General features: G+C 46.1%; 126 protein-coding genes and 3 riboswitches (2 of these 129 running past the window's edge). Of the genes, 47 read left to right on the forward strand and 79 right to left on the reverse strand.

Annotated elements, in window-relative coordinates; all coding sequences use genetic code 11:
- The 5 genes in view from carB to pyrE are tightly spaced (each overlapping or abutting the next) and all read left to right on the forward strand, a layout consistent with a single transcriptional unit that may run on beyond the window.
- Positions 1-2,515, forward strand: partial view of a carbamoyl-phosphate synthase large subunit gene (carB, locus tag FZD51_RS05540; protein ID WP_148973859.1) — the 3' portion only. The gene continues 698 nt to the left of window position 1, outside the view; 2,515 of the gene's 3,213 nt are visible here — the last part of the coding sequence; its start codon lies beyond the left edge, outside the window; it ends in the stop codon at positions 2,513-2,515.
- Positions 2,512-3,291, forward strand: a complete 780-nt coding sequence (locus tag FZD51_RS05545; RefSeq protein WP_148973860.1) for a dihydroorotate dehydrogenase electron transfer subunit — start codon at positions 2,512-2,514, stop codon at positions 3,289-3,291. Before carB ends, FZD51_RS05545 begins: the two co-directional genes overlap by 4 nt.
- Positions 3,288-4,229, forward strand: coding sequence for a dihydroorotate dehydrogenase (locus tag FZD51_RS05550; RefSeq protein WP_148973861.1), 942 nt, complete (start codon positions 3,288-3,290; stop codon positions 4,227-4,229). The genes FZD51_RS05545 and FZD51_RS05550 overlap by 4 nt, the downstream gene beginning before the upstream one ends.
- Entirely contained in the window at positions 4,201-4,917 is a 717-nt protein-coding gene (gene pyrF, locus FZD51_RS05555) for an orotidine-5'-phosphate decarboxylase (protein ID WP_148973862.1), read from the forward strand. Before FZD51_RS05550 ends, pyrF begins: the two co-directional genes overlap by 29 nt.
- Positions 4,914-5,549, forward strand: coding sequence for an orotate phosphoribosyltransferase (pyrE, locus tag FZD51_RS05560; RefSeq protein WP_148973863.1), 636 nt, complete (start codon positions 4,914-4,916; stop codon positions 5,547-5,549). The genes pyrF and pyrE overlap by 4 nt, the downstream gene beginning before the upstream one ends.
- Positions 5,550-5,625: 76 nt before the next feature.
- Here pyrE and FZD51_RS05565 read toward each other — a convergent pair whose 3' ends face one another.
- A complete protein-coding gene (locus FZD51_RS05565; RefSeq protein WP_148973864.1) occupies positions 5,626-7,338 on the reverse strand; it encodes an Rqc2 family fibronectin-binding protein in 1,713 nt (570 codons plus the stop codon).
- Positions 7,339-7,667: 329 nt separating this feature from the next.
- On the opposite strand from FZD51_RS05565, the gene FZD51_RS05570 reads away from it, so the two are divergent.
- From FZD51_RS05570 to spoVM, 18 genes are all read left to right on the forward strand, one after another.
- A complete protein-coding gene (locus FZD51_RS05570) occupies positions 7,668-10,346 on the forward strand; it encodes a calcium-translocating P-type ATPase, SERCA-type (RefSeq protein ID WP_148973865.1) in 2,679 nt (892 codons plus the stop codon).
- 204 nt (positions 10,347-10,550) lie between these two features.
- Positions 10,551-11,426, forward strand: coding sequence for a YicC/YloC family endoribonuclease (locus tag FZD51_RS05575; protein ID WP_148973866.1), 876 nt, complete (start codon positions 10,551-10,553; stop codon positions 11,424-11,426).
- Positions 11,427-11,483: 57 nt separating this feature from the next.
- A complete protein-coding gene (gene remA / locus FZD51_RS05580; RefSeq protein ID WP_009795972.1) occupies positions 11,484-11,747 on the forward strand; it encodes an extracellular matrix/biofilm regulator RemA in 264 nt (87 codons plus the stop codon).
- A gap of 10 nt (positions 11,748-11,757) precedes the next feature.
- Complete coding sequence (gene gmk, locus FZD51_RS05585) at positions 11,758-12,372, forward strand: guanylate kinase (RefSeq protein WP_009795971.1); 615 nt, start codon at positions 11,758-11,760, stop codon at positions 12,370-12,372.
- Positions 12,373-12,376: 4 nt separating this feature from the next.
- Positions 12,377-12,598: a DNA-directed RNA polymerase subunit omega gene (gene rpoZ, locus FZD51_RS05590; protein WP_148974242.1), complete on the forward strand. Its 222-nt coding sequence runs from the start codon at positions 12,377-12,379 to the stop codon at positions 12,596-12,598.
- Positions 12,599-12,659: 61 nt separating this feature from the next.
- Entirely contained in the window at positions 12,660-12,812 is a 153-nt protein-coding gene (locus FZD51_RS26050) for a hypothetical protein (protein WP_187445639.1), read from the forward strand.
- Positions 12,813-13,061: 249 nt separating this feature from the next.
- The gene (gene coaBC, locus FZD51_RS05595) at positions 13,062-14,267 is read left to right on the forward strand and encodes a bifunctional phosphopantothenoylcysteine decarboxylase/phosphopantothenate--cysteine ligase CoaBC (protein ID WP_148973867.1); all 1,206 of its coding nucleotides are present in this window, start codon (positions 13,062-13,064) and stop codon (positions 14,265-14,267) included.
- Positions 14,264-16,672 (forward strand): primosomal protein N', encoded by a 2,409-nt coding sequence (gene priA, locus FZD51_RS05600; RefSeq protein WP_148973868.1) that lies wholly within the window; start codon positions 14,264-14,266, stop codon positions 16,670-16,672. Before coaBC ends, priA begins: the two co-directional genes overlap by 4 nt.
- Positions 16,673-16,742: 70 nt before the next feature.
- Entirely contained in the window at positions 16,743-17,228 is a 486-nt protein-coding gene (gene def / locus FZD51_RS05605; protein ID WP_148974243.1) for a peptide deformylase, read from the forward strand.
- Positions 17,225-18,181 (forward strand): methionyl-tRNA formyltransferase, encoded by a 957-nt coding sequence (gene fmt / locus FZD51_RS05610; protein WP_148973869.1) that lies wholly within the window; start codon positions 17,225-17,227, stop codon positions 18,179-18,181. The genes def and fmt overlap by 4 nt, the downstream gene beginning before the upstream one ends.
- The gene (gene rsmB, locus FZD51_RS05615; protein WP_148973870.1) at positions 18,171-19,517 is read left to right on the forward strand and encodes a 16S rRNA (cytosine(967)-C(5))-methyltransferase RsmB; all 1,347 of its coding nucleotides are present in this window, start codon (positions 18,171-18,173) and stop codon (positions 19,515-19,517) included. The genes fmt and rsmB overlap by 11 nt, the downstream gene beginning before the upstream one ends.
- On the forward strand, positions 19,514-20,605 hold the full coding sequence (gene rlmN, locus FZD51_RS05620; protein WP_148973871.1) for a dual-specificity RNA methyltransferase RlmN: 1,092 nt from the start codon (positions 19,514-19,516) through the stop codon (positions 20,603-20,605). Before rsmB ends, rlmN begins: the two co-directional genes overlap by 4 nt.
- Positions 20,606-20,609: 4 nt before the next feature.
- Positions 20,610-21,371, forward strand: a complete 762-nt coding sequence (locus FZD51_RS05625; RefSeq protein WP_148973872.1) for a Stp1/IreP family PP2C-type Ser/Thr phosphatase — start codon at positions 20,610-20,612, stop codon at positions 21,369-21,371.
- The gene (gene pknB, locus FZD51_RS05630) at positions 21,365-23,341 is read left to right on the forward strand and encodes a Stk1 family PASTA domain-containing Ser/Thr kinase (RefSeq protein ID WP_148973873.1); all 1,977 of its coding nucleotides are present in this window, start codon (positions 21,365-21,367) and stop codon (positions 23,339-23,341) included. Before FZD51_RS05625 ends, pknB begins: the two co-directional genes overlap by 7 nt.
- A 20-nt stretch (positions 23,342-23,361) precedes the next feature.
- The gene (gene rsgA / locus FZD51_RS05635; protein WP_148973874.1) at positions 23,362-24,243 is read left to right on the forward strand and encodes a ribosome small subunit-dependent GTPase A; all 882 of its coding nucleotides are present in this window, start codon (positions 23,362-23,364) and stop codon (positions 24,241-24,243) included.
- A 1-nt stretch (position 24,244) separates the two neighbouring features.
- The gene (gene rpe, locus FZD51_RS05640; RefSeq protein ID WP_009795959.1) at positions 24,245-24,889 is read left to right on the forward strand and encodes a ribulose-phosphate 3-epimerase; all 645 of its coding nucleotides are present in this window, start codon (positions 24,245-24,247) and stop codon (positions 24,887-24,889) included.
- Positions 24,890-24,960: 71 nt separating this feature from the next.
- Positions 24,961-25,605 carry a thiamine diphosphokinase gene (locus FZD51_RS05645; RefSeq protein ID WP_148974244.1) on the forward strand — a complete coding sequence of 215 codons (645 nt, stop codon included), beginning with the start codon at positions 24,961-24,963 and terminating at the stop codon, positions 25,603-25,605.
- A gap of 104 nt (positions 25,606-25,709) precedes the next feature.
- Positions 25,710-25,790 carry a stage V sporulation protein SpoVM gene (gene spoVM, locus FZD51_RS05650; protein ID WP_022543708.1) on the forward strand — a complete coding sequence of 27 codons (81 nt, stop codon included), beginning with the start codon at positions 25,710-25,712 and terminating at the stop codon, positions 25,788-25,790.
- Between the two features lie 162 nt (positions 25,791-25,952).
- Here the strand turns inward: spoVM and rpmB are convergent, their stop codons facing one another.
- On the reverse strand, positions 25,953-26,141 hold the full coding sequence (rpmB, locus tag FZD51_RS05655; RefSeq protein ID WP_009795956.1) for a 50S ribosomal protein L28: 189 nt from the start codon (positions 26,139-26,141) through the stop codon (positions 25,953-25,955).
- 314 nt (positions 26,142-26,455) lie between these two features.
- Here rpmB and FZD51_RS05660 point away from each other — a divergent pair, with 314 nt between their 5' ends.
- The 13 genes from FZD51_RS05660 to FZD51_RS05730 all read left to right on the forward strand — a co-directional run bounded on the left by FZD51_RS05660 (position 26,456) and on the right by FZD51_RS05730 (position 43,770).
- Positions 26,456-26,818, forward strand: coding sequence for an Asp23/Gls24 family envelope stress response protein (locus FZD51_RS05660; RefSeq protein WP_009795954.1), 363 nt, complete (start codon positions 26,456-26,458; stop codon positions 26,816-26,818).
- Positions 26,819-26,834: 16 nt separating this feature from the next.
- Entirely contained in the window at positions 26,835-28,517 is a 1,683-nt protein-coding gene (locus FZD51_RS05665) for a DAK2 domain-containing protein (protein ID WP_148973875.1), read from the forward strand.
- A 147-nt stretch (positions 28,518-28,664) separates the two neighbouring features.
- Complete coding sequence (gene recG / locus FZD51_RS05670; RefSeq protein WP_420886215.1) at positions 28,665-30,713, forward strand: ATP-dependent DNA helicase RecG; 2,049 nt, start codon at positions 28,665-28,667, stop codon at positions 30,711-30,713.
- Between the two features lie 108 nt (positions 30,714-30,821).
- On the forward strand, positions 30,822-31,391 hold the full coding sequence (fapR, locus tag FZD51_RS05675; RefSeq protein ID WP_148973877.1) for a transcription factor FapR: 570 nt from the start codon (positions 30,822-30,824) through the stop codon (positions 31,389-31,391).
- Between the two features lie 37 nt (positions 31,392-31,428).
- Positions 31,429-32,430 carry a phosphate acyltransferase PlsX gene (gene plsX, locus FZD51_RS05680; RefSeq protein ID WP_148974245.1) on the forward strand — a complete coding sequence of 334 codons (1,002 nt, stop codon included), beginning with the start codon at positions 31,429-31,431 and terminating at the stop codon, positions 32,428-32,430.
- 35 nt (positions 32,431-32,465) lie between these two features.
- Positions 32,466-33,413: an ACP S-malonyltransferase gene (gene fabD, locus FZD51_RS05685; protein ID WP_148973878.1), complete on the forward strand. Its 948-nt coding sequence runs from the start codon at positions 32,466-32,468 to the stop codon at positions 33,411-33,413.
- Complete coding sequence (gene fabG, locus FZD51_RS05690; RefSeq protein ID WP_148973879.1) at positions 33,410-34,153, forward strand: 3-oxoacyl-[acyl-carrier-protein] reductase; 744 nt, start codon at positions 33,410-33,412, stop codon at positions 34,151-34,153. Before fabD ends, fabG begins: the two co-directional genes overlap by 4 nt.
- A 94-nt stretch (positions 34,154-34,247) precedes the next feature.
- Positions 34,248-34,481 carry an acyl carrier protein gene (locus FZD51_RS05695; protein WP_009795947.1) on the forward strand — a complete coding sequence of 78 codons (234 nt, stop codon included), beginning with the start codon at positions 34,248-34,250 and terminating at the stop codon, positions 34,479-34,481.
- A gap of 229 nt (positions 34,482-34,710) precedes the next feature.
- Entirely contained in the window at positions 34,711-35,490 is a 780-nt protein-coding gene (gene rnc, locus FZD51_RS05700) for a ribonuclease III (protein WP_148973880.1), read from the forward strand.
- A gap of 13 nt (positions 35,491-35,503) precedes the next feature.
- The gene (gene smc, locus FZD51_RS05705) at positions 35,504-39,070 is read left to right on the forward strand and encodes a chromosome segregation protein SMC (RefSeq protein WP_148973881.1); all 3,567 of its coding nucleotides are present in this window, start codon (positions 35,504-35,506) and stop codon (positions 39,068-39,070) included.
- 80 nt (positions 39,071-39,150) lie between these two features.
- Positions 39,151-40,140 carry a signal recognition particle-docking protein FtsY gene (gene ftsY, locus FZD51_RS05710; protein WP_148973882.1) on the forward strand — a complete coding sequence of 330 codons (990 nt, stop codon included), beginning with the start codon at positions 39,151-39,153 and terminating at the stop codon, positions 40,138-40,140.
- Between the two features lie 579 nt (positions 40,141-40,719).
- The gene (gene ltrA, locus FZD51_RS05715; RefSeq protein ID WP_262380734.1) at positions 40,720-41,889 is read left to right on the forward strand and encodes a group II intron reverse transcriptase/maturase; all 1,170 of its coding nucleotides are present in this window, start codon (positions 40,720-40,722) and stop codon (positions 41,887-41,889) included.
- Positions 41,890-43,167: 1,278 nt separating this feature from the next.
- The gene (locus FZD51_RS05730) at positions 43,168-43,770 is read left to right on the forward strand and encodes a kinase (protein ID WP_148973884.1); all 603 of its coding nucleotides are present in this window, start codon (positions 43,168-43,170) and stop codon (positions 43,768-43,770) included.
- A 164-nt stretch (positions 43,771-43,934) separates the two neighbouring features.
- On the opposite strand, the gene FZD51_RS05735 is transcribed toward FZD51_RS05730, so the two are convergent.
- The 5 genes from FZD51_RS05735 to FZD51_RS05755 form a co-directional block, all read right to left on the reverse strand.
- Positions 43,935-44,816: a peptidylprolyl isomerase gene (locus FZD51_RS05735; protein ID WP_148973885.1), complete on the reverse strand. Its 882-nt coding sequence runs from the start codon at positions 44,814-44,816 to the stop codon at positions 43,935-43,937.
- 67 nt (positions 44,817-44,883) lie between these two features.
- Positions 44,884-46,113 carry a S1C family serine protease gene (locus FZD51_RS05740; protein ID WP_148973886.1) on the reverse strand — a complete coding sequence of 410 codons (1,230 nt, stop codon included), beginning with the start codon at positions 46,111-46,113 and terminating at the stop codon, positions 44,884-44,886.
- A gap of 166 nt (positions 46,114-46,279) precedes the next feature.
- Positions 46,280-47,044 (reverse strand): TIGR01457 family HAD-type hydrolase, encoded by a 765-nt coding sequence (locus FZD51_RS05745; RefSeq protein WP_148973887.1) that lies wholly within the window; start codon positions 47,042-47,044, stop codon positions 46,280-46,282.
- A gap of 195 nt (positions 47,045-47,239) precedes the next feature.
- Complete coding sequence (locus FZD51_RS05750; RefSeq protein ID WP_148973888.1) at positions 47,240-47,677, reverse strand: DUF86 domain-containing protein; 438 nt, start codon at positions 47,675-47,677, stop codon at positions 47,240-47,242.
- A gap of 25 nt (positions 47,678-47,702) precedes the next feature.
- Positions 47,703-49,007, reverse strand: a complete 1,305-nt coding sequence (locus tag FZD51_RS05755; RefSeq protein ID WP_148973889.1) for an EAL domain-containing protein — start codon at positions 49,005-49,007, stop codon at positions 47,703-47,705.
- Positions 49,008-49,174: 167 nt separating this feature from the next.
- On the opposite strand from FZD51_RS05755, the gene FZD51_RS05760 reads away from it, so the two are divergent.
- Together FZD51_RS05760 and FZD51_RS05765 are read left to right on the forward strand one after the other, a co-directional pair.
- Positions 49,175-49,441, forward strand: a complete 267-nt coding sequence (locus FZD51_RS05760) for a DUF3055 domain-containing protein (RefSeq protein ID WP_148973890.1) — start codon at positions 49,175-49,177, stop codon at positions 49,439-49,441.
- A gap of 69 nt (positions 49,442-49,510) precedes the next feature.
- Entirely contained in the window at positions 49,511-49,801 is a 291-nt protein-coding gene (locus FZD51_RS05765) for a cytosolic protein (RefSeq protein WP_148973891.1), read from the forward strand.
- A gap of 30 nt (positions 49,802-49,831) precedes the next feature.
- Here the strand turns inward: FZD51_RS05765 and FZD51_RS05770 are convergent, their stop codons facing one another.
- A complete protein-coding gene (locus FZD51_RS05770) occupies positions 49,832-50,107 on the reverse strand; it encodes a YutD family protein (RefSeq protein WP_009791458.1) in 276 nt (91 codons plus the stop codon).
- A gap of 126 nt (positions 50,108-50,233) precedes the next feature.
- Between FZD51_RS05770 and FZD51_RS05775 the strand changes: the two genes are divergently transcribed.
- On the forward strand, positions 50,234-50,932 hold the full coding sequence (locus FZD51_RS05775; RefSeq protein ID WP_148973892.1) for a YhcN/YlaJ family sporulation lipoprotein: 699 nt from the start codon (positions 50,234-50,236) through the stop codon (positions 50,930-50,932).
- A gap of 66 nt (positions 50,933-50,998) precedes the next feature.
- On the opposite strand, the gene lipA is transcribed toward FZD51_RS05775, so the two are convergent.
- The gene (lipA, locus tag FZD51_RS05780; RefSeq protein ID WP_041825247.1) at positions 50,999-51,919 is read right to left on the reverse strand and encodes a lipoyl synthase; all 921 of its coding nucleotides are present in this window, start codon (positions 51,917-51,919) and stop codon (positions 50,999-51,001) included.
- A 188-nt stretch (positions 51,920-52,107) separates the two neighbouring features.
- Between lipA and FZD51_RS05785 the strand changes: the two genes are divergently transcribed.
- Positions 52,108-53,100, forward strand: coding sequence for a M23 family metallopeptidase (locus FZD51_RS05785; RefSeq protein ID WP_148973894.1), 993 nt, complete (start codon positions 52,108-52,110; stop codon positions 53,098-53,100).
- A 64-nt stretch (positions 53,101-53,164) separates the two neighbouring features.
- Here FZD51_RS05785 and FZD51_RS05790 read toward each other — a convergent pair whose 3' ends face one another.
- From FZD51_RS05790 to FZD51_RS05825, 8 genes are all read right to left on the reverse strand, one after another.
- Positions 53,165-53,269 (reverse strand): methionine/alanine import family NSS transporter small subunit, encoded by a 105-nt coding sequence (locus FZD51_RS05790; protein WP_148973895.1) that lies wholly within the window; start codon positions 53,267-53,269, stop codon positions 53,165-53,167.
- Positions 53,269-54,780: a sodium-dependent transporter gene (locus FZD51_RS05795; protein ID WP_148973896.1), complete on the reverse strand. Its 1,512-nt coding sequence runs from the start codon at positions 54,778-54,780 to the stop codon at positions 53,269-53,271. The genes FZD51_RS05790 and FZD51_RS05795 overlap by 1 nt, the downstream gene beginning before the upstream one ends.
- A gap of 329 nt (positions 54,781-55,109) precedes the next feature.
- On the reverse strand, positions 55,110-56,684 hold the full coding sequence (locus tag FZD51_RS05800; protein WP_148973897.1) for a Na+/H+ antiporter NhaC family protein: 1,575 nt from the start codon (positions 56,682-56,684) through the stop codon (positions 55,110-55,112).
- 144 nt (positions 56,685-56,828) lie between these two features.
- A riboswitch (Lysine riboswitch) is annotated at positions 56,829-57,033 on the reverse strand.
- Between the two features lie 65 nt (positions 57,034-57,098).
- A complete protein-coding gene (gene yunB, locus FZD51_RS05805) occupies positions 57,099-57,848 on the reverse strand; it encodes a sporulation protein YunB (RefSeq protein WP_009791469.1) in 750 nt (249 codons plus the stop codon).
- A gap of 60 nt (positions 57,849-57,908) precedes the next feature.
- Positions 57,909-59,015, reverse strand: coding sequence for an HD-GYP domain-containing protein (locus FZD51_RS05810; RefSeq protein ID WP_148973898.1), 1,107 nt, complete (start codon positions 59,013-59,015; stop codon positions 57,909-57,911).
- Between the two features lie 183 nt (positions 59,016-59,198).
- Positions 59,199-59,501: a YunC family protein gene (locus tag FZD51_RS05815; protein ID WP_148973899.1), complete on the reverse strand. Its 303-nt coding sequence runs from the start codon at positions 59,499-59,501 to the stop codon at positions 59,199-59,201.
- Positions 59,502-59,563: 62 nt separating this feature from the next.
- A complete protein-coding gene (locus tag FZD51_RS05820; RefSeq protein WP_338120373.1) occupies positions 59,564-60,916 on the reverse strand; it encodes a bifunctional metallophosphatase/5'-nucleotidase in 1,353 nt (450 codons plus the stop codon).
- Between the two features lie 75 nt (positions 60,917-60,991).
- The gene (locus tag FZD51_RS05825) at positions 60,992-61,837 is read right to left on the reverse strand and encodes a DUF72 domain-containing protein (protein ID WP_148973901.1); all 846 of its coding nucleotides are present in this window, start codon (positions 61,835-61,837) and stop codon (positions 60,992-60,994) included.
- Positions 61,838-62,647: 810 nt separating this feature from the next.
- Between FZD51_RS05825 and FZD51_RS05830 the strand changes: the two genes are divergently transcribed.
- Together FZD51_RS05830 and FZD51_RS05835 are read left to right on the forward strand one after the other, a co-directional pair.
- The gene (locus FZD51_RS05830) at positions 62,648-63,397 is read left to right on the forward strand and encodes a hypothetical protein (protein WP_148973902.1); all 750 of its coding nucleotides are present in this window, start codon (positions 62,648-62,650) and stop codon (positions 63,395-63,397) included.
- 60 nt (positions 63,398-63,457) lie between these two features.
- Entirely contained in the window at positions 63,458-64,060 is a 603-nt protein-coding gene (locus FZD51_RS05835) for a hypothetical protein (protein ID WP_148973903.1), read from the forward strand.
- Between the two features lie 435 nt (positions 64,061-64,495).
- On the opposite strand, the gene FZD51_RS05840 is transcribed toward FZD51_RS05835, so the two are convergent.
- Positions 64,496-65,305, reverse strand: a complete 810-nt coding sequence (locus FZD51_RS05840) for a GH25 family lysozyme (protein WP_187445640.1) — start codon at positions 65,303-65,305, stop codon at positions 64,496-64,498.
- Positions 65,306-65,391: 86 nt separating this feature from the next.
- On the opposite strand from FZD51_RS05840, the gene FZD51_RS05845 reads away from it, so the two are divergent.
- A complete protein-coding gene (locus FZD51_RS05845) occupies positions 65,392-65,583 on the forward strand; it encodes a hypothetical protein (protein ID WP_148973905.1) in 192 nt (63 codons plus the stop codon).
- 2 nt (positions 65,584-65,585) lie between these two features.
- On the opposite strand, the gene FZD51_RS05850 is transcribed toward FZD51_RS05845, so the two are convergent.
- The 45 genes from FZD51_RS05850 to FZD51_RS06070 form a co-directional block, all read right to left on the reverse strand.
- The gene (locus FZD51_RS05850) at positions 65,586-65,837 is read right to left on the reverse strand and encodes a phage holin (RefSeq protein WP_148973906.1); all 252 of its coding nucleotides are present in this window, start codon (positions 65,835-65,837) and stop codon (positions 65,586-65,588) included.
- Positions 65,838-65,850: 13 nt separating this feature from the next.
- Positions 65,851-66,114 carry a hemolysin XhlA family protein gene (locus FZD51_RS05855; RefSeq protein WP_262380737.1) on the reverse strand — a complete coding sequence of 88 codons (264 nt, stop codon included), beginning with the start codon at positions 66,112-66,114 and terminating at the stop codon, positions 65,851-65,853.
- 34 nt (positions 66,115-66,148) lie between these two features.
- Positions 66,149-66,289 (reverse strand): XkdX family protein, encoded by a 141-nt coding sequence (locus tag FZD51_RS05860; RefSeq protein WP_148973907.1) that lies wholly within the window; start codon positions 66,287-66,289, stop codon positions 66,149-66,151.
- A complete protein-coding gene (locus FZD51_RS05865) occupies positions 66,289-66,669 on the reverse strand; it encodes a hypothetical protein (RefSeq protein WP_148973908.1) in 381 nt (126 codons plus the stop codon). The genes FZD51_RS05860 and FZD51_RS05865 overlap by 1 nt, the downstream gene beginning before the upstream one ends.
- Positions 66,670-66,682: 13 nt before the next feature.
- A complete protein-coding gene (locus FZD51_RS05870; protein WP_148973909.1) occupies positions 66,683-67,786 on the reverse strand; it encodes a hypothetical protein in 1,104 nt (367 codons plus the stop codon).
- Between the two features lie 3 nt (positions 67,787-67,789).
- On the reverse strand, positions 67,790-68,173 hold the full coding sequence (locus tag FZD51_RS05875; protein WP_148973910.1) for a cupin domain-containing protein: 384 nt from the start codon (positions 68,171-68,173) through the stop codon (positions 67,790-67,792).
- Positions 68,174-68,181: 8 nt separating this feature from the next.
- Complete coding sequence (locus FZD51_RS26520; protein ID WP_148973911.1) at positions 68,182-71,280, reverse strand: Gp37-like protein; 3,099 nt, start codon at positions 71,278-71,280, stop codon at positions 68,182-68,184.
- A complete protein-coding gene (locus tag FZD51_RS05885; protein ID WP_148973912.1) occupies positions 71,277-71,975 on the reverse strand; it encodes a hypothetical protein in 699 nt (232 codons plus the stop codon). Before FZD51_RS05885 ends, FZD51_RS26520 begins: the two co-directional genes overlap by 4 nt.
- Positions 71,976-71,989: 14 nt before the next feature.
- Positions 71,990-72,859 (reverse strand): phage tail family protein, encoded by an 870-nt coding sequence (locus FZD51_RS05890; protein ID WP_148973913.1) that lies wholly within the window; start codon positions 72,857-72,859, stop codon positions 71,990-71,992.
- 2 nt (positions 72,860-72,861) lie between these two features.
- Positions 72,862-76,536: a phage tail tape measure protein gene (locus tag FZD51_RS05895; protein ID WP_148973914.1), complete on the reverse strand. Its 3,675-nt coding sequence runs from the start codon at positions 76,534-76,536 to the stop codon at positions 72,862-72,864.
- Positions 76,537-76,700: 164 nt separating this feature from the next.
- The gene (gpG, locus tag FZD51_RS05900) at positions 76,701-77,000 is read right to left on the reverse strand and encodes a phage tail assembly chaperone G (RefSeq protein ID WP_148973915.1); all 300 of its coding nucleotides are present in this window, start codon (positions 76,998-77,000) and stop codon (positions 76,701-76,703) included.
- A gap of 54 nt (positions 77,001-77,054) precedes the next feature.
- Positions 77,055-77,636, reverse strand: a complete 582-nt coding sequence (locus FZD51_RS05905) for a major tail protein (RefSeq protein ID WP_148973916.1) — start codon at positions 77,634-77,636, stop codon at positions 77,055-77,057.
- A 15-nt stretch (positions 77,637-77,651) separates the two neighbouring features.
- Positions 77,652-77,975, reverse strand: a complete 324-nt coding sequence (locus FZD51_RS05910) for a hypothetical protein (protein ID WP_148973917.1) — start codon at positions 77,973-77,975, stop codon at positions 77,652-77,654.
- Positions 77,972-78,391 (reverse strand): HK97-gp10 family putative phage morphogenesis protein, encoded by a 420-nt coding sequence (locus tag FZD51_RS05915; protein WP_148973918.1) that lies wholly within the window; start codon positions 78,389-78,391, stop codon positions 77,972-77,974. Before FZD51_RS05915 ends, FZD51_RS05910 begins: the two co-directional genes overlap by 4 nt.
- Positions 78,391-78,726, reverse strand: coding sequence for a phage head closure protein (locus FZD51_RS05920; RefSeq protein WP_148973919.1), 336 nt, complete (start codon positions 78,724-78,726; stop codon positions 78,391-78,393). The genes FZD51_RS05915 and FZD51_RS05920 overlap by 1 nt, the downstream gene beginning before the upstream one ends.
- Entirely contained in the window at positions 78,707-79,036 is a 330-nt protein-coding gene (locus FZD51_RS05925; RefSeq protein WP_148973920.1) for a hypothetical protein, read from the reverse strand. The genes FZD51_RS05920 and FZD51_RS05925 overlap by 20 nt, the downstream gene beginning before the upstream one ends.
- Positions 79,036-79,329, reverse strand: a complete 294-nt coding sequence (locus FZD51_RS05930; protein WP_420886216.1) for a head-tail connector protein — start codon at positions 79,327-79,329, stop codon at positions 79,036-79,038. The genes FZD51_RS05925 and FZD51_RS05930 overlap by 1 nt, the downstream gene beginning before the upstream one ends.
- 29 nt (positions 79,330-79,358) lie before the next feature.
- The gene (locus FZD51_RS05935) at positions 79,359-80,570 is read right to left on the reverse strand and encodes a phage major capsid protein (RefSeq protein ID WP_420886217.1); all 1,212 of its coding nucleotides are present in this window, start codon (positions 80,568-80,570) and stop codon (positions 79,359-79,361) included.
- A gap of 40 nt (positions 80,571-80,610) precedes the next feature.
- The gene (locus tag FZD51_RS05940; protein WP_148973922.1) at positions 80,611-81,231 is read right to left on the reverse strand and encodes an HK97 family phage prohead protease; all 621 of its coding nucleotides are present in this window, start codon (positions 81,229-81,231) and stop codon (positions 80,611-80,613) included.
- The gene (locus FZD51_RS05945; RefSeq protein ID WP_187445641.1) at positions 81,155-82,501 is read right to left on the reverse strand and encodes a phage portal protein; all 1,347 of its coding nucleotides are present in this window, start codon (positions 82,499-82,501) and stop codon (positions 81,155-81,157) included. Before FZD51_RS05945 ends, FZD51_RS05940 begins: the two co-directional genes overlap by 77 nt.
- Before the next feature lie 15 nt (positions 82,502-82,516).
- Positions 82,517-84,244, reverse strand: coding sequence for a terminase large subunit (locus FZD51_RS05950; protein ID WP_148974250.1), 1,728 nt, complete (start codon positions 84,242-84,244; stop codon positions 82,517-82,519).
- A complete protein-coding gene (locus FZD51_RS05955; RefSeq protein ID WP_148973923.1) occupies positions 84,244-84,762 on the reverse strand; it encodes a phage terminase small subunit P27 family in 519 nt (172 codons plus the stop codon). The genes FZD51_RS05950 and FZD51_RS05955 overlap by 1 nt, the downstream gene beginning before the upstream one ends.
- A 92-nt stretch (positions 84,763-84,854) precedes the next feature.
- Positions 84,855-85,235, reverse strand: coding sequence for an HNH endonuclease (locus FZD51_RS05960; RefSeq protein WP_148973924.1), 381 nt, complete (start codon positions 85,233-85,235; stop codon positions 84,855-84,857).
- A gap of 2 nt (positions 85,236-85,237) precedes the next feature.
- Positions 85,238-85,603, reverse strand: coding sequence for a hypothetical protein (locus FZD51_RS05965; RefSeq protein ID WP_148973925.1), 366 nt, complete (start codon positions 85,601-85,603; stop codon positions 85,238-85,240).
- Positions 85,604-86,013: 410 nt separating this feature from the next.
- Positions 86,014-86,217 carry a hypothetical protein gene (locus FZD51_RS05970; protein ID WP_148973926.1) on the reverse strand — a complete coding sequence of 68 codons (204 nt, stop codon included), beginning with the start codon at positions 86,215-86,217 and terminating at the stop codon, positions 86,014-86,016.
- Between the two features lie 9 nt (positions 86,218-86,226).
- Entirely contained in the window at positions 86,227-86,436 is a 210-nt protein-coding gene (locus FZD51_RS05975; RefSeq protein WP_148973927.1) for a DUF4177 domain-containing protein, read from the reverse strand.
- Positions 86,437-86,543: 107 nt separating this feature from the next.
- The gene (locus FZD51_RS05980; RefSeq protein ID WP_148973928.1) at positions 86,544-86,900 is read right to left on the reverse strand and encodes a hypothetical protein; all 357 of its coding nucleotides are present in this window, start codon (positions 86,898-86,900) and stop codon (positions 86,544-86,546) included.
- A 22-nt stretch (positions 86,901-86,922) separates the two neighbouring features.
- Positions 86,923-87,600 carry a hypothetical protein gene (locus tag FZD51_RS05985; RefSeq protein ID WP_148973929.1) on the reverse strand — a complete coding sequence of 226 codons (678 nt, stop codon included), beginning with the start codon at positions 87,598-87,600 and terminating at the stop codon, positions 86,923-86,925.
- Positions 87,601-87,795: 195 nt separating this feature from the next.
- Entirely contained in the window at positions 87,796-88,566 is a 771-nt protein-coding gene (locus FZD51_RS05990; RefSeq protein WP_148973930.1) for a restriction endonuclease, read from the reverse strand.
- Between the two features lie 300 nt (positions 88,567-88,866).
- Positions 88,867-90,117 (reverse strand): hypothetical protein, encoded by a 1,251-nt coding sequence (locus tag FZD51_RS05995; protein ID WP_148973931.1) that lies wholly within the window; start codon positions 90,115-90,117, stop codon positions 88,867-88,869.
- A 232-nt stretch (positions 90,118-90,349) separates the two neighbouring features.
- Positions 90,350-90,892 (reverse strand): site-specific integrase, encoded by a 543-nt coding sequence (locus FZD51_RS06000; RefSeq protein WP_148973932.1) that lies wholly within the window; start codon positions 90,890-90,892, stop codon positions 90,350-90,352.
- The gene (locus tag FZD51_RS06005) at positions 90,867-91,343 is read right to left on the reverse strand and encodes an ArpU family phage packaging/lysis transcriptional regulator (protein WP_148973933.1); all 477 of its coding nucleotides are present in this window, start codon (positions 91,341-91,343) and stop codon (positions 90,867-90,869) included. Before FZD51_RS06005 ends, FZD51_RS06000 begins: the two co-directional genes overlap by 26 nt.
- Before the next feature lie 85 nt (positions 91,344-91,428).
- Entirely contained in the window at positions 91,429-91,605 is a 177-nt protein-coding gene (locus FZD51_RS06010; RefSeq protein WP_262380793.1) for a DUF3954 domain-containing protein, read from the reverse strand.
- A 65-nt stretch (positions 91,606-91,670) separates the two neighbouring features.
- Positions 91,671-91,850, reverse strand: coding sequence for a hypothetical protein (locus FZD51_RS06015; protein WP_148973935.1), 180 nt, complete (start codon positions 91,848-91,850; stop codon positions 91,671-91,673).
- 389 nt (positions 91,851-92,239) lie between these two features.
- A complete protein-coding gene (locus FZD51_RS06020; RefSeq protein ID WP_148973936.1) occupies positions 92,240-92,656 on the reverse strand; it encodes a hypothetical protein in 417 nt (138 codons plus the stop codon).
- A gap of 153 nt (positions 92,657-92,809) precedes the next feature.
- A complete protein-coding gene (locus tag FZD51_RS06025; protein ID WP_148973937.1) occupies positions 92,810-94,069 on the reverse strand; it encodes a DNA cytosine methyltransferase in 1,260 nt (419 codons plus the stop codon).
- Between the two features lie 143 nt (positions 94,070-94,212).
- Positions 94,213-94,515 (reverse strand): hypothetical protein, encoded by a 303-nt coding sequence (locus tag FZD51_RS06030; protein WP_148973938.1) that lies wholly within the window; start codon positions 94,513-94,515, stop codon positions 94,213-94,215.
- A gap of 102 nt (positions 94,516-94,617) precedes the next feature.
- Positions 94,618-94,806 (reverse strand): Fur-regulated basic protein FbpA, encoded by a 189-nt coding sequence (locus tag FZD51_RS06035; protein WP_148973939.1) that lies wholly within the window; start codon positions 94,804-94,806, stop codon positions 94,618-94,620.
- Positions 94,807-94,810: 4 nt separating this feature from the next.
- Positions 94,811-95,707, reverse strand: coding sequence for a DnaD domain-containing protein (locus FZD51_RS06040; RefSeq protein ID WP_148973940.1), 897 nt, complete (start codon positions 95,705-95,707; stop codon positions 94,811-94,813).
- Positions 95,708-96,090: 383 nt separating this feature from the next.
- The gene (locus FZD51_RS26830; RefSeq protein ID WP_148973941.1) at positions 96,091-96,459 is read right to left on the reverse strand and encodes a zinc-finger domain-containing protein; all 369 of its coding nucleotides are present in this window, start codon (positions 96,457-96,459) and stop codon (positions 96,091-96,093) included.
- Positions 96,460-96,639: 180 nt separating this feature from the next.
- On the reverse strand, positions 96,640-96,975 hold the full coding sequence (locus FZD51_RS06050) for a hypothetical protein (RefSeq protein ID WP_148973942.1): 336 nt from the start codon (positions 96,973-96,975) through the stop codon (positions 96,640-96,642).
- 18 nt (positions 96,976-96,993) lie between these two features.
- Positions 96,994-97,299, reverse strand: a complete 306-nt coding sequence (locus FZD51_RS06055; protein WP_148973943.1) for a hypothetical protein — start codon at positions 97,297-97,299, stop codon at positions 96,994-96,996.
- 135 nt (positions 97,300-97,434) lie between these two features.
- Complete coding sequence (locus FZD51_RS06060; protein WP_420886218.1) at positions 97,435-97,692, reverse strand: helix-turn-helix domain-containing protein; 258 nt, start codon at positions 97,690-97,692, stop codon at positions 97,435-97,437.
- Positions 97,693-97,784: 92 nt separating this feature from the next.
- Entirely contained in the window at positions 97,785-98,075 is a 291-nt protein-coding gene (locus FZD51_RS06065; RefSeq protein ID WP_148973945.1) for a group-specific protein, read from the reverse strand.
- Between the two features lie 29 nt (positions 98,076-98,104).
- The gene (locus FZD51_RS06070; RefSeq protein WP_148973946.1) at positions 98,105-98,329 is read right to left on the reverse strand and encodes a helix-turn-helix transcriptional regulator; all 225 of its coding nucleotides are present in this window, start codon (positions 98,327-98,329) and stop codon (positions 98,105-98,107) included.
- Between the two features lie 166 nt (positions 98,330-98,495).
- Here FZD51_RS06070 and FZD51_RS06075 point away from each other — a divergent pair, with 166 nt between their 5' ends.
- From FZD51_RS06075 to FZD51_RS06090, 4 genes are all read left to right on the forward strand, one after another.
- Positions 98,496-98,813, forward strand: coding sequence for a helix-turn-helix domain-containing protein (locus FZD51_RS06075; protein ID WP_148973947.1), 318 nt, complete (start codon positions 98,496-98,498; stop codon positions 98,811-98,813).
- 74 nt (positions 98,814-98,887) lie between these two features.
- Positions 98,888-99,484, forward strand: coding sequence for an ImmA/IrrE family metallo-endopeptidase (locus FZD51_RS06080; RefSeq protein WP_148973948.1), 597 nt, complete (start codon positions 98,888-98,890; stop codon positions 99,482-99,484).
- A gap of 12 nt (positions 99,485-99,496) precedes the next feature.
- Entirely contained in the window at positions 99,497-99,859 is a 363-nt protein-coding gene (locus FZD51_RS06085; protein ID WP_148973949.1) for a hypothetical protein, read from the forward strand.
- An 82-nt stretch (positions 99,860-99,941) separates the two neighbouring features.
- The gene (locus tag FZD51_RS06090) at positions 99,942-101,108 is read left to right on the forward strand and encodes a tyrosine-type recombinase/integrase (RefSeq protein WP_148973950.1); all 1,167 of its coding nucleotides are present in this window, start codon (positions 99,942-99,944) and stop codon (positions 101,106-101,108) included.
- 92 nt (positions 101,109-101,200) lie between these two features.
- On the opposite strand, the gene sufB is transcribed toward FZD51_RS06090, so the two are convergent.
- The 16 genes from sufB to gcvH all read right to left on the reverse strand — a co-directional run.
- The gene (gene sufB / locus FZD51_RS06095) at positions 101,201-102,598 is read right to left on the reverse strand and encodes a Fe-S cluster assembly protein SufB (RefSeq protein WP_148973951.1); all 1,398 of its coding nucleotides are present in this window, start codon (positions 102,596-102,598) and stop codon (positions 101,201-101,203) included.
- A 53-nt stretch (positions 102,599-102,651) separates the two neighbouring features.
- Positions 102,652-103,095, reverse strand: a complete 444-nt coding sequence (gene sufU / locus FZD51_RS06100; protein ID WP_009791476.1) for a Fe-S cluster assembly sulfur transfer protein SufU — start codon at positions 103,093-103,095, stop codon at positions 102,652-102,654.
- Entirely contained in the window at positions 103,085-104,314 is a 1,230-nt protein-coding gene (locus FZD51_RS06105) for a cysteine desulfurase (protein WP_148973952.1), read from the reverse strand. The genes sufU and FZD51_RS06105 overlap by 11 nt, the downstream gene beginning before the upstream one ends.
- On the reverse strand, positions 104,314-105,624 hold the full coding sequence (gene sufD / locus FZD51_RS06110; protein WP_148973953.1) for a Fe-S cluster assembly protein SufD: 1,311 nt from the start codon (positions 105,622-105,624) through the stop codon (positions 104,314-104,316). The genes FZD51_RS06105 and sufD overlap by 1 nt, the downstream gene beginning before the upstream one ends.
- A gap of 17 nt (positions 105,625-105,641) precedes the next feature.
- Positions 105,642-106,427, reverse strand: a complete 786-nt coding sequence (sufC, locus tag FZD51_RS06115; RefSeq protein WP_148974251.1) for a Fe-S cluster assembly ATPase SufC — start codon at positions 106,425-106,427, stop codon at positions 105,642-105,644.
- A gap of 390 nt (positions 106,428-106,817) precedes the next feature.
- A complete protein-coding gene (locus FZD51_RS26055) occupies positions 106,818-106,970 on the reverse strand; it encodes a YuzK family famiily protein (protein ID WP_009791480.1) in 153 nt (50 codons plus the stop codon).
- 309 nt (positions 106,971-107,279) lie between these two features.
- Entirely contained in the window at positions 107,280-107,657 is a 378-nt protein-coding gene (locus FZD51_RS06120; RefSeq protein WP_022544352.1) for a carboxymuconolactone decarboxylase family protein, read from the reverse strand.
- Between the two features lie 137 nt (positions 107,658-107,794).
- Positions 107,795-108,643 (reverse strand): MetQ/NlpA family ABC transporter substrate-binding protein, encoded by an 849-nt coding sequence (locus tag FZD51_RS06125; RefSeq protein WP_148973954.1) that lies wholly within the window; start codon positions 108,641-108,643, stop codon positions 107,795-107,797.
- Between the two features lie 15 nt (positions 108,644-108,658).
- A complete protein-coding gene (locus FZD51_RS06130; protein WP_148973955.1) occupies positions 108,659-109,327 on the reverse strand; it encodes a methionine ABC transporter permease in 669 nt (222 codons plus the stop codon).
- Complete coding sequence (locus FZD51_RS06135) at positions 109,320-110,345, reverse strand: methionine ABC transporter ATP-binding protein (RefSeq protein ID WP_148973956.1); 1,026 nt, start codon at positions 110,343-110,345, stop codon at positions 109,320-109,322. Before FZD51_RS06135 ends, FZD51_RS06130 begins: the two co-directional genes overlap by 8 nt.
- 193 nt (positions 110,346-110,538) lie before the next feature.
- A riboswitch (SAM riboswitch) is annotated at positions 110,539-110,647 on the reverse strand.
- Between the two features lie 127 nt (positions 110,648-110,774).
- Positions 110,775-112,091: an O-acetylhomoserine aminocarboxypropyltransferase/cysteine synthase family protein gene (locus tag FZD51_RS06140; RefSeq protein ID WP_148973957.1), complete on the reverse strand. Its 1,317-nt coding sequence runs from the start codon at positions 112,089-112,091 to the stop codon at positions 110,775-110,777.
- 98 nt (positions 112,092-112,189) lie between these two features.
- A riboswitch (SAM riboswitch) is annotated at positions 112,190-112,287 on the reverse strand.
- Positions 112,288-112,440: 153 nt separating this feature from the next.
- Positions 112,441-113,709 (reverse strand): MFS transporter, encoded by a 1,269-nt coding sequence (locus FZD51_RS06145; RefSeq protein WP_148973958.1) that lies wholly within the window; start codon positions 113,707-113,709, stop codon positions 112,441-112,443.
- A gap of 224 nt (positions 113,710-113,933) precedes the next feature.
- A complete protein-coding gene (locus FZD51_RS06150) occupies positions 113,934-114,254 on the reverse strand; it encodes a thioredoxin family protein (protein ID WP_148973959.1) in 321 nt (106 codons plus the stop codon).
- On the reverse strand, positions 114,251-114,607 hold the full coding sequence (locus tag FZD51_RS06155) for a toprim domain-containing protein (RefSeq protein WP_187445642.1): 357 nt from the start codon (positions 114,605-114,607) through the stop codon (positions 114,251-114,253). The genes FZD51_RS06150 and FZD51_RS06155 overlap by 4 nt, the downstream gene beginning before the upstream one ends.
- Positions 114,608-114,832: 225 nt before the next feature.
- Entirely contained in the window at positions 114,833-115,072 is a 240-nt protein-coding gene (locus FZD51_RS06160) for a YusG family protein (protein WP_009791492.1), read from the reverse strand.
- 142 nt (positions 115,073-115,214) lie between these two features.
- A protein-coding gene (gene gcvH / locus FZD51_RS06165) for a glycine cleavage system protein GcvH (protein WP_009791493.1) crosses the window boundary here: on the reverse strand, positions 115,215-115,343 show its final stretch. Its footprint extends 258 nt past the window's final position; 129 of the gene's 387 nt are visible here — the last part of the coding sequence; the start codon falls outside the window, past its right edge — the gene reads right to left on this strand; it ends in the stop codon at positions 115,215-115,217.

Below are 115,343 nucleotides of genomic sequence, written 5' to 3' on the forward strand. Positions count from 1 at the left end.
TATGGAGAACATCGATCCGGTAGGGGTACATACAGGAGATTCTATCGTTGTCGCGCCGAGCCAGACTTTAAGCGACCGTGAATACCAGCTGCTCCGCAATGTATCGCTGAAAATCATCCGTGCCCTGGAAATCGAGGGAGGCTGCAATGTTCAGCTCGCGCTGGATCCATACAGCTTTGACTATTACATCATTGAAGTGAACCCTCGTGTCAGCCGTTCTTCTGCGCTGGCTTCCAAGGCGACAGGCTACCCGATTGCCAAGCTGGCAGCGAAAATTGCCGTCGGCCTGACGCTTGATGAAATGATGAACCCGGTCACAGGTAAAACATATGCGTGTTTTGAGCCTGCCCTTGATTATATTGTGACAAAGATCCCGCGCTGGCCTTTTGATAAATTTGAGTCAGCCAACCGCTCGCTCGGCACGCAGATGAAAGCAACAGGAGAGGTCATGGCCATCGGGCGGACTTTTGAAGAATCACTGCTTAAGGCCATCAGGTCCTTGGAAGCCAATGTATACCATTTTGCTTTGAATAATCCTGAGGAAATCGATGATGCTCTTATGGAAAAGCGGATCCGCAAAGCAGGCGATGAGAGGCTGTTCTACATCTCTGAAGCGCTGAGGCGGGGAGTGACGATCGAAACCATCCATGAGTGGAGCCAGATTGACTTATTCTTCCTTTATAAAATGAATAAAATCGTTACCTTTGAACAGATTCTCTCTGACAAACGGTTTGACCGGGAGACTGCGAAGAAAGCAAAGGAAATGGGCTTTTCTGACCTCGTGATTGCGGGGCTGTGGGATGCCTCAGAGCAGGAGGTGTACAGCTGGCGGAAGGAAAACGGCATTGTACCTGTATATAAGATGGTTGATACCTGTGCGGCGGAGTTCGAATCAGAAACACCTTATTATTACGGAACCTATGAAGAAGAAAACGAGTCTATCGTTACAGACAGGAAAAGCATTGTCGTGCTTGGTTCCGGACCGATCCGCATTGGGCAGGGAATTGAGTTCGATTATGCAACCGTACACTCTGTATGGGCGATTAAAGAAGCCGGCTATGAAGCAATCATCATCAATAATAATCCGGAAACTGTGTCTACAGACTTCAGCATATCAGATAAGCTTTATTTTGAACCGCTTACGATTGAGGATGTTATGCATATCATTGATCTGGAAAAACCAGAGGGGGCAGTTGTCCAATTTGGGGGCCAGACAGCGATCAATCTTGCTGCAGAACTTGTGAAACGGGGGGTGAAAATCCTCGGGACAACACTTGAAAACCTTGACCGTGCTGAGGACAGGGACAAATTCGAAATGGCGCTGACAGACATGGGCATTCCCCAGCCACAGGGAAAGACAGCTTTCTCTGCAGAAGATGCGGCCGTGATTGCTGCTGAAATCGGCTATCCTGTCCTTGTCCGCCCTTCATATGTCCTTGGAGGCAGAGCGATGGAGATTGTCTACAAAGAAGAAGAACTGCTTCATTACATGAGAAATGCGGTACGGGTGAATCCTGAACATCCTGTCCTGATCGACCGCTACCTGACAGGCAAGGAAATCGAAGTTGATGCCATTTCTGACGGAGAAAGAGTCGTCATTCCAGGCATCATGGAGCATATCGAACGGGCAGGCGTCCACTCGGGCGACTCCATTGCCGTATACCCGCCTCAAAATCTGACTGATGAAGTGAAAGCGAAACTGGCCGAATATACGGAAAAGCTGGCAAAGGGCCTAGGCATCATCGGTCTCCTGAATATCCAGTATGTAGTGGCAAAAGGAGAGGTATTTGTCCTGGAAGTGAACCCGCGGTCCAGCCGGACAGTTCCATTCCTGTCTAAAATCACCAATGTCCCGATGGCTAATATTGCAACAAAGGTAATCCTTGGGCAGTCGCTTAAAAGCCAGGGGTATGAGTCAGGCCTTGTACCTGAAAAGCAGGGCGTGTATGTAAAGGTGCCGGTGTTTTCCTTTGCTAAGTTAAGGCGGGTAGACATCACGCTCGGCCCTGAGATGAAGTCGACGGGTGAAGTCATGGGGAAAGATCATACCCTTGAAAAAGCCTTATATAAAGGCCTTGTCGCATCAGGTATGAAAATCAGCGGTTACGGAAACGTCCTGATGACAGTGGCCGATAAAGATAAAGAAGAAGCGCTGGCACTTGCCAGGAGGTTTGCAGAAATCGGCTATCAGGTAATGGCGACAAGCGGTACGGCAGGCTATTTCTCTGCAGCAGGCATTCCAGTGGAAGTTGTCAGCAAAATCGGGGCAGAAGGCCCTGACCTGCTGGATGTCATCCGCAATGGAGAGGCACAGCTGGTCATCAATACGCTGACAAAAGGAAAGCAGCCGGCGCGCGATGGCTTCCGGATCCGCAGGGAATCAGTGGAAAACGGCATCGCATGCCTGACATCCCTGGATACGGCAGAAGCGATTCTCCAGGTAATTGAATCGATGAACTTCTCGGCAGAGGCCATGATGCCGGGCAGCCAAGAGAAGAAGGCGGTCCTTCTATGATCAGGAAGGAACTATGCACGATCGTTTCTCACCAGGAAATTGCTAAAGACATTTATGAGCTCACCTTAAAAGGTGAGCTTGTCAATGAGATGGAGACTGCGGGACAGTTCGTCCATCTAAAAGTATCAAACGGATATGATCCGCTTTTAAGAAGGCCGATTTCGATTGCGGAAATCAATAAAAGCCGCCAGACATTTACGATGATCTACAGGGCGGGGGGCAGGGGCACTATTCTGCTGGCTTCAAAGCGGTCCGGCGAAAAGGTCGATGTCCTTGGTCCGCTGGGCAATGGATTTCCTGACAATGAAGCCCTGCCAGGCCAGACAGCCCTCCTTATAGGCGGGGGAATCGGTGTGCCGCCCTTATATGAATTGTCTCAAAGATTAAAAGCGAGAGGCGTCAAGACAGTACATGTGCTTGGATTTCAATCGGCTGAACAAGTGTTTTATGAAAAGGAATTTGCAGTGCTGGGAGAAACATATATTGCAACCGCGGATGGAACATACGGATCAAGGGGATTTGTGACCGACGTCATTGTTCGGGAAGAATTGGAATTTGATGTGCTGTATGCCTGCGGACCGACACCGATGCTGAGGGCGCTGGAACATGCCTATCAGGACAAAAAGGTCTTTTTATCGCTGGAAGAGCGGATGGGCTGCGGCCTGGGTGCATGCTTTGCCTGTGTCTGCCATACGGCGGACGATCCGGAGGGCTTCAACTATAAAAAAGTCTGCACAGACGGGCCTGTGTTCAGGGCAGGGGAGGTTGTACTATGAGTATGCTGAATGTTGACCTGCCTGGATTAACCCTTAAGAATCCGGTAATGCCTGCCTCCGGCTGCTTCGGGTTCGGAAAGGAATACAGCGGGCTGTATGATTTGAGCCTGCTGGGAGCCATTATGATTAAAGCGACCACTCTTGAGCCGAGATTCGGGAATCCGACTCCGAGGGTCGCGGAAACACCTGCAGGGATGCTGAATGCAATCGGCCTGCAAAACCCGGGGCTTGATAATGTGCTTATGGAAGAGCTTCCGAGACTGGAGCAATATGATGTTCCGATTATCGCCAATATAGCAGGCAGCACGGAAGAAGATTATATAGAAGTGGCCAGAGCGTTATCAAAGGCATCCAATGTAAAGGCTTTGGAGCTGAACATCTCCTGCCCGAACGTCAAGACGGGCGGCATAGCTTTCGGGACCATCCCCGAAATCGCAAAAAGCCTGACAAAGAAAGTAAAGGCAGCATCTGCAGTGCCTGTTTATGTCAAACTGTCCCCGAACGTCACGAATATTGTAGAGATGGCTAAAGCTGTTGAAGAAGGCGGTGCAGACGGTCTTACCATGGTCAATACGCTTCTTGGCATGAGGATGGATCTGAACACTGGCCGCCCTATCCTTGCCAACCGGACGGGAGGCCTTTCTGGGCCATCAATAAAGCCTGTGGCGTTAAGGATGGTTTATGAAGTGAGCCAGCAGGTGAATCTGCCCATCATCGGAATGGGCGGAGTGGAAACAGCGGAGGATGTGATCGAGTTCTTTTATGCAGGAGCTTCAGCTGTTGCGGTCGGAACGGCCAACTTCGTCGATCCTTTTGTCTGTCCGAACATTATAGATGAGCTTCCGGGACTGCTGGAGAAGCTTGGTTTCGAACATATTAGCGAATGTACGGGAAGGAGCTGGGGCAAGCATGAAAAATCCGCTTATCATCGCGCTTGATTTTGCCGGAAAAGAAGAAGTGAGAACTTTTCTGGGGAATTTTCCGGAAGAAAAATTATTTGTCAAAGTAGGCATGGAGCTTTTTTACCAGGAGGGCCCTGATATGGTCCGGGAACTGAAGGCGGACGGACATGAAGTGTTCCTGGATTTGAAGCTCCATGATATTCCTAATACAGTCGGCAGCGCTATGCGCAGGATTGCCGGCCTTGGCTGCGATCTGGTCAATGTTCATGCAGCCGGCGGCAGCGTAATGATGAAAGCTGCCCTTGAAGGGCTGGAAGAAGGGACAGCAGCTGGCAAAAAAAGGCCTCTGTGCATTGCGGTGACACAGCTCACCAGCACATCAGAGGAACAGATGCGGGCAGAGCAGCTGATCCCAGTCGCACTGAATGATTCTGTTATTCATTATGCAGGGCTTGCCAGACAGTCCGGGCTTGATGGCGTCGTCTGCTCCCCGCATGAAGCAAAGCTGCTGAACGGCCGTTTTGGGGAAGGATTCCTGACAGTGACGCCAGGCATCCGTCTGCCAGAAGAGGCGGCAGGTGATCAAAAAAGGATCAGCACACCGGGATTTGCAAGGCAGGAAGGAGTCTCGGCCATAGTGGTGGGCCGTTCCATCACAAAAGCTGCTGATCCGTATGAAGCTTATCTGTCATTTAAAAATCAATGGGAGGGCGTACTGTCATGAAAAAAACAATTGCTGAAAGATTGCTGGAAATAGGAGCGGTTGCCCTGCAGCCTTCCGATCCTTTTACGTGGTCATCGGGCCTGCTTTCACCTATCTACTGCGACAACCGCCTGACGATGTCATATCCTGAAGTGCGCAGGGAAATTGCAGAAGGGCTTAAAGCACTTATAGAAGAGCATTTCCCTGACGCTGAAGTCATCGCCGGAACTGCGACAGCAGGGATCCCCCATGCTGCCTGGGCAAGCGATTTGCTGGAGCTGCCGATGTGCTATGTCCGTTCAAAAGCGAAAGAGCATGGAAAAGGAAAGCAGATTGAAGGAAGAGCGGAAAAAGGGCAGAAAGCGGTTGTGGTCGAAGATCTTATTTCAACTGGAGGCAGCGTCATCACAGCTGTTGATGCTCTTCGTGAAGCAGGCTGTGAAGTGCTTGGGGCTGTATCCATTTTTACATATGAGCTGAAGCAGGGCGATCAGAAGCTTGCTGAAGCAGGGATACAGTCGTATTCCCTGGCCACCTTCACAGAGCTTGCGGAGACAGCACGAGAAAAGGGCCATATCACAAATCGCGAAATGGATGCCCTTTCGGAATGGAGAGAGAATCCAGCCGAATGGGGCGCAGCCGCTAGACAATAATTGAAGTTATAAAAATAAGATTTCTTATCTTGAAATAAAAAAGGAAGCAGGATCTGCGGACTCTGCTTCCTTTTTTTTATTGTGAATTTTTTAGTGTCAAAACTGTTTCTTCGTCCGGCGTGACATAAACAGTCTGCTGATTGTCATAGATGACAAACCCCGGCTTTGCACCGCTTGGCTTTTTGACATGGCGCACCTGGGTATAGTCAACAGGCACCGAGCCGGAGTTTCGTGCCTTGCTGAAATAGGCAGCAAGCTTTGCGGCTTCAAGTATCGTTTCATCTGAAGGTGTTTTATCCCTGATGACGACATGGGAGCCGGGAATATCCTTTGTATGAAGCCAGATTTCATCTCTGGCAGCAAGCTTATTGGTCAGATAGTCATTTTGCTTGTTGTTCTTGCCAACATAGATTTCTGTACCGTCCGTTGCTGTGTATCTGTCCAGGACAGGCTTCGCATTGGCTGATTTTTTATTTTGCTTTTTCTGGCGGATGCGGATATAGCCGCCCTCTGCCAGCTCTTCTCTTATTTCCTCGATATCTTTAGTAGAAGCCGCTTCAACCTGCTGCAAAAGGGATTCAAAGTATGCGGCCTCTTCCTTTGCCTTATCGATCTGCTCTTTTACAATGCCGGCGGCTGTTTTAGCTTTCTGATATTTTGTGAAAAATTTCTGAGCATTCTCTGAAGGTGTTTTTTGCGGATCGAGCGGGATGACCATCGTCGCGCCATTTTCATCATAATAGTTGATGACCTCGATTTCCTTCATGCCTTTTTCAGCCGCATACAGATTAGCCGTGAGCAGTTCGCCGGACAGCTGGTACTGATCGGCGTTCCTGGCTTCCTCCAGCGTTTTTTCAAGCTTCTCGATCTTTTTCTCGTTTTTCTCTTTTTCATTAATAATGAAGCGCTCAAGGTCATTTCCCTGCTGCTTGACCCGGTCCCTTTCAGCCTTTCCGAAATAAAACCGGTCCAGCATCCCGCTTAAGGTCTCGAAAGTCCGGCTGCTGCCTCCTGTATGCTCAAGCGGGAACAGATAAAAATTCTCCTTCTGTCCTGCCGTAATGGCTGGTGTATACTCATGATTTTTAACTGGTCCCAGCAATTCCAAAAATGCCTTGGGAATTGTATTCCGGTTGCTCATTCCTGCACGTTTGACAGCTTCTTTCGCAAAAAGAGGCGAAATGCCCGCAAATTGCTCAACAAGCTGCTTATCCATTTTTCCGGCATTAAAATCAAGCCTTCTGAGTATCTCCTCTTCCTCAAGCCCCAGCGGATTGATTTTATTCTGTTCCGGCGGGTTTACATATTCCTGGCCGGGCAGGATGGCCCTGTAGCTGTTCAGGGCATATGAAACATGCTTGATGCTGTCAAGGATCATATTGCGGCCTTTATCTACAAGCACGATGTTGCTGTGGCGCCCCATGATTTCCACAATCAGCTGTTTGTATGAGATATCGCCAATCTCATTCCGCCCTTTTACATCAAGGATGAGAATCCTGTCCAGGCCAACCTGGCGGATATCTTCCAGTATATAGCCTTCCAGATGCTTACGGAGGAGCATACAGAACATAGGGGGCTCACTTGGGTTTTCATACGCCTCATGGGTCAGCTGCGCCCTCGCATAACTTGGATGGGCGGAAAGCAGCAGCTTGTGGTTTTTTCCATTCGCCCTGATGACGAGTACAATTTCGTTTTTGAACGGCTGGTGGATTTTATTGATCCGCCCGCCCTGCAATGTATCTGAGAGCTCATGTGCCATGGCTCTTGTAAACAATCCATCAAATGACATAAGGAACATCCTTTTCTTTTGTCCGGCTGGGGATGATCCCAATCCGGGTGAGTATTTTCAGCAGCTGTTATATGCAGCGCTTTTTTGTTTCTAATATCTTATTTTAGCAAAAATCCTGCAGGATTGCTCATTCTTCCCCTGGACTCTGGCATTTTTTTGGACAGGTCTGAATAAGATTTCTTAGAGCGGAGTGGGACAGCTTTGTGCCATGAACGGCCGCAGGGCTGGAAGACGGGGGAATTCATTCAGATCGAGCAGGATTTCTGTCATGGCCTGCTGCAAGGAGGCAGGCTCCCATAGAATTTTAAAGGAGGAAGAGTGATGGCCGGATGAAGTTCCATGAGATGAATGAAAGAGAAGTGGAAGAAGCATTAAATACGGATTTTTCGGCTGGGCTGACCGATGATGATGTGAAAAAACGGAGGAACCAGCATGGCTTCAATGAACTTTCAGAAGGGGAAAAGCAGTCGGCACTTCTGCTGTTTTTCAGCCAGTTCAAAGATTTTATGGTGCTGGTCCTGCTTGCGGCCACTCTTGTTTCAGGGCTGTTGGGAGAATATATTGATGCGATTGCCATCATAGCGATTGTCATCATTAATGGTTTATTAGGCTTTTTCCAGGAAAGGAAAGCAGAGAAATCGCTCTCTGCTTTAAAGGAATTGTCCGCGCCGCAGGTACAGGTCCTCCGCAGCGGGAAGTGGGTCAGGGTACCCTCCAAGGAGGTAGTGCCAGGTGACCTGCTGAAGTTCTCAAGCGGCGACCGGATTGGTGCAGATATCAGGCTGATTGAATCCAGAAGCCTTGAAATCGAAGAGTCTGCTTTGACAGGTGAGTCAGTTCCCGTTCAGAAGACGACAGCATCCTTAAAAGCGGAAAACCCTGGGCTCGGCGATATGGAGAATATGGCTTTTATGGGCACGATGATTACCAGGGGCAGCGGAGTTGGGGTGGTTGTCGCAACTGGCATGAAGACAGCGATGGGCCAGATAGCCGATCTGCTTCAGAATGCCGAAACGATGGAAACACCTCTTCAGCGCAGGCTGGAGCAGCTTGGTAAAATCCTGATTACAGCAGCTCTCCTATTGACAGTCCTGGTAGTTATTGTCGGCGTCATACAGGGCCACGAGCTCTACACGATGTTTCTCGCGGGTGTTTCCCTTGCGGTAGCAGCCATTCCAGAAGGGCTGCCAGCCATTGTAACGGTCGCCTTATCGCTTGGCGTCCAGCGGATGATCAAGAAAAAGGCCATCGTCAGGAAGCTCCCGGCTGTAGAAACGCTGGGATGCGCTTCTGTCATCTGTTCTGACAAAACCGGAACGATGACACAGAACCAAATGACGGTCACCCATCTCTGGAGCGGAGGGAAACAGTGGACGGTGGACGGCATCGGCTACGAGCCTTCCGGAAATTTTTATAATGATGATAAGCGGGTGGATGTTAAAGCCCAGAAGTCACTCCAGCAGATGCTGATGTTCGGGCTGCTTTGCAACCATGCAGAGCTTGCAGAGAAAAAAGGGGAATACAGCATTGATGGAGATCCCACAGAAGGGGCTCTCCTGGTAGCGGCTATGAAGGCTGGTTACAGGAGGGAAAGCCTGATGGACCAGTACCAGGTCCTCAATGAGTTTCCTTTTGATTCGGCCAGGAAAATGATGAGCATCATTGTCAAAGACAGAAACGGCAGGCAATTCATTGTTACAAAGGGCGCCCCGGATGTTTTGGCGGGAATCAGCGATTCTATCCTTTGGAACGACAAGCGCCAGATGATGACGGGGGAAATGAAGAAAGAGGTCCAGGAAGCGATTGATGGACTTGCTTCCCAGGCGCTGCGGACCATTGCCATCGGCTTCAGGGAGCTCCCGGCAAACCAGGTGGTCCTTGATGAGAAAGAAGCAGAGAAAAACCTTACGCTGATCGGCCTGCAGGGCATGATTGATCCTCCCCGCCCTGAAGTGCGGACAGCGGTGAAGGAGTGCAGGGAAGCAGGCATTAAAACCGTTATGATTACGGGCGACCATGTTATCACTGCCAAGGCGATAGCCAAACAGCTTGGCATCCTGACAGGCAGCAGCAAGGTTCTTGACGGGAAGGCGCTCTCCGAGATGTCAGTCGGCCAGCTGGAGGATGTGGTTGATGAAGTTTCCGTCTTTGCAAGGGTGTCACCGGAGCATAAGCTTAAAATTGTCAAAGCCCTGCAAAACAAAGGGCATATTGTTGCAATGACAGGCGACGGGGTCAATGACGCGCCTGCCATCAAAGCAGCCGACATTGGAGTGGCCATGGGCATTACAGGAACAGATGTGGCGAAGGAAGCTTCAGCTCTTGTCCTTCTGGACGATAACTTCGCCACTATTAAGGCAGCGATCAAAGAAGGGCGGAATATCTATGAAAATATCCGCAAGTTCATCAGATATCTTCTTGCCTCCAACGTCGGTGAAATTCTGGTGATGCTCTTTGCAATGCTCCTTGCATTGCCGCTGCCGCTGGTTCCCATCCAGATTCTCTGGGTCAATCTGGTTACAGACGGGCTCCCGGCAATGGCCCTCGGCCTTGACCAGCCGGAGGATGATGTGATGAAAAGGAAGCCGCGGAGCCCGAAGGAAGGCGTTTTTGCAAGAGGGCTTGGCTGGAAGGTGGTTTCCCGGGGCTTTTTGATCGGGATTGTAACACTTGCAGCATTCATGCTCGCATACAAGAATAATCCTGATCAGCTGGGATATGCCCAGACAGTGGCATTTGCTACCCTTGTCCTGGCCCAGCTCATCCATGTGTTTGATTGCCGGAGCGAAAAGTCAGTTCTGGCCAGGAATCCGTTCGGCAATAAATATCTTGTATGGGCCGTGATTTCTTCGCTTCTGCTGATGATTATCGTCATCTACTATCCGCCGCTGCAGCCAATCTTCCACACGATGGCTATACAGCCTGGAGACTGGATTATGATCACAGGACTTGCATCCGTTCCAACTTTTTTGCTTGCCGGAACGTTTTTATTAAGAAAAACAAAATAAATTATGGTATAATCCTAAAGGTAGTAGAGAAGCCTCTATTACCTTTTCTTTTGTCTTGAAACGCCGGCAAGCTTTGCTTGCTGCTCAGCATACATAAATCTTGAGCAAGATTTGAAAGCCTCATAGCAGCTCCAGCTTTTGGAGACAGGGAAGAAAGTTGCTGTCTGCCGGGAATGGCCCCGAAAAAAGAATGGATGTGATTTTGTGGTTTCAAGTATGACCGGCTACGGCCGGAGCAATAAAAGCACTGATGGCTTTTCGGTCAACATCGAACTGAAAACAGTGAACCACCGGTTTTCCGAGCACCAGCTCCGGATGCCGAGGCAGATGATCAGGCTTGAGGATAAAATAAAGAAGGTTCTGGCCACAAGGATTAAGCGGGGCAGAGTCGAATTATTTGCCAGCATAGAAGGGGAAGGGGCCGTCAGCCGGAAAGTTAATGTTGACTGGGACCTCCTGGATGAATATTATCAATACATAATGCAAATCAAAGAAAGATATCATTTGAGCGATGGTCCGTCAATCACAGATCTCGTCAGCCGGGAGGATATGCTCTCCATCCAGGAAGAAGATGCAGCGGATGGAGAGCTTGAAGCCATTGTCATTGACGCGGTCGAGGAAGCTGCAGAGCGGCTGATTTCCATGCGGAAAGCTGAAGGAGCAGAGCTGGAGAAAGATATCCGGGTCCAGCTGGATAAGCTGCAGGCCTGCCTTGCGCAGCTTAAGAACCTTGCCCCGCTGGTTATCAAGCAGTATGGCGACCGTCTTGAGAAGAAGATGACAGAGTTCCTTGGCGAGCAGATTGACCAAAACCGCATCCTGGCCGAGGTGGCTGTGTTCTCTGATAAAGCCGATATTAATGAGGAAATAACGAGGCTTGACAGCCATATCGGCCAGTTTGGAAGCACCCTTCTGCTGGAAGAGCCTGTCGGCAGGAAGCTGGACTTCCTTCTCCAGGAAATGAACAGGGAAGCCAACACTATTGGATCTAAGGCTAATGATTCCTCGATTGCCAGGGAAGTGGTTGAGATGAAAAGCCTTCTGGAAAAGATGAAAGAGCAGGTACAGAATATAGAATAAACGTTTAAAAGACTTCAATAACGGCCAAAATAAGTAACTGACGATTGGAGGACCACCATGCCGATTAAACTGATTAATATCGGGTTTGGCAATATCGTGTCAGCAAACCGGATTATTTCGATCGTAAGCCCTGAATCAGCACCGATCAAAAGGATTATCCAGGATGCCCGGGACCGGGGCTCTCTCATAGATGCGACATATGGCAGGCGGACAAGGGCTGTCATTGTGATGGACAGCGACCATGTTATTTTGTCTGCTGTCCAGCCGGAGACGGTCGCCCACCGATTAAATGACCGTGATGAAATTATTGATGAAGGGTAGGATCTGATACATGCAGGAAAAGGGTTTACTAATCGTTCTTTCTGGTCCTTCAGGGGTAGGTAAAGGAACTGTACGAAAACAGATTTTTTCACAGCCGGATACTTCTTTTGAGTATTCGATTTCTATGACTACCAGACTTCCGCGTGATGGCGAAGTCCATGGAGTCGATTACTTTTTTTCAAAAAGGGAAGAGTTTGAAGAGCTGATCAAACAGGAAAAGCTCCTTGAATATGCCGAGTTCGTCGGCAACTATTATGGGACTCCTGTTGATTATGTAAGGGAGACACTGGATAAAGGAAGAGATGTATTCCTTGAGATCGAAGTCCAGGGCGCACGGCAGGTCCGTGAAAAATTCCCTGACGGCCTGTTCATTTTCCTTATGCCGCCAAGCCTTACAGAGCTGAAAAACCGGATAACGACAAGGGGTACTGAGACAGAGGATGTTATCAAGAATCGTCTGACTGCCGCCAAGGAAGAAATTGAAATGATGAATCTGTATGATTATGTTGTAGAGAATGACCAGGTGGAACTCGCAAGCGAAAGGATCAAATCCATTGTTGTGGCTGAACATTGCCGCAGGGAACGGGTCGAGCCGCGCTATAAAAAAATGCTGGAGGTTGAATGAACATATGTTATATCCTTCTATTGACTCTTTAATGACTAAAATTGACTCTAAATATTCCCTTGTATCTGTGGCGGCAAAACGTGCCCGCAAGCTTCAGATTGATGCGAAGCCTCAGCTGGACAAATATGTGTCACACAAAAATGTCGGCAAGGCGCTTGAAGAAATTCATGCCAATGAGCTTCACTACAGATTAGGGGCAGTTCCACAGGGTGAAGAGCTGGAATAAAACTTTAAAATAACAACCTGGCATGCGGGGTTGTTATTTTTTTTGGTGCTTGAAGGGGGTCATGTGGGTACTGCTACAGGACGTGGCGTTTTTAGCCAGCGTTCCTTTATTGGGCAAGCTGCTTCCGCAATTTGGATTTGTCCAGCTCCAGGCGCTAGCCCCTCGAGTCATAAGCCACTTCAGGATTGAAGGCAAAGAACGCCTTCTATCCTGAAGCGTCTTATGCTTGTCGGGGCTGAACAAGCGCCTTCCGCATTTCGGATTGTCCAGCTACAGCGGCTAGAGCCTCGAGTCATAAGCCACGGCAGAATTAAAGGCAAAGAACGCCTTTTATTCTGCCGCGTCTTATGCTTGTCGGCTCTGGGCAAGCCGCTTCCGCATTTCAGGATAAAATAGATGAAATATATGTTCGTTTGGAGCATAATGGAGTTTAGAATATTGGGTTTGGATGGGGGTTCGGTTTATGCTGAATGGAAAAAGGATTCTCTTGTGTGTTACAGGCGGAATTGCTGTTTACAAGGCGGCAGCGCTGGCCAGCAAGCTGACTCAGGCCGGCGCGGAGGTTAAGGTCATGATGAGTGAGTCTGCAGTGAAATTCGTGGCGCCGCTGACCTTTCAGGCACTTTCCCGCCATGACGTTTATATAGATACTTTTGATGAAAAAGACTCCAGGGTGATCGCCCATATAGACTTGGCTGATTGGGCCGACCTAATTCTGGTTGCACCGGCGACTGCCAATGTAATCGGCAAGCTGGCCAATGGGATTGCGGATAATATGATCACTACAACGCTCCTGGCTGCGACTGCGCCTGTTTGGATCGCCCCGGCAATGAATGTGCATATGTATGACCATCCGGCAGTACAGAAAAATATCAAGCTGCTTTATGAATACGGCTGCCGGTTCATTGAACCGGGTGAAGGCTATTTGGCTTGCGGATATGTCGGGAAAGGCCGCCTTGAAGAGCCGGAAAAGATCGTCGGCAATATAGAAGGATTTTTCAGGAACAGCGGAAGCCTTTCAGGCAGAAAAGTCGTGGTGACAGCAGGACCGACAAGGGAAAAAATCGATCCTGTCCGCTATATCACCAACCATTCTTCTGGAAAGATGGGCTATGCACTGGCAGAAGAAGCCTTGAAGGCCGGTGCTGAGGTTACGCTGATTTCAGGTCCGACTTCGCTGGTGAAGCCTGCCGGAGCCGCTGTCATTGATGTAGAAAGTGCAGAAGACATGTATCAGGCTGTTGATCGTGTATTTGATGGAGCCGATATTGTCATTAAAACGGCGGCAGTTTCTGACTACCGCCCTAAAGTGATGCACGAAAGCAAGGTGAAGAAGCAGGATGGGGACCAGGTTTTTGAGCTTGAGCGGACCAAGGACATCCTGCTGGATCTTGGCCGCAGAAAAAAACAGCAGATCCTCATTGGATTTGCTGCTGAGACGGATCATGTAGAAGAATATGCCACAAAGAAACTGGCCAAAAAGAATGCTGATATGATCGTTGCCAATAATGTAAAATCTGAAGGCGCAGGGTTCGGCACAGATACGAATATTATCACCATATATAAAAGAGATGGCGGAGCAATAGCGCTGCCGCTTATGAGCAAGCATGAGGCTGCTGCCAGGATCCTGCAAGAAGCCTCAGCTCTGCTAAAGGATGATAACCGATGAATATTGCGAGTGTCATAGTCGATGTGCCGGCCAAGCAGACGGACAGGGCCTTTGATTATAAGATCCCTGACAGCCTTATCGGGGCAATCAAGCCGGGTATGCGTGTCATAGTACCTTTTGGACCGAGAAAAATACAGGGATTCGTCATCGGCTTAAAGGACAGCTCTGATTTCGGCAAGCTGAAGGAGCTCATTGAGCCGATGGACCTGACGCCTGTTCTGAACACGGAGCTTCTTTCTCTCGGCAATTGGCTGACCAGCCATACTCTCAGCTATAAAATATCCGCCTTCCAGGCGATGCTGCCTGCAGCGCTTAAGGCAAAATATACGAAAAAGATAAGGCCAGCCGGCGGCTTGGAAACAGCTTCTTTGCCGGAGGCTGTGCAGAGTGCTTTTGGAACCAGGGACGAGGTACTCTGGGAAGATGCTTCCAAAGCGGGGCTCCTGGCGCTTATGCAGAAAGAAGCGGATAAGGGGAACCTTGAGGTCATCTATGAAGTGAAGGAAAAGGTACGGAAGAAGAAGCTGAAGCATATTATCCCTGCTGCACCAGAAAAGCTGATCAGCTTCAAAGAGGATCTGCCAGTCCAGGCTTCCAGGCAGAAAGAGGTCATCGATTATTTTATTGATAATAATGGACCTGTTGAATTGCGCGAGCTTCTCCCCGCCCTGGGTGTTTCCGCTTCCACCATCAAAGGGCTCGTTCAAAAGGGCATACTTGCTGAAAAAGAAATGGAAGTCTACCGGGATCCTTATGAAGACCGGAACTTTGAGGCAACATCTCCCCTTACACTGACCCCTGAGCAGGATGCGGCCATCAGGCCAATCCTTTCGTCCATTAATGAAACTGAGCATCATGTCTTCCTGCTGTACGGAGTCACTGGCAGCGGAAAAACCGAGGTTTACCTTCAATCCATTCAGCGCGTCCTTGAGCAGGGGCGGGAGGCGATTGTCCTTGTTCCCGAGATTTCCCTGACTCCGCAAATGGTGACCAGGTTTAAGGGCAGGTTCGGGAATCAGGTTGCCGTCCTCCACAGCGGGCTCTCTGCCGGCGAAAAATATGATGAGTGGAGAAAAATCCAGCGCAAGGAAGTGAAGGTTGTTGTCGGGGCAAGGTCTGCCGTTTTCGCCCCCTTCGAGAACCTTGGGATCATCATTATTGATGAAGAACATGAAAACAGCTATAAACAGGAAGAGAATCCCAGATATCATGCGAGGGATGCTGCGATTGAAAGGGCTCAGTACCACAGCTGCCCTGTTGTCCTCGGGAGTGCGACACCTTCGCTTGAGACCTTTGCAAGGGCCCAGAAGGGTGTCTATAAAAAGCTGGAGCTCACCAAAAGGATGAACAGCCAGCCTCTCCCAAAGGTGGAAATCGTGGACATGCGGGAGGAATTAAGGGAAGGGAACCGCTCCATGTTCTCCCGCCAGCTTCTTGAAAAATTAAAGGACAGGCTGGAGAAGAAAGAGCAGACTGTACTTTTCCTCAATAAAAGGGGACATTCCTCTTTTGTCATGTGCAGGGACTGCGGATATGTCGTCAATTGCCCCAATTGCGATATCTCCCTTACCTACCACCAATACAGCCAGCAGATGAAATGCCATTACTGCGGCCATGAAGACCAAGTCCCCCCTGTATGTCCGGAATGCGGAAGCGAACATATCCGCTATTTCGGAACAGGGACGCAGAAAGTGGAAGAAGAGCTTGGAAAAATCCTGCCTGAAGCCAGGGTCGTCAGGATGGACGTTGATACAACGAGCCGAAAAGGCTCACATGAAAGGCTGCTGAACGAATTCCAGGAGGGGCATGCTGATATCCTCCTTGGAACCCAGATGATAGCCAAGGGCCTGGACTTTCCGAATATCACGCTTGTAGGTGTGCTGTCAGCAGACACGATGCTGCACCTCCCCGATTTCCGGGCGTCTGAAAAAACGTTCCAGCTCCTGACACAGGTAAGCGGAAGGGCTGGGCGCCATGAATTGGAGGGAGAAGTGGTTATACAGACCTACACTCCTGAGCATTACAGCATCGAGCTTGCCGGTGAGCAGGATTTTGAAAGCTTCTACCGGACGGAAATGATGGTCAGAAAGATGCATCAATATCCTCCCTTCTATTATATATCGCTCATCACTGTCAGCCATGAAGATTTAATGAAGGCAGTTTCGGTGACAGAGAAAATAACGCAGTTTGCTGCGGCAAGGCTGAGCCCGGAGGCAAACATTCTCGGCCCGGTGGCATCGCCGATTCCGCGGATCAATAATAGATATCGCTATCAATGTCTGATAAAATACAAACGGGAACCAGGATTGGAAAAAGTATTAAAATCGGTTCTCGACCATTATCAGCAGGAGATATCTGCAGGTTTGCAGATATCGGTTGATCTTAATCCCTATATTATGATGTAGACGGGGATTAATGGTTATGAGTTTCGGGGATTTTGTTGAAAATAGAGAAAAAGACATTGGAGGCAATGATTTGGCCGTTAGAAAAATAGTTACTTATCCAGCAGAGATACTTGAAGAGCCGTGCGAGACGGTTACTGAATTCGATAAGAAGCTTGTGAAGCTTTTGAATGATATGTATGATACGATGATAGAGTTTGACGGCGTAGGGCTTGCCGCCCCGCAGATCGGGATCAGGAAAAGAATCGCCGTCGTTGATATTGATGATGAAAACGGGACGATTGAGCTCATCAATCCGGAAATCATTGAAACAGGCGGGGAGCAGAAAGGCCCTGAGGGGTGCCTGAGCTTCCCTGGACTGTATGGAGAAGTGACAAGACCGTTCACTGTTAAAATAAAAGCCCAGGACAGAAAAGGAAAAAGCTTCACACTGGAGGCAGATGATTTTCTGGCAAGGGCGATTCAGCATGAAATCGATCATTTGGATGGTGTCCTGTTTACTTCAAAAGTGAACAGATACCTGGAAGAAGAAGAGTTGGAAGGGTTGGAAAGCGAATGACAAAAATCGTATTTATGGGAACACCGGATTTCTCGGTGCCTATCTTAAAGCAATTGATATCGGAAGGCTATAATGTGATTGCAGCGGTAACGCAGCCGGACAGGCCGGTCGGCAGGAAAAGAGTCCTGACACCTCCTCCCGTCAAGGCGGAAGCTGTAAAGCAGGGAATCCCTGTCTACCAGCCCGAGAAAATCCGCGTTAAAGAAGAGCTGGAGAAGATCCTGGCCCTTGAGCCTGACCTGATCGTCACAGCTGCATTTGGCCAGATTTTGCCGAAGGAGCTGCTGGATTACCCTAAATACGGCTGCATCAATGTTCATGCTTCCCTGCTTCCTGAGCTGAGGGGCGGCGCACCGATCCATTATTCGATCATCCAGGGGAAAGAAAAGACAGGCATCACCATCATGTATATGGCTGAAAAGCTGGATGCAGGCGATATTCTGACACAGGCGGAGGTTGTCATCGAGGAGAACGATACGGCAGGCTCCCTCTTTGATAAGCTGAGCGAAGCAGGGGCAGCCCTTCTGTCAGAAACGCTTCCAAAGCTGCTCAAGGGCGAGCTTGAGCCGATTCCTCAAAATGATGAAGAGGCGACTTTTGCTTATAATATAAAAAGAGAGCAGGAACAGGTTGACTGGACTAAGACAGGTGAAGAAATATACAACCATATCCGCGGCATGAATCCCTGGCCTGTAGCTTTTACCACCCTTGACGGGTCAGTGCTGAAACTGTGGAGCTCTGAAAAAGTCGGCCTGAAGGAAAAAGCCCTTCCCGGAACGGTTGTCGGGATTGAGAAAGACGGCTTTATCGCGGCAGCCGGGAATATGACCGGCATTAAGATTACCGAGCTGCAGCCGGCCGGCAAGAAAAAAATGTCCGGAGAACAATTTCTCCGCGGGGCAGGCTCTTCCATGAGCATCGGCACTGTGCTGGGAGAAAAGCATGGGGAATAAAAATGTGCGCGAGGCAGCGGTAGAGCTGCTGGAAGCTATTGAAAAAAACCAGTCATATAGCAATCTCCTTTTGAACAGCAGCATAAAGAAAAATGATATCAGCAGCAAAGATGTCGGGCTCTTGACAGAGCTTGTCTACGGTACCCTGCAAAGGAAAATGTCCCTTGATTATCAGATGGAGCCCTTCCTTAAGAATCCGAAGAAACTAGAAAGCTGGGTACGGCAGCTGCTCAGGATCACTTTTTACCAGATGATCTATCTGGATAAAATCCCTGACCGGGCCGCTATCTATGAAGCGGTGGAAATCGCCAAGCGCAAAGGGCATAAAGGAATTTCCGGGATGGTCAATGGCGTGCTGCGGAGCCTGCAGAGGCAGGGGGCCCGCAGTTTCGACAGCATCAAGGACAGGGTGGAAAGGCTGGCAATGGAAACGAGCCATCCGATCTGGCTGGTCGAAAGATGGGTAGAACAGCTTGGATTTGACCGGGCAAAAGAAATGTGCGAGCTGAACCTTACAGCTCCCCTGCAGACAGGAAGGGTCAATCTTGTAAAGGCGGGCATGGATGAAGTCCTTGAAATGCTTGAAGAAGAAGGCTATCTTGTTGAAGCGAGCCCAGTCATCCCTGAGGCAGTTAAAAGCAGAAAAGGGAATCTTGCCCATTCTCGGGCATTCAAGGAAGGCTATCTGAGCATCCAGGATGAAAGTTCCATGCTTGCGGCATATGCCCTGGGAGCAGAAAAGGATAATCACATTCTTGATGCATGTGCAGCTCCCGGAGGGAAAACTACGCATATTGCCGAAAAGCTTGAAAATACCGGAAGCGTCATTTCCCTTGACCTGCATGAACATAAGGTTAAGCTTATTGCTGACAATGCCAGTAGACTGGGGCTGTCAAATATAGAAACAAAGGCGATGGACAGCAGGACTGTACAGGAGCATTTCGATGAAGGCTCTTTCGACCGCATCCTGCTTGACGCCCCATGTTCCGGTCTTGGTGTTATGAGGCGCAAGCCTGACATGAAATACACTAAAAAAGAAGAAGATATCATGCATCTGCAGAAAGTGCAGCTCAAACTGCTCGAAGCAGTCGCCCCTCTGCTGAAGGACGGGGGGACCCTTGTCTACAGCACATGTACAGTGGATCGGGAAGAAAACGAAAACGCAGTGAGGCAATTCCTTGATTCACATCCTGAATTCTCCGGCGACCATTCTTTAGCGGAGAGGCTGCCTGAAGCAGTGAGAGCATTGGCAAAAGACTTTGAACTACAAATATTGCCCCAGGACCTGGGGTCGGACGGCTTTTATATAGCCAGCCTGAGAAAGAAGGTGCAATAGTGGAAAACGTTAAAACAACAGAGAAGAAGCAGACAGCCGAGCAAAAACCATCCATCTATTCATTGCAGCTCGATGAGCTGAAGGATTGGCTCAAGGATAATAACGAGAAGGCATTCCGTGCCGCCCAGATTTTCGAATGGCTTTACCAGAAACGGGTGGCATCATTCGAAGATATGACAAACCTCTCAAAAGCTTTGAGAGATAAACTGAATGAAAGCTTTACCCTGACGACATTAAAAACACTTATCCAGCAGACCTCTTCTGATGGAACAATCAAGTTTCTGTTCGAGCTTCATGACGGCTATTCCATCGAAACTGTTTTGATGCGCCATGAATACGGAAATTCCGTCTGTGTGACAACCCAGGTGGGCTGCCGGATAGGCTGTACATTCTGCGCTTCCACACTCGGAGGATTAAAACGTAATTTGGAAGCAGGAGAAATCGTTGCCCAGGTCGTAAAAGTACAACAGGCACTTGATGAAACGGATGAAAGGGTCAGCTCAGTTGTCATCATGGGCATCGGCGAGCCATTTGATAATTATGATCATATGATGTCTTTCCTAAGAATCATCAACCATGATGACGGGCTCAATATCGGAGCGCGCCATATTACGGTTTCAACAAGCGGGATCATTCCGAAAATCTACAAATTTGCAGATGAGAACATGCAGATCAACTTCGCAGTTTCCCTGCATGCGCCAAACACGGAAATCCGCAGCAGGCTGATGCCGATCAACCGGGCATATAAACTGCCGGACCTGATGGAAGCCATCCGCTATTACGTCGATAAAACGGGCAGGCGGGTAAGCTTTGAATATGGCTTGTTCGGGAGTGTGAATGACCAGGTGGAGCATGCTGAGGAGCTGGCTTCACTGATTAAAGGGCTGAAATGCCACGTGAACCTGATTCCCGTCAATTATGTGCCTGAAAGGGATTATGTAAGAACACCGAAGGATCAGATCTTTGCTTTTGAAAAAGCGCTGAAGAACAGAGGTGTGAACGTGACCATCCGCCGCGAGCAGGGCCATGATATTGATGCAGCATGCGGCCAGCTCCGTGCGAAGGAGCGCAAAGAAGAGACGAGGTGACAGAATGAAAGCTGTCTTTATGACGGACAGGGGTAAGATCCGTCAGCACAATGAAGATAACGGCGGAATTTTTGTCAACCGCAGCGGGCAGCGCCTTGCCATCGTAGCCGATGGCATGGGCGGCCACCGTGCGGGTGACGTTGCCAGTGAGATGACCCTCCTGAAGCTGAAGGAGTTCTGGGAAGGCAATACAGGGATTGAGACACCTGAGCAGGCTGAAGAATGGCTGAGGACCAATATCGGAGAAGTGAATGCGCTGTTATTCGAACATTCAAAGAATAACAGTGAATGCGAAGGCATGGGGACGACCATCGTTGCCGCCATTGCGACCGGCCTGTTTGCCACCATTGCCAATATTGGCGACAGCAGGGGTTACATATTGAATGAATCTGGGTTCAAGCAGCTGACAGAAGACCATTCCCTTGTAAATGAGCTCCTCCGGTCAGGCCAGATTACAAAAGAAGATGCAGAGCATCATCCCCGGAAGAATGTTTTGCTGAGAGCACTTGGAACAGAAGAAAAGGTACAGATGGACACCAGGACCATCGTATTTGAGGAAGAAGATCTGCTGCTTCTCAGTTCGGATGGACTGACAAATAAAGTTTCAGAGCAGGAGATGCATGAAATCCTTGCCGGGGAGAAAAAGCTCGATGATAAGGCAGCGGATCTGATCCGGCTTGCCAATGACAACGGCGGTGAGGACAATATCACCCTCGTGATTGTCGAGTTCTTGGATGCCGGCAGCTCTGGTGATACAGAATGCTGATTGGTAAAAGAATAAGCGGCCGCTATAAGATTCTGGATATGATCGGCGGCGGCGGGATGGCGAATGTTTATCTGGCGCATGACATGATCCTGGACCGCGATGTGGCCGTAAAGATCCTGCGCCTGGATTTTGCTGAAAATGATGAATTCATCAGGAGATTCCACCGTGAAGCGCAATCGGCTACAAGCCTCGCACATCCGAATATAGTGAGCATCTATGATGTCGGCGAAGAAGATTCAATCTATTATATTGTCATGGAATATGTGGAAGGGCAGACACTCAAACAATATATACAGCAGCATTCCCCTGTACCCGTCGACACGGCACTGGATATTATGAAACAGCTTCTTTCCGCCATTTCCCACGCCCATCAGCATCATATTGTGCACAGGGACATCAAGCCGCATAATATCCTGGTTGACCGGCTGGGGAATGTGAAAATTACAGATTTCGGGATTGCCATGGCCCTGAGTTCAACAAGCATCACCCAGACCAACTCTGTGCTTGGCTCTGTCCATTATCTTTCCCCTGAACAGGCAAGAGGGGGGATGGCCAATAAGAAATCGGATATATACTCCCTTGGAATTGTAATGTTTGAGCTTCTGACCGGCAGGCTGCCGTTTTCAGGAGAGTCCGCGGTTTCCATCGCGCTTAAGCATCTTCAGTCCGAAACCCCTTCATTAAGAAGGTGGAATCCGTCTATTCCCCAAAGCGTTGAAAATATCGTCTTGAAGGCAACTGCGAAGGATCCCTTCCACCGTTATGAAAATGTAGAGGATATGGAGGAAGATATCAGGACCGCCCTTGAACCGGACAGGATGAATGAAAAGAAATTTTCGGTGCCTGATGATGATGATGCCACCAAAGCGATTCCGGTGATCACCAGTGATCATCCTTATCAGAATATGGACGAAACGCGCGTACATGAAAAAGATGATAAAGGCTCTGCAGCGGGTCCGGCTCCTGCTGCCAAAAAACAAAAGAATGATAAGAAAAAGAAGAAGAAGTGGCCGATTGTCCTTGTTTCTCTTTTTCTCTTCTTTGTTGTATTGGGAGTACTGGCCCTGACAGTCCTTCCTGAGCTGTTTCTGCCTAAGGAAATCGAGGTTCCTGATGTGGCAGGGGAAACGATTGAGGATGCCACATCCATACTGACAAAAGCAGGTTTTGAGGTGGAAGATCCGGTCGAGATTAATGATGAAGAGGTAGAAGAGGGACTCGTTATCAAAACCGATCCGAAAGCCGGCAGGATGGCGAAGGAAGAATCCAGTATAACGATATATTTAAGTTCCGGGAAAGAGAAGTTTGAAATGTCGGACTATACCGGAAGATCCTTTGAAGAGGTCGAAAGCCTCCTTGAGAAAGAGGGTTTTACACAAATCACCCGGGAGGACGCCAATAATGAGGAAGAGCCTGAAGGTACAATCCTTGAGCAGTCTATCGATGAAGGGGAAGAAGTAATCCCTGGCGAAACCGGGATCGAGTTCACCGTAAGCAGTGGACCTGAACCTATTGTCCTGAAGGATCTTACTGGTCTGAATCTAAAGGGAGTTCAGGATTATGCCGAATCAACGGGACTGAAGATCGATACATCGAAAGAAGAGTACCATGATACAGTTGAAAAAGGTCTCGTCATCAGCCAGTCGCAGCCCGAAGGAACTGAGCTTGGCAAAGGTTCCGGCCTGTCAGTCACTTTCTCAAAAGGCAAGGAAGAGATCCCTCCAAAAACAGTGCCAGTAGAAATCACGATACCATATGAGCCTGAGGAAGAAGGGGAGCCGCAGGAAATCCAGATCCTTGTTGAAGATATGAATAATAAGATGACAGCGCCTTTTGATACCTTCTACATTACGGAAGAACGCAAGTATAATTTGGAACTATTGATACAGGAAGGCAGCAAAGCGTATTATAAAGTTCTGAGAAACAGCCAGCAGATTATTGATGAAGAAGTCGATTATCCCGGGAACTAAAAAGAATTAGGAGTGTTTGTATGCCTGAAGGCAAAATCATTAAGGCATTAAGCGGATTCTATTATGTGCTTAGCGGCGAAAGAACTGTGCAATGCAGGGGCAGGGGAGTGTTCAGGAAAAACAAGATCACCCCCCTTGTCGGAGACAATGTCGTATATCAGGCAGATAACGACAGTGAAGGATATATCCTTGAAGTGAAAGAAAGAAAAAATGAACTGATCAGGCCTCCGATTGCCAATGTGGACCAGGCAATTCTTGTTTTTTCAGCTATTGAACCGGATTTCAGTACTGCTTTACTGGACCGTTTCCTTGTGCTGGTTGAATTCAACCATATCCAGCCGGTTATCTGCATCTCAAAAATGGACCTGGTGAATGAAGAAGAGAGAATGAAGATTGAGGACTACGCAGGTTCCTACAGGGACGCTGGCTATGATGTGCTGCTGACTTCTTCAGAAAATGGGATCGGGATTGATGAACTGCTTCCTTTCCTTGAAAGGGGGATTTCGGTTTTTGCCGGGCAGTCGGGAGTAGGAAAGTCTTCTCTCCTTAATGCCCTCCGGCCGGAGCTGGAGCTCAAAACGGATATCATTTCCTCACATCTGGGAAGAGGGAAGCATACAACTCGCCACGTAGAGCTGATTGAAATCGGCCAGGGATTTGTTGCTGATACGCCGGGATTCAGCTCCCTTGAATTCACCGATATTGAAGCAGAAGAACTGAATTTCTGCTTCCCTGATATCAGGGAAAAAAGCGAGGCTTGCAAATTCCGTGCCTGCCTTCATATTTCCGAGCCGAAATGTGCGGTCAAAGCAGCGGTTGACAACGGTGAAATACCGCAATACAGATATGAGCATTACAAAGATTTCCTCCAGGAAATAAAAGATAGAAAGCCGAGGTATTAATATGGTTAAGATTGCACCATCGATATTATCTGCTGATTTTTCCCGGCTGGGAGAAGAAATCAAGGATGTAGAAAGGGGAGGGGCCGACTATATCCATGTGGATGTAATGGATGGCCATTTTGTCCCGAATATCACGATCGGCCCGCTGATTGTAGAGGCAGTCAGACCGATTACAAAGCTGCCGCTTGATGTGCATCTGATGATTGAAAATCCAGATCAGTATATCGAAGCCTTCGCCAAGGCAGGCGCCGATTATATTACAGTCCATGCAGAAGCATCCAGGCATCTGCACCGGACGATCCATCTTATCAAATCTTATGGAGTAAAAGCAGGCGTCGTCCTGAATCCGGCGACCCCGGCAGAAGCTCTTAAGCATATCATCCAGGATATCGACATGGTCCTGCTGATGACAGTGAATCCTGGCTTTGGGGGCCAGAAATTCATTTCATCGGTGCTCCCGAAAATCAGGCAGGTAAAAGAAATGGCCGCAGAGCAGGGGCTGGATCTTGAAATTGAAGTGGATGGCGGTGTGAATGAGGAGACGGCCAAGCTCTGTATAGAGGCAGGGGCAAATGTCCTTGTCGCCGGTTCTGCCGTTTATAATCAGAAAGACCGTGCGAAAGCAATCGCAGCACTTAGAGGATAAAAAAAGGAAAGCCAGCTGAATGATTCGGCTGGCTTTTCTATAAGCTAATTTAAGAAAGACAGGTGATACCGCTGATTATTCATATACTTGCAGGAGGCCCGGTGGAACTTCTTCCGGAACTTGTACCTGCAGATGAAGGGGATATTTGGGCAGGTGTGGACCGGGGAGTCTTTACCCTGCTCTCAAAAGGTATTGTCCCGCAGGCCGCTTTCGGCGACTTCGATTCAGTATCTCCCGATGAGATGATGAAAATCCGGGAATCAGTAAAGAAAGTCCAGCTGTTCAACCCTGAGAAAGACGAAACCGATATGGAGCTTGCCATCATCTGGGCACTGAAGCAGGAACCGGAAGCGATCAAAATATATGGAGGGACCGGGGGACGCCTCGACCACTTCTTTGGCAATGTTCAGCTCCTCATCGGGCCGCTCCTGAAAGGCGCAAGCACCCATATCGAGCTGATAGACAGCAGAAATATCATTTATGCCAAAGGCCCGGGGGCTTATTCTGTCCTGCCCTTGGAGAATATGAAATATGTCTCCTTCGTCCCCGTGACGAGCCATATACAGGACCTGACGCTCGAAGGCTTTAAATATCCGCTGAAAAATAAATATGTCCCGCTCGGGTCTACCCTGTGCATTAGTAACGAACTTAATCATGATTATGGTACTTTTTCATTTACCGAAGGCATAATAATGGTGATAAGGAGTCATGATTAAAAGTATTAAACAAAGTGTACTCATCTTAATCTTTTGAATATGATGGTAAGGGCGCAAAAGAGGACAGAGAGATTTGCGGTTAGATGGCGAGGAGGGACATATCCATGAAGTTTTATACGATTAAATTGCCGAAGTTTTTAGGCGGACTTGTCCGCGCGATGCTAGGAACCTTCAAAAAGGAATAAAAGTGATAGATCCATAGCAGAACGTACAAAAATACCACACCTTCAGCAGCATCCGGACAGCGGATGCTGATTTTTTTTTTGCAAAAAGGAAAAAGAAGCAATTACAGTTTGCGGGGGCGGAGAAATAAAAAAGGACATCCGCGGGATGTCCTTTTCGAGCTGTTACACTCGTTCTACTTTACCTGATTTAAGCGCTCTTGCAGAAACCCAAACACGTTTAGGCTTACCGTCTACAAGGATGCGAACTTTTTGAAGGTTAGCTCCCCAAGTACGCTTGTTTGCATTCATAGCGTGGGAACGCTTATTGCCTGAAGTTGTTTTTCTACCTGTTACGACACATTTGCGTGGCATGTATATTTCCCTCCTAACTCACAAAGCTTGAAACTATTTTTTCATGCTTTCATTTGCAATGATCATATTGCTCAATCTAAGTAATGGAAAAACAGTAACGAGTATGTTTTTCGGCATTAAAAGATACTTTAATAATTTATCATACAACCCAAATGAATGCAATAGTTGTGATGCAACCTTTCAAGAAAATTTCCTTGACATAGTATACGGGAAGCTGCCCTATAATAAGAAAGGGGAAGTATAGCTTTTAAATTTATCTTTGATATAGTAAAATGACTTTAGTCAAGGAGCAATTTCCAAAGGGGGAACGACTCATGTCCATTGAATTAAAAACGAAATTCGGGCAAATTGATATATCTAATGATGTGATCGCTACTATTGCCGGAGGCGCAGCTGTTGACTGCTACGGTATTGTAGGGATGGCTTCCAAGAATCAGATTAAGGACGGGCTTACGGATATTCTGCGCAAGGAAAACTTTACACGCGGTGTGATTGTGCGCCAGGAAAGCGAAGAAGTACATATCGATATGTATATTATTGTGAGTTATGGAACGAAAATTTCCGAGGTTGCCCACAACGTGCAATCAAAAGTAAAGTACACCCTTGATAAAACTGTTGGACTTGCCGTTGACTCGGTTAATATTTACGTTCAGGGAGTTCGTGTAACGAACCCGTAGTGAGGAGGAAAGATTTGTGTCAATTACAGTTTTAGATGGAAAGCGTTTCGCGGAAATGGTGATGCAGGGTGCAAACCACTTATCCTCTAATGCCAAATATGTAGATGCGCTAAACGTTTTCCCGGTTCCTGATGGAGATACAGGAACCAATATGAATTTATCGATGACTTCCGGAGCAAAGGAAGTCAGGAATAATGTCCAGGCGCATATTGGAAAAGTGGGCACTGCCCTTTCAAAAGGATTATTGATGGGTGCCCGCGGGAATTCGGGTGTCATCCTGTCACAGCTGTTCCGCGGCTTCTCTAAAGCAATTGAGCAAAAGTCTGAAATTACAGCAAGCGAGTTTGCAGACGCGCTGAATACTGGTGTCGAGACCGCCTATAAAGCTGTCATGAAGCCGGTTGAAGGGACGATCCTGACCGTTGCAAAGGATTCTGCCAGGAGGGGTGTCCAGGCTGCGCAAAACGAGGACGATATCATCAAAGTCCTTGAGGAAGTCCTGAAGGAAGCAAAAGCTTCGCTGAACAGGACGCCTGACCTGCTGCCTGTACTGAAGGAAGTCGGTGTCGTGGACAGCGGCGGGCAAGGCCTTGTATTTGTCTACGAAGGCTTTCTTGCTGAGCTGAAGGGCGAAAAGCTTCCTGACGCACCTGCCTCTCTTCCGAGCATGGATGAAATGGTAAATGCCGAACATCATAAATCAGTCCAGGGGCATATCAATACGGCAGATATCGAATTCGGCTATTGCACTGAATTCATGGTTAAGCTTGAAGAAGAAAAACTGAACGGAAAAAACTTTTCTGAAGATCTTTTCCGTCAGGATCTTAGCCGTTTCGGTGATTCCCTTCTCGTCATAGCCGATGAAGAACTGGTGAAGGTACATATTCATTCCGAGCAGCCCGGAGATGTGCTGAGCTATGGCCAGAAATATGGCAGCCTGGTGAATATGAAAATTGAAAATATGCGCCAGCAGCACACAGACATAGTGGGCGAGACACATACCCCGCTGAGGACCGGAGAACCTGCCAAAACAAACGAGAAGCTTGAATACGGCATTGTAGCTGTGTCTATGGGCAGCGGCATTGCTGACCTTTTCAGAAGCATCGGCGCCCATGTTGTCATTGAAGGCGGCCAGACAATGAATCCGAGCACCGAGGACATTGTGAAGGCAATAAAGGATGCGAACGCCAAAAAGATCATCATCCTGCCAAACAACAAGAACATCATTATGGCTGCCCAGCAGGCTGCCGAGGTAGCGGAGGAAGACGTTGCTGTCATTCCATCCAAAACTGTGCCGCAGGGTATGGCTGCACTGCTTGCTTTCAATCCGGGTGCAGGCCTTCCGGACAATGAAAGCGGCATGAGCGAGGCTTTAAGCCATGTCAAGACAGGACAGATCACTTTTGCTGTCCGTGACACGAGCATCGACGGCCTTGAAATCGAAAAAGAAGATTTCATGGGCATCGCTGATGGCAAAATCGTTGTCAAAGACAAGGATAAGACGGAATCAGCCAAAAAGCTCCTCACCCATATGATTGATGAGGATGCTGAAATCATTACAATCCTTAAGGGCGAGGATGCATCCGAGGCAGATCTGGAAGCCATTGCGGACTTCCTGGAAAAAGAATACGAAGACATCGAAGTTGAAGTGCATGACGGCAAACAGCCATTGTACGCCTTCATCTTTTCAATCGAATAGCCTTACCAGGAAATAGAAGGGGATGCCCCTTCTATTTCTATCTATGCAGGCAGGCAATGCCCCCCCCGAAACTTGCCGAAGCTCCCAAATGATATCCCCGGATGCATCCGCAGCCATATCCTTCCTATAAAGTATAATCGAAATCAGGTGATTAATATGTTGAACGAACCAGTTACAAGTATAAAAGGAATAGGTGCAGAGACGGCTGAAGCACTGGCAGATATGAATATTTCGACTGTCGGCGCCCTTTTGGAGCATTTCCCGTTCCGCTATGAGGATTACCGGCTTAAAGATCTGTCAGAAGTCAAGCATGAGGAAAGGGTTACAGTGGAAGGGAAAATTCACAGTGAGCCTTTGCTTACTTATTACGGGAGAAAACGGTCGCGCCTGACGATAAGAGTCCTTGTCGGCCGTTATTTGATTCAGGCTGTATTTTTTAACCAGCCTTATTTAAAGAAGAAATTTGCCATCAACGATTCAGTTACGATTACAGGGAAGTGGGATCAGCACCGCCAGATGATTTCCGCCAGTGAAATTCATCTTGGGGAGAATGCAGTTTCCAAGGATTTCGAACCTGTTTACGCAGTGAAAGGCAGCATTACCGTCAAAGGAATACGCAGGTTCATTGGACTGGCATTCAGCCAGTATGCTGACAGCATTGTGGAGACACTGCCTGAGCGGCTTCTTGAGCAGTATAAGCTCTTGAACAGGAAAGATGCCCTCAGGGCGATGCATTTTCCGGGCGGGCCCGAGGATCTGAAGCAGGCAAGGCGCAGATTTGTATATGAAGAATTCTTGTATTTCCAGCTCAAAATGCAGGCGCTCAGAAAATTTGAGCGTGAGCAGTCACAAGGGATCATCCAGACGTATGACCTGAAAAAGCTGAAAGATTTCATCGGATCGCTTCCTTTTCCTTTGACTGGGGCCCAAAAAAGAGTAGTGAATGAAATCCTGTCCGATATGAAATCCCCGTACCGGATGAACAGGCTCCTTCAGGGGGATGTAGGCTCCGGCAAGACGGTCGTAGCCGCAATAGGTTTATATGCAGCAGCAACAGCAGGGTATCAGGGAGCGCTGATGGTCCCGACAGAGATACTTGCCGAGCAGCATGAGAAATCTCTCAAAGAACTCCTCGAACCGCATGGCCTGACGTGTGAGCTGCTGACAAGCTCTGTCAAGGGAAAGAAGAGAAAAGATATCCTCGCCAGGCTGGCGGAAGGGGAAATCGATGTTTTGATCGGTACTCATGCCCTCATCCAGCAGGAAGTCGAGTTCAAGCGGCTCGGATTTGTCATAACAGACGAACAGCACCGGTTCGGGGTAGAGCAGCGCAGGGTGCTCCGTGAAAAGGGTGAAAGCCCTGATGTCCTGTTCATGACAGCGACCCCGATTCCAAGGACGCTTGCCATAACGGTGTTCGGAGAGATGGATGTATCTATTATTGATGAGATGCCTGCAGGCAGGAAGACAATCGAAACTTACTGGGCAAAGCAGGAGATGCTCGACCGGATTCTCCAATTCATGGAGAAAGAGCTTTCAAAAGGGAGGCAGGCGTACGTCATTTGCCCGCTGATCGAGGAATCGGACAAACTGGATGTCCAGAATGCGATCGATGTCCACAGCAATCTGACTTTCTATTATCAGGACCGTTATAAAGTAGGGCTGATGCACGGCAGGCTCCATCCGGAGGAAAAGGATGAAGTGATGAAAGCTTTCAGCCGCAATGAGATCCAGGTTCTTGTATCTACGACTGTCGTTGAAGTTGGGGTCAATGTGCCCAATGCTACCATTATGGTAATCTATGATGCTGAAAGATTCGGGCTGTCCCAGCTGCACCAGCTGAGGGGAAGGGTCGGAAGGGGAAGCGAACAGTCTTATTGCATACTTCTTGCAGACCCAAAATCAGAGGTTGGGAAAGAGCGGATGAAAATCATGTCTGAAACGAATGACGGATTTGTTCTCAGTGAAAAGGATTTGGAACTGAGGGGGCCGGGAGACTTTTTCGGCCGCAAGCAAAGCGGGATGCCGGAGTTCAAAGTGGCTGACATGGTCCATGACTACCGGGCTCTTGAAACGGCACGGAATGATGCATCGAAGCTGATACAGTCCAGCATCTTCTGGGAAGGGCCGGAATATAGGATGCTGAGGGAATATCTTAAAAATACAGGCGTATTCCAAGGGGAAAAGCTTGATTGAAGCAGGAAGCAGACGGAGACAGAACGGAAAAGTTCTGCCTTGCGCTCTGCTTTTTTTTTGTATATACTGCTATTAGTACCTAGTCTTAATATCTCGGCGGTGGAGGATATGAGAAAAAACAAAAAAGAACGCCAGCAGCTGCTGGTTGAAACGATAAAGGATAATCCCTTCATTACAGACGAGGATCTGGCCGACCGTTTTTCAGTCAGTGTCCAGACCATTCGGCTCGACCGTCTCGAGCTGTCCATCCCTGAACTGAGGGAAAGGATCAAAAATGTTGCGGAGAAATCCTTCGAGGATGAAGTCAAATCTCTTCCCATTGATGAAGTCATTGGGGAAATCATTGACATAGAACTTGATAATACGGCCATTTCTATATTTGACGTAAAAGAAGAGCATGTATTCAAAAGGAACCGGATCGCCCGCGGCCATCATCTTTTTGCACAGGCTAACTCACTGGCTGTCGCTGTCATAAATGACGAGCTGGCACTAACGGCTAAAGCCAACATCCAATTTACCCGTTCTGTTCATCAGAATGAGAGGGTGATCGCAAAAGCAAAAGTCGTTGGGATCGACAGCAGCTCTGGCAGGACACTTGTAGAGGTTTCAAGCTTTGCGAACAATGAACTGGTTTTCAAAGGCGAGTTCGATATGTTCCGTTCCCATAGAGAAGCATGAAAATAATCCGTTAACAAGCAGGGGATGATGCAGAATGATGAAAATAGCGATAGATGCAATGGGCGGTGACAACGCCCCAAAGGAAATTGTACTCGGCGCCATGAAGGCTGCTGCCGAATTCAAGGACATACATATTACACTTGTCGGTGACGAAAAGAGAATCAGGGAGCATCTGGCAGAGAGTGAGAGGATTGAAATCATCCACACAGAAGAGATGATCCTTGGCACCGATGAACCAGTCAGGGCTGTCCGTAGGAAGAAGGATGCTTCTATGGTCCTGGCTGCAAGGCAGGTCGCTGATGGCAATGCCGATGCCTGCATTTCAGCCGGCAATACAGGCGCACTGATGGCGGCAGGATTATTTGTTGTAGGAAGGATCGACGGCATTGAAAGGCCGGCACTATCGCCGACTTTGCCGACAATAGATGGCAAGGGATTCCTCCTGCTTGATGTAGGAGCAAATGTCGATGCCAAACCTGAGCACCTACTGCAGTATGCGGTCATGGGCTCGATATATTGTGAAAAAGTCAGGGGCATCTCTAACCCCCGCGTAGGCCTTTTAAATATCGGCACAGAAGAGAAAAAAGGAAATGAACTGGCCAAGAATGCATTTGGACTGATCAAGGATGCCGGGCTTAATTTTGTCGGAAATGTAGAAGCAAGGGACCTTCTGGAAGGTGCGGCAGATGTAGTTGTTACTGACGGCTTTACAGGGAATATGGTTCTGAAGACGATAGAAGGCACCGCCTTATCCGTCTTTAAAATGATGAAAGAAGCGATGACAAGCAGCCTGAAGAGCAAGCTGGCAGCGGCAGTGCTGAAGCCGGATCTTGTCCAGCTGAAATCTAAAATGGACTATTCGGAGTACGGCGGTGCAGGGCTGTTCGGACTGAACGCTCCTGTTATCAAGGCCCATGGGTCCTCTGACAGCAATGCGCTCTACAGCGCAGTCAGGCAGACCCGCGAAATGGTTCAGAATAATGTGGCGGACACAATAAAAGCAGCAGCGGAAAAGCTGCCTGGAGCAGGCAGAGAATAGCCTGCAGATTTCTTTGAAAAGGAGAATCAGAGAAAATGGGGAAAATTGCATTTTTATTTCCTGGCCAGGGCTCTCAGACGGTTGGCATGGGGAAATCTTTGGCAGATTCAGATGATAAAGTAAAAGCTGTCTTTGACCAGGCAGACCAAAGGCTGAATGACAAGCTTTCAAGCCTGATATTTGAAGGGCCGCAGGAGACACTGACATTAACGGTCAATGCCCAGCCGGCGCTTTTGACGACAAGCATTGCCATTTTATCTAAATTCCGTGAATCCGGCATCAAAGCTGATTTTACAGCGGGCCACAGCCTTGGTGAATATACTGCCCTTGTCGCTGCAGGCAGCATTTCTTTTGAAGATGCTGTGCATGCAGTCAGAAAAAGAGGCGAGTTCATGGAAGCTGCGGTTCCAAATGGTGAAGGCACAATGGCAGCAGTCCTTGGCCTTGGCAGAGATGAACTGCGTGCGGTGACAGAGGAAGTTTCAGCGGGAGGGCATCCTGTACAGCTGGCAAACCTGAATTGCCCAGGGCAGATTGTAATATCCGGCTCAAGGCAGGGCGTGGAAGAAGCTTCAGCAAAAGCAAAAGAAGCAGGCGCCAAGAGGGTCCTTCCTCTTGATGTCAGCGGACCGTTCCACTCATCTCTCATGAAGCCGGCAGCAGAGAATTTGCGGGGTGTCCTGGACAGCATCACCGTTTCCGATGCACAAATTCCAGTCATCTCCAATGTCAGAGCCGCGGAAATGACGGAATCAGGGGATATTAAAGAAAAGCTTGTCCAGCAGCTCTATTCCCCGGTGCTGTGGGAGGATTCCATTGAAAGGATGATCGGCCTCGGTGTCGATACATTCATTGAAATAGGCCCAGGGAAAGTTTTATCAGGGCTTGTGAAAAAAATAAACCGCTCAGCCAAAACATATGCTGTTTCAGATGAAGCAAGCTGTGCGGCTGCAATTGAAGCAGTAAAGGGGGAACAGCAATGAAGCTGGATGGCAAGTCGGCGATCGTAACAGGCGCTTCCAGGGGAATTGGCCGCGAAATTGCATTGGAGCTTGCGAGGCAAGGGGCTAATGTGGCAGTTAACTATTCCGGGAGCGAAGCAAAAGCGAATGAGACTGTTGAAGAAATTAAGGCGCTCGGACGGGACGCTTTTGCTGTAAAGGCAGATGTGTCTGACAGTGAGGCAGTAACGGCTATGATGAAAGAGACGCTTGAAAGATTCGGAAGCATTGATATTCTTGTCAATAATGCCGGCATCACCCGTGATAATCTTCTTATGAGAATGAAAGAAGAAGAATGGGATGAAGTCATCAGCATCAATCTCAAAGGTGTCTTCCTTTGCACAAAGGCGGTAACAAGGCAAATGATGAAGCAGCGCAGCGGCAGGATCATCAATGTATCTTCGATCGTCGGCGTCAGCGGCAACCCTGGACAGGCCAACTATGTTGCCGCAAAGGCAGGCGTCATCGGCTTGACAAAAACTTCTGCAAAAGAACTGGCTACAAGGGGAATCACCGTCAATGCCATTGCCCCTGGCTTCATCTCGACTGATATGACGGACAAGCTTAATGAAGAAGTGAAAGAGCAGATGCTGTCAGGAATCCCGCTCGGACGCCTTGGCGAACCTTCAGATATTGCAAAGGTGGCCTTGTTCCTGGCTTCAGAGGACAGCCGCTATATGACGGGGCAGACCCTCCATGTTGACGGCGGAATGGTGATGTAGAGGCCTCCTCTGCAGACAAAAGAAAAAATTGTGAGGCTGGACATTTATTAATCAGCAAAAATGCTCTATAATGTCTTGAGGGGAGGTGACAAGCATGGCAGATGTGTTAGAACGTGTAACAAAGATCATCGTAGATCGTCTTGGTGTTGAAGAGTCTGAAGTAACATTGGAAGCTTCTTTCAAAGAAAATCTTGGCGCAGATTCCCTGGATGTAGTTGAACTGGTTATGGAACTGGAAGATGAATTCGATATGGAAATCTCTGACGATGATGCAGAAAAGATCGCAACAGTCGGCGACGCTGTGAATTACATAAAAGCTAATGTGTAATCGTTAGATTGAGCAAAGCTCCGTTTTGAACGGGGCTTTCTTCTATAAAGGCGGATACAGGGATGATTCACATGCCGGCAGTGCCCGCGCTTCCTGATGAATCGGCCCATTGGTCCAAGAGGCTGGAAGCTGCCTGGAATAACCAGGATGCTTTCAGGTTTTTTTGCGTTTTTAAGATTTATTACGTAAACTGATAATGTATGTAAACTATTAGCAAGGTGGAGGCAATATGCGCAAGAACAATAAAGACCAAGAGAAAAAAGCATACCGCGCGGCAGAAATGCAATTCAGGGAGTTCCAGAAGAAAATCGGGATTTCCTTTGATAATGAAAAGCTGCTGAAGCAGGCTTTTACACATTCATCGTATGTGAATGAGCATCGGAGAAAGCCGTATGAAGATAATGAACGGCTGGAGTTTTTAGGGGACGCCGTACTTGAACTGACTGTATCCCAGTTTTTATACAAGAAATATCCCATGATGAGCGAAGGAGAGCTGACCAAGCTGAGAGCGGCAGTTGTATGCGAGCCATCTTTGGTTGCATTCGCCAATGAGCTTGAGTTCGGGAAGCTCGTCCTTCTCGGCAAAGGGGAGGAAATGACAGGCGGAAGAGAGCGTCCGGCTTTGCTTGCAGATGTGTTCGAGGCATTTATCGGCGCATTATACCTGGAAAAAGGGATAGGGACAGTCATCGATTTTTTAGAACAAACGGTCTTTCCAAAAATCAATTCGGGTGCTTTTTCTCATGTGATGGATTTCAAGAGCCAGCTTCAGGAGCTCGTCCAGCGTGATGGAGCGGGTTCAATTGAGTATAAGATCCTTCAGGAAAAAGGCCCTGCACACAGCAGGGAGTTTGTCTCGCGTGTTTCCTTGTCAGGGAATGAGCTCGGGACCGGGACAGGCAGATCGAAAAAAGAAGCAGAACAGCACGCGGCCCAGATGGCGCTGGAGATTTTAAAATCCCATTTGCAGAATGACCCAACATCCCAAGAAAATCAACCGAGAAGCTAGGAGGGATATATCAGTGTTTCTGAAACGGCTAGATATTGCAGGCTTTAAATCCTTCGCCGAGAAGTCCTCTGTCGATTTTGTCCCAGGCGTGACAGCTGTTGTCGGCCCGAATGGGAGCGGTAAAAGCAATATTACAGACTCCATCCGCTGGGTGCTTGGCGAGCAGTCCGCAAAGTCCCTGAGGGGATCGAAAATGGAGGATATCATCTTTGCCGGGAGCGACAGCAGGAAATCGCTAAACTTTGCGGAGGTGACCCTGACCCTTGATAACGAAGACCAGTTCCTCCCGCTTGATTATAATGAAGTGAGTGTCACGAGGAGGGTCTACCGCTCAGGGGACAGTGAATTTTATATAAACAGCCAATCATGCCGCCTGAAGGATATTATCGATCTGTTCATGGATTCAGGCCTTGGGCGGGAGGCATTCTCCATTATAAGCCAGGGCAAGGTAGAAGAAATCTTAAACAGCAAGGCTGAGGACCGGAGAAGCATTTTTGAAGAAGCGGCCGGGGTCCTGAAATATAAAACAAGGAAGAAAAAGGCGGAGGCCAAGCTTCTTGAAACCCAGGAAAACCTGAACCGGGTGAATGATATCGTCTATGAGCTCGAAAGCCAGGTGGAGCCTCTGAAGATCCAGTCTTCCATCGCCAAGGACTTTCTGCAGCAAAAAGAAGAGCTGGAAAAAATCGAAGTCGCCCTTACAGCCTTTGAAATTGAGGACCTTCACGGAAAATGGGAGGCTCTTTCCGCCGTGCTTGAAAAGCTGAAAAAGGAAGAAGAAGCTTTGGGCGGTGCGATCGGGGAAAAGGAAGCTGAAATCGAAGTGGCAAGGGCAGGCATTTCAGACCTTGATGAGTCCATCAATGATCTGCAGGGTGTGCTGCTTCATGCCAGCGAGGAGCTGGAAAAGCTCGAGGGCAGGAAAGAGGTCCTCAAAGAACGGAAGAAAAATGCTTCCCATAATAAAGAACAGCTGAAGAGAAATATAGAAGAGCTTGGGGCAAAGGAAGCTTCTCTTAAAGAAAGAAAAGCCATGCAGCAGGAGATTGCCGATGTTCTTCAGAAAGAGGCAGCTGAGCTTCAGAAAAAGCTGAGAGAAAAACAGGCTGAGCTGAAGCTTTATAGTGAAAATACAGAAGAAAAAATCGACTCTCTCAAGAGTGATTATATTGAATTGCTGAACAGGCAGGCTGCTTTTAAAAATGAATTTCAATATATCGGCCAGCAGCTGGCCCAGCAGGGAGCAAGATCAACCCGGCTAGAGTCAGACAATGAAAAGTTTCTTTCGGAACGGAAGCAGATAGAAGATCAAAAGAAAGAAATCATCGGCAGGCTTGAACAGATACAAGGTGAGCTTGAGGAACAGGTCGGCGTTTTCAAGAATGAGCAGGCCAAGACCGAATCTTTGAAAACGAACTATCAGAAGCAGGAAACGACTCTTTACCAGGCATATCAGTATCTTCAGCAGGCCAAGTCCCGCAAAGATATGCTGGAAGAGCTGGAGGAGGACTATTCCGGCTTCTTCCAGGGAGTCAAAGAAGTGCTGAAGGCAAGGGGCGGCGCACTTAAGGGCATCGAAGGCGCGATTGCTGAGCTGATTGCGGTGCCGAAGCAGTATGAGACTGCGATTGAAACCGCTCTTGGCGGTGCAATGCAGCATGTTGTGGTAGCGAACGAAGAGAATGGCCGCAGCGCCATCCAGTTCCTGAAGAAGCATTCATACGGCCGGGCGACCTTCCTGCCTCTGAATGTCATTAAAGGAAAGTCGCTGTCACAGGGCCAGCTGCAATCGCTAAAGCTGCATCCTTCCTTTATCGGTGCTGCCGCTGACCTGGTATCTTTTGATTCAAAGTATGAGGAGGTCATCAAAAACCTTCTCGGCAATGTCATAGTTTCAAAGGATCTAAAGGGAGCCAATGAAATGGCAAAGATCCTTAATTACAGAAGCCGTTTTGTCACAATGGAAGGCGATGTTGTAAACCCGGGCGGCAGCATGACAGGCGGTGCCGTCAAGCAGAAATCCTCTTCTTTGCTCAGCCGGAAGACAGAGCTTGAGGAGCTGAAAGAGCGGTTGGCTGAAATGGATTCCAAGACGCAGCTGCTGGAAGAGCAGGTGAAAAGGGTCAAGGGAGACATAAACAAGCAGGAAGAGCTGATTGAAAACCTGCGCAGATCAGGGGAAGAACTGAGGCTGAAGGAGAACTCCCTGAAGGGCGATCTCCGGGAAGTGGAAATGGCTGAGAAGAACATAAATGAACGCCTTTCCTTGTATGATATGGACAAGTCGCAATCTGCCGAAGAGTCCCATAAGCTTTCAGCCAGGAAATCTGAACTTGAGCTTGAGCTTGAGAAGATGCAAAAAAGCATCACAGGCCTGGAAGAAGAAATCGAGGTGCTCACACAGCAGAAAAACACTAGGATGACCTCCAAGGAAACGCTCATGGACATGATCGGCGAGCTTAAGATTACGCTGGCATCCAAAAACGAACAGCTGAACTTCGCTAAAGATACTTTCGCATCCATTGAGGCGGAGCTGGCGGAAACATCCGAGAAGCTTCAGACCTTCAAGGAAGATTTGTCACTGCTGTCATCAGAGCTGACCAGCAGCTCTTCAGGAGAAGAAGTGCTCGAGGAAGCCGCAAGGAAGAAGCTGAAAGATAAGCAGGAAGCCATCGACTTGATTTCTTCCAGGAAAGAGGAGCGCCTTAAGCTCCAGGAAACACTTGAAGACCTGGAGCTTTCAGCCAAGGAGCTTCGCCGCCTTCATAAGGGAATGACGGAGAGCATGAAGGATGAGGAAGTCCGGCTGAACAGGCTGGATGTAGAACTGGATAACCGCCTTGCCCATCTAAGGGAAGAATATCTGCTTACCTTTGAAGCCGCAAAGGAAGAGTACCCGCTCCACATCCCTGCCGAGGAAGCGCGGAAAAAGGTTAAGCTCATCAAGTTGTCGATTGAGGAGCTTGGGACAGTGAACCTTGGATCGATCGAGGAATATGAACGCGTATCAGAGCGCTATGAATTCCTTTTGGCCCAGAAGAATGATCTGCAGGAAGCGAAGGACACTCTCTTCCAGGTAATTGATGAAATGGATGAAGAAATGAAAAAAAGATTCAGGCAGACATTTGAAGGCATCAGATTCCATTTTGAATCTGTCTTCCAGGCCCTGTTTGGCGGAGGCAGGGCAGATCTAAAGCTGACACAGCCTGACGATCTGCTTAATACAGGCGTTGATATCGTCGCCCAGCCGCCAGGCAAGAAGCTGCAGAATCTGGGGCTCTTATCAGGCGGGGAGAGGGCGCTCACGGCAATCGCGCTGCTATTCTCAATCCTGAAGGTGCGCCCCGTACCGTTCTGCATCCTTGATGAAGTGGAGGCTGCGCTCGATGAAGCCAACGTCCAGCGCTTTAGCCAATATTTGAAGAGATACAGTGAGGAAACACAGTTTATCGTCATCACCCACCGCAAAGGGACGATGGAAGAAGCGGACGTCCTGTATGGTGTAACGATGCAGGAATCCGGTGTTTCAAAGCTTGTCTCAGTCAGACTTGAAGAAACCCGGGAGCTTGTCCCGCAATAGACAGGCAGGAGGCTGCCGGAAAAGGGGTGCCCGCTCTTTTTCCGGCGATACATACAGATGAATGAGAAGGAAGTGAACAGATGAGTTTCTTTAAAAAACTGAAAGATAAAATTACGAAGCAAACCGATACAGTGACAGAAAAATTCAAGGATGGCCTGACAAAAACGAGGGATAATTTTTCCGGCAAGGTCAATGATCTTGTAGCGAGGTACAGGAAGGTTGATGAGGACTTCTTCGAAGAGCTTGAGGAAATCCTCATTCAGGCCGACGTAGGCTTCGACACGGTCATGGAGCTTGTTGAAGAGCTGAGAATGGAAGTGAAGCGCAAAAACATCCAGGACCCGCAAGGCGTGCAAAGCATCATTTCCGAGAAGCTGGTTGAAATATATGAGGGAAGCGGGGAAGCATCTTCCGCTTTGAATATCCAGGAAGGCGACCTGACAGTCATCCTGTTCGTCGGTGTCAACGGGGTCGGCAAGACAACCTCCATCGGCAAGCTGGCACATAAGTTCAAGCAGGAAGGAAAAACCGTTCTCATGGCTGCAGGGGATACCTTCCGGGCCGGGGCAATCGAGCAGCTTGAAGTATGGGGAGACCGTGTCGGCGTCGACGTCATCAAGCAGGCAGAAGGATCTGATCCGGCAGCTGTTATGTTTGATGCCGTCAGGGCGGCAAAGTCAAGGAATGCAGATATCCTTCTTTGTGACACCGCAGGGCGGCTGCAGAACAAGGTCAACCTGATGAAAGAGCTTGAGAAAGTCAAGCGGGTAATCGAAAGGGAAATCCCCGGCGCCCCGCATGAAGTATTGCTCGCCCTCGATGCAACAACAGGCCAGAATGCCATGATCCAGGCAAAAACCTTCAAGGAAGCAACAGATGTGAGCGGAATCGTCCTGACAAAGCTTGATGGCACCGCAAAAGGCGGCATCGTCCTGGCCATCCGCAAGGAACTCGACATCCCCGTCAAATTCGTCGGCCTCGGAGAAAAAATGGACGACCTGCAGGAATTCGACGCAGAACGCTATGTCTACGGCCTATTCGCTGACATGGTCGAGAATGCGGAAGAGTAAATAATAAGAGATCAGCAGCTGCAAAGGCAGCTGCTTTTCAGTTTGGAGAAAAAGGTAGCATTAAAAGTTTTTTTGCTACCCTTTGCCTTTTATTTAGTAAGAAAGAACTTGCTGCAAAATTAATTTGAAACCCGTTGATTGGAGTGGAAGGCACGAAGACTCCTGGAGCGACCGAGCATAGGTCATAACATATAACGGGTGGGATTCCCGTCGAGAAAGAACTAGCCATTCACTTGTAGCGAGTCTTGGAGGGCAAGTGGCAACACTTTGCCTTTAAGCGTAGACAGCGAGGTAATGGGCCGTAAGCCGTATGGTTGAAGGGATTGAGCTCCGAAATTCGTGCACAATTGGAAGGCCGATGTGTTCAGGAGTACAGAAGGCAACACCGTCTGTTTCGATAAAGGCAAGAAACAAACGGCTTCCCGCAAGTGATAACAAAGCAAGGGCTGTCAAATGCTTAAAGGAAGTCGGATAGCCTCATAGTACCAATGAAGTCGGGTAACTCTGACGGAGGGAAGGCGGCTACCTGTCATTGCCCTTGAAAGGGAAACATTAACTGCACACAGAGGTAGATAAATAATGGAAACGAAACTAACAAGGATAGCGGAACTAGCCAAACTGAATCCAGACTTGGTCTTTACGTCCCTGGCACATCTTCTTAACGAAGACTTTCTCAAACAGTGTCATCATGAACTGCCTTCAGGAAAAGCCACAGGGATAAATGACGTGACCAAAGAGAAATACGGAGAAGAGCTGGGCAAGAATATCCAAGGACTAGTGGAACGTTTAAAGCGGCAGGCCTATCGGCCTGTACCAGTAAAACGTACTTACATCAACAAGCCGGGTACGAAGAAGAAAAGACCGTTAGGTCTGCCTGACCACGAGGACAAAATCGTCCAACGCGCGGTGACAAAGATTCTTAATGCCATCTATGAAAATGACTTCCTTGATTCATCATTTGGATTTCGTCCGAACAGGAGCTGTCATGACGCATTAAAGATTCTGAACGTCTATATTGAAGGACGATACACCAACTATATCGTAGATGCCGACATTAAAGGTTTCTTTGATAATGTTGACCATGGATGGATGATGAAATTCCTGCAGCACCGCATCAACGATGCGAGCCTWCTTAGAATTATTGCCAGATTCCTCAAAGGAGGATACATGGAGGAGGGCGAATACTTTGATTCGGATAAAGGCACCCCACAGGGAGGTGTCATTTCACCTATTCTGGCCAACGTGTATCTTCACTACGTCTTGGACCTCTGGTTCGAAAAGACTGTGAGGAAACAATGCAAAGGACAGGCTTATATTGTTAGGTATGCGGACGATTTCGTGTGCTGCTTCCAGCTTAAAAGTGATGCGGAAGCCTTCTATCTAGCTCTACTCAAACGACTGGATAAGTTCAATCTCGAAGTGGCTCAAGATAAGACGAAAATCATTCCTTTTGGAAGGTTCGCAGAAAGAGACTGTAAACGAAATGGTCAGGGGAAGCCGCCTACGTTCGACTTTCTTGGGTTCACTCATTACTGTAGTGAAAGCAAGAAAGGAAAGTTCAGAGTGAAGCGCAAAACCAGCCGCAAGAAGCTGAATGCCAAACTAAAGCAACACAAAGAATGGCTTAAAATCCACCGGACCACGAATATAAGAGATATTATGGGTAGAATATCCAGGTCTCTTATCGGCTACTACAACTACTACTGNACTTCCTGGATAGAATCCGGAAACTACTCTTTAAGTGGATGAATCGGAGAAGCCAAAGGAAGTCTTTCAGCTGGGAGAAATTTAAATTATTCCTTGAAAAGTACCCTTTGCCTAAGCCGAGGATAAAAGTGAATATCTATAAACTAAGAGATGACATTGGTTATAGTCTGTGAAGGATGATAGGAAGAGCCGTGTGCGGTAATACTGCACGCACGGTTCTGTGAGGAGTGAGGAGCACTGCAGGGAAAACTGAATGTGCTCCCGCTTACTCGACCGGGATCACAGCGAAAATGTTGAGACCCCACAGCGCGCAGCGCGAGGAGGCTCAACTTCGCCCCGCGGAAAGCGAAGTGCCTGCAACGCAAATCAACAGCCCCCTTTAACAACATTAACTCTTCTAAAAAATCTTTCTGTTTTCTTTAAGTGAAAGCTGCCCAAAAAATTATAAAAACCCTGTTGATTGGAGTGCAAGGCACGCAGACTCCTGCGGGAAATAGCGGCAGGGCTGAGACCCCGCAGCGCGTAAGCGTGAGGAGGCTCAGCGCCGCCCCGCGGAAAGCGAAGTGCCTGCAACGCAAATCAACAGCCCCCTTCAACAACAAGAACCTTCTAAAAAATCTTCCTGTTTTCTTTAAGTGAAAGCTGCCCAAAAAATTATAAAAACCGGTTAATTAGAGTGGAAGGCACGAAGACTCCTGCGGGATCACAGCGAAAATGTTGAGACCCCACAGCGCGCAGCGCGAGGAGGCTCAACTTCGCCCCGCGGAAAGCGAAGTGTCTGCAACGCAAATCAACAGCCCCCTTTAACAACATTAACTCTTCTAAAAAATCTTTCTGTTTTCTTTAAGTGAAAGCTGCCCAAAAAATTATAAAAACCCTGTTGATTGGAGTGCAAGGCACGCAGACTCCTGCGGGAAATAGCGGCCGGGCTGAGACCCCGCAGCGCGTAAGCGTGAGGAGGCTCAGCGCCGCCCCGCGGAAAGCGAAGTGCCTGCAACGCAAATCAACAGCCCCCTTCAACAACAAGAACTCTTCTAAAAATTCTTCCTGTTTTACTAAAATGAAAGCTGCCCAAAAATTATAAAAACCGGTTAATTAGAGTGGAAGGCACGAAGACTCCTGCGGGTCGCAGCGAAAATGTTGAGACCCCACAGCGCGCAGCGCGAGGACGCTCAACTTCGCCCCACGGAAAGCGAAGTGCCTGCAACGCAAATCAACAGCTCCCTTTTAGGCAGTGTTTTTACAATCCTGGAAAAATTGTACACAATAAAAATTCCATGCTAAGATTTCAGAGATAACAAGAAACGGGAGGAACGGAAAATGGATATCAACCACCTTAAGCAAGCACTCGAAAAAGGGCTCCAAAACGACCGGTTCATCCTCGGAATAGATGGACTCAGCCGCTCAGGAAAAACCACACTCGTCAATAAACTCAAACAATGGCTGCACAAAGAAGGACACCCCGCAATCATCTTTCATCTCGATGATTATATAGAAGACCGGAATAAAAGATACAACACAGGAAACGAAGAATGGTACGAATACTACTCTCTACAATGGGATGCAGAATACTTAAAGCAGGAGCTGTTTTCAAAAGTACATACCGGAAAAGAACTTACGTTAAAATTCTACGACGAACAAAATGACAGCCACTACCTTAAAAATACCACCATCCCCCGGAAATGCCTCATCATCATCGAAGGCGTTTTCCTGCAGCGTCCCGAATGGAAAAACCATCTTGATTATATCGTTTACCTGGATTGTCCGAGGGAGGCAAGATTCAAACGCGAAAAAGAAGCCACCAGACAAAAAGTGGACAAATTCAAGAACAGATACTGGAAGGGTGAAGATCATTACTTAGAAACTGTCCGGCCGCTGGAAGGGGCAGACCTGGTCGTCAGCCAGCCGGTGCAGCCTGTTTAAACTTAAAAGCAAAAGCCTGATAGTCTGTCCATCAGGCTTTTCCAATGAGAATTTCTCTTATTCATTCGGGCAGCCGCTGCTCCGTATCCCCGAAGGTATAGCCAGGCTTTTTCGCTTTGCTGTTGTCTTTTGTCCAGAAATAAGGGGAGAGGCTGCTCCAAATCTTAGGCATTCATATTTTTCTCGATTTTATATTCTTCCTTTTTCTCTTCAAGCCAGTTATAATACTCAGTCTGCATCCTTTCATCAAACAATGCCTTTTTTGCTGCCTCTTTACTGTCTTCGTACACAGCTTCTTTTGCTTCCTTTTTATCTTCCACTTTGATGATATGGTAGCCGTAATCGGTTTTGACAGGCCCGCTTATTTCATTAGCTTTCATTGCAAATGCAGCTTCCTCAAACGCGGCCTCCATCTCTCCCTTTCCGAAATAACCGAGCTCGCCGCCTGATTCGGCATTAGAAGCATCGGTGGAATATTCTTTTGCCAGCTCAGCAAAATCTTCCCCTTTGTCCAGCTTGGATTTGATTTCTTTTGCTGCCGCTTCATCTTCCACAAGGATATGGCTTGCCTTTACCTGCTCCTGCTGGGCAAACTGATCTTTATTTTCATCAAAATAAGCTTTGATCTCCTCTTCTTTCAAATCAATTTGCGGCTCGAGGAGCTTTTCTGTTTTTAAGTATTTTTCTATATCCTCTGCTATGCCGGCTTCTGTAACACCACTCTGCTCAAGTGCAGCTTTGAAGCCCTCCTCGCCGCCATATGATTCTTTCAGATTTTTCAGCTCTTCTTCTTTTTCCTTGTCGCTTATTGTTATTTTTTCCTTCTTTGCCTCCATTTCAATGATCTTGTCCGTTACAAGCGCGTCCAGAGCCTCATCTCCATATTGCTTGACCAGCAGGCTGTAAAGCTCTTCTTTTTTAATACTTTCGCTGCCCACACTTGCTACAGCCGGCTCCTTTGAAAGAAAGAAGGCAGCAGTGCCTGCAGCTGCCAAAATAAGCACCAATATCCCTAACCCGATTTTCTTTGTTAAAAACCCCATCATAACTTCCTTTCCTGTCTGTTATTTAAAATGTCCGCCGGCATAGGCGGTGAGGTATCTATTCTCCCTTTTAATCGGTAATTGTTTTAGTCCCCAATTCCATTGTAATATTCATTTTTTCCCCATTTCGGTAGAGTGACAGCTCTGCTTTATCGCCTGTTTTCAGCTTGGTATACAGATATTTCCTGAAGTCATCCGGACTGCCAACCTCTGTATCATTAATGGAGACAATCACGTCCCCCGTTTTCAGGCCTGCCTTGGCTGCAGGAGATTCAGGGTCTATATTGGCAATGAATGCTCCTTTGGTGACATTCTGCGGAAGGTTTTGCAGATATCCTGGAGGAACTTCCTGAAGACCTGCTAGACCGACCCCTGCATAAGGGCGCTCCACTTTGCCATTTGCCATGATTTCGTCCACGATCGGCTGAAGATCATTTGAAGGGATGGCGAAACCAAGTCCTTCTACCCCGCTTTCGGAAATTTTCAGGCTGTTGATGCCGATTACTTCACCTGTAGTATTTATCAGTGCTCCTCCGCTGTTCCCCGGATTAATCGCTGCATCAGTCTGGATGACATTCATATCCCAGCTGCCAGCAGATGTGTCAACAGAGATTGAGCGGTCCACCGCACTGACAATTCCCTGTGTGACTGTTCTTGAAAGGTCAAGTCCGAGCGGGTTTCCTATCGCAAGCACCTGATCTCCAGGCCTCAGCTTGGAAGAATCACCAAAGGCCAGCAGATTATCGGCATACTTTTCATCCATCCTTAACACAGCCAAATCTGTCAGTGCATCTGCCCCAACCAGCTCTGCCGTTGTTTTCTGGCCGTCATGAAGGGAGATATCAATCTTGCTTGCCCCCTCGACAACATGGTTGTTTGTCAGGATATAGGCGCTTCCATTCTCTTTTTTAAATATCACACCTGAGCCTGAACCGCTTTCCACCGTCTGGCTGGTGTTTGAAAATTGATTAGTTCGATTCTCCGATTTTACGATTCCGACAATCGCTTTTGATGCACCTTCGACTATATCAGCAAGAGAGCTTTCTGTATGAGCACTAGTCTGCTCAGGAATGATGCCCGTTTTATTGGCATCAGCGGCGCTGGATGCCTGTCCTCCTGAAACATCCTGGCTTGCGGCTGCCTGAGGGAACTGGTCCCTAATATAATCAGTGTAAGGTGCCGCATACAATGTCAGAGCAGAACCGACCACCCCGGCTGCAACAACTGACAGTATGCCTTTGCCCTTCTTTTGCTTTGATTTTGTTTCTTCCTGGTTATATTTATCATTGGAATCCATCATTCTGAATCCTCCTAATAGATTATTTAATACTTTGCTTGGTTTTTATATTACCGGGCAAATATGACCAAACTGTTACCAAATTGGGAAGGGATGCAGAAGAATATGGGAAGAAATCATGCACAAAAAAAAGCCGCAGAATTTCTGCAGCCATTCTTTCGTGCCTATATCAAAGCTTCCATTGGTCGAGCGAATCCATGACATATGTCGGCTTCTGTTCATAACCTTCCAGCAGTTCCTTTGTAGTCACGCCTGTATGGACAAGAAGGGTATCCATCCCGGCATTCATCCCTGCCAGTATGTCGGTATCATAGTTGTCGCCTACCATCAATGTTTCTTCTTTGCTGGTACCGATCACCTTTAATGCCTGCTCCATGATGATCGATTCAGGCTTGCCGATGAACAGCGGTTCGGTTTGGGTCGAAACGGTGATTACAGAAGTAATAGAGCCGTTGCCTGGCAGGAATCCCCTTTCAGTCGGAAGCGCGATATCGCCATTGGTGGAAATGAATTTTGCGCCCCTGCGCACGGCCAGACAGCCGATGGCAAGCTTTTCATAGTTGATTGAACGGTCAATCCCCACAACTACATAATCTGCATCTTCATTCGCGAATGAAAGGCCTTCATCTTCAATCGCCGTGCGGATCCCTTCTTCCCCAATGACATATACAGAGGCATCCTTCTTTTCTTCCGCAATGAAGCTTGCTGTTGCCATGCTTGTCGTAAAGACCTGCTCTTCTTCAGCAGGTATATCAAAATCCCTCAGCTTCGCAGCAACCTGCTGGGGAGTGCGTGAAGAGTTATTGGTCACGAACAGATAAGGAATGCCTCTTTCTTTGAGCTTTTTGACGAAATCAGCGGCTTCCTGGATCAATTCTGTTCCACGGTACATAGTCCCATCCAAATCAATTAAATAACCTTTATAATCCTTCAAAAATATCCAACTCCTGCCTGTGATTGCCTCATTCATATTTTGTTTTGCCCCTGTTTAAAAATAAAATGCAAAAAAAGCCCTTTTCCAAGAGCCTTTTTTGAATAGCGTCTTATTCTGCCAAGGCCAAAACCATAAGGTCTTGGCTTTAGTATAAAGGAAAAGGCTTTTCCATCCAAAGGATTCAGCTTTTCCAGGTCAGTTCTTGAAAGCCGATACCGGTCCAAGTTCATTGAGGATATATGACCTTACAGCGGGTGCGAATCTTTTAATATCATCGAGATGATCAGCAAAAGCTTTCTGCAGCTCCGCATGGCTGATGCTTGTATAGTTTTGGACAAGCTCCTTGCGGTATTGGATGATCGCTTTAAAGCTGCCTGCCATATCGCTTGAGATCACTTTTTCATCTTCAAGGATATCCACGATATCTTCATAGCTGCCCGGGTCCCTCATAATAAAGCCGTCTATTATGCTGTTGCCGACATCAAGGATCGCTTCGATCAGCAGATGGGAAACCCGTTCCAGTGCTGCCCTTTCAATCTCGCTGTCCCAATTGTCCTTTCCCTCGAAAAGGGCAGTCTGCTTTTCAAAAAATACGAGTATCTCTTCAATCTTTTCCCTGTCCACAAAATACATAAAGGTTCATCCTTTCAATTGGCCCCTATGATGACAACAGGCCTTTTTGAAGCAGATCAGGCCGGGCATAAAAATAACCCTGTGCCAGGTCCACTTTATTGCGGAAGAGGACAATCGCCTCCTCTTCGCTTTCAATACCTTCTGCCACCACCAGGGAGCCGGTTTCTTTCGCCACCAGGAGCAGGCCTTTAAGCATGGATTCCTTCACCGTATTTTTGTCGATATTCTGAATCACTGAACGGTCGATCTTGATGATGTCCGGCATGATTTCCGTAATAGAGTTCAAGCTGGCATATCCTGCTCCTGTATCATCGATGGCAATCCGGAATCCTAAAGTCCTGAGTACCTTTATATTGTAAATAAAATACTCCATTCCTTCAATTGAATCCCTTTCAGTCACCTCGATTGTCATCTGGCGCGGGCTGATCCCTTTATGCCTGGCAAGCAGCTTTTTAATGTCCCTGACAAAAAGCTGGTTGCCCAGGGTGATCGGTGTGAAGTTAATGAAAATATCCTGCTGGCAGCCGGTCATTTCAATCTGTTCGAGTATCTTTTCCATCACGATCATTTCAAGGTCATAAAGCATGCCTGTCTGCCTTGCGACTGAAAAGAGCTGAAGCGGATTTTCAAGCGGGGTCCCCTCCGGACCGCGGGTCAGCATCTCCCATGCCTTCACTTCCTTTGTAGCCACATCAAGAATAGGCTGGGCGAGAAGGCGGATCTCTTTCTTTGCGACGATTTTGCTCATGCTGTACAGCATTTCATTGAAATCGGACTGCACCCTTTTTTCCGCCATGGCAAGTGCCTGCTGATGGGCCTTCAGTACGGCTTCTTCTATAGAATAATGCTTTTTCTCAATAAACATGTATCCGGTTTCAATCTGCGGATTGACTGCCGGATGGCTCAGCAGAAGATTCCGTTCTGATTCCCTGAGGATTTTCTTCATAATCCCCTCAATCTCCGAGATGCAATAGCGCTCATGCCCTACCTCAATGAAAAGAGTAAGTCCGTCGCTGTAATGGTCATGAAGAAGAATGACCTCCTCTTCCTTCAATTCTCCCTGGATTGTGTGGCAGAACTCCCTTTTGATGCTTGATATGTAAGCAAAATAGCCGGCTTGGCCAAGCTGGTCGGAAATCTCTCTCAGATTCTTGATAGTAAAGACCGCGACAGCTACCTCAGATCCTTTACGGAATGCCCGTTTGACACCCTGGATGATCGGGTCCCTAAGGATAAACTGGGGAGGATAATAACGGATGCTGGATAGCGGGAATACAATCTTTCCCCAGTTGAAGAAATTGCGGAGCTTTTGTCTGCTTTTATGGACCATTTGTCTCATTCCTCTCAGGAGTCGGCATTTTTCATGAATCTATTGTACCATAATTTTCAAAAATTCGTTTTTCTCATTACGGCAAAATAGAATAAAATCACAGTGCTTCAAGTGGGCTGCTTCTGATAAGATAAGGATGATAAGAAGCTCAAGGAGGAATCGGCAGGATGTCCGAAAGATTTTTTTTATATGATGATTTAGAAGAAACGAAAACGAGATTCGTCAGTTTTATGGGTGAAAATCAGCGCTTCGACCTCGCCATTATCCAGTCGTCCCGCTATTATGGGAAGCAGCTCGTCCTTGATATCCAGGGCAGCCGGTTTGCCATCATCGGGCCTGATGACCTGAAAGAAGAAGGGTACCTGGAATATGCTTTCAAGCTGTCTGAAGAAGATGCGGAAGAGCTGCGGTCATTCTTATATGAAATGATTTAATGCCTTTTTGCGCCATCTTGCCCCTTATATCTTGTGAAGGAATGCAGATACTAGGCGAGAGGTGATAAAATGAGCGATGATAAAGAAAAAGAAACGTATACTGACTTTTCAAACGTGGAGACCCAGCGTAATTTCCTTGTACCTGAAACGCTTCCTGAAGGTCCTTATGGCTCCCCGAGAGGGAAGGATCAGCCTGTCGAGAATAAAAGTACCCCATGGCGGGAGGGCCAGCGCTATTACAGCGCCTTTAATTATGAGTTCAAATCCCTCCATCAAAACCTCCCGAGGCAGATGGACGGCGCCCACCCGACCCATGATGATCCAGATAAGAACGAAGAGCCGCCATATACCTCAAAATAAGACAAAACAAGAGCCGTTCATCGGCTCTTGTCAGGCTTTTATCTTTTTAACAACAAAGTATGGGCACCCAAAATTGCAGTACTCATAAAGATATTCAGTCAGCGTGCTTATCTTCGTATCAAAAGTGGCTTTCTGGTTCTGGTCGTCAAAAAAGCCCCTGAGCCTCAACTGCCCATAGCCCCAGTCCCCCACAATATAATCATACTTTGTCAGGATCTCGCTGTACCTTCCGCGGAAGGCCTCTTCATTAAACCCATCTGTCCTCTCTTCAATCAGCTCATAACAGATATTATTGATGCAAACCATGTCTATCACCTCTCATGTCTCTTTGCCTTTTCCCTTCCTGCTACTTAAATTATAACTGATTCCCCATCAATTACTAAGAAAAAAAAGTATACACATGGTCATGATAGTAATGAGGGGGTGTTTTAATTGAAGAAGTCCATCATCATAATAGGTCTTTGCAGCCTTTCAGCTCTTGCTGCCTGCCAAAACTTTTCCTCCAAGGATGAAATGTATGAGGAAAGCGGCAATACGATCAATGTGAATGATCAGCGGCCTGAATTGTACAACCAGAATTACAGGCGCGGCAATAATATGAGCGAAAGCTATGGTTATGTCCGCCATCAAAGAAGCCCGATCCCGGGAGACAACTCTTCCAATGATCATTATGCTGCCATCAACCGGGAGCAGGTTGCCGATATCATCGCCAAATATTGCACAGATGTCCCTAATGTCGATGATGTATCAGCTCTTGTAACGGATGAAGAGGTCCTGCTCGTATATGATACAGATTCAAAGGACCGTGCTGAAACAGCAGACCAGGTGAAAAAAATGGCCATGTCAGTCATACCGCGCTGGTACCATGTATACGTTTCCGACAACACCAACTTACGCAAAAATGTGGAAAATTATGCGACCATGGATTCAGACAGCCGCAACATGGAATATGCCATCAATGAAACGATCAAAGAAATGCTTCAGTCGCCGCAGGGCAGAAAAATGTCCTCAGGCGAAAATGAAAACGGTGAAGCCCAGGGTGAAATGAATGACGATACTGATCATGACGATATTAGCGAAGCTTTGGACAAAACGAAAGCAAAAAAGGGCAGCAGCCCTCAAATGAAATAATGATATGACTGAAAAAGAGTTCAGCAAGCGCTGAACTCTTTTACTATCTTTAACCATTTTCCCGCTTTAAGCCTGCTGGACGCTTTGCTCCTCGCCCATCAGCTGCTTCTGCTTCGCTGCAGCGTTGACCTGCTCATCGGCATGGTAGGAAGAGCGTACAAGAGGGCCTGCCTCGCAATGGCTGAAGCCTTTGCTCATGGCAATTTCCTTCAGCTCCTGGAATTCATCCGGGTGGTAGTATTTCTGGACCTTTATATGCTTTTTGGTAGGCTGCAGATACTGGCCGATTGTCATGATATCTACATCATGGGCACGAAGGTCATCCATGGTTGCGATGATTTCTTCTTTTGTTTCGCCAAGGCCGATCATCAGGCTGGATTTTGTCGGGATATCAGGCTGCATTTCTTTGGCGCGCTTCAGGAATTCCAATGAGCGCTTGTATGTAGCACGTGCACGGACTCTTGGAGTCAGCCTTTCAACCGTTTCAATATTATGGTTCAGGATATCCGGACGGGCATCCATCAGCATTTTAAGGTTTTCATAAACACCGCCCATATCTGAAGGCAGCACCTCGATGCTTGTGAATGGACTCTTGCGGCGGATCGCCCTTACGGTTTCAGCAAATACGGCTGCGCCTCCGTCCTTCAGGTCATCCCTTGCTACAGCTGTAACAACCGCATGCTTAAGGTTCATCAGGGCAACAGAGTCTGCCACTCTTTCCGGCTCCTGTAAGTCCAGCTCATTCGGAAGGCCTGTTTTAACCGCACAAAAACGGCATGCACGTGTGCATACGCCACCCAGAATCATGAAAGTTGCCGTTCTTCTGACTGCCCAGCATTCATGAATATTCGGACACTTTGCTTCCTCACAGACGGTATGAAGGTTTTTTTCCCTCATCATTTTTTTGAGGCCATTGTAATTTTCATTCGTATTTAATTTTATTTTCAGCCATTCAGGCTTGCGGATATATTCTTCTTTTTGGCTCACTATTTCCACTCCATCCATTCAATCTTGTCCCCAGAAAAACGGACTGATTTAGACTTCATGATGTCACTTTAACATAATGAAGAAGGCAGAACAAGCCATTCCTCTCATCATTACCATTAATTGATATAGATGAAAAGGGGCGCTCTTTCACAAACTAAACTGCAAACAAGAGCGAAAGGAAGGTTTCCATGCGCATACTTTTGACCCTTCTGCTGCTGTTCTCCCTTTATCCGGCCAGGACAGATGCGGCTGAAAGCACGGATCTGGCGGAGATTTACAGCAAAAGAATGCAATTATACAAAAATACAGAGGCCATCACCAATATACCCTGGTATTATTTGGCGGCTGTCGACCAGTATGAGCGCAGCATCCGCAAGGCGCGCCGGGACCTCCCGAAAGCAGAGGGACTGACAGGAATTTATTTTAAGCCGGAAGAATGGGCCGGCCTGTTAAACCCTAATCTGGAGGACGATCATCCTGCTTCCATCCAATTTTTCGGAGGCATGGGAGTCGATGGCAATGGTGATGGCAAAGCTTCATTGAAGGATGACCAGGATGTCATTTATGCTTTTGCCCACTTCCTTCTTACTTATGGAGTTGACCATGATAATATAAAAATCGGGTTATGGGATTATTATAAACGGGATAAAACCGTCGGGATCATCATAGGGCATGCTGAGATTTATAAACACTTCGGCCGGCTGGACCTTGACGGGCATGCCTTTCCCGTTCCTTTCAGAAGCAATCACAGCTACAAGAATACCTGGGGTGATGCAAGGGGCTGGGGAGGAAGGAGGATTCATGAAGGAACAGATATTTTTGCCGACTACGGCGTCCCCGTGAGGGCCACCAGCTACGGCATTATAGAGATGAAAGGCTGGAACAAGTATGGCGGCTGGAGAATCGGCATCCGGGATATCAACAATAACTATCATTATTTTGCGCATTTGAGCGGCTTTGCCAAGGATTTGAAGGCAGGGCAGATTGTTGAACCGGGCATGCTGATCGGGGGCGTAGGCAGCTCCGGCTATGGCCCGCCGGGAACATCCGGAAAGTTCCCGCCTCATCTTCACTACGGGATGTACAAAGACAATGGGTATACGGAATGGTCCTATGACCCCTATCCGCACCTAAGGCTGTGGGAGAGGCAGGATAAGATTCAGTCCAGGAAAAAGAAATAAAGGCCTGAAACCATCGGGCCAGGATATAAAATAAGGCTGCCGAAAGATTCGGCAGCCTTTGCTATTATGACTTTTTTGCTTTTGAAACTGCAAAGGAAATGCTTGCAGCAAGTCCTCCCCAAATGATAAGCATCCCAACGACCATCATTGTTATTGCACTAGCAGACATTATTGAGAAACCCCCTTCTTATCCGGGACAGAAATGGCAGCTTTATCCCACTTGAATGCCATGAAGATGAATCCGAGGACAATGGCACCGACCGCGACTGCCCACCCTGAATAGATGATAAAGCCTGTCGGGTAGCCCTCGTAATTGTCCTTGATATTAGTGTAGATATTCTGAACCATCATATAGCCAAGAATCAGCGGTGTGATGACAGTCAGGCAGATTCTCCACCAGGCCCCGAGAAGGATATCCGAGACGCTGTCCGCATGCGACTGAATGCTTCTCAGCTCCCTGAGCACCCATGCAATTACGACAACCTCTACAAGGCCTGCAAGCGCTACGCCGAACTGGTTGATGAAGTAATCAGCTGCATCAAGGAAATAGAGACCGCCATCTGTCGCGAACAATACGGAAATGATGGCCGAAGCCCCGCCTCCGAACAATACTGCTTTTGTACGGGACACTTTGAACTTATCCTGTACACCGGCAACAAAAGTTTCCACGATTGAAATGAGTGATGTAAGGCCCGCCAGCACCAGGCACAGGAAGAAGAAGAAGCCGAACATTCCGTTAAGAGCCGGGAATTGACTGATAATCTGCGGGAATACGACAAACGCAAGACCCACACCATCTGAAACAACTTCATTGATCGGCACGCCCTGCTGCGCAGCCATAAACCCTAGTGCTGCAAAGACCCCGATCCCGGCCAGAAGTTCGAAACCGGAATTGGCAAAACCAGTGATGAATGCACTGTTTGTCAAATCTGTTTTCTTAGGCAGATAGCTGGAATACGTGATCATGATCGCAAACCCGATCGATAAGCTGAAGAAGATCTGGCCATATGCGGCCACCCAGACTCCAGGATCTGCAATCTTGCTCCAATCAGGCTTGAAGAAGGCATCTAGTCCCTGGACAGCACCGTCGAGAGTCAGCGCGCGAACAACTATGATTAAGAATAAGATAACAAGTGCCGGAATAAAGATTTTGTTCGCTACTTCTATCCCTTTTTTCACACCTTTGAACAAAACGCCAAGCGTGATGAGCCAGACAAGGATCAGCGGGAAGAAAACGCCTGGGACGATCGTGCTTACTGATCCCGGTGCATCTGCAAGCTGAAGGTATTCCCCGAAAAAGAAGCCGTTCGGGTCATCTCCCCAATTCTGGTTAAATGAGAACCCTGCAAATGACATGGCCCACGCAATGATGACTGCATAATAAGTGGAGATGACAAAAGATATTGCTACCTGCCACCAGCCGAGCCATTCAAACTTTTTGCTCAGCCTTGCATACGTAAGCGGAGCGGAGCCGCGGTACTTATGGCCGAGTGTAAATTCAAGGATGAGGATTGGGATCCCTGCTGTCAAAAGCGCGAACAGATAAGGAAAGAAGAAAGCTCCTCCTCCATTATCGTAAGCTACGGCTGGGAATCTCCATATATTCCCCAGCCCGATCGCTGAACCGACAGCTGCCATAATGAAACCTGCTCTCGTTCCCCATTGAGGACGATTATCCATAATTCAATTTACCCCCATTTCATTTCCAGCTCTTTTGAAATGCACATCTCAAAAGTTGGAAACTTTTATATTTTCTGATTTTTTAGTATAATCTAAACATAGTATAGCCACTATTCCCTGCGGTGTCAAAACTTTATTTTTTGAAAATTATTATTTTTAAATAATAACTTCCAAGCCCCTTAATGCCCATCCACCTCCTTAATATACTAATATTCCTCCGCCGGATAGACTATCCATTAAATTCTGGCATTTTCATATAAATCGTTCTTCAGATTACACTTTCAAACAGCAATTAAAAAGAGACTCCCTATGCGGGATGCCTCTCAATATCAATCTGTTACTTCAGCAGATGTCCCCTGCTCGCGCCCGGCAATAAAGGCAAAAGCAGCTAAAAGGACTGCCACTGAAATTAAAGCAAAAATGGTGCTGCCGGTAAATCCGATCACCAGGTATCCCACCGCGGCGATCAGCGCTGATATGAGTGCATACGGCAGCTGAGTCAGCACATGGTCGATATGGTTGCAGCCGGCCCCAGTGGATGAAAGGATGGTTGTATCTGAAATAGGAGAACAGTGGTCTCCAAATACCGCTCCGGCCAATACGGCTGCCATTGCAGGCAGAAGGAGGGAAATATCGGTCGCTGCCACAACATCGCCTGCAATAGGAAGCAGGATGCCGAAGGAGCCCCATGATGTTCCAGTACTGAATGCCATGATCCCTGCAATCAGAAACAAAATGATTGGCAGCAGGGAAAGGCTGATATTGCTGTTTTCCACAACACCTGCAAGATAAGTCCCGGTTTCCAGCTGGCCGATCAGATCAACGATCGCCCAGGCAAAGATCAGGATATAGACAGCAGGAAGCATGGATTTAATTCCTTCCCAGATCCCTTTTCCGAAAACGCCTGCACTTACGCCCTTCAGTACGGCAGCCTGGCGAAGGAACAGCAGCAGTGTGAGAGCAAGCCCGATCAGGCTTCCGATGATCAGGGATTTCGCTACATCGGTATTTTCGAAAATCTTCAGGATCGTTGCGCTTCCCTCTGTTGCTGTGTATCCAGTCCAGACCATGCTGCCGACTGTTCCGAGAATCAATGCAATGATCGGCCAGACAAGATCTCCGACTGACCCGGTTGTGCTTGTCGGTAGATCATCCTTCAGCTCTCCAGGGGCAGGCTTATCAGGATCCAGGACCAGTCCTTCTTTGACAGCACGTTCTTCATGGGCTTTCATCGGCCCGATTTGGATATTTCTGAATGCCACAATAAATACCATCGCAAGAGCGGTCCATACATAGAGGTTCATCGGCACCATCTGCATGAAAGCCGAGAATGCCGAGTACTCTGTCACCCCATGACCGGCAAGGATCGTCCCGATAAGGGCAATGATATAAGCGCCCCAGCTTGAAACAGGGGAAACGACACATACCGGGGCAGATGTAGAATCAATCAGATACGCAAGCTTTGCCCTCGAAACTTTATGCCGGTCCGTTATCGGCCGTGAGATCTGGCCGACCGCCAGTGCATTGAAATAATCATCTATGAAAATAATGATGCCAAGCACGGCACCGACAAGCTGGGCGCCTGTCCGGGTTTTCACCCGTTTCATCGCCCATTCCCCGAATGCGCGGCTTCCTCCGGAAATATTGATAAAAGCGGTAATGATGCCAAGAACCAGCAAAAATAAAATAATATATACATTCCAAGTATTCAGGGCGCCATCAGCCACAAAAATGCCTTTGACGGCCTCCCAGATGATGCTAAGGGTTTTCCCGATGCCAAAGTCGGCAAGCAGGAAAGCAGCGGTTATAATCCCGACACCTAAAGATAACAATACCCTTCTTGTCAGAACGACCATTAAAATGGCCACAAGCGGCGGCAAAAGTGAAAATATCGTGTTTGCCAATTTCTCTCCTCCTCCTTGTATGATGACAGGGGGGGAACTTCCAGACGAAGATGCAGTTTCAGCTGCTGTGCAGCTGCAGAAAATAAAAAAGAGCAATGATAGAAAATCCATCATTACTCTTTCTAAGTAATAGGTTTCTCCATCACGATCTGTAGCTCCCCATTATAAGGCTTATCTAAGCGTATACCTGATTTGCCTTTATAATGACAGTGCTGCCCTTCTTCAAAGCAGCCCCAGCAATGGAATGCGGACGCATGTCAATTGCTTCGGCAAAAATTCCCTTTCTGATGCGGTCAACGTTGTCATCCTCGCACATCTTACTATTGAATTTTGCACCTCTACCCCACCGGATATGATAAGGTCATATTAATTTCCTTAATACTATAACAGGCACCCTTCTTTTTAGCAAATCCATTAATTAGCAGGCAGCTCAATGGAAGGGGCTGAATCTCCGCCGCCCCCGTTATAGAATTGGGGCACATCTCCCGGGATTATTCCTATCGCGACAGGGACATCCTCCTGCACAGTGATTATTTTGGTGGCAAACGGTATGATAATCTGTACCTGGACATCCAGGCGGACGAGCACTTCCACGTACACATTATTGATTCCATGATCTTCTCTTTTGGTGATGAAATTTGAAGTTACCGATCCAACAGAGTTGAATTTGACCGGGATACGGGGTCCGAGATTACCTAAGAGTGCGTTTTTGGTTGCCTGGCCCAATGGCACATAATAAATGATTCCATTTGCTGACTTTGAACCCTTTGTTTCAATCTCTATGTCTGTGAATGATTCCAATGATGAGAGGTCTCCCTGTTCAGATTTTTTTATATTGTCCTGAACAAGTTCCGTTACCTCTGCCTTCACACGATTAAGCTTTTCAGTATTAATGGTAATGACAGAACCATCGCCGCTTTTAACAAACATGTCCTCAAGGTCCATTACATTCGTGATTTTTTTGTTGATGGCATTGTTAATGACCAGCGATGCAATTTTCCTCGTCTGAGAGTCAGCGTAGCTCATCAGGGTAGGCTCAAGCCCCTTATTGATGATCCATATTCCGGCTGCGGTCGAAAACATAAAAAACACAAAAGTCAGCAGAAAAACATACCGGAAAGGAAGCGGGCCTTTCCTTGGGAGCCGGCCGCCGAATTTAGCCAAAGCAAATCCCCCCTTTACAAGCTATATGTATGCGGTAAAGGGGGGAACTAGCAGATAAAGTTAGATTTTATTTGCCGTTTCCGGCATCCTCATTTCACAGCCGGTGACAATCACGGTAAGCTCTTCTGCCAGATCGAGATCGAATGGTTCAACCGGAAGGCCCTCTTTTTCAAGAATGCGGACGACGGGCCTGTCAGACACTCCTTTATTCTGGCGGACCACCACTCCTGACCTTCCGTCATTCAAATGGATCATCATCCCGGCCGGATAGACAGCTACAGAGCGACGGAAAGCTTCTACCACAGCTGTATCAAATTGTTTCCCTGAGCCTGCATACAATATCTCGAGCCCCTCATGCGGCAGCATGGCCCTCCTGTATACACGGTTGGAGGTGACGGCATCGAATACATCAGCGACGGCAATGATTTTGGCAAACAGATGGATTTCTTCTTCCACCAGCCTCCTTGGGTAGCCGCTGCCGTTCAGCCGTTCATGATGCTGATAGGCGCAATGGGCAGCAAGGAGAGGCAATGTATGTACCCTGCGCAAAATTTCAAAGCCTGCTTCTGCATGCTTTTGGATTTCTGCAAATTCCTCTTCTGTCAGCTTTCCCGTCTTAAAGAGAATTTCAGAGGGCACTTTCATTTTGCCGACATCATGGAGAATAGCCCCGATCCCCAGCATATCCAGCTCCTGCGGCTTCAGCTTCAGCTCTATGCCGATCGCCAGGGAATAGAGCGTCACATTCAGCGAATGGGAGAAAATATAACTGTCATATGTACACACGTCCGCCAATATGCCAAACAGATCTTTATTATCATTAATCTGCTGGACCAGATCCCTGATGATCTGTTTGAAGCTTTTCGACGATTTCTCAATAATGATCGAGTCTGACAGCTTATTACCTTTCTTTATCTGGGTGAACGTTTCCTCAATGGAAGCTACCGCTTTCCTTTTCATGGCTGCATCGATTGAGCTGCCGGACTCTATATCATCCGTCCTCGGGTCCTTTACATATATATAGGTGACACCAAGATCCCCGAGTCTTGCCAGCAGTTTTTCCGAAAGCGCCACTCCGTCGCTGACGAGCACGACTCCCTTATCGCTTAAAACGGCTTTTGCAAGAATGGCCCCCGGATGTACTGATGAGGTAGCTACTAATCTCATATAAAAGCTCCAATCATTTCTGTCTCATTTTACGTCCTTCATCCTATCCACATTATAGTAGAAAATTCTACAAAATACGACTGATAATGGTAATCTTTGCATAAGTAAGTATCACTCGGCTTCTATTTGGAGTGGAATGCTCCGTTCAAGAAAAAAAAAGAGCCGCCTGCTGCGGCTGGCTCTCTACAGCATTTTCAGCAGCGCGTCCTTGCCGATCATGCCTTTATGGATTCCAAGTTCTTCAGCCTCAAAGGTGACCGATTCCAGCGGTGCCTCCAGGAGCTGCTCGATCGTGCGGACACCAACAGCCCTTCCGGCAATCACTTTCCGGTCCTTCAGCTTTTCATTTAGCAGGGCAACGTCCAGCGCTCCGCACATAATATAGCCCTTTTCGCTCGAGACAGCGAGCAGGGTCGTTTTCGGCAGCTGAACGGATACGCTTAAAAAGGTATGGCCGTCGATGATGACAGGTGACAGTTCCATCATAAGTATCCACTCCTTTCGCTTCATAACAGATTATGTCAGCAAAAGAAAATGGTGCCGGGATATTACTGAAGCTGCTGCAGTTTCCATTCCAGCAGATGCCGCAGGAAATCGGGAAAGAAATATTCCTTTTCGGCAGCCCTGCGGATCTCAGGGAAAAAGGGACCGAATGTAAACATGTCCGGGATGGCAAGGGAGTAGCTTTTTCCGTTGTCGAGCACCTGACCGCCAATCTGCATATTTCCCGAAGTATCCATTTCTGCTCCGGTGCTGATCATTCCCCCCATGAGGGTCCCGCGGAAGCCAAGTCCCTTGACCTGTAAATGCTCCCACTCATCACTTTGTGCATGCCGGAGCACTTCCTTCAGTTCAGCCCCTGTCAGCACAACTTTGCTTGGATTGATCGGATGCGGACAGATTCTATGAAGGTCATACAGAGTTGCCTCATTCTTTTCCAGCCCCTCAAGGATCAAGCCTTCATTAAGAAGGGCTGCATCCGCCCCGCACTTCTCCTGCAGTGCTTTACACAAAAGAATGGCAAGCTGCTTTTTGCTCATGCCGCCGTTTGGCAGAGGTGCTGCCGGTACATCAAGGAGGCTTTTTCCCTTCCGATAAAGATTTTCAATGATATGCTCTTCATCATCAGCCGGTGGCAGTTCATTTGTATCATACAGCTGCGCCTTTCTGCCGATGACTGTTTTCGTTTCGGTATCTATTTCGAGCATAACATGCCCGGCATAAAACCCGTGCTTGCCGGCGGCTGCCAGCAGGCAGCCTTCCACCATTTTTCCTTCATGCAGAATATGATGGGTATGGCCGCCAAGAATCACATCGGCTTCCGGAAATTCCGCCGCCAGCCTTTCATCATCATGGATGCCCAGATGTGACAGGATGACGATAATATCGGCCTGTTCCCTTACCTCTGCAAGCACCTTTTTAAGCTCTTCAAAGGGGTCTGTCAGCTTCCAGCCGAGCAGATCATAGAAATGTTCATAGTTTGCTGTTGCACCGACAGCAGCCACCTTTAGTCCGCTCACTGTCTCATAAATTGCATAAGGTTTAGCCCAGCCAGGCCGCCTTCCATCTTTGTAAAAAAGATTGGAGGTGATAACATCAAAAGCCGCTTTCTCATAGAGTGTGTCCAGAGAGTCAAAAGGAAGGGTAATTCCTTCATTATTGCCGATGGCAGCAGCAGTGCAGCCTGCCTTATTGAGCAGATCTGTGTTGCACTTCCCGCCAGTAGCCTCTGTAAGCGGATGCCAGCGGTCCACATGGTCGCCGATATCGAAAAAGAAGACATCTTCACCTGCCTCTTCATGCCATTTGCGTCTTTCTGTTAAAAGGCGGTGAATCCTCGGCCAGCGGCTAAAATGGCTGTGCAAATCATTTGTATGGTATATATGGATAACTTCTTTCAAAGATGAAACCTTCTTTCCTTTTCCCATCAGGCCAATGCAGGCCGATCATCACGGAGGTGCAGGACTCTCCTCATTTTAGAACAGATCAAGCTGCCGGGGAGCCAGTCCTGTATACTCAATCCCCATCATATCGGCCAGCTGGAGTGCATTGTCTGCCGCATCCCCGCCTGAATTATTATTAAAGACAGCATATACCTTCTTTGTGCTTTTTTCCAGTTCCCTGAGGGCCGGGGCCCACCCGGAAAGCTCCTCCTCATTATAGCGGTAGAGATATCTCACTTCCCTCCAGTTCTCCGCATTCTTTTTCTGCCAGCCATGCACGTTCCTTCCATGGAAGCGGACCAGCACCTTATCAGGATGGGTACTCTCCAGGACTGTCGGGACAGACCCCTCGCCGGACTGTGGTTCATCGCAGATACTGTGAATCCATTTTTCCTGCTCCATGAACCTTAAGGTATTGTCCTTCATTTCCGGATAGAACCACGTCTGATTGCGGAATTCCAGGGCGCAGGGGATATCCTCCATCTGATCCTTGCACCAGCGCAGATAATTAACATTTTCCCTTCGGCAGTCAAACCATGGAGGAAATTGAAACAGCGCCATGCCGAGCTTACCTTTGTCGATATATGGCTGCAAGGACTCCTTAAAAGCTGTAAACATCTCTTCCTTGCTGTCAAAGGGGATTTCTCCCCGCTGATGGCCGGTCATCCCCTGATAGGCTTTAACGATGAATTCAAAGCCGGCAGGTGTTTCTTCCGTCCATTTATGTGCATTCCTCAGAGGCTGGACAGCATAAAAAGAAGCATCCACCTCTACAATGGGAAAGTATGCTGCATATTCCTTCAGCTTATCACGCGGGGAAATGCCTTTTTGATACAGACTGTCATGATCCCCCCAGCCTGTGAGTCCTATATTGATCATGCTGCCGCCTCCTTCCTGTTCACTATGTAACGTTCTATTTTCCCTTTTTCACGCCAGGAAAAACCACGAAGCACTTCTGCCTTCATTATACAAGAACACCCGCCAGGCCGCTTTCAAGGTGCTTTTTAAAAAGCAAAAAACCCATCCGGTAACATTCCCGGATGGGCACAAGCTTGATCAGCCGATGGAACCTTCCATCTCGAACTTGATTATTTTTTAGAGTCAAACCCAATATAACTGTATTTTGAACCACATTAAGTCAACTTTCTTCATTAATATACCATCAAACCGAATCAGAGTTTTGCATTTCGTATCGGCACGAAATCGGCACAATAAGTTAACTAGAGACAGGCCTGAAAGCTTCAAGAGTTTGTATTCAATTGATTAAAGGCGTTCGGCTGTCCCAGGGGAATTGTGATTATTTCAAGGACATTGTAGATAATCTAATGGACAAGACTATCTGAGGGTTTAATATAGAAGTAGCTCTATCCAAATTATATTAATAGTTTCCAAAACAAAAAAATTTTTATTTCGGCAGAGCGTTTTCCTTGTTTTCCCATTATTCTAAATCAATTTTCCCAATTGTTTTTCTATATTTTACTCTTCTTAAAAGCCAATATATCCAAATTGGAGTTTTATATTCAACTTTTGTAATAAAATTGGTCACCTTTTATCATTTTTATGAATAGTCTAAAACTCTTTTAATCTTTCATTCAATATAGCCAAGGAAATTTTCCCAATATTTTATACAATTACCAAATGGTATACTTTAAATACGGGGCCCGTCATTAAATTCTAGGGGGAAAACAATTGAAAAGCTTAAAGACTGTGCTAGCTTTAACTATGGGATTTTCTTTATTATTTCCATTATCAAATATTAACGCGAGTACAACTGACCAATCAATTAAAGCTCAAACCGCTGAAGTGCTAACTGAAGAAGAAGAATTTAGAGAGGCACTTAAAAATAAGGAATCCACAAAGGTTATTATTTCTGAAGAAGCTGGTCCAACATACAATAAGGATGGAGAAATACAGCAATTCCAAACACTTGGCGTAGATCCTGGTACAGGCTCAACCAAAGTTGTAAGCTATGCTTATGCCGGAGGCGGGTTAATTGAAAAAGGGCAAAAATCAGGTATTGCCAGTGCTATTTGGGATTCTACTATAGTTGTAGTTGCAGCCATCGTAACTCCAGTGGCAAGCGTAGTCGGTAGCGTTGCTGAGATTTTCTCTGATCAAGTTGCTAAAGACCAATATACAACTGCCAAAACCTATATATCTTATAGATATATTGGTAAGGAAGGCCATGTTTATGGAAACGGAAAATGGAACTATTGGTGGGACACACTTTCAAGACAAAATTATAAACATTATTTTGCAGCCTATGTAAGTACTAAGGGGGTTACAAGAACATCAACAAAAGACTATACTATGGATAAAGGTTACTCACCAGTAAAGACTGATTGGTCAGCAAACTATAATAGTAGTTCGACGATCACTTCTCGTGCTTATTACAATTGGAGTAAAGGATATTGGGCTTATCCACCTGAAACATATTAATAGAAAAGTGAGAAGGGGCGGCCCTTCTCACTTTATGTTACTCTTTGAAAGGAGACAAAGATGAAAATTAGAAAGTTACATATACTATTCTTCTTAGTACTATTAACCGGGTGCCAAGAGACCAATGTTCAACCTCCAGGCTCTGAACTAAACGAAATGACGGGGCTTAAGAAGGAGTTAGCTGCACTTAACGAAAAAGACAATGTGCATTTTAAGGAAATTAGCGAAGATTACCGCCTATCATTAAAAATCTTTAGAGAAGAAGGAGATGCCGAAGATAGAATTTATTATGATGTGATGATAGATAAACCTAAAGATGTAATGAGAGATGTTACCGTAACGGGAATACTCGACGATAGTATGAGTGAATTTGTAATGGCAGATAGTTTAGGCTTTTCAAATGTTGATGCCATTGATGATAATAGCAGGGAAAATTATACTCTTGAACCTGAAGATTCAAAGATTAAGGGAATCGCTACAAGTAGAGGGTTTATTCTAAATGAAAATCCCGTTAACAAAACTACTTTCAACAATATTTTAAGTGATATAAAACTTAAGATATCGTGGAAAGATAAATCTAATAAAACTCATACGGATTATTTAAAACCAAATAGTTCAATAATCGAAGTGGATCCGAGTTTAATAACTTATTATAATAATTAAATTAACAGTCAGTAGAATTGATTATAGTTTTATCCTATTTCAATCCTCCTAAAAAAGCCTTTCAATTTGAAAAGGGCTTTTTTTACTAAAAGAAAATAGTGAATAAGCAGTTATTTAACTTTAAAAAGTAAGGCTCGACCCAGCAGCCCCTATTTCTTCTGGCTTTTCGAACTTTTGCTCTTAAAGCTAAAAATGTGGCAGCAACAGAATACAGTTATAAAGTTGGGAAAAAACTATTATGCCATGTAAGGAAACATAACTCTTTCCAAAATATAAACCGATAATTAAAAGTATATGATTCAAGTGATGTAAATGATAGAGACACTGTTAAATAGCATTCTAAGTGCAATTTTTTTAGGAACTATTCTCAAGTAACTGCTACTAGTTTAATAAATATGGTAAAGCCCCTCTCAATTTGAGAAGGGCTTTTTTTGTTTAATCTAACAATCCTAACCGATCCAGGATGACCGCCAGCTGCGCTCTCGTTACAGGATCATTCGGCCGGAACTCCTCGCCTCCATATCCGCGGATTATACCTTTATCCATCGCCTTTCGAATGGACTCTTCCTCGGGATGACCTTTCACATCATTTACCGGTTTCTTATCATTGGCCACTTGTACCACTCCTTTAGTAGGTTTTTCGGTGGTTCCTAAGAACCAATCTAAATCTTTGCTGCCATGCAATTTATTGAGATCAAGATGGCCACTATACCAGCTGACCTTCCCTTTGTCTGTGTATTGCCAGATGTCGCAAGAGTAACTCGGTTTTGTTTGTGCCACCCCTTCGTTGACGCCATAGCGAGGAATCCAGAGGAAGTCGGCTTTCACCTTATCCATTCCATAAGGCTTATAAAAATGATGGCCAGTATATAAACCTGTTTTCCAACCCGCTGCCTTACAAACATCGATAAATGCCTGGCTGGCTGCAACAATTTCGCTTTTTGAAGTGGTAAGTTCTTCGACATCCAGCACGAGGAATTTTGCACCCTTATCTATTCGATTTAGAAAGTCCTTCGCTTCTATCTTCGCATCTGTCACACTGACAAACCTTGCATAGGCATAGTGTGCGAACGGGATTCCGTATTTTTTGCAGTTGGCAACATGCTTTTTGTATTCTCTATCAACCAATGAAGAGCCATATTGAACACGAATGATCATCAGGTCCACTTCTTTTGCTGCCTGTGCCCAATTTATACGGCTTGACAATTGATGATGGGAGATATCGACTATTTGAGTTTTAGCCACCTTCTTCACTCCTTATTAAATTTGAAGTTGTCAGAATAAGCAGTCAGATTTATGTTCAAACTACATTTCATAAAGGAGGCAAATTCATGAAACTCTTACCTCAAATTGTCATACTTATTATTAGTTTAGTTAATGATTATGCTATCTATCGTCTTGATCAAAAAAGAGATCAAAAAAGACTTCTGTATAGTGGAGTAGTACTCACATTGGGTGGTCTAATTTATTCCACTGTAAAAACTAAATACATCATTAAACACATTAAAATGCCTAAAAATTAGTATTACTTTTTCATCAAGCCCTGAGATTGCAGCGCTTTTTTCTGTAATTGAGCTTTCTTGCTTACATGTGTGTTTTTCCATACGGTCCAAGCATTCACTGAAATGAAAATAGTCAGTAAAATGAAATTAGCAATATCGTTTGCAAAAGGAGTAATATCCACATTGAAAGCAGCCTTTAATCCCAAAGCTAATAAAGAAAGCCACCCGCTTAAAAGGATGGCCCAGTCTTTCCACGTTTTTGGTTGTTCATACATCTTCAATTCCTCCCTATCCTTTTAATAAAGCAAATATGACCCCGATCACTCCGCCGATGATAGCTGTACATGTGGCTGTAAGTATAGCGTTGGTGATGGTCCTCTTCAGCCACTTAGTATCTTCCTTTATTTCCTTCAGGTCGCTTTGCATGTTCTGTATGGTCTGATCCTGCAGCAATGATTTATCCTGCAGCCGGCGGATATCCGCCTTCATATCATCGATGTCTTTTTGTACAGCCGTCTTCCAGATGTCCACTGTTTCCGCCTCCTGTGTCAATCACAATCCCCCCTTGAAGGCAAAATAAAAAAGCCTACTCAGTGTACGCTTTATCTGTAATCTCTGTATATTGGGTCCCTGTGAGCATTCCTGCTTTGACAAACGTTTTTAGGCTCTCATCATTGTAAGATGGATGGCCGTTATCATAGTAACGCTTGATAGTTGTGTACCACATTATCGATCACCTCCCATCTTCATCGTGGCAATTTCCATAAGCAGATCCCCTTGTGAGGCTTCTAATTCGGCAATTCGTGCCTTGTCCGTTGCGCTTTCAAATAACATGGTCCCCAGCTGCTCCTCGATCTGCAGGATCTTATCATCCGGAGACAAGGGACGGTCCATATATTCATAGTAGGGCCCTTGCTCCGGACTGTATTTCATGATGGCCACTTTATCGGCCGGCGTCTGGGGCTCTGGGACAGCATCCAGGAAAACGCCACCATCTTCTTCCAGCTCCTCTCTTGTCTTGCCAAGGCCCTGGTCACGATCAAATGGCAAGTAATGAATAAATGCATATCCATTTGGGGCATCCCCATCGACTTTTACATATATCATTCTGATTCCTCCTTTATTTTATGGTTAGGTAGTTGATAAGCTTGTAGACGTTTCGCTCGTTAAAATTAGGAGCAATAAATACATCCGCATTGCCAACCACCTTCGCGGGCGAGATAGGCGCAACATCAAGCCGTTTAACTGTATTACCACTATCAAAAGTTTGTTTCCCAAATTTAAAGAAGCCGTTATCCAATTCTTGTGAATAAAGGCCGTTCGTATCTTGGGTTCCCAGCGAGAAATACGCATACTTCCCATCCTTTTGAATGTGGAAGAACTGGACACCCGTTGACTGGGAATAAGCGTCCCACTGTCCCCCATCTGGTGACAACTGTTCACTCTTGATCAGGCTCATATCACTTTTGTTGAAGTAATAGACAAAGGTATGTTTGTAGTCACTACCATACGTATAAAACCCGTACACATATTTTCCAGTATCATTTTTAACAGGGTATGTCAGATCATAAGCTTGCGAAGCCGGAGTACTAGCTGCCGCCCCATCAAACCGGATGGCTCCAGTGCTGTAGGGAGAGTACTTATCCTTCCAAATGAGGATCTTGGCTTGATAAATCACCTTAAAATCAACATTAGTGCGGCTAAAAACGTCTGTAACTGCATAATCTGATCGGCGGAATCTCTGGAACTTCATAAACGAATCGTATTTACTTTTAGTCAGTCCATAAATATAGGTTCCATCATAATGGAGCACCTGAATCATCGAAAAACTAAGTTGGGTGAGAAGCCCCCAGCTGCTTGTACTATAAACAAATGTGTATTGCCAGCTATCGTTGAAATTGCTGCTATATGCTGTAATAAAAAGTTTGTCACCCACCCAATATACATTCGTCACGAAGCTATAGGAGGTATTGATACTCAATTCCTTTACAAGTTCCATGTTTGACACCCTGAAAACTTTCAGGCTGCACATGTTGTTGGAATAGTCGCTTACCACATACACAAAATCTCCACCTGCGTCATCCATCAGCACCTTAAAATAAGACGCGCTGCTGGGTACGGAGGCAACCCTGGGTAAAGCAATCGCCTCGTTGAATTGGGTAATGGGCATCCCCTTTGGTTTTCCCCCGCCGAAAATGCCTCCGTGATTCCTTAAATCTGGCATTCCTTACACCTCACTCACCCAGTCACCATCAGAATCATAATTGATAGTGAAGGTATCTGTTTTTAAGACAGTCGTCCCATTTGTGGAATAATAGTTTATTGTTCGGGTCGTGTATTGAGGTGCGGTACCCCCACTGAGCGTGCTACGGGCAAATAGTGTATTATCTGTCTTTCGGCGATATTCCACCACTGTGTAAACCCCATTGGCATCCTTGGACGACTTGGCTGTCCTTAACTGCCGCATCGCTCCTGCACCAATTTCCGCCAAGGCTCCTTCCACATTCGAGCCGGCATAGAAATTAGCACTGTCCGTGACATCTACCTTGCCCGCATCTGAACCGATCACTTCCCAGGAGGATCCGTTCCAATATTTTTGTTTTGCCATCATTTCACCGCCTAGTTAGTATCTATCCAAAAGAGATTTTTATTGGTTGGTGCTGAAGTTCCTGCTTGATAAGGACTAAATGCATTAAGCATCTTATCGGTAATTAAAGTTTCCCAGTCAGTCCAGGTGGTAGCATTGTAGTTCCATCTTCTAATTTTAATGAAGTCTCCACCATATGAACTTGAATAGGGCGTATATATTTGCAAAGTACCTCCGCCCGAACTATATCCCTTGATAGTGGTTATCGTTCCATAACTGAACCAACCCTCGTTGCTTCTAACAAACATTGAGGACACTCCGACGGGGTAGCTGGAATGGGTGTCATCCGCATTTTTCACATATGAACCCAGATAAGTGATGTCCGATGTTGAATGCGCGTGGCTGCTGGGAGGGAAGTTGCTTGGTCTGTTCAATACGTTAGCCCATTCAACAGAATCGGCAACTGCTGCCCCTGGTGGTCCTTCTGGTCCCTGGGGTCCTGTGTCCCCCTTGTCGCCTTTCTCCCCTTTCAGGTCGACTGACAAGCCATATGTGCCATCCGGATTTTCGAACCGAAGGCTTGTCCCAGTCCACTGATGCGCCGGTTTGTCCCCCTTTAAACCTTGCGGACCGGTATCGCCTTTTATCCCTTGCGGCCCAGTGGCCCCGATATCTCCCTTTTCCCCTTTATCGCCCTTTGGACCGGTTAACCCGATTGGACCTTGAGGACCCGTCTCCCCCTGCAGACCTTGCGCACCCTGAATCCCTTGAGGACCTTGGGAGCCCGTAGCCCCTTTGATAGACAGTGGGTCCCAGTACGCTGTATTGGTCGGAATCGTACCGGCAGAGGCCAGCGCCTTGAGGATATAGGATGAGCCGTTATAAGCCACTGCATCCCGGACAGAGTAAGTGGTGGAGCTGCTATAAGTGCCCCGCCATACAATGCTGTCTCCCTTATCACCTTTTGGCCCGATAGGACCAGTAGGACCCTGAGCACCTGTATCCCCTTTCGGGCCGATCGAACCAGTTAAGCCATGAGGTCCTGCAGGGCCTGTGTCCCCTTTTATTCCTTGGGGACCCTGTAACCCTTGATCACCCTGGTCTCCTTTCGGACCGGTCAATCCTATTGGCCCTTGGATCCCCCTTAACCCTTGGGGACCCTGTAGGCCTTGCTCCCCTTTTGGACCCGTCAACCCAATCGGCCCCCGGGGCCCGGTATCTCCTTTTTCACCCTGTGGCCCCTGAAGATCGACCACGGCCATCTTGGCGGACACCAGGAGATATTGACCATCAGGCAAGTCAGCCAATAGCTCAATCCCGTTTCCTCCTGGAAGCTCCTTGAATGACTGGCTCGGCTGCCGGTCCCCGTTGATATACAGTTCGACGGCATGGATGCCCAACGGATATACATAGCCATCATCCCAGGAATAGACAGTTTGGCTGGCTGAGCTGATGAACTCCCTTTCAAACAGGACATAGGACTGGGAGCTTCCAGGCGGCCCCATGGGACCTACTGGACCGGCATCGCCCTTCTCACCCTTCAGCTCGGCATACTGATAAGAGGACTCGTCCTCCCTCTTCACGCCAAGCTTGGTTGAATCCCAACTATAATCTAATCCGAATCCTTGAGGACCGTGTGCCCCGGGAACTCCTTGAGGACCCTGAAGTCCTGTATCCCCTATTGGACCCTGTGAGCCAGTTGCACCCTTTGGTCCTTGCGGGCCGATAGGTCCGGTGTCACCTTGTATGCCTTGTGGCCCCATGTCCCCTTTTGGCCCGGCTGGCCCTTGTGGACCTGTTGAGCCTTGTGCTCCCTGGGGACCTTGCGCGCCTGTGTCGCCTTTCAAACCTTGCAGGCCCCTGTCACCCTTGGGCCCTTGTGGTCCCTGAATACCTTGTGGGCCTTGGAGATTGGTATAGACAAAGCTCGCCTCATCTTCCCGGCGCATACCCAACGAAGTTCCGTTCCACTGGTATTCAAGCCCTGTCCCATCTGACCCGTCTGATCCATCCGCACCAGCTTCCCCTGCAGCGCCCGAAACAGGTTCCAGGGAAGGTGTGTCCATCTCCTGCTTGATGACATCCACCAAAGAGGGGAAAGGCTTACCAAAGGTCGCTTCCAAATTAAAACCGCCAGGTTCATAGATTTCCTTGATCTCCGTGATGCGCAAGTTTTCTGTGATGCCAGCCTTTCTGTTTTGGATCGTGATGATATCCCCTAGATTCCAGTCCCTTCCGTAGACAAAACTCGAATAGGGGAGAATGGTATTTTCAAAGCTTCTGACCCGGGCAAACTCGGAAAGCTTTTGTTCCCCTCTGGATGGAAGGTCCGCTTCATTTTCGATGTCCCGCGCATCGATGAACGTTTCAAAGCGATCCACGCCAGTCTGTTCAGCATTGCCCACCTCCACCAGGCTTCTTTCAGCACCCTCCCCCTGGCCGGCCACATATCCATAATTCTTGTAACCCAGTCCGCTGTCGGTGTATTTTTGGGTTTTTATGTTATCAAATTCTATGGAGAAGATGACCGGCGAGAGCTCGGACTGTGAAACGGACAGGTCCTTTCCCTCGAAGACATCAAAGACAAAGCGCTTATTCTCGATATCCAGGTAGATTCCCCACCCCAAGCCGGAGGAGATGGAAAGCTTCTCAAGCTCTTCATCCAGCTGCTTGAACCTTGTTTGATAGACAGTCCGGTTGCCTCTTTCCAAGTCCGGCGAAATGACTAGATTAGGAATCTTTCGTTTGGGATCGATAGGATTGACAGCTTGAAGGTTCACGTATTCCTTCATAATCGTTTCCACCGAAGCATCGAGGCGGTGATAAGCCTCCCCTTCAGGCGGGATGGTAATCCTCTGGCTTAGCCAGGAACCCAGGCTGCTGCCTTGGACGACAAAGACCTCCTGCCCGTCTTCCCTTACCTGATATTCGGCATAACTGATCATGGCACTTTTGAAAGGGTCGTTGTCGAAAAGCAAAAGATGGTTCTCGCTGAATGCGGAGACATTCACCTGGCCCTCGATCATCAATTGGAAACTTCCGCTTTTATGCCATCTCGGCTGATATTGAAGGCTGCTGTACTGATCCACTTCATCCACGAGATTAAAGTTCAAATCGATGATCCGTATCAAGTCGTATCAAGCCACCTGTCATTCAGCGAGGGAGTGGAAGGCGCTGATTTTCCTGTAAAAAATGTGATGCCACCCATTGCCGGGTTCTGGACCTGTATGCCTTGAAACCAGGACTCCCACTCCCTCTGATAGTTATCCTTCTTCAGATTCATGTCGACCATCCATCTGTTCCATTCTTCCACAAATTGTTCAGTGGGAACGGTGATGAGAGAGGAAACCAATCCGGCCACCGCCGGATCCAATCTCTCATCGACCACGCTTGTCACCTGGCTTTTCCCAGCATCGATCTTCACCTGGGCCAGGCTGATTTCATAAATCATTTCATCCCTCTGCAGGGATGGGGGAATGGGAATGGTCCCCGGTGTCCCCTTTTTGATGAACGCCTTGATATGACGGGCATTCAGATTCTTATCCAGCCGCAGGACGATTCGATCCACCCTGGGGTTGGTTACGTCTGCTGGATCATGCGTAAATTGAATTTCCTCGGTATTTCTGTACATAAAGCCCTCGATATAGGCACTTCCCGGTTCTAGTAATGTGGACATTCCGGAATCAAGTTGTACCAAGAGGGCAGGTACGGAGTTTGTATGATATAGCCCGTTGCTCAAGAACTGTTTAAAATACAGAGCAAATTGCTCCATATCATACTGGCGGTCCCCGTTGACCGAATTGAAAAAACTCGATTCTTCTGCCATTTTTGTTCCCCCCTTTATACTGTTGTGAATCGATTATTCCAGGAGATTGAGACGGCCGCTCTCTCATAGTCTGCACCGGTTGAATAATCCAGGAGGTTGTTGCCTGGTATCAGCCGAAAAAAAGTGCTGCCTAAATGGATGAAGTGGAACGCATTCCACGATTCTCCGCTCCCTTGGATCTTCCGGACACTTTTCTGTCCGGGAGTCGTATTAATCTCCAATCTTTCATTTTCAGTCAAGCTTTGATTGACCTCTATGAAATCACCGGTCGTGACGTTGATGATACGAATCGGCGCTGTGGCCGGCCCATTAAAGACAATCCGAACGGGGGTTGGCACTTCCCCCTCATTCTGCAAAATCTTCGCCTTGTTTTCAGACTGCTGAGCAAAGTAAGTCGGCAGGGATAGGGGGAACTCCAGCCCTCCCTCCCAGACGACCAACTGCTCCTTCTTTTCTCTCTCCAGCCAATACGGATTGGGTGCTTTTAAATGGATCAAGGCCTTTTGAAAGGTAGCCCCTTTGTTGCCCCTGCTCTGCGGATATTTCGGCACATGTTCGGAGACTGCCTTAATCTCCCTTACACCCATCTCATTCTCAACAATAAGCATGCCGGGTCCCAAGGTCGGGTTAAACATCCTGCCCAGTTTTGTCCGTTTCTGGATCGTGTCAGCCCTGCCCAGGCCAATGATGTTGATATCAAAAGAAATATACCGTGGCTCCAAGTTGGAGCCAGTATAGGTATCTCCGTCTTGATCCGGGGCCTTTTGTGATTGAATATTTGACTCCACATCTCCCAGTCCAGAAACATCTTCAACGACATAAGGGCCACTGTTCTTCAGCACAACCGATTCATTATTCGCGTTGATGAACGTAAACTTCTGCATCCTCATCGCCTCCATTCAATAGCCATCTGCCGTTGAGCCTGCAGGGCCTTCCTAGCGAGATCCGACGGCGATGAGCTTGCCGGCGCCTGGATCACGATACTGGACTGGAACGTATCCTGATAGATTTGAGAATTGGCTTGCTGGCCAGAAAAGCCAGGAGTCGCTCTCACAATCATTTCTCCGATTTTCCCAAGCACTGCATCGTTCAGTGGCAGCGCCGCCTCCGGCCCGGCTTCTCCGAAGCCCTGTAATCCAAGAGGCGTGTTGAAAATGGTTGGCCGGGTGAATAAGGCCCCTTTGGCGTTCCAAGTGACATCCAATTTGGGTACAGAAGGAGGCATCAGGCTGAATTCGCCTGTAAGATGGAACTCAGGCAATTTAGGCAGTTTGATGCTGGGAAGCTTCAGCTCCATGTTGTCGAAAAATCCTTTGATGGCATCAACTTTTTCGCTGATCTTGTTCTTGGCTTCCTCAATAGGAGAGACAATTTTACGGCCCAGATCAACTATTTTTTCAGTGCCCTTATTCTTGAGCTCCTCAAATTTATCAAGGGCTCCCGACTTCAGAGATTCATATTTTTCAATGGCGGAATTTTTCAAGGTTTCTGCTGACTCAATCACGTTGTCCTTCATATTGTTGTAAAGCTTTTTGGCAGCTACACCCTGCAGTTCCCAGATAGTAATAGCTTTATTCTTCGTCAATTCCCATTTGGAAAGCACTTCACCGGTTTCCCAGTTTACATTTGCAATATGTTCTTCAGCCTGCTTTTGGGCTTCTGTCACCACTTTCTGATGCATGTCCTCGGCATTTCTGACAGTATCTTTGCGCTGCTTTTCTGCATCTGCAATCATCCTGGCAGCCATATCCGCGGTCAGTTCTCCCGCCCCATCTCTCATCTGAAGGATTTGCGCATAGGTTTCCTTGTATTGCTTCTCTGCTTCTGCGACCGCCTTATCCTTTTGATCCTTAGAATTCTTCACCACTTCTGCCGCCTGTTCAGCAGAAATGATGCTGGCATCTGCCTTCATTCGCTCTAAGATGATCTTCGACTCTATCTCGCTATCTGAGAGGATCCGGATGCCATCGTTAACCATGCCCTCTTTAATGTTATTGATCTGCGTATATTCAGCCGTAGTGAGGTCTCGATTCTCCGCTAAAGCCTTTGCCCAGATATCATTGATGATTTTCTCGCCATTCTCCACTTTATCTTTCTGCTGAAGATAGGTTTCTTCGATTTTTTTAAGGATACCTTGCTGCTCTTTGTCAGTGAGCATCATGCTATTTTCAAAAAACTTATTCATGGTTTCCAGCCTTGCGGCATGGTCCTCTTCCAGTCCCGCCAGAATCTGATCGGCCATCTTAGAGAAGGTTCCTGTTATGGAGTCAGCCATTTCCTTTGTCACCTTTTCGCCGCCCCACCTCATGAGGTTTAGCTGCTCTGTCACCCCGTCATTCATCTCAAGGAAACTGCCGACTGCTTCTTGCGTTGCCTCTGAAATATCCTCGGTGAATATTTCAGCTTGGATAGATGGCTTTTTCATTTCCTCTGAAAGTTTATAGGCACCAAAACCAAGGGCCGCAAGGCCGGCAATCGCCAACCCGATGGGACCGGTTATAAAGGTAATGGCGCCGGCCAGGGCGCCGATGGCTGGTGTGGCTGCTGCCACACCTGTAGTGACTACGCCGATTGCACCAACTACTGTGCTGAAGGCTGTTACCAGTGCTCCCACTCCTGAAATAGCACCGCCAAGAATGGCGATGAAAGCACCGATTGCTGTTACCACTCCAAGAATGGCAGCCGTTACCATGGCTCCCTTCGCAATCGTCTCTTGCATCTCAGGAGACAGACCGTTAAACTTATCCGTCAACTCCTGAATGACTTCCACAACCTTATCGATAGTCGGAAGTAGGGCATTCCCAAACGAGATGGCGGCTGTTTCCGCAGAACCTTTCAGGATCTCAATTCTTCCTTTGACGTTGTTCAGCTTTTCTGCCGCCACATCTGCGGACTTGATTTTGTTCATCGCCTCCACCATGCTGTCAATGCCCTGGGCGCCTTCCTTGTACAGGATGTTGGCCGCCCGGATGGCATCGGTTCCGAACATGGTTTTTAGGGCCATCTGCCTCTGTTCATCTGTCAATCTCGCAAGCTTGGTTTTTAACAGCTCGGCGATTTCCGATAAGGACTTGATGGAACCTTCTGCATCGTAGAATGCGCTGGTTCCCTCTTCCGTCAGGAGGCCCAGATTGGCCATCTCTGTCGAAGCTGCCTCTGTGGAAGGAGACAAGTTCAAGAGCATCGTCTTCAGGGATGTACCTGCATCGGATCCTTTTAGCCCGTTTTGGGCGAAGGATGCAAGTGCTGCCGTCGTTCCCTCAAACGATAATCCCACGCCTGAAGCGACCGCGGACACCATGGAGAGCCCGAATTTCATTTCACTGACAGATGTCGCAGAGGCATTGGCCGCGCCGGCTAATAGGTCCGCTGCCCGCATCACGGATAGATTGTCATCCTTGAAGGCATTCAGTGCTGTGGACGCTATTTCTGCTGCATCCGCAAGCTCCAGCTCCCCCGCAACGGCTAACGACAAGGCGCCTTCCAAGCCGCCATTGATGATGTCCGTAACGGTGACCCCAGCCTTGATAAGCTCCTCAATTCCCTCTGCAGCTTCCATGGCTGAATACTTCGTCTTGGCCCCCATCTGAAGCGCCAGTTCCTCGAGGGAACCGCTAAATTTCAAGACCTCATCGGGAGACATGACGGATTTGACGGAAGATATCTGGGATTCGAAGTCCATGGCTCTTTTAGCCGATAACCCTAACCCGGCACCGACTGCCAGGAAGGCTGCCCCGAATGATTGGGAGATTTCAGAACCTACTGACTGCATCCTCCCGCCAAGCTGATTCATTCCCTCGCCAGTGTTAGCCATCCTCTGACTTAACTGCCGCCAGGCGCTCGATTGCTGCTGAATCTGATTAGTATTTTGCCTTAATTGGGCTTCAGTTTCCCGCATCGCTTGGGTAGCACCGTTTAAACGGATGGCAAGCTCTTGAGTAGCCTGGGCGTCTGCCCCGTTCGCCCTGACTGACTCCTGGTGAAGGCGGTTGAGCTCATCCACGCGGCTTTCCTGAAGCCTCAGAGTTTGAGTCAGATGATCCTCTCTTTGTTCAAGGTCCTGGACGGAGGAACCAAAGTCATCGATTCCTGCAGTGGCCGCCGCAAACGCGGAGTCCAACAGTCTGATTTCACGTGAAATGTCGGAGACAGCTGCGTTAACTGCACTCTCCAGCTGATTAAATCCATTGGACTGCTCTTGGATTTGCCTGTTTACACTTCTAAGCTGTTGCTCAGTCGTATTCATGGCCGTCACAGCCCGGTTATACGCCGTGGCCAACTTTAATGTCTCTGCTGCTGTCTCGCCTTGAGTGGTCTTGGCCTGCTCGTATTGGCGTCTTAATTCCTCAACTTTAGTCCGGTGCGTCTGCATGCTTCTGGTTAAGATATCTGACCGGGATCTCAGGGTTTCTAAGCTATTGTCAAACTTACCAGCACCAGAAGTGATTGCCCTGAACTCAGAGTTAAGCGCGGTAAGCCGGCGATTGACATCCTGCATACCACGGGTAAAATCAATGCTGTTCAGCCCCAGTGTGATTCGCAAAGCCCCTACTTCTGCCAAATTCTCACCCCCTTACAATAGCTGATCGATGAAGAATTCTTCCTCATCCTCCATCAACAGCTCGAAATAAAAAGAGATGTCCATACCATCGATTTCAGGCAAGGTCCATCCCGCTTTAAGTAGTTTCCTATACATTTTTTTGATGGCAATATAGGGGTCCTGAACTATGCCTTCACTTCGTTTCCCGCTGCACCGGGTCCGCCTGAGACGGATTCAATAATCTTGTAAATAGTCGGGATAAGCTGATCGGCCGGCAGCCCGTCATATAAATCGTCGAGAGTAAACTTATCCTGGAAGATATCGTTGACAATGATACCCATCACCTCATCCAACTGTTCAGGTGTAAGGTTATCAAAATTCGTCAGCTCTTTCTTTAGGCCCAGCATCTTCCGGAAGGCCCGGGAAGGAATGAATGGGGCTGTAAATACTTTGTTTTCTCCGTCTTTCGTTAGCTCAATACGCATGTAGAACTCCTCCTTCTATTCAAAAAAGAGCCGGTAAAACCGACTCTTCATCACTTATGCGACTGGGGCATATTCTCCCGTAGAGATAACCTCTTCAGTAAACCAGTTGGCAGTCAGTGCTTGATCCACTCCCACATCATTGCTCTTGACCTTATAGCGCCAGTCACCATCAAAATCCCTCTTCAGGAATTGACCTGTAATGGTCGGGGTTTGATACTCGATGTTTTCACCTTTGGTTTGATGATTCTGCTGCGGGATTGAGAATTTGCCTTTCAGTAGCCAAACAAACATCTCACCTCCATCACTGGTCCTGGACATGAACCCGATGGCCACATACGGGGCAACGTCATCGGCATTTTCTACCATGACCCCCGATTCGTTGATGGTATGCCCCAGAAGTTCAGCTTCGACAGCGATAGGGAGATCAGATGTATTGATGGTCAGCTCTGTCGTCCCCAAGCTGGAATCCGTGGCGGCCGGACCATCATCTGCATACAGGGTGGATGTATTCGATGAAGTATTCATCCCCACTGAAATGGCAGGGGCAATTCGCTTTGGTGGTTCGTATGTGGCCCCTGTTTCGTCATCTTTTAATAATTTTGCAAAGTGCAAGTTTTTCAATCCAATCGTAGCCAATGTATTTCCTCCTTTTTATTGAACATAGTTAAAACGGAGTACCTTGTGGAAGTATCCCGTATCTTCTTCAAACATTTCTGTTTCCATTGATCGGACAAAGCCGTTTTCTATTAAAGCCATTTTGACGGAACTGGTGAGATCGGAATAATCCGATAGACTCCAAATATCCACTTGAATGGAATGGGCTGTCCGCTTTTCCACATCATCCGCAGTAACCGCAGATCGCTGATTGAATTCAAAGAAAGTGATATAGGTGGTCGCATCCCCGGGATATGTCTGAAAGTCTACCGGGACGCCTAATGGCTCCAATGTCTTGATGATTAAAGCATTCAGGCTCATATTCCCAGTTCCCTCTTCACAACATCAGACATTGCTTCCTGGACAGCTTGTTTACTATTTTCAAAGGCTGGACCCATAAAAGGCTTGGGGGCCATGGCAGGATACGGATAATTTACCTTCTTCCCGTTCCGCTTTATCTTTGCAACCCCCGCCTTTCTTCCGAACTCGACAATATGGGCGTAAAAGGCATCGCCCTGCTGGTCAATCCCGACATGGATTTCTTCTCCCTCCACATCGGTTATGGCTATATTCTCTTTGAGGATCCCTTTCCTGACTGGCGCCTCATTCTCGACAGCTTGTTTCATCACCTCTGCACCGGCGGTCAGGGCCTTTTCTTTGGTTTGATGACTGACTGACTGGCCCATCATGGTCACCTGGCTTATCAATTGGCTCAGGCCTTCTAATTCTGCAGGCACTACCTCACTTCCCTTCCCACGATCGTCAGAGTCTTAAATGCCTCATTATCGTTGATAGGTGGGGCGACAATGTCAAAATACCTTCCCCTATATTCAATGCGCATATCCGAATGAATGCCCTCTGTATAGCGAACAACGAACGTCTTGGAATCCCTCGCATAGGTACTGGCCGCCGAATAAAACTCAACATTGGATGATTTGTCATTGGGCGTTTTGATCATGGCCCATGCCCTTTTAAAGTCGGTCCAGTTATTGACGGGGAAGCCGTTAGCATTCTTCGAGGGACTCTTGTTCTCCTGGAACGTAATCCTGTGTTTAAACAGTCCCGGATTCACCGGTGTCTCCGTCCTTCAAGGCAGACTCGATATACTCAATCACGGTCTTTCTATTCTTGTTCTTTTTCTCTTCTTCCAGATAGGACTTTAACTCATCTGCTGAGAGTCCCTGCAGTGCCTCGGTTACATCCTCAATATTTTGGTCCAGCAGGCTGCCTTCCCCTTGTAGCTCTTCTCCCAGGAAGCCCCTTCGCTGCAGGTCTTTTATTCGGGCAGAATTTGAGTGTTCATAGACACTATCCTTCTTCACACGTTCCTTTGTGTCCTTATCCCTGAATGTTTTGATAACGCTGTATTGTTTTTTCGGCATCAAAATTCCTCCTTAATTGTCGGTGTGTGCTGCAGCTGCAAAAGCATGGACTGAACTGAGAATCTGACTTTTTCGCTTGGCTTGGATCCCATCAGCTCTCTGTTTTCATACCAGTCCGCCACAAGAATCAGGCAAAAGAGCTTTGCCTGGGAGGAGGGCTCTTTATACTCCCTCCCTGTGGCATTCTTTAAATAATCCTCGGCCGCGCCAGATAGAAGAATCAGTATTTCATTTTCCTCATCTCCATCGATGCGCAGCCACGACTTTGTTTCCTCTAAGCTAAGGATCATCATCCCACCGCCTTTATAAGGGCCGCAGCCCCTTACACTGTTTCGGCAATATCCAGCTGGCCATATACTGCTGCGCCTGTATCCCATGTTTTAATGTCGTCGCGCATGAGGGCTCTCAGGTCAGTAGTATCGCGCTTGAAAGCATCGCCGCCTTCTTTTGTACTGGCCAGCTCATAGAACATCCTGGAGAACAGGACGATTAGCTGTTTCAGGTCCCCGATGATGATTGGAGCCGTTCCAGCCACCGAGTCGCTTGCTAATTGGCGATTGTTGACCACCACCACCGGGCGTCCCTTGAATAGCTTTTTGCCCGGCTGTGTCAAGTCATCGACAAGCAAATAACGGCCCATGGAGTCCTTCAATCCATCCAAGTAGTTGAAGCCGTCCTGGTTTGTTAGGATGCTGCTGCTTAACGAAATGGCCGGGTCCAGCGAAACATTCAGCGCTGTACGTACGGCATCAAAGTCAGCCATTGGCGTCTTCGTCAAAGCATTCAGTTGGCCAAGAATCAAAGCATTTCTTGTGGCCACGGCCTTTTTCCCAATCCAGGTGGAAACATAATTGATCACATTCTGATCACTGTCAGCAAGCAATTCGTTGGTGATCGGCAGAATGCCGCCGCGCTTTTTCACCGCATAAGAGAATGGACGGAATTTCGGGTTGTCCATCTGTGGAATCTCTTCATACTCATCAATAATTGGGAATGGCGTAAGTTCGGCATCCACTTCAATCACTCGGCTTCCGGACAAGGTCGTTACATTTTCAACCGTTACATATTGAGAAAGGTCCACAAACTGACGCTTAACCTGGTTGATCCGAGTTTGAATGTCCTGAGGCACAATCAGGGATGAATCTCCGTCTGATTGGCCGCTTGCCCCGCCCTCGTTCATGACGGCGCGCTTTTCATATTCAGCAATGATGCTTCTCTCTTCAGATGAAACATTCTTGCGCCTTAACCCCTTCAGAAATATCTGCCGATATTCTTTTTCAAGCTCGGCATCTTCCCTGGATTCCAAGGTACTTGGCGGATTAGGATTAAGTGGATTTGAACCGCCGTTATCCAGCCCGCGGCGCTCCTCATCATTTAAATCTTTCTGAATATCGATCTTCTTCTGAAGATTACGGACATCCGCCATCCTTTTTTCAGCATCATCCGTTTTGTCTTCAGCCAGCAGCGTACGGACTTCCTGTTTCATCTGATCCATCTGGTTTAATAGTTCTCTTAATTCTTTTGGCAAAATCATTCACTCCCATTTTGTATTTGAGCATAAAAAAAGAGCCTTCTCATAAAAGCTCCAGTTCCATTTCTAATTTTCTTTTTCGGTACTCCTCTGAAGCTCGTTTTTCCTCGGCTTTGAAGTCGTCCAGGGATCGGACTCCCACCTCATTAGCCGGGTAAGCCGGGAAAGCAACCGGGCTTATTTCATACAGTTCAGCGTTGAGGATTGACCGTTTATAAATTTTGCCCTCTTCCCGTTCTTCCGAAGACCATTTGTCCTTCGTGACCTTCATCCCAAAGGAGATGCCGTCAACGTCGCCGCGTTTGATCAGTTCCCATGCATCGTTTCCTACGGAGGTATTTGGAATGTTCAATTCAAATCGAAGCTCGCTTTTCGTATTTTCAATCTGAAGGCTGCCACTTTTTGTGTTCCCCAGCACCTGGGAGGTATCATGCGACCACAAGCCGACAACATCCCGGGTTTTCAGACTGTCATCGAAGGCCCCGGAAGCAATCTGTTCAATAATGACATCCCCGTACCAATCACGCATCTCAGCAGAATCGGTATCGTATTTGATGGCCCCGGTAATGGTTCTTGTTTCGGATTCCTCATTCGTCTCCCTGATCTCCAGCTTGACCGGAAGAGCCCTCGTCTCCTTCGTCATCTTCGGCAGTTTTTGGTTCATTGTTCTCACCACCTTTCAGGTATTGTTGTCCGGCCATCGTCAGGGGAATGACATTCCCGTTAAAAATCAATTGATCCCCGCCTGGTTTTGGCGGCTTCTCTTCGAGTGCCCGCACCTCATTCGGCGTAATAAAGCCTTTTTCAATCCCCTTCCCGTATGCCTCGTACCTTGTTTTAATATCCCCCCGCAGGATGGCATCGACATTGAACCGGCAATAAAACCCGTGCTCCAGCTCACTCTCCAGGAAGAGCTTCCAATCCATCTCCTGTTCATAGGTAGTCAGGGCGGATTGGAGAGAATCGACGTAGAATTCTCGCTGCTGGTTCTCAATATTGGTATGGGTGGCCCGGGAAAGATCGTTTAACTGGTGCACCTTGATGCCAAAGGCGTTGGCAATCTGCCGGATCGTCATCTGGGTATTCTCCAGGAACTGCGCATCCGCCATATTCAATGACATAGGGGTAAACTGATACCCGACTGGCATAAGAGCTATCCTGTGGCTGTTTTTTAGTCCAGAAGACATTTCCTCAAAGTTTTTCCGGAATTCCTCTTTGGCTGTAGGACTCAAATCCCCCACATACTGGATCAGCCCCTTCACCTGTAACCCCTGTTTAAAAAAGTTATTGATGAATTGATTGGAGGCTGCCGCATTTTCCAAGGTGGATTTCATATATTCCAAGGTTGGGATGCCGATAAGCCCATTAAGCGTCAGACTGCCTTTAAAGTGGAGAATTTCCTCCGGCAAAAGCTTTCTTTTTTCTGTTGGACTAACCTCAACTTCATACCATAGCTTGGTTTTAGAACTAAGAAAGCCGGCATCGTCTACAATAACCTTTACTTTTGCAGGATCCAACGGCCAGAGACCGATGACCTTGCCTGTCCTTTTATCATATTCAATACTGGCATAGGCATTACCCATGCTCCTATGCGCCTCCATGACCTTCCAGAAGTCGCTGGCACTCATGTATGGGTTGGGCCGAAGCTTGAAAACCTGATGCAGATAGTGCCTGGTCCCCTTTTGGATGCCGTTTTCGTCCTCTTTATACACTTTCAACGGTAATTTTGAAACGGACTCCGATCGGATCCGCAAACAAGCAAATACTGTATCAATTTTAAGCGAGTTCAGGCCCTTAACATTAATGTCTCCTGGTTCCATCCCCAGAAGTTCCATGAGGCGCTGATCATCTTGATTCAGCTGTAATATCTCTCTTTTTTCGGTACTTTCTTTCGAACCTCCGAAATAGTTTCGTATAGAATCCCATAGTTTCACATTTTCACCCCCTCCTTAGCCCCATAATTTTTTGAGGAAATCATCCGAAGCAAATTCTGATACGTCCATGCTGCCTTCAGCCGAAGACATGGCCAGCTTCCAGGCATCGATGATGGCATCCACTGGATCTATCCGCTTCTGCTGAAGATCCTTATCCAACTTGATTTCACCAAAGGAATTGGAAACCGTCTTGGCATTGGTCACGGACCAGATGAGCAGTTCATTCTTTTTGTTATACTCCACATTACCGGCCGCGACCTCGAGCCGGAAATCCTCAGTAGCATCGTTTAGATTCCTCGCAGACTGGGTGATGGAGACTGAATCAATCCCCAGCTCCTCCAAATCATTCAAGAAGGCAGATGCATTGTGAGGATCGTACCCGATCATTTTCACTTCAAGGCTGTATTCAGCAATTTGCTTGGCCAAATAGGCAATGATGTATTTATAATCGGTCTTTATTCCGCCGAGGGTTTCTGTAGGTGTCAGAAGCCCATCTTTAATCCACATATCATAAGGTGCTTTATCTGATTTGATATGCTCCGCCACTCGTTTGGCCGGAATGAAGGAGTGGGAATGAATAAAGTATTTCCTCACGTAATTCTCTACATAGGGGAATATAAGTGCCAAGCTGGTCAAGTCGCCCCCACTGGATAAATCAAGCCCCGCATAACACGAAAAACCCTTGAAATCTTCAAGGGTCTTATTGCTCTCGCTGTTCTTCCAGTGTTCAAGATTCATATATTGGTTGTCGGCAAATTTGACCCACTGATTCAGTGACTTGGTAAGGAAATTCCGTAAGTCCTCACCGCCCATTGCCTTGGCTTTAATGGCTTCAGCCTTTAAGCTGTTCAACGTTTGTTCCGTCCACAACGGATTTGCCTTGATCCAGTTGGTTTCATCCCAAATATCGTCGTCCTTATTCAATTCACAAATAAAAACAAACTGTGTCTCGTCCTTCACAACGCCCGCAAGTATCTTTTTACAGTATTCATAAAGGGCATAACATGGAGAATTCAAATCAAAGCCAGCTGTGGTGATGACTGAAATCAGACATTGTTTTAACTTTTTCGTCCCATCTGCCAGCAGCTTGTACATCTGATTGTCCTTGTGAAGGTGGTATTCATCGACACTTGCAAAATAAGGACGGAAACCGTCGATGGACTTTGTATCTCTTCCCAGTGCCCTGATCTCTCCCTGGGACAGGTTGCAAAGGATCTTACTCGCATAGTCCTTGATGGTGTAAAGGCCTTCCTCGTACTTGCTGCCGCATAACTCCGGATCCGCATTGATGAACTTAAAACATTCTTTCAGTACGATCCTGGCTTGTAGCTCCTTGGTGGCCGTACAGTAAATCTGAGGATAGTTATAGCCATCAAAATTGCCATAATACATGGTCGGTACAGCATTCCCAAGTGACTTCCCGTTCTGCCTGGCAACTTGTACATAGGACGTTCTGAACCTCCGATATCCGTCCAGTGTCCTCCAGCCGTGCCAGGAGCCAAAGATGAAATCCTGAAATCCATATAAGCTAAGTGGCTGCTCTTCTTCCCCCTCGGCAATGGTCAATGTTTCAGCAAATTCGATGATCTCATTGGCCTTTTCACTATCCCAGACATAAGGAAAATCCTCTGTATCCTGCCTTTCCAGGTCCTGCAGATGCCGGTTGCAGGCCTGCTTTTGCGTATCGCCGGCGGGTATCTTCCCCATACACACATCCCAAGCGTAGGAAGTGACGCGATCGATCACTTCTGCCCACCACCAAACTTGGCAAACTTGCTTAGAGCCTTCTCCTTCGGCGCCTCGGGTATAACCAGTTTCAAGCGAGATGTAATCGTCAACCCTAAATCAGACGCTGCCGATCGGCACTCGTTGAAGAGAGATGTTTTTGTTTTCATGAGTTTTGTATAGGCACCATTCGCAACTGTGGCAAACTTATCCGGGCCAATCTCAACCTTTTCGGTGGGCTTTATTTTACGCAGCTCTTTCGTCAGCTTAATGTATTGATCCTTAGAATCGATATACCGAGCCAAACTATCAACGTCCAGGTTACTAAAGATTTTCAGACGTATCAGCTCTTCAGCCAGCTTGTTGAAATCCTTCTTTTGGGCAGCCGACAAATAGGCCGGCGCTTCGATCTTATCTGTGAAGCCGCGCATCGCTTCTTCTTGTTCCTCACGCTTCGCCATCTCTTCCTTGGTAAGGTGGTTCGATCGGCCTTTGCCCTGGATGACGGACAATGGCTGCTTATTTCTCCCAGCCATGGATTACACCTCCTTAAAAAAAATATTAAAAACGGATTTTTTGCGAGAAAAAGGGCCCACGCGGTCGCAATCCAGAAAAAAATAAAATTTTTTCAGGGGCCCAGGGGTCTGGCGTATTTCTTTTTGTCCTCAGCCGTCTTGATGTTATGGCAGCTATTGCATAGGGATTGCAGGTTATCCAACACAAGACGCAGCTCCCAGGCTTCCTTGATAGGTATGATGTGATCCACCATGTCAGCCCATTTGATTCGGCCTTTTGACAGGCAATGCTGACACAGGCCGATGTCCCTTGCCAGTGCTTGCTCCCTTACCTTGCGCCAAGGTGTGGACTTGTAAAACGCTGCTGTTTCCTGGTCTCTCCTGTATCTGTCATACAGCTTGTGTCGTTCTCCTTGCTTAGGTTTACAGCCCTCGCAGCAGTTCAGGGAGATATCGATAGGAGTGCCGCAGCTGCATAGCTTTAACATCGCCATGACTATCTCTCCAGACCAATACCTATTAACGTTGGCATGCCCTGCTGATCTTTCTCAAAATATTCTATGTTTACTTTGGTGTGTCCTGGAACAGAGGACTTGGTTACCCAATCAAAGAAGACTCTTACTTTATTCTGGAGGTCTTCTCCGTTATAGAAAACTCTCGGAACACTGCCCTCTGAATCTAGCTCAATTACCAGCAGCTTCGATTGCTTCATTGCATTCTCAAATCCATTCAGAGATGCCGTTGCTTTCTTAGCTTCTCTGGGCACTGCCTTCAACCCCTCAACTCCCCTCAATGCATCAGAACAATCCACATCCATTTTCAGCTTCCCAATGCTTCTGTTTGACTCTCGCTCTTCAGCCATATCACAAGACTCCTCCTCATTGATAGATTTTTGCATAAAAAAGCACCCAATCACTTGGATGCGTGCCGCCTTTTTAATTCATCTATTATCTGTTTATTCTCTTCAGTTAGATTATCGATTTTCTTTTTCTTATGCTCAGCTAACTGCTGACTTCCACAGCCTTTTATTTCTGCCCACATTGTGCGGATTTGCTTTTGTATCTTCCTGGCTCTTTCGTTCGTAAAGGCTGCACTGAACCTAGTGGAGCAATGTGGACACTTAAAGTAAGATTCGAGTACACCTTTAGGATGTTTCTTTTCCTCCAGGGAAATGATGAATCTCTTTCGGCAGTTATCACAATTTACTTCCATGTTATCACCCTTCTTTCTGCATAAATAAAAAGCACCCTCGAAAGGATGCTTTGACAACAGTTATAGATTTGTTACATTTCCGTGGAAACGAATTACTCCATTATCGGTTACTTCGACTTCACCAACAGTTATGGATGTTCCTCTAATTGTGACGATATCAGCGTCCATCATCAATCTGACTACATCTATACTAGCTACAGCTGCATAAGTTCCATTTTCAGTCACAGCTTCAACATCAACATATTTTTCATTATTTAAATCCATGCTTTCACCTCAGCTATTCTCTTTTTTGAAAATGAACTTTATCTCATTTGTTCTAACATCAATATCTCCTTCACTGCCATCACCTTTAATGATAGGTAATGCAGATACGAGTTCCCATCCCTGATCTCCTAATTCTTTTAGATCAGCTTCCAGTGTTTCATCATTATTCATAATCGCACGATTATTATAAGTGAACACTTTGTATTTAAAATATGCCATAGTATCACCTCCCACTCCCAATTATGAGTAAAAGGTGATTAATGGACAATCCCTATTATTCGTCAATTATTGACAAAAGAGCTCTCCGTCTGGAATGCTTCAAATAATTATTTTCCCGGTCGTTTCGAGTGAAATTCAGTGATTGCCGATTCAAAATCAATATAAATCTTATCAGCTTTTAACTCTGAAATCGAAAATTTCTCTGCTGCAGACTTCACTACCAATAAGTCATGAACCTCTGGATTATAACTTTCCCCATAATTTGTGGTTCTATCAAACTCATCTCTCATGAAAAAATAAATATTACTATTTTCCATTGAATTAATGAACACTTCTGTTTCAGGATCTCTTTTAATTTCCAATTTGTTACACCTCCTTATGCCTAAAGATTCGACAGCAGGAGTATCTTTCCTTCTTTTTACAGAAAAGGCGACACCTTCTTCTGCAAAATAAAAAGCACTCATTAGGTTGAGAGCCTGAAATATATTATTTAGATTTTATTTTCATTTTAAGTTCCCTGATAGTAGCTGCTATTTTATCGTCATCAGAATCCTTTAAGAATAGTGACAGTAGGGTCATAACAACTACTGAAGTGACAACGGAAACAATCAACGAGGTTGAGCTTTTTAAATCACCAAATAGTTTAATTTTGTCTTGATCACCAAATAGCACTATTAAATACCCAAACAACATTATAAACATAGTTGAGGTAATGGACATTAAACGAGAATAAGATATGCTTATTGAATGCCCTGATTCTAATGGTTGCTCTGCATTTTGATTGATTTCTTTATATTGAGTTTTTAATTGGGTAAGTTTTTCAGCACTTGATAATTTTTTATCGACCGGCATAAAATTTGTTAGAAAAACTTCTGCAATTAAGTCATCTAGAATATCCGAAACACTATTTAAATCAGATATTTCTACATTGTTCTTTCTTGAAATAGACGAGACCAGTGATTCAAATATTTCAATTGATGGATATTCGTCCTCCGATATTACTGCCTTCAATAGGGACACCACTTCATCGTTTGCTTTACCAATTCTTGTATTATACTCTTTTTTGCTTAATTTCCTAGCTACAAATATTTGAATAAAATATATAATAAAACCACTTATCAATCCTACAGTTATACCCACAAACCACTCATTTTCCCAAATCACTCTTTTCTACCTCCTTTTTGCCCATTTAATTATGGACTAAAGGAGGTATTCTAACAATCCCTATCGTTCGTCAAAAAATAACAAAAGACGACACTCCCAACCCGAGTGCCGCCTTTATATAATTTATTACTACCATAGTATCACGGAACTAGCTATTTTTACTGCCTATCTGTTGCCAAAACTCTGCCAGTTATCTTACTCAATGTTTCCATACTTCTGGATTAAAGCCTGCTTGCCTTCCAAGTAGCTTTGTTCGCTAATAACATGGTTCTCCTTTAATTGCTTCAATGAATCGTATAGTCTTATATGATATGCTATTGAAAGATCCTCTGTAGGATAATCTGTATAATCGTCATCGATTTCATCTATCAAGGCAAAGTACTTTTGTTTTAATAGTGTATAAAAGTTTTTATCTGTTAAAGTCTCTAATTCATCAATTGTGAAACCAAGGATTATTCTTTCGTTACTATTCGCAATTGCTAATTTTCTTCTCTTTCCTTCTGCATTTATCCATGGGCTTTTGTTTCTTCCTCGACTAAAAGTTTTGAAAGAACTAAAAACCCCTACCTTTGCTTTTTTAGACCTTAATAATTCAACTAAGTCTGTAACCTCTCTTACCCCAATAGATTCTTTATGATTTTTGGATTCTCCAATCATTCTTGAACCAATCTTTTCATATATAAACATTGGCACCATTCCGTCAATAAAATTAATAATGTGGTCTATTTGATTATCTCCCTTTAATACATTCGGCTCTACATAGCCAATTTCAAACCTTCTGTATACAAAGGTCATCAAATCTTCCAAGGCATCGCCCTTTTCTTTTTTGGTCCCACTTATTAAAGTAGTGCGTACATTGTTGATTAATTTAAGATATTCCTCTTTTTCTTCGTTACTTATGGGAGTCCAAATTTCCTCATCTTTTGCAGCACTTATGAACTTGTTAAATGGTATAGTGTCCTTCATATAGAGGCCTCTATAATATGCTTAGGGATGTCTTTTTTTACAAAACCTACCCTGATATTTTGTGTATTTAGTTTCGAATTACAATTAGGACAAGAAAACTTTTCACTGACAATAAAATCTCTTAACTCTTTCTTGCTAATAAATTCGAATCCATGTTCTAATTCGGGATCTTCGTTTAAACAAAACAGATAAAACCTGGCTTCAAGTATCGAATCAAGAGCCAGGTGTGTTAGTAGAGTTTCAATAAGTGGGAGAGGTATTTTAGTCTTACGTGACAAATAATGAGGTGATGCTGTTGCATCAGGCTTGAGAATCGTCAACTCCTCGTCCAAACTCTTCAAGTTCTGAGAAGGTAGAGGTAGATTCAATTTCCTCTTTATATTCATTAAGTTTTCGTAAAACATTGTCCACTACCTCCTTCCCAGTACCTGATGTAGTATATTTTTTAAGTGAAAAGTACTTATCTAATTTCTTTATTATGTACTGATATTCCTTTTCTGCTTCACGATGTATTAACCCAACGTTTAAAACATCGCCATGTTCCCACATTAACCTAATAATATCAGCTGCTTCTGAATGACTTAAAGCTTTTCCTCTGGTGTTTGCCCTGAATTGAGTCAATCCCCTGTCGGTTTGTTGTAAAAAAATCTGAAAAGGTAGTTCTTTTTCTATCCTCCTATGAATGACAATCATTTCACTTTCATAGGCACTCTCAAGTGACCTTCTTAGTCTTAGCATCGAATCTTCTCGATCAAGTTCAGGGTTAATTTTTTTAAGGCTTTTTAATAAACCTGTTATATGTTCATTAGAAAAATTTTCAATTTTTTCTTCTATTATAGGATTATTGTGATAAAAATATTCCTCTGAAATTTTGGAAAGGGCATTAACAATCCAATCAGGTTCTTTTAATGTAAATGCCAGGATCTTCTCTCTGAAGAAGTGTAGGATAATCCATGTAACATCATCAATGTCTCTTCTTTTACTTTCGCCATATACTGATGCTAATCCTACAGTTGGGTGCATAAATAATACAACTGACGAAAGGTTAAAATCAACGATAATATATGCAAGATACACATGTTTTCTCAATTCCATTTGACCATCAAGTTTTTTTACTTGTACTTGAGCCGGTGCAGCCAGAGAAAACAGTACTTGATTTTTATTTTCTATTTTTGAAACATTGACGAGCTTTATTTCATTTAAGTTCTCTGCATTAATATCATATAAAGGTGTTTTTAATTTTATTGAATTTTCATATAGGACTTTAACTGAAGTATTCTTTAAAAAATCTGTCTCCTCAGCTTCGTAAATAAATAGTGAGTTGTTGCCTTCCAACTCTACTTCACTTAACCATTCCAAGAAATAAGGAAATGGAATGTGCCCAAACATTAAGTCTCTTACAGTATTTTCTCTAAAGATTGTATTGTTTCTAGCACGTTGAACATTAAATTTGTGATGTAGAATGGAAAGTCTATTAGAATCAGCTCTTTCTAAGAAATACCCTAAATTATTCCTTTGTAAATCTGATAAATCATTATAATTATCAATCATAAAACTTCCCCCCGTCAAAGTATATAGTACGTTCTATTTATCTGATAGGTTCAGTTTACATTATCTTCTAATATTTTCACACTCTAATTATCCATATCTTATATTTTGTGTAACTGCCCGAAGGGCTGAATCCCTTGATACAAGTGATTAAATCCGTATCCTTTTTTTGAGTTCCACATCATACTTATTATGATTAACTGATTACAACCAAAAAGAAAAAGCGATGAGCAAGCTATATCTTAAACCTGCTCATCGCTTTGTCCATTCCATCCTGGTTAACGCCGATATACTTTAACGTAATATCCGGAGAGGAATGGTTAAATATCTCTTGTAGCATTGCCACATCTTTTGTCTGTTGATAAAAATGATACCCAAAAGTCTTTCTCATCGTATGAGTCCCGATATCCTTCAATTTGAATTGTGCAGCAGCCTTACGAAGGATCTTATAAGCCATACTTCTTCCAATGGGTTTATTCTCTCCCTGTCGACTCTTAAATATATATTCTTCGTCTGGCTGATTAACAACGCACCGTCTTAACTCTCGTCTCAAGGCTGGAGTAATTAATATCCACTTCTGTTTGCCGGTCTTCTGTTCCCGAATAATGATGTGTTTGTCTTTTACATCGCCCACCTTTAATTTCAAGATGTCTGATATTCGAAGGCCGGTATTGATTCCCATAAGAAAGAGAAAATAATTACGTTCACTTTCCTCCTTCAAGTATGTCTTTATAGCTTCAACCTTCTCTAAGTCACGGATTGGTTGTACAAAGTTCATGCTCCTTGTCCCCCTTATCCTCATAAACCTCAATATGAAGAGCAAACGCCAATTTATAAAAGGCTTTTGATTTATAGCGATGGTAGCTTCTCTCGCTCATATGGAGCTCGCTGTAGACCTGATAATCAAAGATATCGTCTTCAGTCATATACCGACGTATGATAATAGCTCTTTCCTTGTATCCAAGTCTGTTTACAGCATCTAGAATCCTGTTAATGTAATCTGTCCGTTCCCTGTTGTAATCAACGTTATGAATAGCAGCATTTTCAGTAGAAGAATTAAATTTATTGGTATTTGAAGGTGGTACAAGTGAAAAATTTTGAGTAACAGAAGGCAATTGATCTAATTCTTGGGAAAGAAGGTACACACGATACTTCTCTAATGCTCCCTCGACTTTTCTCTTTGTTTCATCCCGATTAATGGTTGCTAAATGAAATTCTAATTGTCCCAATTACTTCCCCTCCGTTCCAAGATAAAAAGGACACTAAGCAAACGCATTGAGCGTTCAGTTAGTGTCCCTGGTTGTTCCAGTAGACTTATAATTTATGTGTGGAATTCAATTCGTAATGTGATACTTTACCTGACTGCCAGGCAATCACCTGCTTGCCATATCCGTTAGGCGGACTGGTCACTAGAATGAGCTTTTCATCCTTCACAATGTAGGTAGCATTCTTCTTGAGATCCACTTCTGCGACCAATTTCGATAAGTCCATATTCACCAGGATTGCCCCCTATGATATAATTTAGGTGGACTTGCTGGGAGAAATCCTGGCTTTTTTTATGCTCTTTTCGACTTTAGGCTGCTTTCATTTGCTTTTTTAGATCTCCACTTATAATCAGGACTAGTTTTGGCAGAATCCTTTCTTGAGACCTTCTTCGGTTCCTTGATAGGATGCTTGGCCACGTATGATGCTAATTCTTCATCAGTCATATACCATACTTTGATTTTCCCAACCATAACTACACTCCTTTTTGTTGGATGCCATTTACAAACAACTAGTTTATCTAATACAATTTACCTACACTAGTCTTTATTGAATCTAACTAGTACCTTTTGCTGGACCTCACCGATGAATAACTGGTGTAAAGTCAAACAGATCTTTGACTCCACACCTGAAAGGGGTTTAGACAGCCCTTCGTGTTTTGCACGTAAATAACGCTTAAGGGAAAGTCGCAATTTCAATTAAGATAAAAGTGTGGATATGTCTTAATTGGACATGGTCTTTTGTGTGACAATGCATATCTGCTTTTTGCGTGGAACGGATATGGTAATCACACGAGCAAGGGCTACTTTCTACATATTTCATCAAGATTGCCCCTTGCTTTGCATTTATATAGGATTGTGCATTAATCAAGAAGTTTAAAGTATTCCTCGAATATAGGACTTCCTACATCGCAAAACCACTTTCCAGAGACAAAAACCCCAATACTTGCCGGTAACCTTGATGGGATGGTTTTAACATCGAACTCTTGGCCCTTACTGAAACTTTCCCCTTCGAATTTGATATCCTTAATCACTTTAACCCTATTACCATTTCCCCAATGACCATGACACTTCATGATTTCTATAACTTCATCTGCATAAGGCTCGTCAGTGTTGATTACTAGATATTTAGCATTCCCAAGACCTTCTATTGCTCTGCTCATCTCAATTTGCCCTACACAATCAATTAATTTTTCTTGCTCATTCTTGCTCAGGTATTTTTCAATATCATCGTTTTTTACAACAGTAAACTTTATTTGCATACCATCTAAATCAGCCATTATCAAATTCCTCCTAAAAAAGTAGTTGGAGTTAACTATCCTTAACCTCAAGGCTAAATTCTATAAATGGGCTACCGCAGAAAGGGCATAAGTTAGGTTCCATACCATCCTTCACAGAAGTATCCTCTCCGCTCTGACAGATGTAGAGATCTCTCAAGATATGTCCCTCCGGGAAACCTTATATCGGTTCTTTGCAATACACATTTCCGGAAGATTAGCTCTTACCAAGGCATCTGGAAAATCTGGCGGTACTGAATTACCCACTCTTCTTATTTGGTCAGATTTGGTACCAATTTGGTGAATATAGTTCGTAGGGAAACCCTGACCGGCAAACAACTCATGTGGCTGCAGCATCCTTAACCCTATATCCGAGATAGCGTATCCATTTGATTTAACAGCTACCAGCCCGAATCTATCTCTGGTTGTGATGGTGTGCAATGGCTCTTTTAACCCTTGCCCCACCCCTTGACCGTAGTATTTCGTCAGGAAGGCAGTCACTAATCCAAATCGGTTACCTCCCGCTGTTATGGTGTGAAGTGGAGTTTTTAAGGAGAGACCCCTTACCTCTTTGCTGGATTGTTCTGTATAATAACTGATTAAGAAAGCCGCCTTATGTTCATCTGGCACCAAAAAGGGGTTTTCATCCTCAATAACAAACCTTTCAAGGCCTCTTTGAATCCGTTTCAGAGTGTTAGATACTAAAGGTTTCCTTCGGTCAAAGATTGACGGTACCCCAATGGACCAGTCGATAATTTCGCTTGATGTTCTCCAAGGCTTTTTTCTCCCAAGCTGTACAGCCGGACTCTGCGGATCTCCATGAGTAGGCTCCGGCCAAATTATCTTCTTCCCATCACAGCGTGCAATCATAAAAAATCTTTTTCTTATGGTCGGCGCCCCATAATCACAGGCTTGCAGCTCCTTAAATTGGACTTCATACCCTAATGATTCCAAAGCTTTTACAAAGCTATTGAACGTGACACCCTTCAATTCTTTTCGTGGTTTCCCTTTGCTATCCAATGGGCACCAATCTTTGAATTCCTCAACATTCTCGAGCATGATGACCCTCGGCTTTACTGCAATAGCCCATTTAACAGCTATCCAGGCTAAACCTCTGATTTCCTGTTTTACAGGTTTTCCACCTTTGGCTTTTGAATGATGTGTACAATCAGGACTGAACCAAGCCAGCCCTACCCTGCGGCCGCGGCAGGCTTCTTTTGGGTCCACATCCCAGACACTTTCGCAATAATGCTCTGTATCTGGATGATTGGCCTTATGCATGGCAATGGCAGCCGGATCGTGATTAATGGCAATATCTACAGATAAGCCAGTCGCCATTTCTATTCCTGTACTGGCACCGCCCCCGCCGGCAAAGTTGTCGACTATAATTTCTCTAAAAAGATCGAGCTGTTGCACCAGGCTTCCTCCTAATCAACTGAAATTTTGTTCCAAGCACCCATTGCAGATAAAGCTTAATAAATTGTCAGGCTCCCCGGGAGAAGCTTCTCCTCCGCACATCACGCAGCAGTTGTCTGGGCAAGTCTTTACTTGCGCTGTGCTCATCGTTTAATCAGCCTCAACATCTTTTTCGCCTTATCCGGGGGCCTCCTGCCTTGTCCCATTCTGGGGTAGCTATTTTCCCAGCGTCTTTCCCATTCCTTCAGTGCGTCAGCCTCTCCCTCTGAACACCTGATATGTAGCTCGTATAAGGGGAGCCTTTGAAGATCCATACGCCCGACTACCTTGAATAGGTTATGCTCCTCTTTACATTTACCAGAGCAATATTGGACTTCATCAGAAGATATGGAGAATACCTTCTCACAGTTCGAACATTGACTCTTTTTTCCAATCAGCAGCTTCACGATTAATCCTCCTGTCTAATTCGAAAATTGCCGCATTTCTATGGCTAACCGTTCGTCTGGCCAGATAATATAACTGACCGAGTGTTAGGTTTCCCACGGCGATCACACCTCAATATCCATTGAGATTTCACGCCCTATGTCACATGCCATGTCGATGTACATGCGCTCAAGTTCGGTCAAAGTGGAGTCCAACAGTTTCTTATGGTCTTCAGCTTTAGAGTGGCCGGACTGAATAAGTCGCTTTATGATGAACTGCTTTCGTTTTTGAACTTGATCCATAAGTATCGCCATTTGCTTACTCCTCCTGGGTCCTATACTTTTTCATCCGTTCCTCCAAGGCTTTTCGCTTTTCTGCTGTAGCCTTGTCATCAACTGCACCGTGTGCAATCATTGGCGAAGGAACTAGTGGTTCATCAAACCATTCGGGAAGCTGTTCTTGGCGTACTCGAGCAAAAGGTTTTCTAGCACCTGTTCTGCTCTTACTAGACTGCTCTTGGTGGGCCAAGATAAGAGCATCGGCCTCTTTGACACTAGTAATCTTCTTTTCAGCCCAGTTAATTAATATCTTTTCAACGTAGCTCCAGCTTTTAGCTCCACGTTCAACGGCTATTTTCATAGCTTTAACGACTAGCTCATCATTAAGGTCACTGCACCAGCTGCTGATTTTTTCTTGAATGTATCCTCCAATGGTTCCGAATCCATTTTGTTCAAAGAATCGGAATGGATTTTCATGAGCAGACGCGGGCTCTTCTTCTTCTTTTTTATCTGTAGTAATCTCTGTAGTATTCTCTGGTAATGGCCTGTTCATATTGAGCAGCTCGTCTGTCCATTCTGAACACTCCGTCTGTTCATTTTGAACAGGTGGTCTGCTCATATCCTCCAGAAGGTCATAATTGATCCGATACCATTTGGTATTGTCGATTTTCAGTTTGTTGAATTTCCCTGTGATGAAAAGACCTTTAGTCTCAAGCTTTGTTATAGTCCTTCTAATCGTGCTGATTGACCAGAAAGGGAATTGCTCCTGCCAGTCTTCATATGAGTTATAAACCCATGTAAAACCGTCTTGAACATTGCTGCTTTTCTCTAGCCAGTAATGTAGCTGCTGAAGGATCATAGATTCATTCAGCCCAATTTTTTCAGCCAGGGTCGGCAAGACGACTATAGGACTCTCATCCAATAAGAGTTTGCTCATCTTCCTTCACTCCTTCCTCAACCCGAACGCATAAGGCATATGGTCCCTTAATGGATATCAATGCGTAATCTGGGTATCTAGTTAAATATTTCTGCACATGGGTTAAAAAATTGCTCCGTTATAGTTTCTTGTTGATCCAGAAGCCATTTTGGGAGCAATACTTTTGAGTAGTAATCTAACAAATCAAGTCCTCCACCTGTTCAATAAAAATGTGGACATGATGATCTTTTTTTGCCGGTATAGTTTCTTTCCTTCGGTTATATCCATACACTCCGACACACCTTCGGCGGGCACGAATGCTGTATGGACCGTACAGAATGACTCATTTACCTTGATATCGAAATCAACCGAAAAGAGCTTATCTGTTCTCTCCTTTCGTAGTATCAGCCAGCTTGCCCACGTTGGTTTTTCCTAAGCGAGTGAAGTTTCGCTGTGACTGTTGATGGGGATCGACGAAGTCTCATGGCCAAGTGCGCAATCGAAAAGTGTCTCGAATGATTCAGGAGATAAAGTTCCTCCTCTTTTGACCAGCTGCCTGCTTTCAATGGCCTTTCTTCTAAAGGCATTAATGTCTGTTTTGAATCCCGAACGAGCCGAGAAGATAACTCCTGCATTTTTCGTCCAATAGGGCATTCCCTAATGCAATAGCTCATGTGATCATATCCAGTCCGATACTCACAGGTGCCGCATTCAGAAGATAATAGATTATTAATTTCAATTCGGATTTCCTTTTTTTCTTGGTGGGTAGCCATCGACTCTTCCCCTTTCTTCTGTAATTCGGTTCGAACCGTAATGACCAGGAACAATCAAAGGGTAGAGTAGGTAGAGTTGATTCCTCCTGGCCATTACGGCAAGTCCGAATCTTGCCGCAACACAGTATATATGTTATTGTTGCTTTATCCCAAAATCACTTTTTTAAGAGCAGTGAGTGTTCAAGCACTTGCTGCTTTTTTCTTGCCTATTTTCGGACCGTTTGTGTACTGGAAGTTAAATCGAACCCGCTCGATCTCTGCCCCTAGCAATCTATATCGTTCAGATTGGTCAAGCCTGTCCATTTCCCGGAGCTGCTTCCCATATTTGTTTAAGGACTGTGTGACATAAATCATTTCCATTCCGTCCAGCTCTACTGAAGGTTGCGCCTCTCTTAACTTATTGAATGCAATATCAAAAAGAAGTTGACCCATTCCCTCTAGTTCCTGGCGGAAAGCCGTCATGGCTGTAATTATCATTGAATGATCACTGCTATTAAGCTTAAGTATTTGTTTCAAATTGATGCCTCCTTTCCCTTATCTTTCAAAGCTCTCCATGAGCTCTAACATTTGTCTGCATTCCGACTTGCCAACAAGAAACTGGTCGACAATCACCTTTCTTTTTTTTGATACTTCGTAGCTCCTTACGAAGGCAGATGTTACGAGTAAAACAGTGGCAAAATTCCCATGATCCATAGGTACTACGATTTTGAAATCATGTCCTTGTTTTTTTGCCCAGGAAACGTTTAGACTCATTTCATGTGCTAGTTCTCGGCCAAAATTATTAGAGGCACTTTCTAAAAATTGCTCAATGTTCTCCACAGTCTCCTTGTTTTCAAGCATCCTCTCTTCGCCCCTTCGATTCCTCTTTCAGGAAATCATATAAAACAATTCCCATCAGGACAGCTGCCGTTGTTACCAAGTACCAAAAAATCACTGTCATCCCTTTACCTCCTTATTATTAATCCTTAGTCGATATTAACTGACCAAATTTCCAACTAGAGGCAACAGCTGATGAATTAGATTTATGCCATCCATCCCATATAAGTAAGCCACTGCTATCTCTGGTGTATTCGTCACCTGAATCCATTGTAAAAATGTATGCATATCCGGGATCTTCCGGTCTTTTTCGTACTTTGAAACGCAAGATTGGTTACGGTTCAATCGATGTGCTAATTCTTCTTGTGATAGACCGGCCCGTTCCCTGCAAGCTTGCAGAACAGCGCCGAATTTCAATATATTCACCCCCTTTCAATATTCCAATTTGGAATACTCAATCATTGGATAGCTTGCTATTATTGATATAAGTAATGTTGTTTCATGTTAATTTATATAGCTTCTTTTCTTGTAAAGCCATCTCCCATATTTTCGGCCCATTTTAGCAGGAATTCTCTACACTCTTTGGCTGGATAATACCATTTTTGATTAAGCTTAAATTTAGGAAAACTCGGATCATAAAAGAAATATTCCTTTATAGTGTTCCAACTCATATTGGTTTGACGCTGTAATTCTTTTGTATCCCAGAAAGTAACTTCATTCTCTAAACGCTCCATGTGTTTCTGGATTTCATTCTGATACAATGCTTTAATTTCTTCTTCATTAACCTGAATTTTAATCATTTTTTCACCTCTTTATTATGGAAATAAGATTAAGCTGTACGTTCCCCAACTTCGCGAATCGAGTAGCGACTGGGTAAAAAAATATCTTCAGTTTTCTTGCTATATAGTTTTGCAATCTCTTGTGCGCGTTCTGCGCTAACTTGTCTTTGTCCATTTTCGATTTGCGACAAGTACCCACCAGAAATATTGAGCTTTTTCGCTGCACTTTCTAAGCTAAAACCAGCATTAATGCGTGCTTTCTTTGGTAGACTCATTTGATTCACCTCCTTAATAACTTTGCATATTGAGTTGTTAATGACATAATATCATCGCAATTCGCAAAGTGTCAACGCATTTCGCGAAGTTTTTTTGAAATTATTGAAGTTTGCAATTCGCAAAGTATAATTGAGATATAAGATGATATTAAGGTGGTATTAACCGATGGAGTTTGGAGAAAGGTTACGTGAATTGAGAAAAGAAAAAAGGTTAACCTCAAAACAATTCGGTGAAAAGTTTAAACTTGCAGAATCGACAATATCAGGATATGAAACAGGAGCAAGAAAACCAGATATCGAGTTAATTAAGGCATTCGCAAAATTTTTTGATGTCACAATTGATTATTTACTTGGAGAATCGTCTGATAGAAAAGGTAATATTGTCGGCTCTGCTTTTTATGACTACGATAATATTACTGAAGAAGAGAAAGACTACCTAGACCTTCAACTAGAGATCTTCAGGAAAATGAAAAAAAAACAATAAATAAGGGGGGAACCCCTATTTATTTTTCCGTAAAACAGAACATACATTCCCACCTTAGTAAGGAGAAGATTTTTTTGTTTGAAGATTACATAAAAACCGAACTTGAGTCAATAATCGAGAATATCTATCGTGACAACAATATGCTTTTCCCCCATGACTTAACTATAAGAAATTTAGAAAGAGCTTTTAATGTGAATGTGCGTTTTATGGAAGATGCACCTAATCGGGCAATTTGGGATGATGAGGTTGCCGTAATCTTCCTACAATCTAAAATGCAGTTGAAAGAAATTCGCTCAGTGCTTTTTCATGAAATATGCCACCCGTTTAGACATGTTGGGAGCCAGGAAGTACAACCACAGTTATTTAGAGGACTTCAAGAAATCCAAGCAAATTTGTTCCAGTTGTACTCTTCCATCCCTTTTTTCATGCTGGAAAGCATAACCTTGCCATCAACAGAGGATGAGCTAGTCCATTTATTTGAAGAGGTTTTTGTAGTGACAAGGGAGGTAGCAGTTAAAAGACTGGAGCAAATCAAAGCAAGAATTTGGCGAAACAAAATGGATATCCAGTTGAAGGAAAGAGAAAAGCAAAGACATAAAAAAAACTCTATAGAACTATCAACCGAAAGTGTAAGGCTACTACAACAATTAAGCTATCAAGTTAATAAATGATGGGGTGGTTTTTTGATTAGGCAATCAGTTTTTTATGAAGAATTTGAGGCTAATACCTATCCTTACTGGTATGGTATTGCGTTTGACGAATCAGATGTTGATTGGGAAAAAGAGATATTTTATTTTGATGTGAATGCGCCATTTGAACGTTTACAAAAGGAGGATCTAGAGGATTCTTTTATGAGTATTTCTGTAGGAAGTGCCGAAATTGTAAAATCACAACACCATAGAAACAGGCTGGGTATTGTTCTGAAGAAACTAAAAAAAAGAGCTGAGGATTACGATGCTGATTTTAGGAAGATACGGCAATTTATAATCTTAGTATCTGACATCGAAGAAATCTTGTCATTCCATAAATCAATTAATAATATGTAATACTTTTAGAAATTACTCTATGACAATGATTCCATACGATTAAAAGATGAAGCTTATACTTATGAATTAGAGGTGAAAAAAGGTGGCTACATTTAGGAAGCTTAAAAGCGGACGATGGCAGGCTAGAGTTTCTCGTGATGGACAAGAATTTAGCATTGGGACATTTCGTACAAAAAAAGAGGCTGAAATAGAAGCAGGTAAAGTTGAGGAACGAATTTATTATGGGCAAACTTTAAATGATAGACACTTATCCTTTGAAGAAGTTGCAAAAGAGTGGCTATACGATCACAAACAAGCAAATCTTAAAGAATCAACTTTTGAACAAGTTGAAGTAATCGTTAGGCTGCACATACTCCCTTATTTCGGAAATAAAAGGGTAATGAACATAAGAAGGTCGGATATAAAGAAATGGATTGCTAAATATAGCGCCATGTTAAATGAAAAAGATACGCAAAAATACTCATATGGGGCTCGCTTGAAATATTTATCAATGTTAAAAAGTATATTTCATTATGCGGTACACGAGTTGGAAGTTCTCGAAAAAAACCCGGCAGATAAACTTAAGATACCAGTTCAAGATACTTTGTCTATTAAGTCAGAAGTGAAATATCTGCAGCTTGAGGAGTTAAATCAACTACTCGATTTTATGAAAGGTTATAAACAACAAAAATTCCCTGAGTATCAATTATATTACATGCTAATATACTTTCTATCGCAAACTGGCCTTCGGATTAGTGAAGCATTGGCACTTAAATGGGGCGATATTATGGATAAAAAATTAAAGGTTGAACGCCAAACCAGGAGAAAGAATAATAATGAAATTGTAATTACCACATTAAAAAATTCATCTTCGTATCGGACAATTGCCCTTAATGATGCACTCGTTAAAGAGCTAAAGAAATTTAGACTTCAACAAAATGAATTAATTTTAGGAAGAATAAATTTCTCAAAAAATACCGACGATATCATTTTTCAAAATTATTTAGGACAATACCTCACTCCTTCGATTGTTCGCGAGTCATTACAAAAATACTCCCAACTGGCTGGTGTGCCCTATAGAGGAACACATGGTTTTAGACATACACATGCAGTTTTATTATTAGAATCCGGAGCAAGCATAAAATTTGTATCGCAAAGATTAGGCCATAAAACAATAAAAACTACGGCTGATACCTATCTTGATATTACTCAAAAAATAGAAGAAGACGAACTGAAAAAGTTCGCCTCTTATACCTCTAGATTGCACTAGAGGAACTCAGATCGGCACGAAATCGGCACGACCCATTTTGTTGCAACTAATAAAAAGCAAAAAACCCTTGGTATACCAAGGGTTTTTAAATGTTATCCTATTGAACCTTCCATCTCGAACTTGATCAGGCGGTTCATTTCAACTGCATATTCCATTGGAAGCTCTTTTGTAAATGGCTCGATGAAGCCCATTACAATCATTTCTGTCGCTTCTTCTTCGGAGATGCCACGGCTCATCAGATAGAACAGCTGCTCTTCCGAAACCTTTGATACCTTCGCTTCGTGTTCAAGCGAAATGTTATCATTCAGGATTTCATTGTATGGGATTGTATCAGAAGTAGACTGATTATCCATGATCAATGTATCGCACTCAATATTTGCACGAGCGCCTTCCGCTTTGCGGCCGAAGTGCACGATTCCGCGGTATGTTACTTTACCGCCCTGCTTGGAGATTGATTTTGATACGATTGTAGAAGAAGTATTTGGAGCAAGATGGATCATTTTTGCCCCTGCGTCCTGGTGCTGGCCTTTCCCTGCAAGTGCGATGGAAAGGGTCATGCCGCGGGCGCCTTCTCCTTTGAGGATAACAGCCGGATATTTCATTGTCAGCTTGGAGCCGATATTTCCGTCAATCCATTCCATTGTAGCATTGGCTTCACATACAGCCCTTTTTGTTACAAGGTTGTATACATTGTTAGCCCAGTTCTGGATTGTGGTATAGCGGCAGTAGGCATCCTTTTTGATGATGATTTCTACAACTGCACTGTGAAGGGAGTTCGTTGTATAGACTGGAGCTGTACATCCTTCAACATAGTGTACATGGGCGCCTTCATCCACGATGATGAGCGTGCGCTCAAACTGCCCCATATTCTCTGAATTGATGCGGAAATAAGCCTGAAGCGGAGTATCCACCTTTATGCCTTTTGGCACGTAGATGAAAGAACCGCCTGACCATACAGCAGAGTTCAGAGCCGCAAACTTATTATCGGTCGGAGGGATTACCTTCGCCCAGTGTTCACGGAAAAGATCTTCGTTTTCCCTTAAAGCAGAATCTGTATCCTTGAATACGATTCCTTTTGCTTCAAGATCTTCCTGCATATTATGGTAAACAACCTCTGACTCGTACTGCGCAGAAACACCTGCAAGGTACTTCTGCTCCGCTTCCGGGATGCCAAGCTTGTCAAACGTCTGCTTGATTTCTTCCGGCACTTCGTCCCATGAGCGTTCTGTCTTTTCAGAAGGCTTTACATAATAAGTGATCTCATCAAAGTTTAATGACGCTAAATCTCCGCCCCATTGAGGCATTGGCATGTTGTAGAAATGTTCAAGAGATTTTAAACGGAAGTCAAGCATCCACTGAGGCTCTTCTTTCAGCTTTGAAATTTCCTCTACGATTTCCTTCGTCAAACCACGTTTTGAGCGGAAAATGGAAACGTCTTTATCGGCAAATCCGTATTTATAATCACCGATTTCAGGCATCTTTTTTGCCATCGTCGTTTTCCTCCATTCAGGGCAGACAGGGCCTTGGAGCCCTGTATTGCCGTTTATTGTTGTTCTTCTTCCTTCAGGCCCTTTTCCATGGCCTTCCATGAAAGAGTCGCACATTTGATGCGTGCCGGAAACTTTGAAACGCCCTGCAGTGCTTCAATATCACCCAAATCCAAATCTTCATCATACTCTTTGCCCTGCATCATATCTGAGAAGATCTTCGACAGCTTCAAGGCATCTTCCACTTTCTGGCCCTTGATTGCCTGGGTCATCATCGATGCCGAAGACATGGAGATGGAGCAGCCTTCACCGTCAAATCTGGCGTCCGCCACCTTTCCATCCTCGACCTTAAGCGTCAGCTGGATCCTGTCTCCGCAGGTTGGATTGTTCATATTGATCGTCAAGCTGTTATCTTCTTCAAGAACCCCTTTATTGCGGGGGTTTTTATAATGATCCATGATGACTTGCCTGTACAGGGTATCTAAATTATTAAAAGACATCGCTGAAATACTCCTTTGTTTTAACAAGTCCTTCAACAAGCTTATCAATATCTTCTTCCGTGTTGTACAGGTAAAAACTGGCCCGTGCCGTTGCGGAAGCCTTCAGCCATTTCATCAGCGGCTGTGCACAGTGATGGCCTGCCCTTACCGCAATTCCTTCAGCATCAAGGACAGTCGCCACATCATGCGGATGGACATCATCAAGATTGAAGGTTACAAGTCCGGCTCTCTCGCCGGCATTCTTCGGTCCATAGATGGTCATGCCTTCTACTGAAGACATTTTTTCCATTGCGTATGCGGCAAGCTTATGCTCATGGGCTTCAATGTTTTCAAGGCCGACTTCCTGAAGGAAATCGATTGCTGCACCAAGGCCGATGGCTCCTGCAATAATCGGGGTTCCGGCCTCGAACTTCCAGGGAAGCTCTTTCCAGGTAGAGTCATAGAGATCAACGAAGTCGATCATCTCTCCGCCGAAGAGGACAGGCTCCATGTTTTCAAGAAGCTGCTTTTTGCCGTACAAGACACCGATCCCGGTCGGGCCGCACATCTTATGTCCTGAAAAAGCAAGGAAGTCGCAGTCTAGATCCTGGACATCCACCTTCATATGAGGTGCAGCCTGTGCACCGTCCACTACCATGATTGCGCCATTCTCATGGGCAATCCTTGCGATGTCCTTGATCGGGTTCATAACGCCAAGGACGTTGGACACCATCATGATGCTGACAATTTTTGTATTGCTTGTAACCGTCTTGCGGACATCCTCCAGTGAAATGGTGCCGTCCTCCTGAAGAGGGACATATTTCAGCACCGCTCCGGCCCTTTTGGCTGCCTGCTGCCACGGAATGATATTACTGTGGTGCTCCATATAGGAGATGACAATTTCATCCCCTTCGGAAAGATTGTCTCCTCCATAGCTTGAAGCAACCATATTCAGTGCGCTTGTTGTCCCGCTCGTGAAGATGACTTCTTCAATCGAACGGGCATTAATGAATTTCCTGGCCTTTTCCCTTGCACCTTCATACGCATCCGTCGCTTTTGTACCGAGGGTATGCACCCCGCGGTGGACATTGGAGTTATACCCGCGGTAATACTCGTTCAATGCCTCGATGACCTGTACGGGCTTCTGGGAAGTTGCGGCGCTGTCAAGGTAAACCAAAGGCCTTCCGTTGACTTCCTGGTTCAGAATAGGGAAATGTTCACGGATATTCTTGAAATCCATTACTTAACTTTCCTTTCGATCACATCAACAAGCTGCTTTTTGACTCCTTCGATCGGAAGCTCTTTCACGACCGGAGCAAGGAAGCCGTGGATGACAAGGCGCTCTGCCTCTGTCTGAGGGATCCCCCGGCTCATCAGGTAGTACAGCTGGGTCGGATCCACACGGCCGACAGATGCTGCGTGGCCTGCCGTTACATCATCCTCATCAATGAGAAGGATCGGGTTTGCGTCTCCGCGCGCCTTTTCGCTCAGCATCAGAACGCGGGACTCCTGCTCTGCATTCGACTTCGTTGCACCGTGTTCGATCTTGCCGATGCCATTGAAGATAGAAGAGGCACTTTCTTTCATAACGCCATGCTTCAGGATATAGCCTTCTGTATTTTTACCGAAATGGACAACACTTGTCGTGAAGTTCTGCTTCTGCTCACATCGTCCGACGACCACAGTCTTTGTATCGCCGACAGAACCGTCGCCAATCAGGTTCGTTACGTTTTCGGAAATCGTGTTTCCATCATTCATGAGCCCAAGAGCCCATTCAATGCGGGAATCCCGTTCCGCCCTGCCGCGGCGGTTAACATACGTAGTGATTCCTTTTGCAAGGTTATCAACAGTTCCGTACTGCACCCTGCTATTAGTGCCTGCAAGCACTTCAGTGACAATATTGAAAACACCTTCTGCTGAATCGATCGTTGAAAGGTATGTTTCAACATAAGTAACACTGCTGTTATCTTCAGTTACGATCAGTACATGGTTGAAGACATTGGCTTCTTTGTCATCATGCAGATAGATCGCCTGGATCGGCTCAGACACCTCAACATTGCGCGGCACATATAAGAATGCCCCGCCGTTCAGAAGTGCTGCATGAAGTGCTGTCAGGCGGTGTTCATCCACCTTAACGCCATCCTTCATGAAATACTTCTGCAGAAGGTCGCCGTATTCGCGGGCAGCTGTGAAGATATCCGCAAAAATGACTCCCTGTTCCTGCAGTTCTTTCGAAAGAGAAAGATGTGCCGGACGGTTATTGCGCTGGATATAAAGGTTCTTGCTTTCTTTATCCAAGTCAATCAAAGATTTGGCTTCTTCCGGAAGGTTGTCAAGTGAGCCAAAATCTTCGCTTTCCACTATATGCTTTTCAAACTGTGTAAAGTTCCATTTATCGATCTTTGTTTTATCAGGCCGCGGCATTGGCAGCGTCTCAGCGTCAGCAAGAGCTTTCACACGCAGTTCTGTCAGCCACGCCGGTTCACCCATTTCTTTTGAAAAAGAGCTGATATACTCTTTGTCAAACGGCAATTTCGTTTCAATAGTCATCGTGATCCCCCTAACGCTTACGCTTCTTGCCCTACAGTTTCGTCTTCAATGCCAAGTTCTTTCTTGATCCAGTCATAACCTTCAGCCTCAAGGCGCTGTGCCAGCTCAGGCCCGCCTGATTTAACGATGCGGCCCTGCATCATGACATGCACATGGTCAGGAGTGATGTAGTTAAGAAGGCGCTGATAGTGAGTGATGATCAGGCAGCCGAAATCTTCTCCGCGCATATCATTGATCCCTTTGGAAACAACCTTCAGGGCATCGATATCCAATCCGGAGTCGATCTCATCAAGGATGGCGATTTTAGGTTCAATCATCATCAGCTGCAGAATTTCGTTGCGCTTTTTCTCGCCTCCGGAGAAGCCTTCGTTCAGATAGCGCTGTGCCATATCCTGGTCCATTTCAAGGAAGTCCATCTTGCTGTCCATCTTGCGGATGAATTTCATCAATGAAATTTCATTGCCTTCTTCCATGCGGCTGTTGATTGCAGAACGCAGGAAGTCCGCATTTGTAACTCCGCTGATTTCACTTGGATACTGCATGGCGAGGAACAGGCCTGCACGCGCACGCTCATCCACTTCCATCTCAAGTACATCTTCGTTATCCAATTCAATGCTTCCTGAGGTTACCTCATACTTGGGATGTCCCATGATTGCAGAAGAAAGGGTTGATTTACCGGTTCCGTTAGGACCCATAATCGCATGGATTTCTCCGCCTTTCACTTCAAGGTTGACCCCTTTAAGAATTTCTTTATCCTCAATAGAAACATGAAGATCATTAATTTTAAGTGTAGATCCAGCCATCATTATACCTCCGTCAATAAAAAAGATTTGTATATACCGGCAAAAGCCGCAAATCTCTATTCTCATTTTATTCTCATTACAATCTTATAACAAATAGAAAGTGTTAGCAACTCTTTAACAACACGCAGATAGTATTAATTATCTGGTAAGAACTTTTATAGGCTAAACCCTTTCCGCTTCCCTGGATCGAAAACTGGAAATCCAGGCATGTCCAAACTATTTTTCCCTGCAGAGAGGCTTTCAATGTACATGAATTCTGGTGCAGTCCCTACAGTTTAACATAAGTATAGTCCGGGCTCCTACTGTTCCTGTTCCGCTTTATCCTAAAAGAAAAACCAGTGCGGCATCACACTGGTTTCAACTGTTTTTCTTCCTTATTATATATAATTCTTAAGAATGTACTTTTCTTTCCAGATCCGCTACCATACGCTGGCTTTTCAGATAGTCCTGCTCGCGCCGTTTTTCTACGCTCATCCGTACATCATGTTTCCGGCTGTATACCTCATAGCCGACACCGTGGGCACTGTGCATCGCTTTTTCCATTTCACTTGTGTAATTCAAGTCCAGCTGACTGATAGTAAATCAATCCTTTCGATTTTGTCGCTTTCGCGATTTATTTTACTCATGGAATATCGTAACACTCCTCCTATACCACGCTCAAACAGGAAAAAACCTCATTTTGTATAATTCATTAAGGTATCCCCTCTTGAAGGGACCTCATCTCCGCCATCCTTACAATTCCGGCTGAATTCTTCCAAATAAAGGTTGTTTCTCCCCAAAGAGTCCATAACTCATGGCAAAAAGGAAACAGCCCTGCTTCAGACAGGGCTGCTTTATCATATAGACCGGCTTTTACTGCTTCATCTGCCCCTGATTCAATTCATCCATTGCTTCCTGCACAAGAGTGACTGCCTGGCTCATCGCTGCGCCGCCGCCAAAAGCCGCTGTGACGCCGACTGCTTCAAGCACTTCTTCCTCACTCGCCCCCTGGTCAAGGCAGCCTTTCACATGATAAATAATGCAGTATTCATCCTGTGAATACAGGCTGATTCCAAGGGCAATCAGCTGCTTTTGCTTTTGGGAGAGGCTGCCTTCTTTAAAGCATGCCTCTGTGAATGCATTATAATGCTGGGCAAGATCCGGCATTTTTTGTGTAAATGTGCCAAGGCCCATTTTATAGTCATGAAGAGCTGCTTCGATTGAATTTGACGGTTCGTATGAATGCTCCATTCGTGTCCACTCCATTCCTGAAATCTTTAACATCATTAGTATGTTTTATTTTCAGAAATGCTATGCGAGCTCGACATGGCTGTTTTTTGGCATAAAAAAAGGCAGCCTGCATCTTAAGCGGCTGCCTTTCACGGGTATTATTCAGATACAGGAACAACTGCACCTTCATATTTTTCAAGGATGAAGTCCTGGATTTCTTTAGAGTGGAGCACTTCGACAAGCGCCTTGACCGCTTCTTTATCTTCGTCGCCGCTATTCACAGCGATTACGTTCACATACGGAGATTCCTTGTCTTCGATTGCAATGGAATCTTCAATCGGATTCAATCCTGCATCAATAGCATAGTTAGAGTTGATCAGAACTGCATCGCCTTCATCGTTGTTGTAGATCTGCGGAAGGAGTGAAGCTTCATATTCTGTATCAAACTCAAGGTTTTTCTCGTTCGTTTCAATATCGTCAATTGTTGCCTTGATTTTATCTACGCCTTCTTTAAGCGTGATAAGGCCTTCTTTTTCAAGCATAGTCAGGATACGGCCGTGATCAGCAACTGAATTGCTCATCAGGACTTTCGCACCGTCTGGAAGTTCATCTAGGCTCTTGTATTTCTTTGAATACACACCGATCGGCTCAATGTGGATTCCGCCTGCATTGACGAAATCATAGTCATTTTCTTCAATTTGCGCTTCAAGATACGGGATATGCTGGAAATAGTTTGCATCAAGCTCGCCGGAATTCAAAGCCTGGTTAGGCAGGATATAATCCTGGAATGTTACGACTTCAAGTTCAACGCCCTTTTCTTCCAAAAGCGGCTTAGCTTCTTCAAGAATTTCAGCGTGAGGGACATTGGAAGCTCCCACAATCAGTTTGGATGTTTCTTCTTTCCCGCTGTCCGCATTTCCGCCGTCAGCATTATCTTCAGATGTTCCGCATGCTGAAATGACGAGCGCTACGGCAAGTGCCAATATAAGTGATAACCATTTTTTCATTAGTTAAGTCTCCTTTTATCGTTTGTCTAGTTTAGATGTTATGATGTCTCCAATGACTTGGATGATAAACACAATCAGCAGGATGACGATGGTCGCCATCAAGGTTACATCAAAGCGGTTACGCTGGAAGCCTTCCAGATAAGCAAGGTTTCCAAGCCCACCAGCACCGATGACTCCGGCCATTGCAGTAAAGCCCACAAGTGAGATGGCTGTAACGGTAATGCCCGATACAAGAGCCGGCATGGATTCAGGGAGGAGCACCTTAAAGATGATTGTGCTCGTTCTTGCACCCATTGACTTGGCTGCTTCAATGACGCCTTTATCAATTTCCCGCAAAGCAATTTCAACCATACGGGCGTAAAATGGTGCCGCACCGATGATCAGTGCAGGCAATGCCGCATTTTCTCCAATCATGCTGCCCACAAGAAATTTTGTGAACGGGATCAGCAGGACGATCAGGATGATGAACGGGATGGATCTGAATACATTAACAAAAGCCGCTATAATTTTATTGATGAGTGCATTTTGCCAGATGTTCCCCCTAGAAGTAAGGAAAAGCAGCAGGCCGAGCACGATTCCCAGAATAAATGTGACTACAACGGAGATAGCTGTCATATAAAGCGTTTCATTTGTCGCTTCCCACATCTTATCCCAGTTTACATTTGGAAAAAATTCATTAAGCATTCGAAATCACCTCCACGCCAACTTGCTGTGCATGAATATATTCGATCGCTTTAGCAATTTCGCCAGCCTGCCCATCAAGATGGATAAACAGTGTTCCATATGAGCCGTTTTGAGTCTGCGATATTTTTCCTTGAAGGATATTCACTGTCAACTCAAAGGAACGGATCAGATTCGTGATGAGCGGCTGCTCAGCCGATTCCCCGACAAAGGACAGTTGCACAACCTTGCCGTGCGGATACAATCCGAGCAGGGCTTCTGCAGTCTCTTTTGTTTCTTCCGGTTCTGTGACCTGCTGGACGAATCTCTTTGTGATCTGCTCGCGCGGGTTTTTAAACACTTCAAGGACAGGGCCGATTTCCACGGCCTTACCGCCTTCCATGACAGCTACCCGATGACAGATCTTCCTGATCACATGCATTTCATGGGTAATAAGTACAATGGTCAGTCCCAGGCGGCTGTTGATGTCCACCAGCAGATCCAGAATGGAATCCGTCGTCTGCGGGTCAAGCGCCGAGGTTGCCTCATCGCACAGAAGCACCTTCGGGTTATTAGCAAGCGCCCTGGCAATCCCGACGCGCTGCTTCTGCCCGCCGCTCAGCTGGGAAGGGTAAGCATCCTCACGGCCGTCAAGGCCGACAAGGTTGATGAGCTCATTTACTCTTTTTTCTCTTTCCTGGCGCGCAACCCCCGCAATTTCCAGCGGGAATGCAATATTGTCTCTTACGGTCCTTGACCAGAGAAGGTTAAAGTGCTGGAAAATCATGCTGATTTCCTGGCGTGCTTTTCGGAGCTCCGCACCCCTGATTTTTGAAATCTCCCTGCCGGCTACCGTGACCGTACCTTCTGAAGGAAGCTCCAGTCCGTTCAGCATCCGGATCAGGGTGCTTTTTCCTGCACCGCTGTAGCCGATCACTCCGAAGATTTCTCCTTCCTTGATTTCAAGGTTGACATCATCAACTGCTTTGACCGGTCCTTTTTTTGACGAATATATCTTTTTAACATCTTTTATTGAAATCAATTGCCGTATTCACCTCTTTTATATCCAATTAGACAAATGGCTTTACAGAGATATATCATCCTGCCAATCCCCATAAGAGTAGTTTCCTGAAACCAGCTCAAGATTATTCCATGGCATCAAGACAGGAGACAATTCTGTAAAAATAAAAATGCCTTTCTGCATGTGAGCAGAAAGGCATGATGGAAAAACCTTTCTCTCATCTGCCAAAGCTTTAAAGCTTTGTGTGAATTGGCACCATTTCAATAAACATTGACGGTTGCCGGGCTTCATCGGGCACATCCCTCCACCTCTCTTGATAAGAGCTATCATATATGAAGTTCATTTTCATTCATTAGCCATTTTTAAATTACGAGTGCTATCGTATCACGGATGAAAAAGGGTGTCAACAGCAAAGTTTGATACTAAAAATTACCGGCTGATTCCTGAAGTTCATGCTTTCCCTGCCAGTGAATAGCTTCCCGTTGCAGCTTCGATTGCCTGCTCCAGGTCCTCGATCAGATCTTCGGCATTTTCTATGCCGACAGAAATGCGGATCAAATCCTCCGGCACCCCCGCTGACTTCAGGCCTTCTGAATCAAGCTGCTGGTGAGTGGTGCTGGCAGGATGGATGATCAGGCTTTTGGCATCGCCGACATTGGCTACATGCGCCCACAGTTCCAGGCTGTCGATCAGTTTGGCACCGGCCTCCCTGCCTCCCTCAATCCCGAAGACAGCCACAGCTCCGGCGCCTTTAGGCAAATACTTATCAGCAAGTGCCTTATCAGGATGGTCTTCATCTCCCGGATAAAGAACCCAAGTCACAGCAGGGTGATTTTTTAGATACTCTGTCACTCTTTTTACATTGCTGATATGCTCCTTCATTCTCACATGGAGTGTTTCAAGGCCAAGGGTGAACTGGAATGCGTTCTGCGGGCTGAGTGCCGGCCCCAGGTCCCTCAGCAGCTGCACTCTAGCTTTGACGATAAAAGCTGCCGCGCCGATTGCTTCACTGTATACCAGGTTATTGTAGCTTGGGTCCGGCTTGGTGAAGCCCGGGAATTTCACTGAATTCCAGTCAAAACGGCCTGCGTCTACAATGACTCCTCCCATTGTCGTGCCATTTCCCAGCAGCCATTTTGTTGCCGAATGGATCACAATGTCTGCACCAAAATCAATCGGCCTGCAAAGGTATGGAGTGGCAAAGGTATTGTCAACAATCAGCGGGATGCCGGAATCATGGGCAATTTCCGCCACTTTTTCAATATCAAGGACCTTCAAGCTCGGATTGCCGATTGTTTCCGCAAACACAGCCTTTGTTTTTTCGGTGATCGCCTCCCTGAAATTCTCAGGATCCTCGGGATTGACCAATTTTACACTGATCCCGTATTTAGGCAGTGTAACGGCAAATAAATTATATGTCCCGCCATAAAGGTTTGAAGCGGCTACGATTTCATCTCCGGCCTGGGCTATGTTCAGAATGGCAAGAGTGATGGCAGCCTGGCCGCTTGCTACAGCAAGCGCCCCTACGCCGCCTTCAAGCAGTGAGACCCTTTCCTCAAATACAGTAACTGTCGGATTATGGATTCTTGTATAGATATAGCCCGGCTCCTTTAAGCCGAACAGATTGGCGGCGTGCTCTGTATTCTGGAACTGATAAGCATTATTCTGATAGATCGGCACCGCCCTTGCCCCTGTTGCAGGGTCAGGCTGCAGCCCTCCATGTACACCAAGTGTTTCAAATCGATAGTTCTTTTGCTTCTCTGCCATAGTTATCTCTCCTTCGGGTTTTTTCGGATATGTTCATTATGCCGGATCACTGCTGGCAACAATAAAAGCCCCTCTGCAGAAGAGGGGCTTTTTCGCTCAACTTATCTGCCAGAGTCATGCTCTGCTGGAATTAGCACCGGTTCATGCCGGTTGCCGGGTTTCATCGGGCCAGTCCCTCCACCTCTCTTGATAAGAAATATGAAATTTTATCGTGCTTGTAGTTAAAATGATAGTATCATAACCAGCAAAAAAGAGTCAACTGATTTTTTAGAAAGTTCAGATATAATATTGTGGCGGATGTTCGACAAACAGAAAGCCTTATGACAATTTCCCGAGAAATATCTGCTGATTAAACAATCTTTGCTGCATTTGTTCTTCCTGCAGGCTCTGAAAGCCTTCTGAATACGACAAAAAAGTATGTAGACCCTATTAAATACAATACCGCAGTAATCGTGAAGATAATAGAATATCCCCAATAATCTCCGTATTTGATGACAAGGCCTGTAGAGACAGGTCCCATCACTGCCCAGCCCAGATTGAATACCATCTGATTCACCGAGCTGGCCAGCCCTCTTTTTGAATCATCCACCTTAGACATCATCAAGGACATCTGGATCGGATTTCCCGCATTCATTAAAGCCTGCCTGAAAAGAAAGCCAATGGCGGCCAGCCATAAATTCTCTGTGTAAGCGGTCAGGAGAAGGAATGGCAGGGAAGAAAGCTGCAGGAAAACGACCGCCTTCACCTCCCCAATCCTCCTTACCACCTGCGGGCCAATGATCATGGCCGCTGCCGTGGCTGCCTGCCCGAGTGAAATGATAAGTCCGATTGCGGAATTTGACGCATGGAAACGGTCTGCAAAATATAGATTCAGATAAGGTATGACAAGCCCTGCCCCAAATCCGATAAACAGCTGTGCGACAGCGAACAGGATGATGATCTTGAAACCATCATCCTTCAGAGAAAACCGTGTGCTTCCTTTAGCTCCGCCGATTTGCGGGATTTTATCGCTCCGGTTTTCCTGAAAGCGGAGTATCGGAAATATTCCCGCCAAATAGATGGCTCCTCCCAGCAGCAAAGTAAACCGTATGCTCGCCAGCTCCGAGAAATAAAAAGCAAACAAGTCAGTCAGCAGTCCGCCGCTTAAGTTGCCTATGACATTGGCTCCTGTCATAACAGCGAAATGGATGCTGAACAAGTGAACTCTCTGCTCAGGCTTAGAATTCTCTGTCAGCCAGGGAATGGAGGATACCTGGATGAAGGCCGTCCCCAGCCCTGTGCCAAAGGCAAACAGGATAAGCAGGCTCTGCATGTCAACCATGCTCCTGGCAAGCAGAATCACACCGGTTGCAGCAGCCCCGAACTGCATAGCCTTTTTCCGGCCGACCCTGTCGCTCATGATGCCTGCGGGGATCAGCACAAGGGCTGTCGCCAATGCAGTCATCGCTATGATCTGGCCATTCACCTGCTCTGAATAGCCAAGCTCCCGTATATAAAAATTATAAATGACCATAAAAATGCCCATTCCGATCTGCGTGAAAATATTGGCTGCAAAAGCCCGGCGTATATTACTGTTATATCCGCGGATCTGTTCAGCCCATTCCTGATAAAAAGCCATTTTATATGCTCCTCGCATTTATTTCGTTTCCCTAAATAATCATAATATCGTTTAGAGAAAAAATCCATCCTTTTCCTTTGAATCTTCTGTTTTTTCTGCGAAATATTCCGTGATTATTTTATCCATTGCATAATAATCCCTGGACATTGGCCGCGGACAGATGCGCAAACAGTAAAAAGCCTGTACCAGCAGGGTGTCCTACCCTCCAGTACAGGCTTTATATTTCACAGCAGATATTCTTTTGTTTTTTCCAGCAGGTATGGAACAGAGTGGAATGCGTATATTTTTTCTGCCAGCTGTCCCTCCCGGAAAAATAGCAGGCAGGGAACACTTTCTACTGACCACTTGCCGGCCAGGTCAGGAAAATAGTTCAAGTTTGCCTTTCTGCATTCAATCCCCGGCAGTACCTCAAGGGTCACTTCCAGCATCCGTCCAGCCATCTGGCATGTTCCGCACATCGGCGTGTAAAGATAGAGCATCCATGTCTCCCTGTCTTTTTCAAACCGTTCCAAATCCCCAAATATCAGTTCTTGCAACCCTATCATCCTCTATCTAAAAACTCAGTATATACGTCTATGTTGGCGCCAAGCAGAACCGTTGCCAGATGCTTCTCCGGTGCAGTTGCCACTTCCCGGTACATTTTATCAATATAAAGATGTGCTGCTTCCGGGAATTCCCGTTTGAACTGCTTTCTCAGCTTTTCGCCGGATTCATCTGCATCCACCAGAATATAGACATCGCGATCAAATAATTCGTCGATCAATTCATCCAGGCGGGTTATGCTGATTGTCCCGTTCGTACAAATGATTTCAACAGGCTCTTTAATAATGTTCTTCACCTTGCGCTTATCAGAAGTGCCTTCGACAATAATTACCTTTTCTATGTTTTCTGCATGCATATTCATCACCTGACGGGAGTTGATATTTTTACTTTACCTTATTCTATGTTCGGCAAAATGGTGTTGAACTCCTGCCTTGCTTTCGGAAAACGGGCAGGCCCTCACTAGCTGAAAAAACGCCATCCCCGCATTCCGCCTAAGCAGAATCCGCCCATAAAAGAACCTGCAGATCCTTATTCACCCTATTTTCCGCAAAAAAAACAGCGGCAATGCCCGCTGCTTTCTTTAGCACCAGCCGCCTTCATCGCAGTCCGTATAACGGGCTTCCGGCTGCTCTGTTGAAGTAATATGCTGGTAGATTTTCTGTTCATTCTGCTCAAAGTGATGATCAAGGGTAAAGGAGGCACCTTCAGGCATCGGCGCTTCCCCGATCATCTCATTCCCAAGATAAAGCTCCAGCTTACCGTCCTTCAGCCTTCCTGTGACCCGATCGGTAATATCGATCTTTTGCTGTTTCAGTGTCATTAGAATCCCACCCTTTTTACTTTCTTAACAATAGAATGCCCTTCTAATGGAAAGAAACTATGGGAAATTAATTACATTGGGTGAAGGTCGGGAGATACCGGAAAAAGAAAGCATAAAAAGCGCCTGAGCAGGCGCTTATCTTTTAATCTTCGTTGGTCATCTCTTCATATTGTTCAGCAGTCATCAGCTTGTCCACTTCGCTGCTGTCTGCAGGCTCAACAACGACCATCCAGGCCTTTTCATAAGGAGATTCATTTACAAATTCAGGGCT

Source organism: Bacillus infantis, from assembly GCF_008180445.1.
Classification (GTDB): Bacteria; Bacillota; Bacilli; order Bacillales; family Cytobacillaceae; genus Bacillus_AB; species Bacillus_AB infantis_B.

What these genes read in the sequence shown, in the direction of transcription:
- FZD51_RS05995 (WP_148973931.1), bottom strand. Translation starts at nt 90,117, where the DNA reads ATGATTGATAATTATAATGATTTATCAGATTTACAAAGGAATAATTTA.
- sufD (WP_148973953.1), bottom strand. Translation starts at nt 105,624, where the DNA reads ATGACTATTGAAACGAAATTGCCGTTTGACAAAGAGTATATCAGCTCT.
- rnc (WP_148973880.1), top strand. Translation starts at nt 34,711, where the DNA reads ATGCGCAAGAACAATAAAGACCAAGAGAAAAAAGCATACCGCGCGGCA.
- rpoZ (WP_148974242.1), top strand. Translation starts at nt 12,377, where the DNA reads ATGTTATATCCTTCTATTGACTCTTTAATGACTAAAATTGACTCTAAA.
- gpG (WP_148973915.1), bottom strand. Translation starts at nt 77,000, where the DNA reads ATGCGTATTGAGCTAACGAAAGACGGAGAAAACAAAGTATTTACAGCC.
- fabG (WP_148973879.1), top strand. Translation starts at nt 33,410, where the DNA reads ATGAAGCTGGATGGCAAGTCGGCGATCGTAACAGGCGCTTCCAGGGGA.
- FZD51_RS05960 (WP_148973924.1), bottom strand. Translation starts at nt 85,235, where the DNA reads ATGGCGATGTTAAAGCTATGCAGCTGCGGCACTCCTATCGATATCTCC.
- FZD51_RS05790 (WP_148973895.1), bottom strand. Translation starts at nt 53,269, where the DNA reads ATGTCTGCTAGTGCAATAACAATGATGGTCGTTGGGATGCTTATCATT.
- FZD51_RS05810 (WP_148973898.1), bottom strand. Translation starts at nt 59,015, where the DNA reads ATGAGATTAGTAGCTACCTCATCAGTACATCCGGGGGCCATTCTTGCA.
- FZD51_RS06140 (WP_148973957.1), bottom strand. Translation starts at nt 112,091, where the DNA reads ATGGCAGAGAAGCAAAAGAACTATCGATTTGAAACACTTGGTGTACAT.
- rpmB (WP_009795956.1), bottom strand. Translation starts at nt 26,141, where the DNA reads ATGCCACGCAAATGTGTCGTAACAGGTAGAAAAACAACTTCAGGCAAT.
- FZD51_RS05815 (WP_148973899.1), bottom strand. Translation starts at nt 59,501, where the DNA reads ATGATGGAACTGTCACCTGTCATCATCGACGGCCATACCTTTTTAAGC.
- pyrE (WP_148973863.1), top strand. Translation starts at nt 4,914, where the DNA reads ATGAAAAAAACAATTGCTGAAAGATTGCTGGAAATAGGAGCGGTTGCC.
- FZD51_RS06040 (WP_148973940.1), bottom strand. Translation starts at nt 95,707, where the DNA reads ATGAGCAAACTCTTATTGGATGAGAGTCCTATAGTCGTCTTGCCGACC.
- FZD51_RS05980 (WP_148973928.1), bottom strand. Translation starts at nt 86,900, where the DNA reads ATGAGTGCTTTTTATTTTGCAGAAGAAGGTGTCGCCTTTTCTGTAAAA.
- FZD51_RS05770 (WP_009791458.1), bottom strand. Translation starts at nt 50,107, where the DNA reads ATGGTTTGCATCAATAATATCTGTTATGAGCTGATTGAAGAGAGGACA.
- pyrF (WP_148973862.1), top strand. Translation starts at nt 4,201, where the DNA reads ATGAAAAATCCGCTTATCATCGCGCTTGATTTTGCCGGAAAAGAAGAA.
- FZD51_RS05845 (WP_148973905.1), top strand. Translation starts at nt 65,392, where the DNA reads ATGAAACTCTTACCTCAAATTGTCATACTTATTATTAGTTTAGTTAAT.
- FZD51_RS05565 (WP_148973864.1), bottom strand. Translation starts at nt 7,338, where the DNA reads ATGTCATTTGATGGATTGTTTACAAGAGCCATGGCACATGAGCTCTCA.
- FZD51_RS06075 (WP_148973947.1), top strand. Translation starts at nt 98,496, where the DNA reads ATGGAGTTTGGAGAAAGGTTACGTGAATTGAGAAAAGAAAAAAGGTTA.
- rsgA (WP_148973874.1), top strand. Translation starts at nt 23,362, where the DNA reads ATGCCTGAAGGCAAAATCATTAAGGCATTAAGCGGATTCTATTATGTG.
- FZD51_RS06105 (WP_148973952.1), bottom strand. Translation starts at nt 104,314, where the DNA reads ATGGATTTCAAGAATATCCGTGAACATTTCCCTATTCTGAACCAGGAA.
- fabD (WP_148973878.1), top strand. Translation starts at nt 32,466, where the DNA reads ATGGGGAAAATTGCATTTTTATTTCCTGGCCAGGGCTCTCAGACGGTT.
- FZD51_RS05970 (WP_148973926.1), bottom strand. Translation starts at nt 86,217, where the DNA reads ATGGATTTAAATAATGAAAAATATGTTGATGTTGAAGCTGTGACTGAA.
- FZD51_RS05825 (WP_148973901.1), bottom strand. Translation starts at nt 61,837, where the DNA reads ATGATCAATATAGGACTCACAGGCTGGGGGGATCATGACAGTCTGTAT.
- FZD51_RS06150 (WP_148973959.1), bottom strand. Translation starts at nt 114,254, where the DNA reads ATGATAGGGTTGCAAGAACTGATATTTGGGGATTTGGAACGGTTTGAA.
- FZD51_RS06055 (WP_148973943.1), bottom strand. Translation starts at nt 97,299, where the DNA reads ATGCTTGAAAACAAGGAGACTGTGGAGAACATTGAGCAATTTTTAGAA.
- FZD51_RS05625 (WP_148973872.1), top strand. Translation starts at nt 20,610, where the DNA reads ATGAAAGCTGTCTTTATGACGGACAGGGGTAAGATCCGTCAGCACAAT.
- FZD51_RS05570 (WP_148973865.1), top strand. Translation starts at nt 7,668, where the DNA reads ATGAAGTTCCATGAGATGAATGAAAGAGAAGTGGAAGAAGCATTAAAT.
- FZD51_RS06070 (WP_148973946.1), bottom strand. Translation starts at nt 98,329, where the DNA reads ATGAGTCTACCAAAGAAAGCACGCATTAATGCTGGTTTTAGCTTAGAA.
- gmk (WP_009795971.1), top strand. Translation starts at nt 11,758, where the DNA reads ATGCAGGAAAAGGGTTTACTAATCGTTCTTTCTGGTCCTTCAGGGGTA.
- FZD51_RS05795 (WP_148973896.1), bottom strand. Translation starts at nt 54,780, where the DNA reads ATGGATAATCGTCCTCAATGGGGAACGAGAGCAGGTTTCATTATGGCA.
- remA (WP_009795972.1), top strand. Translation starts at nt 11,484, where the DNA reads ATGCCGATTAAACTGATTAATATCGGGTTTGGCAATATCGTGTCAGCA.
- FZD51_RS05990 (WP_148973930.1), bottom strand. Translation starts at nt 88,566, where the DNA reads ATGAAGGACACTATACCATTTAACAAGTTCATAAGTGCTGCAAAAGAT.
- ftsY (WP_148973882.1), top strand. Translation starts at nt 39,151, where the DNA reads ATGAGTTTCTTTAAAAAACTGAAAGATAAAATTACGAAGCAAACCGAT.
- FZD51_RS05965 (WP_148973925.1), bottom strand. Translation starts at nt 85,603, where the DNA reads ATGGCTGAAGAGCGAGAGTCAAACAGAAGCATTGGGAAGCTGAAAATG.
- coaBC (WP_148973867.1), top strand. Translation starts at nt 13,062, where the DNA reads ATGCTGAATGGAAAAAGGATTCTCTTGTGTGTTACAGGCGGAATTGCT.
- FZD51_RS05930 (WP_420886216.1), bottom strand. Translation starts at nt 79,329, where the DNA reads ATGATGATCCTTAGCTTAGAGGAAACAAAGTCGTGGCTGCGCATCGAT.
- FZD51_RS06020 (WP_148973936.1), bottom strand. Translation starts at nt 92,656, where the DNA reads ATGGCTGATTTAGATGGTATGCAAATAAAGTTTACTGTTGTAAAAAAC.
- FZD51_RS06160 (WP_009791492.1), bottom strand. Translation starts at nt 115,072, where the DNA reads ATGACACTGAAACAGCAAAAGATCGATATTACCGATCGGGTCACAGGA.
- FZD51_RS05750 (WP_148973888.1), bottom strand. Translation starts at nt 47,677, where the DNA reads ATGTATTTTGTGGACAGGGAAAAGATTGAAGAGATACTCGTATTTTTT.
- FZD51_RS05975 (WP_148973927.1), bottom strand. Translation starts at nt 86,436, where the DNA reads ATGGCATATTTTAAATACAAAGTGTTCACTTATAATAATCGTGCGATT.
- FZD51_RS06065 (WP_148973945.1), bottom strand. Translation starts at nt 98,075, where the DNA reads ATGATTAAAATTCAGGTTAATGAAGAAGAAATTAAAGCATTGTATCAG.
- FZD51_RS05890 (WP_148973913.1), bottom strand. Translation starts at nt 72,859, where the DNA reads ATGCAGAAGTTTACGTTCATCAACGCGAATAATGAATCGGTTGTGCTG.
- sufB (WP_148973951.1), bottom strand. Translation starts at nt 102,598, where the DNA reads ATGGCAAAAAAGATGCCTGAAATCGGTGATTATAAATACGGATTTGCC.
- FZD51_RS06120 (WP_022544352.1), bottom strand. Translation starts at nt 107,657, where the DNA reads ATGGAGCATTCATACGAACCGTCAAATTCAATCGAAGCAGCTCTTCAT.
- FZD51_RS05935 (WP_420886217.1), bottom strand. Translation starts at nt 80,570, where the DNA reads ATGATTTTGCCAAAAGAATTAAGAGAACTATTAAACCAGATGGATCAG.
- FZD51_RS06035 (WP_148973939.1), bottom strand. Translation starts at nt 94,806, where the DNA reads ATGGCGATACTTATGGATCAAGTTCAAAAACGAAAGCAGTTCATCATA.
- FZD51_RS06000 (WP_148973932.1), bottom strand. Translation starts at nt 90,892, where the DNA reads ATGAACTTTGTACAACCAATCCGTGACTTAGAGAAGGTTGAAGCTATA.
- FZD51_RS26050 (WP_187445639.1), top strand. Translation starts at nt 12,660, where the DNA reads ATGTGGGTACTGCTACAGGACGTGGCGTTTTTAGCCAGCGTTCCTTTA.
- FZD51_RS05730 (WP_148973884.1), top strand. Translation starts at nt 43,168, where the DNA reads ATGGATATCAACCACCTTAAGCAAGCACTCGAAAAAGGGCTCCAAAAC.
- FZD51_RS05940 (WP_148973922.1), bottom strand. Translation starts at nt 81,231, where the DNA reads ATGAACCAAAAACTGCCGAAGATGACGAAGGAGACGAGGGCTCTTCCG.
- FZD51_RS05925 (WP_148973920.1), bottom strand. Translation starts at nt 79,036, where the DNA reads ATGCCGAAAAAACAATACAGCGTTATCAAAACATTCAGGGATAAGGAC.
- FZD51_RS05755 (WP_148973889.1), bottom strand. Translation starts at nt 49,007, where the DNA reads ATGGTCCATAAAAGCAGACAAAAGCTCCGCAATTTCTTCAACTGGGGA.
- rsmB (WP_148973870.1), top strand. Translation starts at nt 18,171, where the DNA reads ATGGGGAATAAAAATGTGCGCGAGGCAGCGGTAGAGCTGCTGGAAGCT.
- FZD51_RS05550 (WP_148973861.1), top strand. Translation starts at nt 3,288, where the DNA reads ATGAGTATGCTGAATGTTGACCTGCCTGGATTAACCCTTAAGAATCCG.
- FZD51_RS05545 (WP_148973860.1), top strand. Translation starts at nt 2,512, where the DNA reads ATGATCAGGAAGGAACTATGCACGATCGTTTCTCACCAGGAAATTGCT.
- FZD51_RS05885 (WP_148973912.1), bottom strand. Translation starts at nt 71,975, where the DNA reads ATGGCAGAAGAATCGAGTTTTTTCAATTCGGTCAACGGGGACCGCCAG.
- pknB (WP_148973873.1), top strand. Translation starts at nt 21,365, where the DNA reads ATGCTGATTGGTAAAAGAATAAGCGGCCGCTATAAGATTCTGGATATG.
- FZD51_RS06130 (WP_148973955.1), bottom strand. Translation starts at nt 109,327, where the DNA reads ATGCTTAATGAATTTTTTCCAAATGTAAACTGGGATAAGATGTGGGAA.
- sufU (WP_009791476.1), bottom strand. Translation starts at nt 103,095, where the DNA reads ATGTCTTTTAATAATTTAGATACCCTGTACAGGCAAGTCATCATGGAT.
- FZD51_RS05695 (WP_009795947.1), top strand. Translation starts at nt 34,248, where the DNA reads ATGGCAGATGTGTTAGAACGTGTAACAAAGATCATCGTAGATCGTCTT.
- fapR (WP_148973877.1), top strand. Translation starts at nt 30,822, where the DNA reads ATGAGAAAAAACAAAAAAGAACGCCAGCAGCTGCTGGTTGAAACGATA.
- FZD51_RS05865 (WP_148973908.1), bottom strand. Translation starts at nt 66,669, where the DNA reads ATGATATATGTAAAAGTCGATGGGGATGCCCCAAATGGATATGCATTT.
- FZD51_RS05735 (WP_148973885.1), bottom strand. Translation starts at nt 44,816, where the DNA reads ATGATGGGGTTTTTAACAAAGAAAATCGGGTTAGGGATATTGGTGCTT.
- FZD51_RS05850 (WP_148973906.1), bottom strand. Translation starts at nt 65,837, where the DNA reads ATGTATGAACAACCAAAAACGTGGAAAGACTGGGCCATCCTTTTAAGC.
- FZD51_RS05875 (WP_148973910.1), bottom strand. Translation starts at nt 68,173, where the DNA reads ATGATGGCAAAACAAAAATATTGGAACGGATCCTCCTGGGAAGTGATC.
- FZD51_RS05660 (WP_009795954.1), top strand. Translation starts at nt 26,456, where the DNA reads ATGTCCATTGAATTAAAAACGAAATTCGGGCAAATTGATATATCTAAT.
- FZD51_RS06015 (WP_148973935.1), bottom strand. Translation starts at nt 91,850, where the DNA reads ATGGTTGGGAAAATCAAAGTATGGTATATGACTGATGAAGAATTAGCA.
- FZD51_RS05740 (WP_148973886.1), bottom strand. Translation starts at nt 46,113, where the DNA reads ATGATGGATTCCAATGATAAATATAACCAGGAAGAAACAAAATCAAAG.
- FZD51_RS06125 (WP_148973954.1), bottom strand. Translation starts at nt 108,643, where the DNA reads ATGAAAAAATGGTTATCACTTATATTGGCACTTGCCGTAGCGCTCGTC.
- FZD51_RS06145 (WP_148973958.1), bottom strand. Translation starts at nt 113,709, where the DNA reads ATGGCTTTTTATCAGGAATGGGCTGAACAGATCCGCGGATATAACAGT.
- FZD51_RS05760 (WP_148973890.1), top strand. Translation starts at nt 49,175, where the DNA reads ATGTCCGAAAGATTTTTTTTATATGATGATTTAGAAGAAACGAAAACG.
- FZD51_RS05870 (WP_148973909.1), bottom strand. Translation starts at nt 67,786, where the DNA reads ATGCCAGATTTAAGGAATCACGGAGGCATTTTCGGCGGGGGAAAACCA.
- rpe (WP_009795959.1), top strand. Translation starts at nt 24,245, where the DNA reads ATGGTTAAGATTGCACCATCGATATTATCTGCTGATTTTTCCCGGCTG.
- FZD51_RS05765 (WP_148973891.1), top strand. Translation starts at nt 49,511, where the DNA reads ATGAGCGATGATAAAGAAAAAGAAACGTATACTGACTTTTCAAACGTG.
- FZD51_RS26055 (WP_009791480.1), bottom strand. Translation starts at nt 106,970, where the DNA reads ATGGAAAAAGCGATGCACAGTGCCCACGGTGTCGGCTATGAGGTATAC.
- spoVM (WP_022543708.1), top strand. Translation starts at nt 25,710, where the DNA reads ATGAAGTTTTATACGATTAAATTGCCGAAGTTTTTAGGCGGACTTGTC.
- FZD51_RS05910 (WP_148973917.1), bottom strand. Translation starts at nt 77,975, where the DNA reads ATGAGCCTGAATGCTTTAATCATCAAGACATTGGAGCCATTAGGCGTC.
- FZD51_RS05785 (WP_148973894.1), top strand. Translation starts at nt 52,108, where the DNA reads ATGCGCATACTTTTGACCCTTCTGCTGCTGTTCTCCCTTTATCCGGCC.
- FZD51_RS26830 (WP_148973941.1), bottom strand. Translation starts at nt 96,459, where the DNA reads ATGGCTACCCACCAAGAAAAAAAGGAAATCCGAATTGAAATTAATAAT.
- plsX (WP_148974245.1), top strand. Translation starts at nt 31,429, where the DNA reads ATGAAAATAGCGATAGATGCAATGGGCGGTGACAACGCCCCAAAGGAA.
- FZD51_RS06155 (WP_187445642.1), bottom strand. Translation starts at nt 114,607, where the DNA reads ATGCATGCAGAAAACATAGAAAAGGTAATTATTGTCGAAGGCACTTCT.
- FZD51_RS05955 (WP_148973923.1), bottom strand. Translation starts at nt 84,762, where the DNA reads ATGGCTGGGAGAAATAAGCAGCCATTGTCCGTCATCCAGGGCAAAGGC.
- FZD51_RS06010 (WP_262380793.1), bottom strand. Translation starts at nt 91,605, where the DNA reads ATGGACTTATCGAAATTGGTCGCAGAAGTGGATCTCAAGAAGAATGCT.
- FZD51_RS05835 (WP_148973903.1), top strand. Translation starts at nt 63,458, where the DNA reads ATGAAAATTAGAAAGTTACATATACTATTCTTCTTAGTACTATTAACC.
- FZD51_RS05860 (WP_148973907.1), bottom strand. Translation starts at nt 66,289, where the DNA reads ATGTGGTACACAACTATCAAGCGTTACTATGATAACGGCCATCCATCT.
- sufC (WP_148974251.1), bottom strand. Translation starts at nt 106,427, where the DNA reads ATGGCTGGATCTACACTTAAAATTAATGATCTTCATGTTTCTATTGAG.
- priA (WP_148973868.1), top strand. Translation starts at nt 14,264, where the DNA reads ATGAATATTGCGAGTGTCATAGTCGATGTGCCGGCCAAGCAGACGGAC.
- fmt (WP_148973869.1), top strand. Translation starts at nt 17,225, where the DNA reads ATGACAAAAATCGTATTTATGGGAACACCGGATTTCTCGGTGCCTATC.